Annotated in this window: 102 protein-coding genes (1 of these 102 running past the window's edge); 48 read left to right on the top strand and 54 right to left on the bottom strand. The window is 71.9% G+C overall.

What is annotated here, in order from left to right; all coding sequences use genetic code 11:
- Positions 1-535, top strand: the 3' portion of a protein-coding gene (locus AC1Q5D_RS09395; protein ID WP_481738330.1) for a hypothetical protein. Its footprint begins 89 nt before the window's first position; 535 of the gene's 624 nt are visible here — the last part of the coding sequence; the start codon falls outside the window, past its left edge; the stop codon is at positions 533-535.
- A 330-nt stretch (positions 536-865) separates the two neighbouring features.
- On the opposite strand, the gene AC1Q5D_RS09390 is transcribed toward AC1Q5D_RS09395, so the two are convergent.
- Positions 866-1504, bottom strand: a complete 639-nt coding sequence (locus AC1Q5D_RS09390; protein WP_481738329.1) for a VOC family protein — start codon at positions 1502-1504, stop codon at positions 866-868.
- Positions 1505-1653: 149 nt separating this feature from the next.
- Here AC1Q5D_RS09390 and AC1Q5D_RS09385 point away from each other — a divergent pair, with 149 nt between their 5' ends.
- From AC1Q5D_RS09385 to AC1Q5D_RS09365, 5 genes are all read left to right on the top strand, one after another.
- Entirely contained in the window at positions 1654-3822 is a 2169-nt protein-coding gene (locus AC1Q5D_RS09385; protein ID WP_481738328.1) for an acyltransferase family protein, read from the top strand.
- A gap of 202 nt (positions 3823-4024) precedes the next feature.
- Entirely contained in the window at positions 4025-4546 is a 522-nt protein-coding gene (locus tag AC1Q5D_RS09380; protein ID WP_481738327.1) for a hypothetical protein, read from the top strand.
- A gap of 132 nt (positions 4547-4678) precedes the next feature.
- Positions 4679-5467 carry a 2-keto-4-pentenoate hydratase gene (locus tag AC1Q5D_RS09375; protein WP_481738326.1) on the top strand — a complete coding sequence of 263 codons (789 nt, stop codon included), beginning with the start codon at positions 4679-4681 and terminating at the stop codon, positions 5465-5467.
- A gap of 130 nt (positions 5468-5597) precedes the next feature.
- Positions 5598-7583: an acyltransferase family protein gene (locus AC1Q5D_RS09370; protein WP_481738325.1), complete on the top strand. Its 1986-nt coding sequence runs from the start codon at positions 5598-5600 to the stop codon at positions 7581-7583.
- A gap of 193 nt (positions 7584-7776) precedes the next feature.
- Positions 7777-7905: a hypothetical protein gene (locus AC1Q5D_RS09365; RefSeq protein ID WP_481738324.1), complete on the top strand. Its 129-nt coding sequence runs from the start codon at positions 7777-7779 to the stop codon at positions 7903-7905.
- A 440-nt stretch (positions 7906-8345) separates the two neighbouring features.
- Here AC1Q5D_RS09365 and AC1Q5D_RS09360 read toward each other — a convergent pair whose 3' ends face one another.
- Both AC1Q5D_RS09360 and tsaD read right to left on the bottom strand, forming a co-directional pair.
- Complete coding sequence (locus AC1Q5D_RS09360) at positions 8346-8717, bottom strand: hypothetical protein (RefSeq protein WP_481738323.1); 372 nt, start codon at positions 8715-8717, stop codon at positions 8346-8348.
- A gap of 3 nt (positions 8718-8720) precedes the next feature.
- Positions 8721-9791, bottom strand: a complete 1071-nt coding sequence (gene tsaD / locus AC1Q5D_RS09355; RefSeq protein WP_481738322.1) for a tRNA (adenosine(37)-N6)-threonylcarbamoyltransferase complex transferase subunit TsaD — start codon at positions 9789-9791, stop codon at positions 8721-8723.
- An 88-nt stretch (positions 9792-9879) separates the two neighbouring features.
- Between tsaD and AC1Q5D_RS09350 the strand changes: the two genes are divergently transcribed.
- Positions 9880-11466, top strand: coding sequence for an SLC13 family permease (locus AC1Q5D_RS09350; protein ID WP_481738321.1), 1587 nt, complete (start codon positions 9880-9882; stop codon positions 11464-11466).
- A gap of 15 nt (positions 11467-11481) precedes the next feature.
- Here AC1Q5D_RS09350 and AC1Q5D_RS09345 read toward each other — a convergent pair whose 3' ends face one another.
- Both AC1Q5D_RS09345 and AC1Q5D_RS09340 read right to left on the bottom strand, forming a co-directional pair.
- Positions 11482-12540, bottom strand: coding sequence for a signal peptidase I (locus AC1Q5D_RS09345; protein WP_481738320.1), 1059 nt, complete (start codon positions 12538-12540; stop codon positions 11482-11484).
- A 66-nt stretch (positions 12541-12606) separates the two neighbouring features.
- Positions 12607-13212, bottom strand: a complete 606-nt coding sequence (locus AC1Q5D_RS09340; RefSeq protein WP_481738319.1) for a SipW-dependent-type signal peptide-containing protein — start codon at positions 13210-13212, stop codon at positions 12607-12609.
- Between the two features lie 440 nt (positions 13213-13652).
- On the opposite strand from AC1Q5D_RS09340, the gene AC1Q5D_RS09335 reads away from it, so the two are divergent.
- Entirely contained in the window at positions 13653-13775 is a 123-nt protein-coding gene (locus AC1Q5D_RS09335; protein WP_481738318.1) for a hypothetical protein, read from the top strand.
- A gap of 67 nt (positions 13776-13842) precedes the next feature.
- On the opposite strand, the gene galU is transcribed toward AC1Q5D_RS09335, so the two are convergent.
- Positions 13843-14793, bottom strand: coding sequence for a UTP--glucose-1-phosphate uridylyltransferase GalU (galU, locus tag AC1Q5D_RS09330; RefSeq protein WP_481738317.1), 951 nt, complete (start codon positions 14791-14793; stop codon positions 13843-13845).
- A gap of 255 nt (positions 14794-15048) precedes the next feature.
- Between galU and gmd the strand changes: the two genes are divergently transcribed.
- On the top strand, positions 15049-16077 hold the full coding sequence (gmd, locus tag AC1Q5D_RS09325; protein WP_481738316.1) for a GDP-mannose 4,6-dehydratase: 1029 nt from the start codon (positions 15049-15051) through the stop codon (positions 16075-16077).
- 1 nt (position 16078) lies between these two features.
- On the top strand, positions 16079-17092 hold the full coding sequence (locus tag AC1Q5D_RS09320) for a GDP-L-fucose synthase family protein (protein WP_481738315.1): 1014 nt from the start codon (positions 16079-16081) through the stop codon (positions 17090-17092).
- On the opposite strand, the gene AC1Q5D_RS09315 is transcribed toward AC1Q5D_RS09320, so the two are convergent.
- The 3 genes from AC1Q5D_RS09315 to AC1Q5D_RS09305 all read right to left on the bottom strand — a co-directional run bounded on the left by AC1Q5D_RS09315 (position 17044) and on the right by AC1Q5D_RS09305 (position 23365).
- Positions 17044-18486 carry a glycerophosphodiester phosphodiesterase gene (locus tag AC1Q5D_RS09315; protein ID WP_481738314.1) on the bottom strand — a complete coding sequence of 481 codons (1443 nt, stop codon included), beginning with the start codon at positions 18484-18486 and terminating at the stop codon, positions 17044-17046. The genes AC1Q5D_RS09320 and AC1Q5D_RS09315 overlap by 49 nt on opposite strands.
- A 245-nt stretch (positions 18487-18731) precedes the next feature.
- On the bottom strand, positions 18732-19577 hold the full coding sequence (locus AC1Q5D_RS09310) for a hypothetical protein (protein ID WP_481738313.1): 846 nt from the start codon (positions 19575-19577) through the stop codon (positions 18732-18734).
- Positions 19574-23365, bottom strand: a complete 3792-nt coding sequence (locus tag AC1Q5D_RS09305) for a LamG-like jellyroll fold domain-containing protein (RefSeq protein WP_481738312.1) — start codon at positions 23363-23365, stop codon at positions 19574-19576. Before AC1Q5D_RS09305 ends, AC1Q5D_RS09310 begins: the two co-directional genes overlap by 4 nt.
- A 255-nt stretch (positions 23366-23620) precedes the next feature.
- On the opposite strand from AC1Q5D_RS09305, the gene AC1Q5D_RS09300 reads away from it, so the two are divergent.
- On the top strand, positions 23621-25051 hold the full coding sequence (locus tag AC1Q5D_RS09300; RefSeq protein WP_481738311.1) for a tyrosine-protein kinase domain-containing protein: 1431 nt from the start codon (positions 23621-23623) through the stop codon (positions 25049-25051).
- A gap of 48 nt (positions 25052-25099) precedes the next feature.
- On the opposite strand, the gene AC1Q5D_RS09295 is transcribed toward AC1Q5D_RS09300, so the two are convergent.
- The 5 genes from AC1Q5D_RS09295 to AC1Q5D_RS09275 form a co-directional block, all read right to left on the bottom strand.
- Positions 25100-26707, bottom strand: coding sequence for an HNH endonuclease (locus AC1Q5D_RS09295; RefSeq protein WP_481738310.1), 1608 nt, complete (start codon positions 26705-26707; stop codon positions 25100-25102).
- Positions 26708-27153: 446 nt separating this feature from the next.
- Positions 27154-28500 carry a glycosyltransferase gene (locus tag AC1Q5D_RS09290; protein ID WP_481738309.1) on the bottom strand — a complete coding sequence of 449 codons (1347 nt, stop codon included), beginning with the start codon at positions 28498-28500 and terminating at the stop codon, positions 27154-27156.
- Positions 28497-28943 carry an FAD synthase family protein gene (locus tag AC1Q5D_RS09285; protein ID WP_481738308.1) on the bottom strand — a complete coding sequence of 149 codons (447 nt, stop codon included), beginning with the start codon at positions 28941-28943 and terminating at the stop codon, positions 28497-28499. The genes AC1Q5D_RS09290 and AC1Q5D_RS09285 overlap by 4 nt, the downstream gene beginning before the upstream one ends.
- An 11-nt stretch (positions 28944-28954) precedes the next feature.
- Positions 28955-31105: a LuxR C-terminal-related transcriptional regulator gene (locus tag AC1Q5D_RS09280; RefSeq protein WP_481738307.1), complete on the bottom strand. Its 2151-nt coding sequence runs from the start codon at positions 31103-31105 to the stop codon at positions 28955-28957.
- Positions 31102-33474, bottom strand: coding sequence for a LuxR C-terminal-related transcriptional regulator (locus tag AC1Q5D_RS09275; protein WP_481738306.1), 2373 nt, complete (start codon positions 33472-33474; stop codon positions 31102-31104). Before AC1Q5D_RS09275 ends, AC1Q5D_RS09280 begins: the two co-directional genes overlap by 4 nt.
- 373 nt (positions 33475-33847) lie before the next feature.
- On the opposite strand from AC1Q5D_RS09275, the gene AC1Q5D_RS09270 reads away from it, so the two are divergent.
- From AC1Q5D_RS09270 to AC1Q5D_RS09250, 5 genes are read left to right on the top strand one after another with little or no spacing between them, the layout of a single operon-like run.
- Positions 33848-34585, top strand: coding sequence for a CDP-alcohol phosphatidyltransferase family protein (locus AC1Q5D_RS09270; protein ID WP_481738305.1), 738 nt, complete (start codon positions 33848-33850; stop codon positions 34583-34585).
- A complete protein-coding gene (locus AC1Q5D_RS09265) occupies positions 34582-35673 on the top strand; it encodes a glycosyltransferase (protein WP_481738304.1) in 1092 nt (363 codons plus the stop codon). Before AC1Q5D_RS09270 ends, AC1Q5D_RS09265 begins: the two co-directional genes overlap by 4 nt.
- On the top strand, positions 35670-36239 hold the full coding sequence (locus AC1Q5D_RS09260) for an LbetaH domain-containing protein (RefSeq protein ID WP_481738303.1): 570 nt from the start codon (positions 35670-35672) through the stop codon (positions 36237-36239). Before AC1Q5D_RS09265 ends, AC1Q5D_RS09260 begins: the two co-directional genes overlap by 4 nt.
- Positions 36236-37498, top strand: coding sequence for an MATE family efflux transporter (locus AC1Q5D_RS09255; protein ID WP_481738302.1), 1263 nt, complete (start codon positions 36236-36238; stop codon positions 37496-37498). Before AC1Q5D_RS09260 ends, AC1Q5D_RS09255 begins: the two co-directional genes overlap by 4 nt.
- Positions 37485-38978, top strand: coding sequence for a hypothetical protein (locus AC1Q5D_RS09250; protein ID WP_481738301.1), 1494 nt, complete (start codon positions 37485-37487; stop codon positions 38976-38978). Before AC1Q5D_RS09255 ends, AC1Q5D_RS09250 begins: the two co-directional genes overlap by 14 nt.
- A 207-nt stretch (positions 38979-39185) precedes the next feature.
- On the opposite strand, the gene AC1Q5D_RS09245 is transcribed toward AC1Q5D_RS09250, so the two are convergent.
- Positions 39186-40673 carry a sugar transferase gene (locus tag AC1Q5D_RS09245; RefSeq protein WP_481738300.1) on the bottom strand — a complete coding sequence of 496 codons (1488 nt, stop codon included), beginning with the start codon at positions 40671-40673 and terminating at the stop codon, positions 39186-39188.
- Positions 40674-40921: 248 nt separating this feature from the next.
- On the opposite strand from AC1Q5D_RS09245, the gene AC1Q5D_RS09240 reads away from it, so the two are divergent.
- The 3 genes from AC1Q5D_RS09240 (at position 40922) to AC1Q5D_RS09230 (ending at position 43087) form a co-directional block, all read left to right on the top strand.
- A complete protein-coding gene (locus AC1Q5D_RS09240; protein WP_481738299.1) occupies positions 40922-42262 on the top strand; it encodes a UDP-glucose dehydrogenase family protein in 1341 nt (446 codons plus the stop codon).
- Positions 42263-42349: 87 nt separating this feature from the next.
- Entirely contained in the window at positions 42350-42475 is a 126-nt protein-coding gene (locus tag AC1Q5D_RS09235) for a hypothetical protein (protein WP_481738298.1), read from the top strand.
- 123 nt (positions 42476-42598) lie between these two features.
- Entirely contained in the window at positions 42599-43087 is a 489-nt protein-coding gene (locus AC1Q5D_RS09230) for a hypothetical protein (RefSeq protein WP_481738297.1), read from the top strand.
- Here the strand turns inward: AC1Q5D_RS09230 and rimI are convergent.
- From rimI to AC1Q5D_RS09115, 23 genes are all read right to left on the bottom strand, one after another.
- Positions 43047-43529: a ribosomal protein S18-alanine N-acetyltransferase gene (rimI, locus tag AC1Q5D_RS09225; protein ID WP_481738296.1), complete on the bottom strand. Its 483-nt coding sequence runs from the start codon at positions 43527-43529 to the stop codon at positions 43047-43049. The genes AC1Q5D_RS09230 and rimI overlap by 41 nt on opposite strands.
- Positions 43526-44212 (bottom strand): tRNA (adenosine(37)-N6)-threonylcarbamoyltransferase complex dimerization subunit type 1 TsaB, encoded by a 687-nt coding sequence (gene tsaB, locus AC1Q5D_RS09220; protein ID WP_481738295.1) that lies wholly within the window; start codon positions 44210-44212, stop codon positions 43526-43528. The genes rimI and tsaB overlap by 4 nt, the downstream gene beginning before the upstream one ends.
- Positions 44213-45322 (bottom strand): UDP-glucose 4-epimerase GalE, encoded by a 1110-nt coding sequence (gene galE, locus AC1Q5D_RS09215; protein ID WP_481738294.1) that lies wholly within the window; start codon positions 45320-45322, stop codon positions 44213-44215.
- Between the two features lie 8 nt (positions 45323-45330).
- The gene (locus AC1Q5D_RS09210; protein WP_481738293.1) at positions 45331-46326 is read right to left on the bottom strand and encodes an LCP family protein; all 996 of its coding nucleotides are present in this window, start codon (positions 46324-46326) and stop codon (positions 45331-45333) included.
- 35 nt (positions 46327-46361) lie between these two features.
- Positions 46362-46898: a tRNA (adenosine(37)-N6)-threonylcarbamoyltransferase complex ATPase subunit type 1 TsaE gene (gene tsaE, locus AC1Q5D_RS09205; protein ID WP_481738292.1), complete on the bottom strand. Its 537-nt coding sequence runs from the start codon at positions 46896-46898 to the stop codon at positions 46362-46364.
- Between the two features lie 4 nt (positions 46899-46902).
- The gene (alr, locus tag AC1Q5D_RS09200; RefSeq protein WP_481738291.1) at positions 46903-48075 is read right to left on the bottom strand and encodes an alanine racemase; all 1173 of its coding nucleotides are present in this window, start codon (positions 48073-48075) and stop codon (positions 46903-46905) included.
- 62 nt (positions 48076-48137) lie between these two features.
- Positions 48138-49382: a hypothetical protein gene (locus tag AC1Q5D_RS09195; RefSeq protein ID WP_481738290.1), complete on the bottom strand. Its 1245-nt coding sequence runs from the start codon at positions 49380-49382 to the stop codon at positions 48138-48140.
- Complete coding sequence (locus tag AC1Q5D_RS09190; RefSeq protein ID WP_481738289.1) at positions 49348-50178, bottom strand: hypothetical protein; 831 nt, start codon at positions 50176-50178, stop codon at positions 49348-49350. Before AC1Q5D_RS09190 ends, AC1Q5D_RS09195 begins: the two co-directional genes overlap by 35 nt.
- Positions 50179-50258: 80 nt before the next feature.
- The gene (locus AC1Q5D_RS09185) at positions 50259-51437 is read right to left on the bottom strand and encodes a polysaccharide pyruvyl transferase family protein (RefSeq protein ID WP_481738288.1); all 1179 of its coding nucleotides are present in this window, start codon (positions 51435-51437) and stop codon (positions 50259-50261) included.
- The gene (locus AC1Q5D_RS09180) at positions 51403-52650 is read right to left on the bottom strand and encodes an MATE family efflux transporter (RefSeq protein ID WP_481738287.1); all 1248 of its coding nucleotides are present in this window, start codon (positions 52648-52650) and stop codon (positions 51403-51405) included. Before AC1Q5D_RS09180 ends, AC1Q5D_RS09185 begins: the two co-directional genes overlap by 35 nt.
- Positions 52651-52683: 33 nt before the next feature.
- The gene (locus AC1Q5D_RS09175; protein WP_481738286.1) at positions 52684-53964 is read right to left on the bottom strand and encodes a nucleotide sugar dehydrogenase; all 1281 of its coding nucleotides are present in this window, start codon (positions 53962-53964) and stop codon (positions 52684-52686) included.
- Positions 53961-54977, bottom strand: a complete 1017-nt coding sequence (locus AC1Q5D_RS09170) for a glycosyltransferase family protein (protein WP_481738285.1) — start codon at positions 54975-54977, stop codon at positions 53961-53963. The genes AC1Q5D_RS09175 and AC1Q5D_RS09170 overlap by 4 nt, the downstream gene beginning before the upstream one ends.
- A 6-nt stretch (positions 54978-54983) precedes the next feature.
- Complete coding sequence (gene wecB / locus AC1Q5D_RS09165; protein WP_481738284.1) at positions 54984-56120, bottom strand: non-hydrolyzing UDP-N-acetylglucosamine 2-epimerase; 1137 nt, start codon at positions 56118-56120, stop codon at positions 54984-54986.
- The gene (locus AC1Q5D_RS09160) at positions 56117-57226 is read right to left on the bottom strand and encodes a polysaccharide biosynthesis C-terminal domain-containing protein (RefSeq protein WP_481738283.1); all 1110 of its coding nucleotides are present in this window, start codon (positions 57224-57226) and stop codon (positions 56117-56119) included. The genes wecB and AC1Q5D_RS09160 overlap by 4 nt, the downstream gene beginning before the upstream one ends.
- The gene (locus tag AC1Q5D_RS09155) at positions 57223-58266 is read right to left on the bottom strand and encodes a polysaccharide biosynthesis protein (RefSeq protein WP_481738282.1); all 1044 of its coding nucleotides are present in this window, start codon (positions 58264-58266) and stop codon (positions 57223-57225) included. The genes AC1Q5D_RS09160 and AC1Q5D_RS09155 overlap by 4 nt, the downstream gene beginning before the upstream one ends.
- A 43-nt stretch (positions 58267-58309) precedes the next feature.
- Positions 58310-58900, bottom strand: a complete 591-nt coding sequence (locus tag AC1Q5D_RS09150) for a sugar transferase (protein WP_481738281.1) — start codon at positions 58898-58900, stop codon at positions 58310-58312.
- Positions 58897-60057 carry a DegT/DnrJ/EryC1/StrS family aminotransferase gene (locus AC1Q5D_RS09145; protein ID WP_481738280.1) on the bottom strand — a complete coding sequence of 387 codons (1161 nt, stop codon included), beginning with the start codon at positions 60055-60057 and terminating at the stop codon, positions 58897-58899. The genes AC1Q5D_RS09150 and AC1Q5D_RS09145 overlap by 4 nt, the downstream gene beginning before the upstream one ends.
- Entirely contained in the window at positions 60058-61920 is a 1863-nt protein-coding gene (locus AC1Q5D_RS09140) for a GNAT family N-acetyltransferase (RefSeq protein WP_481738279.1), read from the bottom strand.
- A gap of 45 nt (positions 61921-61965) precedes the next feature.
- Positions 61966-63771 carry a polysaccharide biosynthesis protein gene (locus tag AC1Q5D_RS09135; RefSeq protein WP_481738278.1) on the bottom strand — a complete coding sequence of 602 codons (1806 nt, stop codon included), beginning with the start codon at positions 63769-63771 and terminating at the stop codon, positions 61966-61968.
- Positions 63772-63971: 200 nt separating this feature from the next.
- Complete coding sequence (locus AC1Q5D_RS09130; RefSeq protein ID WP_481738277.1) at positions 63972-65402, bottom strand: bifunctional ADP-dependent NAD(P)H-hydrate dehydratase/NAD(P)H-hydrate epimerase; 1431 nt, start codon at positions 65400-65402, stop codon at positions 63972-63974.
- The gene (locus AC1Q5D_RS09125; protein ID WP_481738276.1) at positions 65399-65755 is read right to left on the bottom strand and encodes a holo-ACP synthase; all 357 of its coding nucleotides are present in this window, start codon (positions 65753-65755) and stop codon (positions 65399-65401) included. The genes AC1Q5D_RS09130 and AC1Q5D_RS09125 overlap by 4 nt, the downstream gene beginning before the upstream one ends.
- Before the next feature lie 56 nt (positions 65756-65811).
- The gene (locus tag AC1Q5D_RS09120; RefSeq protein ID WP_481738275.1) at positions 65812-66231 is read right to left on the bottom strand and encodes a PIN domain-containing protein; all 420 of its coding nucleotides are present in this window, start codon (positions 66229-66231) and stop codon (positions 65812-65814) included.
- Positions 66228-66470 (bottom strand): FitA-like ribbon-helix-helix domain-containing protein, encoded by a 243-nt coding sequence (locus AC1Q5D_RS09115; RefSeq protein ID WP_481738274.1) that lies wholly within the window; start codon positions 66468-66470, stop codon positions 66228-66230. Before AC1Q5D_RS09115 ends, AC1Q5D_RS09120 begins: the two co-directional genes overlap by 4 nt.
- Before the next feature lie 114 nt (positions 66471-66584).
- Between AC1Q5D_RS09115 and AC1Q5D_RS09110 the strand changes: the two genes are divergently transcribed.
- Positions 66585-67154, top strand: coding sequence for a mycothiol transferase (locus tag AC1Q5D_RS09110; RefSeq protein WP_481738273.1), 570 nt, complete (start codon positions 66585-66587; stop codon positions 67152-67154).
- A 3-nt stretch (positions 67155-67157) separates the two neighbouring features.
- On the opposite strand, the gene glmS is transcribed toward AC1Q5D_RS09110, so the two are convergent.
- Positions 67158-69029: a glutamine--fructose-6-phosphate transaminase (isomerizing) gene (gene glmS / locus AC1Q5D_RS09105; RefSeq protein WP_481738272.1), complete on the bottom strand. Its 1872-nt coding sequence runs from the start codon at positions 69027-69029 to the stop codon at positions 67158-67160.
- Positions 69030-69102: 73 nt separating this feature from the next.
- Here glmS and coaA point away from each other — a divergent pair, with 73 nt between their 5' ends.
- From coaA to AC1Q5D_RS09085, 4 genes are all read left to right on the top strand, one after another.
- Positions 69103-70071 carry a type I pantothenate kinase gene (gene coaA, locus AC1Q5D_RS09100; protein WP_481738271.1) on the top strand — a complete coding sequence of 323 codons (969 nt, stop codon included), beginning with the start codon at positions 69103-69105 and terminating at the stop codon, positions 70069-70071.
- A gap of 113 nt (positions 70072-70184) precedes the next feature.
- Positions 70185-70571 (top strand): large conductance mechanosensitive channel protein MscL, encoded by a 387-nt coding sequence (gene mscL / locus AC1Q5D_RS09095; RefSeq protein ID WP_481738270.1) that lies wholly within the window; start codon positions 70185-70187, stop codon positions 70569-70571.
- A 112-nt stretch (positions 70572-70683) separates the two neighbouring features.
- The gene (locus AC1Q5D_RS09090) at positions 70684-70953 is read left to right on the top strand and encodes a ribbon-helix-helix domain-containing protein (protein ID WP_481738269.1); all 270 of its coding nucleotides are present in this window, start codon (positions 70684-70686) and stop codon (positions 70951-70953) included.
- A 46-nt stretch (positions 70954-70999) separates the two neighbouring features.
- Positions 71000-71230, top strand: coding sequence for a hypothetical protein (locus AC1Q5D_RS09085; protein WP_481738268.1), 231 nt, complete (start codon positions 71000-71002; stop codon positions 71228-71230).
- Positions 71231-71415: 185 nt separating this feature from the next.
- On the opposite strand, the gene AC1Q5D_RS09080 is transcribed toward AC1Q5D_RS09085, so the two are convergent.
- From AC1Q5D_RS09080 to glmM, 4 genes are all read right to left on the bottom strand, one after another.
- The gene (locus AC1Q5D_RS09080; RefSeq protein ID WP_481738267.1) at positions 71416-72663 is read right to left on the bottom strand and encodes an IS256 family transposase; all 1248 of its coding nucleotides are present in this window, start codon (positions 72661-72663) and stop codon (positions 71416-71418) included.
- A gap of 96 nt (positions 72664-72759) precedes the next feature.
- Complete coding sequence (locus AC1Q5D_RS09075; protein ID WP_481738266.1) at positions 72760-73116, bottom strand: hypothetical protein; 357 nt, start codon at positions 73114-73116, stop codon at positions 72760-72762.
- 181 nt (positions 73117-73297) lie between these two features.
- On the bottom strand, positions 73298-74287 hold the full coding sequence (locus AC1Q5D_RS09070; RefSeq protein WP_481738265.1) for a hypothetical protein: 990 nt from the start codon (positions 74285-74287) through the stop codon (positions 73298-73300).
- 225 nt (positions 74288-74512) lie between these two features.
- Positions 74513-75865: a phosphoglucosamine mutase gene (gene glmM / locus AC1Q5D_RS09065; protein WP_481738264.1), complete on the bottom strand. Its 1353-nt coding sequence runs from the start codon at positions 75863-75865 to the stop codon at positions 74513-74515.
- Positions 75866-76156: 291 nt separating this feature from the next.
- Between glmM and AC1Q5D_RS09060 the strand changes: the two genes are divergently transcribed.
- Positions 76157-76963 (top strand): response regulator transcription factor, encoded by an 807-nt coding sequence (locus AC1Q5D_RS09060; RefSeq protein WP_481738263.1) that lies wholly within the window; start codon positions 76157-76159, stop codon positions 76961-76963.
- 276 nt (positions 76964-77239) lie between these two features.
- Positions 77240-77656, top strand: coding sequence for a hypothetical protein (locus AC1Q5D_RS09055; protein WP_481738262.1), 417 nt, complete (start codon positions 77240-77242; stop codon positions 77654-77656).
- 44 nt (positions 77657-77700) lie between these two features.
- Here the strand turns inward: AC1Q5D_RS09055 and AC1Q5D_RS09050 are convergent, their stop codons facing one another.
- Positions 77701-78849, bottom strand: coding sequence for a P-loop NTPase family protein (locus AC1Q5D_RS09050; RefSeq protein ID WP_481738261.1), 1149 nt, complete (start codon positions 78847-78849; stop codon positions 77701-77703).
- 211 nt (positions 78850-79060) lie between these two features.
- Positions 79061-81448 (bottom strand): exo-alpha-sialidase, encoded by a 2388-nt coding sequence (locus tag AC1Q5D_RS09045; RefSeq protein ID WP_481738260.1) that lies wholly within the window; start codon positions 81446-81448, stop codon positions 79061-79063.
- Between the two features lie 375 nt (positions 81449-81823).
- Here AC1Q5D_RS09045 and AC1Q5D_RS09040 point away from each other — a divergent pair, with 375 nt between their 5' ends.
- Both AC1Q5D_RS09040 and AC1Q5D_RS09035 read left to right on the top strand, forming a co-directional pair.
- Complete coding sequence (locus AC1Q5D_RS09040; RefSeq protein ID WP_481738259.1) at positions 81824-82219, top strand: hypothetical protein; 396 nt, start codon at positions 81824-81826, stop codon at positions 82217-82219.
- A 113-nt stretch (positions 82220-82332) separates the two neighbouring features.
- Positions 82333-83859: a signal peptidase I gene (locus AC1Q5D_RS09035; RefSeq protein WP_481738258.1), complete on the top strand. Its 1527-nt coding sequence runs from the start codon at positions 82333-82335 to the stop codon at positions 83857-83859.
- Positions 83860-83874: 15 nt separating this feature from the next.
- On the opposite strand, the gene nagB is transcribed toward AC1Q5D_RS09035, so the two are convergent.
- Positions 83875-84654: a glucosamine-6-phosphate deaminase gene (nagB, locus tag AC1Q5D_RS09030; RefSeq protein ID WP_481738257.1), complete on the bottom strand. Its 780-nt coding sequence runs from the start codon at positions 84652-84654 to the stop codon at positions 83875-83877.
- A gap of 106 nt (positions 84655-84760) precedes the next feature.
- Here nagB and AC1Q5D_RS09025 point away from each other — a divergent pair, with 106 nt between their 5' ends.
- Positions 84761-85507, top strand: a complete 747-nt coding sequence (locus AC1Q5D_RS09025) for a GntR family transcriptional regulator (RefSeq protein WP_481738256.1) — start codon at positions 84761-84763, stop codon at positions 85505-85507.
- On the top strand, positions 85504-86610 hold the full coding sequence (locus tag AC1Q5D_RS09020) for an N-acetylglucosamine-6-phosphate deacetylase (RefSeq protein WP_481738255.1): 1107 nt from the start codon (positions 85504-85506) through the stop codon (positions 86608-86610). The genes AC1Q5D_RS09025 and AC1Q5D_RS09020 overlap by 4 nt, the downstream gene beginning before the upstream one ends.
- A 47-nt stretch (positions 86611-86657) precedes the next feature.
- Here AC1Q5D_RS09020 and AC1Q5D_RS09015 read toward each other — a convergent pair whose 3' ends face one another.
- The 7 genes from AC1Q5D_RS09015 to AC1Q5D_RS08985 all read right to left on the bottom strand — a co-directional run bounded on the left by AC1Q5D_RS09015 (position 86658) and on the right by AC1Q5D_RS08985 (position 92025).
- Entirely contained in the window at positions 86658-87431 is a 774-nt protein-coding gene (locus AC1Q5D_RS09015; protein ID WP_481738254.1) for a class F sortase, read from the bottom strand.
- Between the two features lie 36 nt (positions 87432-87467).
- Positions 87468-88241, bottom strand: a complete 774-nt coding sequence (locus tag AC1Q5D_RS09010; protein ID WP_481738253.1) for a hypothetical protein — start codon at positions 88239-88241, stop codon at positions 87468-87470.
- A 146-nt stretch (positions 88242-88387) separates the two neighbouring features.
- Positions 88388-88828, bottom strand: coding sequence for a peptidase (locus AC1Q5D_RS09005; protein WP_481738252.1), 441 nt, complete (start codon positions 88826-88828; stop codon positions 88388-88390).
- Positions 88825-89247, bottom strand: coding sequence for a Fur family transcriptional regulator (locus tag AC1Q5D_RS09000; RefSeq protein ID WP_481738251.1), 423 nt, complete (start codon positions 89245-89247; stop codon positions 88825-88827). The genes AC1Q5D_RS09005 and AC1Q5D_RS09000 overlap by 4 nt, the downstream gene beginning before the upstream one ends.
- Position 89248: 1 nt before the next feature.
- The gene (locus AC1Q5D_RS08995; RefSeq protein WP_481738378.1) at positions 89249-90154 is read right to left on the bottom strand and encodes a metal ABC transporter permease; all 906 of its coding nucleotides are present in this window, start codon (positions 90152-90154) and stop codon (positions 89249-89251) included.
- Positions 90155-90179: 25 nt separating this feature from the next.
- Positions 90180-90962, bottom strand: coding sequence for a metal ABC transporter ATP-binding protein (locus AC1Q5D_RS08990; RefSeq protein ID WP_481738250.1), 783 nt, complete (start codon positions 90960-90962; stop codon positions 90180-90182).
- Between the two features lie 4 nt (positions 90963-90966).
- Positions 90967-92025, bottom strand: coding sequence for a metal ABC transporter substrate-binding protein (locus AC1Q5D_RS08985; RefSeq protein WP_481738249.1), 1059 nt, complete (start codon positions 92023-92025; stop codon positions 90967-90969).
- Between the two features lie 147 nt (positions 92026-92172).
- On the opposite strand from AC1Q5D_RS08985, the gene AC1Q5D_RS08980 reads away from it, so the two are divergent.
- The 5 genes from AC1Q5D_RS08980 (at position 92173) to AC1Q5D_RS08960 (ending at position 98190) form a co-directional block, all read left to right on the top strand.
- Positions 92173-93630 (top strand): TrkH family potassium uptake protein, encoded by a 1458-nt coding sequence (locus AC1Q5D_RS08980; RefSeq protein ID WP_481738248.1) that lies wholly within the window; start codon positions 92173-92175, stop codon positions 93628-93630.
- The gene (locus tag AC1Q5D_RS08975; protein ID WP_481738247.1) at positions 93623-94318 is read left to right on the top strand and encodes a potassium channel family protein; all 696 of its coding nucleotides are present in this window, start codon (positions 93623-93625) and stop codon (positions 94316-94318) included. Before AC1Q5D_RS08980 ends, AC1Q5D_RS08975 begins: the two co-directional genes overlap by 8 nt.
- Before the next feature lie 98 nt (positions 94319-94416).
- A complete protein-coding gene (locus AC1Q5D_RS08970) occupies positions 94417-95634 on the top strand; it encodes a glycosyltransferase (RefSeq protein WP_481738246.1) in 1218 nt (405 codons plus the stop codon).
- 28 nt (positions 95635-95662) lie between these two features.
- Positions 95663-96568 (top strand): ABC transporter ATP-binding protein, encoded by a 906-nt coding sequence (locus tag AC1Q5D_RS08965; protein ID WP_481738245.1) that lies wholly within the window; start codon positions 95663-95665, stop codon positions 96566-96568.
- The gene (locus tag AC1Q5D_RS08960) at positions 96568-98190 is read left to right on the top strand and encodes an ABC transporter permease (protein ID WP_481738244.1); all 1623 of its coding nucleotides are present in this window, start codon (positions 96568-96570) and stop codon (positions 98188-98190) included. Before AC1Q5D_RS08965 ends, AC1Q5D_RS08960 begins: the two co-directional genes overlap by 1 nt.
- A gap of 91 nt (positions 98191-98281) precedes the next feature.
- Here the strand turns inward: AC1Q5D_RS08960 and AC1Q5D_RS08955 are convergent, their stop codons facing one another.
- A complete protein-coding gene (locus AC1Q5D_RS08955; RefSeq protein ID WP_481738243.1) occupies positions 98282-99016 on the bottom strand; it encodes a FadR/GntR family transcriptional regulator in 735 nt (244 codons plus the stop codon).
- Positions 99017-99167: 151 nt separating this feature from the next.
- On the opposite strand from AC1Q5D_RS08955, the gene AC1Q5D_RS08950 reads away from it, so the two are divergent.
- From AC1Q5D_RS08950 to AC1Q5D_RS08890, 13 genes are all read left to right on the top strand, one after another.
- Entirely contained in the window at positions 99168-100769 is a 1602-nt protein-coding gene (locus AC1Q5D_RS08950) for an ABC transporter substrate-binding protein (RefSeq protein ID WP_481738242.1), read from the top strand.
- Positions 100770-100877: 108 nt separating this feature from the next.
- Entirely contained in the window at positions 100878-101831 is a 954-nt protein-coding gene (locus AC1Q5D_RS08945) for an ABC transporter permease (protein ID WP_481738241.1), read from the top strand.
- Positions 101832-101834: 3 nt separating this feature from the next.
- Entirely contained in the window at positions 101835-103994 is a 2160-nt protein-coding gene (locus tag AC1Q5D_RS08940) for a dipeptide/oligopeptide/nickel ABC transporter permease/ATP-binding protein (RefSeq protein ID WP_481738240.1), read from the top strand.
- Entirely contained in the window at positions 103994-104920 is a 927-nt protein-coding gene (locus AC1Q5D_RS08935; protein ID WP_481738239.1) for an ABC transporter ATP-binding protein, read from the top strand. Before AC1Q5D_RS08940 ends, AC1Q5D_RS08935 begins: the two co-directional genes overlap by 1 nt.
- Positions 104917-105846 carry a dihydrodipicolinate synthase family protein gene (locus AC1Q5D_RS08930; protein WP_481738238.1) on the top strand — a complete coding sequence of 310 codons (930 nt, stop codon included), beginning with the start codon at positions 104917-104919 and terminating at the stop codon, positions 105844-105846. The genes AC1Q5D_RS08935 and AC1Q5D_RS08930 overlap by 4 nt, the downstream gene beginning before the upstream one ends.
- A gap of 2 nt (positions 105847-105848) precedes the next feature.
- Positions 105849-106832 carry an ROK family protein gene (locus tag AC1Q5D_RS08925; protein WP_481738237.1) on the top strand — a complete coding sequence of 328 codons (984 nt, stop codon included), beginning with the start codon at positions 105849-105851 and terminating at the stop codon, positions 106830-106832.
- Between the two features lie 48 nt (positions 106833-106880).
- A complete protein-coding gene (locus AC1Q5D_RS08920; RefSeq protein ID WP_481738236.1) occupies positions 106881-107567 on the top strand; it encodes an N-acetylmannosamine-6-phosphate 2-epimerase in 687 nt (228 codons plus the stop codon).
- The gene (locus AC1Q5D_RS08915; protein ID WP_481738235.1) at positions 107567-109150 is read left to right on the top strand and encodes a sialidase family protein; all 1584 of its coding nucleotides are present in this window, start codon (positions 107567-107569) and stop codon (positions 109148-109150) included. Before AC1Q5D_RS08920 ends, AC1Q5D_RS08915 begins: the two co-directional genes overlap by 1 nt.
- Before the next feature lie 304 nt (positions 109151-109454).
- Complete coding sequence (locus AC1Q5D_RS08910) at positions 109455-110291, top strand: DUF559 domain-containing protein (protein WP_481738234.1); 837 nt, start codon at positions 109455-109457, stop codon at positions 110289-110291.
- A 142-nt stretch (positions 110292-110433) separates the two neighbouring features.
- Positions 110434-112134 (top strand): carbon starvation CstA family protein, encoded by a 1701-nt coding sequence (locus tag AC1Q5D_RS08905; RefSeq protein ID WP_481738233.1) that lies wholly within the window; start codon positions 110434-110436, stop codon positions 112132-112134.
- Positions 112135-112136: 2 nt separating this feature from the next.
- Entirely contained in the window at positions 112137-112436 is a 300-nt protein-coding gene (locus AC1Q5D_RS08900) for a cory-CC-star protein (RefSeq protein ID WP_481738232.1), read from the top strand.
- Positions 112427-113395 (top strand): ArsA family ATPase, encoded by a 969-nt coding sequence (locus AC1Q5D_RS08895; protein WP_481738231.1) that lies wholly within the window; start codon positions 112427-112429, stop codon positions 113393-113395. The genes AC1Q5D_RS08900 and AC1Q5D_RS08895 overlap by 10 nt, the downstream gene beginning before the upstream one ends.
- A 49-nt stretch (positions 113396-113444) precedes the next feature.
- Positions 113445-113882, top strand: a complete 438-nt coding sequence (locus AC1Q5D_RS08890; protein ID WP_481737904.1) for an IS5 family transposase — start codon at positions 113445-113447, stop codon at positions 113880-113882.
- The last annotated feature ends 9 nt before the right edge of the window (positions 113883-113891 follow it).

Raw genomic sequence — 113891 nt, 5'->3', positions numbered from 1 at the left:
CGCCGCGGAGGACCCGGCGGCCTCCGAGTTGGCCGCATCCTCGGCCCCGGCCGCCCCGTCGGCATCGGCGAGCGCGTCGGCCAGCATCGAGCCCGTGCCGACGGACACCGCCCGCGCCGAGAGCCCCTCCCTGGAGTCCGTGCCGCCCGAGGAGTCCCCGGCGGCGACGGCCCCGGCGTCGTCGGCCGCGCCGTCGTCGCCCAAGGCCCCGTCCGCGTCCCGCACGCCCAAGGTCGGCGAGCCCGAGCCGGTGGCCGCGGCGTTCGCCGAGGCCTACGCGAACGCCGAGGTCGGCAAGGAGGCCTGGCTCAAGGCGATGGCCCCGCACGCGAGCGAGGAGTTCCTCTCCGGGTTCTCCGGCACCAACGAGCAGTACCTGGTGGACCGCGAGGTCGAGCGCGTCGAGGCCGGGGACGGCGGCAGCGCCGACACCCGGCAGTTCACGATCCACTTCTCCGACGGGACGGCCGAGACCATCGAGCTCTCCCCCGCGCACGACGCCGACGGCGGCTGGCTGGTCACCGCGTTCGCGTAGGCGGGACGTCTGCGGCCGCGGGGGTCCCTCCTCCCGCCGCCGGGCACGGCCGCACCGTGGCCACACCGGGCCGGCAGCCGCACACCCCCGCCGCCGATGCAATCGTTCGTCGTTGTTTCCGTCTTCCCGGAATCGATGGCAGTTATTGCGGGAATCAAGGAACCGTTCGTAGCTCAACAGGCGAATCGGGGCCCAGGGCCCGGATACCTAAGAACGATTTCCCCAAAAAGGAGATAAGTACCAACGATCCTGAGCCAGGTGCGCGCGCCAGGCCACCGGGGGGCACCGTGCCGGGAATCGACCGGCGGCGCGCGCGTGTGCACGGCGGCCTCAGCGTCCGGCGGGCGCGTCCTCCCACACGAAACCGTCCGGGTCCGTGAACGCGCCAGCGGTGCCGTGCACGGTGATCCGGTGCGGCCCGCTCCCCTCCGGGTCGACCCCGGCGTTCTTCGCAGCGAGGCGGCGCGGATTCAGGGCGAGCTTGAGGCCCGGCCCCGCCGTCTCGAACTCCGCGTACTTCCCGCCGAAGCTCTTCGCCACGGCGAAGCCGCGCTCGGCGTAGAACCGCTTGCTCGCCTTCACGTCCTCGACGCCGAGGAGCAGCACCAGATCCTCGTACGCCAGGGGCGCCGGTCCGGCGCCGGCCGGCTCCTTCTTCGCGGACGACGCGATCGTCCAAACCGCCCCGTCCGGCGCCTGAACGGAGGCGCCGAAGCCCCAGAGGCTCGCCTTGGGCGGCTTGAGGGCCGTCGCCCCGGCCGCGAGTGCGGCGTCGAAGTACGCGCGCACGGGCCCGGGGTGGGCGACCACCAGCGAGAGCGTGTAGCCACGGAACCCGCTGCCGGAGGCCTCGGCGGACCGGACACGCACACGGTCGGAGAGGCCGAGCGCGGAGTAGAACGCTTCGGCGGCGGCGACGTCGGCGGCCTCGAGGGCCACGGAATCAATGGAAATGGTCGTGGTGTCCATGCCCGCAAATCTATCGACGGATCCACGACCGTGCTTCTCGATTCCTGACCGGATGCCTCGTCCGGCGTCGGCGACGGCGGGGCTCCCCTGCTGGCCCGCCCGCGCTGGGTACGATCGCCGCGTCCCCCGTTGCCCACCGCCGGAGACCCATGGCCCTCCTGACCATCGACCGGACGCGCCCGCGCCCGGCGCCGCCCGCGGCCGCGCGGCGCCCCTCCGGCGCGCCCGCCGGCTTCCGCACCGACGTGCAGGGCCTGCGCGCCGTCGCGGTCGGGCTCGTGCTGCTCTACCACGCGGGCCTCGGGTTCGTCCCGGGCGGGTTCGTCGGGGTCGACGTGTTCTTCGTGATCTCCGGGTTCCTGATCACGGGCCTGCTGCTCAAGGAGCTGGACCGGACGGGGCGGATCAGCCTCACGGACTTCTACGCGCGCCGGGCCCGCCGCATCCTGCCCGCCGCCACGGTCGTCCTGCTCGCCACGGCCGCCATGACCGCGCTGCTGCTGCCCCCGACCCGGTGGGAAAACATCGCCCGGGAGATCGCCGGCAGCGCGTTCAACGTCGTCAACTGGATGTTCGCCGAGTCCAGCACGGACTACCTGCGCAACGAGGAGGCCGCCAGCCCCGTCCAGCACTTCTGGTCCCTCGCCGTCGAGGAGCAGTTCTACATCGTCTGGCCGCTGCTGCTGGTTGGCCTGGTCTGGCTCGCGGGCCGCGAGCGGATCCGCGCGGCCGCCTCGCCGGCCATGGGCGGCGCCCGGCGCCTCGCCGCACCGGCCGGAATCCCCCGCCCGTGGGTGGCCCTCGCCATCGCGGCCCTCTCCCTCGGGTCGCTCGCCCATTCGGCGCACCTGACCGCCGCCAACCCGGGCGCGGCCTACTTCGCCACGACCACCCGCGCGCACGAGCTCGGCATCGGCGCCCTGCTCGCCGTCGGCGCCCCCGCGCTGGTCCGGCTCCGCGCGCCCTGGACCGGCATTCTGGGCTGGGCCGGCCTGGCCGCCATCGCCGCCGCCGGGCTGTTCTACAGCCGGGACACCGCGTTCCCCGGCACGGCCGCCCTCCTCCCGACGCTCGGCGCCGCCGCCGTGATCGCCGCCGGCCTGGGCGGGCGCGACCGCACCGGCGCCGGCGCGCTGCTGTCCCTGCCGCCGGCCCGCTGGGTCGGCGACATCTCCTACTCCCTCTACCTGTGGCACTGGCCGCTGGTCGTCGTGGCCGACCACCTCCTCGACGGGCTGACCCCACTGCAGGGCCTCGCCGTCGTCTCCCTCGCCGTGCTCCCCGCCTGGCTGAGCCTCCGCTACGTCGAACGGCCGCTCGTGGCGGCGCCGCGGCTCCGACCGCCACGGCGGGCCCTGGCGCTCGGCGCGGCCGGCATCCTCGCGGGCGCGCTCGCGGCCGCGGCCGTCGCCGTCGCCCCCGCCGGACAGGGCCTGAAGACCGTGGACGCGTCCACCGGGCAACTGCTCGGCGCCGAGGCCCTGGCCCGGGACCCCGGGGCCGCGGACCCCGCCCGCCCGGTCGAGGCCATCACGCCGCTGCCCGCCGACGCCGCCAAGGACCTTCCCGCGCCGTACGCCAGCGACTGCCACCAGGACTCCAAGGGCACCGAGGCGAAGCCGTGCGTGTACGGCGACCCGGAGTCGGACTACACGGTCGCCGTCGCCGGCGACTCCCACGCCCTGCACTGGGTGCCGGCCCTGACCCGGGTGGCGGAGGAGAACGGGTGGCGCCTGGAGACCTATACGAAGGCCTCCTGCCCGCTCGCCGAGGGCATGGTCAACCTCGCGACCGGCACCCCGTACGCCACGTGCCCGGACTGGAACGAGAACGTCCTCGACACGCTCACCGGCCCCGACCGTCCGGACCTGCTGCTCGTCAGCTCGTCCTCCCACACGATGTCCGACGGCGGCTCCCTCGCGGACGGCCTGGCCGCCACGTGGGGCCGGCTCCGGGGCGCCGGCGTCGGGCTCGCCGTCATCGCGGACACGCCCCAGCCGGGCGTCGGCGGGGCCGAGTGCGTCGCCGAGCACCCGGACGCCCTGGACGCATGCGCCGTCCCCGTCGCCGAGGCAGCCGACCAGGGCTGGGCCTACCAGCGGCAGGCGGCCCGCGAGCTCGGCGGCGTCGACGTGGTCGACGTGCGGGAGAGCGTCTGCCCGGACGGGATGTGCCCCGCCGTGATCGGCAACGCCATGGTCTTCTGGGACAACGGCCACCTCACGGCCACGTACTCGCGCACGCTGGCCCCCGCGGTCGGGCGGGAGCTGGCGGACCTCGGCGCTCCGGTGTCCGCTGCGGGCGGCCGCGCCGGCTGATCGCCCCCGACGCCCCGGGCGGCCCTGCGTATTCCCTGCGGTACGCGCCGCCCTCCGCAGGATCGGCGCACCGTACCGCGAGGAGCCCCGCAGGCCCGTTCCCCGCCCGCACTGGCCGTTCCTACGCTGGTGGTACCCGCCCCCCGGCGGCCACTTCTCGCCCGGCCCCATCCGGGCCCTCCGCAATCATCAGGAGAACCCCATGATCCGACGGATCGTCACCGGCACGGCCGCCCTCGGCGTCGCTCTCGCCTTCGCCGCCGGCGCCGCCCCCGCCACCGCCGCCAAGGTCGTCGACACGGACCGCGACCGGATCCCCAACGCCTGGGAGCTGAAGGCAAAGATGAACCCGAAGCTGGCCAAGGACGCCCGCTACGACGTCGACGGCGACGGCGTGAACGCCCTCCAGGAGTACAAGCGCGGCACGGATCCGCGCGACGAGGACACGGACAACGACGGCTCCGACGACAAGGACGAGATCCAGACCCGCACCTCCGGCACCGTGGCGGACACGGACGGCGACGGCGTCGTGGACGGCAACGAGGACCACGACCTGGACGGCATCGCCAACGAGGACGAGGACGACGCCCGCGAGACGGACGCCGACTCCGACGCCAACGGCGTGGCCGACGAGGACGAGGACGACGTCCTCGAGACGCCCATCGTCGAGGAGGCCCCAGTTGTCGAGGAGGTCCCGCTCACCGAGGCCCCCGCGACCGCCTGACCCCCACCCCACCCCACCGTCGAAGGGCGGTCCCGGACTCCCCCTACCCCCCCGTCCGGGGCCGCCCTTCGGCGTAGGCTGGATCCGGCGCCGGGACCGGCGCCGAGCATCCGACCGACAAAGGGGAACCGCATGACGGACTGGACCGTCCTCTCCGCCGCCGAGCACCTGCTGGCCGCCGAGCGCGACCGCCGGGACACCGAGCCGCTGACCGACACGTGGCCGGAGCTCGACGCCGAGACCGGCTACCGCATCCAGGACGAGCTCATCCGGCTGCGCGTCGCCTCCGGGGAGATGGTCGTCGGCGTGAAGCTGGGCCTGACCTCGCGGGCCAAGCAGGAGCGGATGGGCATCGACAGCCCGCTCACCGCCGTCGTTACCGACGCCATGCGCATCCCGACCGGCTCCCCCGCCCCGTACTCGCGGCTGATCCACCCGCGCATCGAGCCGGAGATCGTCTTCACCATGGGCAAGGACCTCGCCGGCCCCGGCGTGACCGTCGAGTCCGCCCTCGAGCACGTGGGCAGCGTCCACGCGGGCTTCGAGGTCATCGACAGCCGCTTCCGCGACTTCCGCTTCCGGCTGCCGGACGTCGTGGCGGACAACGCGTCCTCGTCCTACTTCGTCGTCTCCGAGGAGGGCTTCGCGCCCGACGCCCTGGACCTGGCCGCCGAGGAGGTCGTCGTCGAGGTCGACGGCCAGGAGGTCGACCGCGCGACCGGCGCCGCCGTGCAGGGCCACCCGGCCGCCGCGCTGGCGCTGGCCGCGAACGCCCTGCACCGGCGCGGGCTGTCCATCCCGGCCGGCTCCCTCGTGCTCACCGGCGGCCTCACCGACGCCGTGGAGATGGACCCGGCGAAGCGGTTCACGGCGCGCTTCGCGACCCTGGGCAGCGTGGAGGTCCCGGCCGGGCGGGGATGACGACGGCGGCGCCCCCGCGCGCATCCTCCCGCCCGGGATCCGCCGGCCCCGGCGGCGGGGCGGTCCGGGCCGCACGCCCGCGCCCGGTAGGATCTGGGGCGTCCCCTCCCCCGCCCCCGCCGGAGCCCGCATGTCCCTCCTGACCCGCGACCGGGTTCCCGAGACCCCGCAGACGCCCGCCCCGCCGAGGGGCTTCCGCACCGACGTGCAGGGCCTGCGCGCCGTCGCCGTCGGGCTCGTGTTGCTCTACCACGCGGGCCTGGGCCGGGTGCCGGGCGGATTCGTCGGCGTCGACGTCTTCTTCGTCATCTCCGGGTTCCTCATCACCGGCCTGCTGCTCAAGGAGCTGGACCGCACCGGCCGGATCAGCCTCACCGACTTCTACGCCCGCCGGGCCCGGCGCATCCTGCCCGCCGCCACGCTCGTGCTCGTCGCAACGGCCGCGATGACCGTCGCCCTGCTGCCGTCCACGCGCTGGGAGAACACCGCGCGGGAGATCGCGGGCAGCGCGTTCAACGTCGTGAACTGGATGCTCGCCGATTCGGCTACGGACTACCTGCGCAACGACGAGGCGCCCAGCCCCGTCCAGCACTTCTGGTCCCTCGCCGTCGAGGAGCAGTTCTACCTGGTCTGGCCGCTGCTGCTGGTCGGCCTCGTGTGGCTCGCCGCCCGGCGCGGCCGGACCGGGGTGCCCCGGGCCTGGGTCGGGGCGGCCGTCGCCGCCGGCTCCCTGGCGTCGCTCGCCTACTCGGCGCACCTGACGGCCGCGAACCCCGGCGCCGCGTACTTCGTGACCACCACCCGGGCGCACGAGCTCGGCATCGGAGCGCTGCTCGCCTTCGGGGCCCCCCTGCTCCCCCGCCTCCGCGCCCCCTGGTCCGGGCTCCTGGGCTGGGGCGGACTGGCCGCGATCGCCTACGCGGGGCTCTTCTTCAGCAAGGAGACCGCCTTCCCCGGCGTGGCCGCCCTCCTCCCGACGCTCGGCGCCGCCGCCGTGATCGCCGCCGGCCTGGGCGGCCGGGACCGCACCGGCGCCGGCGCGCTGCTGTCCCTGCCGCCGGCCCGCTGGGTCGGGGACATCTCCTACTCCTTGTACCTGTGGCACTGGCCGCTGCTCGTCGTGGCGGACCACGTGTTCGACGGGCTCACCACCCGGCAGGGCCTCGCCGTCGTCGCCCTCGCCGTCGTCCCGGCCTGGCTGAGCTACCGGCTCGTGGAGCGCCCGCTCATGGCGGCGCCGCGGCTGAAGCCGCCGCGCCGCGCGCTCACCCTCGGCGCGGCCGGGATCCTGGCCGGCGCGCTCGCCGCGTCCGCCGTCGCGCTCACGCCGCCGCCGTTCGGAGCGCTGACGCCGCTGCCGTCGGCCGCGAAGGACGACAACCCGCGCCCCTACGCCGACGGCTGCCACCAGGACCAGGCCAGCACCGAGGCGGCGGCGTGCGTGTACGGCGACCCGGCCGGGGACTACACGGTGGCGATCGCCGGGGACTCGCACGCCGCGCACTGGGTGCCGGCCATGGTGCGCCTGGCCGAGGAGAACGGCTGGCGCCTGGAGACGTACACGAAGTCGGCGTGCCCGGTGGCCGCCGAGACCGTGGTCGTGTCCGAGACCGAGCCGTACGACTCCTGCGCGGCGTGGAACGCCGACCTGATGGACCAGCTGACCGGGCCGGGGAAGCCGGACTTCGTCGTGCTGAGCTCGGCCTCGTACGAGATGGCCGGCGGCGGCGCCTTCCCGGCCGCGCTCGCGGACGCGTGGGGCGGCCTGGGCGACGCCCGGGTCCCATTCGCGGTCATCGCGGACACGCCCCGGCCGAATGTCAACGTGCCCGAGTGCGTCGCCGAGCACCCGGACGACTGGGCCGCCTGCGCCGTGCCCCTGGCCCGGGCCGGGCAGGACGGCCAGCAGGACCAGCTCGCCGCCGCCGGGCAGGTGCCCGGGGTGGACGTCGTGGATCTGACCGGGCACGTGTGCCCGGAGGCCACGTGCCCGGCGGTGATCGGCGACGTGCTGGTCTACCGGGACACGAACCACCTCACCGCCACGTTCTCCCGCTCGCTGGCCCCGGCGCTGGGCCGGGAGCTGGCGGAGCTCGGGGTGCCGGTCGGGGCGTAGCCGGTCCCGCCGCCGCGCGGCGGTCCGCGCCGCCGGCGCGGCGGTCTGCGCTGGCGCGGCCCGGGGGACGTTGCCCGACGGCGGAGGGCCCGGATGCGCCATCCCTGTTGTGACGCACGCCACACCCGCGCTCCTGGGCGTACCTTTGTACCACCACCTTGGGGGAGGTGGACATGGACATCGGGGGGAAACCATGGAAGAGGACCGCAGCGTGTGCCTGTGCATCCGCAACGCACGCGACACCAGGATCATCGCCGTCAAGGACCCGTTCTGCCCGGCGCACGCCGAGCGGGCGGAGTCCGACCAGCCGCGGGCCGCCTAGCGGCCGGCTACGCCCAGTCCCACTCGAAGCAGGCCACGGCGTCCTCGAGTACCCGCAGGTTCTGGATCGAGTGGACGGCCGCCCGCGCACGGTCCGCCGCCGGCGGGGGCGGCCTCAAGCGCGCCGCCCGCCTCCGGCACCACCCGGCACTCGTCCGTGTCGGTGATGATCGGCAGGACCTGCAGCCCGTCCGCGTGGGACTCGAGCAGCTGCGTGGTCCGGTGCGCGGTCCATGATTCCCGCCTGCCAGCGCCGCAGTTTTGATTAAAGTTTTGCATATTTTCCGCGCATACCCCTGAAGTACGCACTCCGTGCGCCCCAAGGGCCCTAGCGTGGAGGGTGAAGGGACGCGCGGCGCCGTGGGGCCCGGAAGGGTGGCTCGTTGGGGGGCTTTTCCGTGAACCACGGCGCCACGCGATCCCCAGAGTCCGGGCCTCGCGTCAGGCCCGCGGCCCGTACCCGTGGCGGGCGTAGTGCTCGCGCAGCCAGCGCGGCACCAGCCGACGCGGCATCCGGGTGAGCCCTCCGACGAGGCCGAAGAGGCCGACGGCGGCGCCCACGAGGTAGAAGCCCCAGGCGACACGGAGCTCGGTGGGCGGGTCCAAGAGGTCGCGCATGGCCATTCCCGACGCGGCGACCAGCAGCCCCGCGCCCACGTACCCCAGGCCGACGCCCCAGTGCGGGAAGACGCCAGCCGTCCGGGTCTCGGCCCAACGGCGCCAGAGCCCCCGCTGCACCCAGGCCCCCAGGTAGACGAGCACCATGCCCAAGGCCACGAGGACCCCCATGGTGAGGGAGTAGGCAATGGGCATCGGCTAGAGGACCACGGCGTCGACGGGCTGGCCGGAGTCCGTCGCGAAGGAGATCCCGGAGGGCCGGACGCCAGCGGCGACGGCCTGCGCGGCCAGGGCGGCGACCATGGCCCCGTTGTCGGTGCACAGGCCGGGCTTCGGGATGCGCAGCGCGATGCCGGCCTCGGCGCACCGCTCGGCGAGCAGCTCGCGCAGCCGGGAGTTCGCGGCCACTCCCCCGCCGAGCAGCAGGTTCTCCAGGCCGTGCTCGCGGCAGGCCAGGACCGCCTTCGAGGTCACGACGTCGACGACCGCCTCCTGGAACGACGCGGCGATGTCCGCGATCGGGGGCTCCTGCCCCTCGGCGGCGTAGCGCTCGACGGCGCGGGCCACGGCGGTCTTCAGGCCGGAGAAGGAGAAGTCGTACCGGTGCTTGCCGGGCTTCTCCGCGGTGCCCATGTACTTGGCGGCGGTCAGGCCGCGCGGGAAGCGGATGGCGGTGCCGTCGCCGTCCCGGGCCATGCGGTCGATGACGGGCCCGCCCGGGTAGCCGAGGCCGAGCAGGCGCGCGGTCTTGTCGTAGGCCTCGCCGGCGGCGTCGTCGATGGTCGCCCCGAGCAGGGTGACGTCGGTGGCGAGGGAGTCCACGCGCAGGATCTCCGTGTGGCCCCCGCTGACCAGCAGGGCGCCGAGCGAGTCGGGCAGCTCCCCGCCGTCCAGAACGCCGACACCGACGTGCGCCACGAGGTGGTTGACGGCGTAGAGCGGCTTGCCGGTCGCCACGGCGAGGGCCTTGGCCGCCGCGACGCCGACCATGAGCGCGCCGGAGAGGCCGGGGCCGGAGGTGACGGCGAGCGCGTCGACGTCGTCCAGCCGGACGCCGGCGGTGTCGAGGGCGCTCTGCAGGGTGGGGATCATGGCCTCGAGGTGCGCACGGGAGGCGATCTCGGGGATGACGCCGCCGAAGCGGACGTGCTCCTCCATGGAGGATGAGACCGCGTTGGCCAGCAGCTCGGTGCCGCGGACGATTCCGACGCCGGTCTCGTCGCACGAGGACTCGATGCCCAGGACGAGCGGGGCGGTGGCGGCGGTCATGGCGTCCATCCTACGCGGGCACCATTGCCATCCCGCGGAGGCCGCCACACAATCGGGGGACCAACCGCACCCGGAGAAGGCATCGGACATGAGACCACGTCCTGAAGCAGAATCGAACCGCCCGGAGACTCCGGGCCCCGCCGAGTCCACGGAGGTCGACCACCGGTCCCCCGGCGAGCGCGCGTCGGCCGACAGTCCCCACTCGCACCGGATCAAATGGGGCGGCTTCACGGCGGGGCTCGTCCTCGCGGTGGCCGTCTACCTCGCCATGCCGGACGACCTGGCGCACGCCGCCCGGATCACGGCGGCCACCGCCGTGCTGATGGGCGCCTGGTGGATGACGGAGGCGATCCCGATCCCGGCGACCGCCCTGGTCCCCCTGGTCGTGTTCCCGGTCCTGTCGGGCGTGCCGATCGGCGACGTGGGCGCCCAGTACGGCGACGACATCATCTTCCTCTTCATGGGCGGCTTCCTGATCGCCCTGGCCATGCAGCGCTGGAACCTGCACCGGCGGATCGCGCTGCGCACGGTCAGCATCATGGGCACGAAGCCGGCCCACATGGTCGCCGGGTTCATGGTCGCCACCGGGTTCGTGAGCATGTGGGTCTCGAACACGGCCACGGCCGTGATGATGCTGCCCATCGGCGTGTCCGTGCTCCTGCTGGCCGGGACCCTGGAGGGAGCCACTCCCGGTCGTGCCCCGAAGTCGGAGGAGGTCAGGGAGGCGGTGATCCAGTCCAACTTCGGCACCTGCCTCATGCTGGGGATCGCGTACTCCGCCTCCATCGGCTCCCTGGGCACGCTGATCGGGACGCCGCCCAACGCGCTGCTGGCGGGCTATCTCGAAGAGGCCCACGACATCAGCCTCGGATTCGGGCAGTGGATGCTCGTGGGCGTGCCGATCTCCGTGGTGATGATGTTCGCCGCCTGGTTCCTGCTCACGAAGGTCCTGTTCCGGCCCGAGGTGTCCGAGATCCCGGGCGGTCGGAAGCTCATCCACGACCAGCTGCACCACCTCGGCCCCATGTCGACGGGCGAGAAGCTGGTGCTCGGCGTCTTCGCCCTCGCGGCGCTGAGCTGGGTCGGCCTGCCGGCCGTTTTCGACGAACCGCCCATCAGCGACGCCGGCATCGCCATGCTGGCGGGGCTGCTGCTGTTCATCCTGCCCGCCGGCGCGGAACGCGGCGTGCGCCTCCTGGACTGGGATTCGGCCGTGAAGCTCCCGTGGGGCGTCCTGCTGCTCTTCGGTGGGGGCCTGGCACTGTCGTCGCAGTTCTCCGATTCGGGGCTGACGGAGTGGATCGGCACCCGCGTGGAGGCGCTCGGCGGCGTGGCGACGGTGGTCCTGGTCGTCGTCGTCGCCACCGGCGTCATCTTCCTGACCGAACTGACCAGCAACACGGCCACGGCCGCGACGTTCCTCCCCGTGGCCGGAGGCGTGGCCCTCGGCCTGGGGCTGGATCCGATGCTGCTGGCCATCCCCGTGGCCCTGGCCGCGACGTGCGCGTTCATGCTCCCGGTGGCGACGCCGCCGAACGCCATCGCGTTCGGCTCCGGCTACGTGACCATCGCCCAGATGATCAAGGGCGGGGTCTGGCTCAACGTGCTGGGCATCGTCCTCATCACCCTGGCGACGATGACGCTGGCCGTGTGGGCGTTCGGGATCGTGTACTGAGCAGGGTTTCGGGCGCTACCGGCACGTGAAACCGTCGAAGGCCCCAAGAATCCCCGACGAGTATTCGACCTGCCGGGTGCTGGTCGCCGCAGACTCCCATTCGAGGCTGCCGTCGGCGCCGGTCGCCGCGGTGCGCACCCGAACGGTGTACGTGGCCGATGACGCGGTCCCGAAGATCTGCTGCAGGCCGCTTCGGGTCAGCGAGTAGGTGTTGGACGTTTGCGTCGACGCCTGGACGTAGGCGCCTCCGGAGCGTGACACGGCGATCCGGTAGCGGGCATTGGCATGGGCCGGAATCCCGGCCCGAACGTCGGACCAGGCCAGGCTCGCAGAGTTTCCGTCGGCGCAGGAGACGGTGCCGACGCCCGGCAGGAGCAGTGCCTTCAGGGTCGCGGCAGCGTACCCGGGATCACGCCAGGCGGCAGCTGCCGGCGCGGCGCCCGGGCCGAGCGCGGCGACGGCGACGGCCACCACGGTGCCGGCGGTCGCCGCCCTGACCCACCGGCGTCCACGCGCCCGGCGGCGCCCACGCCGTCCCCGGCCGCTCGGCCCGGGCGCGCCGTCGCCGCTGCGGGGCCAGAACGCCCAGGTCACGAGCGCCGCCGCTCCCAGCGCGGTCGGCCCGAGAACGAGCGGGTCGCCGAGCCGGACGATGGCGTGCGCGAGCCCGGGGACCGAGCCCTCGACGAGGCGCACGCGGGCGACAGTGTAGGGCGCGGGGTCATTGAAGTCGTTGGCGTCGCCGCGCATCGTGATCGTGCGCAGGCCGAGGTCCCCGGCCGGGCGGACGGACGTGACCCGGTGGGTCACGGGCAGGTTGCCGGGGCGTTCCACGGTGACGACGTCGTCCACCGCCACCTCGGTGGCAGGAATCTCGCGGACGACGGCGACGGACCCAGCCGGGATCGTGGGCGACATGGAGCCGGTCTTGAACATGATCAGCGAGATGTCGAACACGACGGCGAGGACCACGAGCAGCATGCAGACCACTCCCCCGCCGGCCGCTGCCGTCAGGGCCCAGTCGGCCCAGCGCTCGCGCCAACGCCTGCCCGCGGCGACTTGGGCGTGCCTCATCGCCCCCTCCTCCCGTAGGCCCGGTCCGGCCGCCCCCATGCCGCGGCCGGACCGTGGGCAGCCCGCTTAGACGCTCGTAGCGGTGAAGTGCCAGACGGCCGTCGTCGTCTCGCCCTGCTGGAACGCAGTCTGGTCCGACGACGAGGTCACCGCCATGCAGAGCTGGACCGGGGCCGTCGCGGCGGTCTCCGCATTGACGGTGTTGCTCAGGGTCGCGGGAGTCCCCGCGGTCACCGTATTGAGGTCCGCGCCGGTCGCGAGGTTGGTCCCGGTGGCGTTTCCGGCCTCGCAGTCGCCGCCCTCGACGGCGAACACGCGGTAGCTGATCGAGCCGGCGTTGGCGCCGGTGCCGCTGGCCTGCGTGAGGGTCAACTCACCGTTGGACGTCGAATCACCCGTCAGCCGGACCCAGTAGGAGGCATAGGCGGTGTCCCCCGGCGTGAGGTTGCTGGCGACGTTGGAGAATGTCAGCGCCAGCGCCGTGCCTTGCGTGGCGTGGTCCGCAAAGGCCTGTCCGTCGTCGCTGCCCTGGACGTTGAAGACGCCTGCCTCGAAGCTGCCCTGCGCGAACTCGGAGTCGTTCCACGCGGCCAGCGTGACGGCGGCCCCGACGCCGAGCACCAGCCCCCCGGCGAGGACGGCGCGGACCTTTTTCGATTTCTGCTGTTCCATGATGTTCCCCCTGGTTGTGGGCGCTTTGCTGCGCCCGAATGATGAAGGAGCCGAACGCCCTCAGGACAACGGCTCCCCCGGGGACCGCTCAGGCAGTCCCCCAATCCCCTCGATTTATTCATCAGAATTTAAATGCCCCGGCTACCGCGGAGGCCCGCAAGGACCGGCCGGGCGCTTGGTCTGGTCCGGCCAGGGCCTCCGGTCGTGGCCTGAAGCACCCTCAGCCTAGGGCGTCCCGGAAGACGGTACGCAAGGAAACCCCGAGGTTTTGACAAGGACTCGACAGGCAACTCAGAGTTCCCAAGGGGGTCCCTTATCCCCGGAAATCCCGTCGCGAATAGTCCCCCGTGTTAATTTGTCGTTTAAAGCGACAAATCCCGTATCGCTCCCGTAGCATTTCCACTGACAACATATTGGGGCTCCTTGGGGGGGGAACGAAGATGAAGCATCTCGACGAGTACGCCGTCGCGCGCCAGCGCCACATCATGCGCCAGCGCCTGGCGACCATCGCCGTCGTCCTGTTGGCCGTCGCCACGGCCGCGACGATCATGGTCGGCATGTAGCCGCAACACGACGCACGCAGGAGAGGCCGGGCCCAGCGGGCCCGGCCTCTCCTGCGTCGCGCGACGCCTAGGGAGCGAGCGCGTCCACCTGCCCGTCCTCGTCGGCGAGCGCCTCGTCGAACGCGAACCCGGCCGTCAGCTCCTTCAGCCAAGGCCGCAGCTGCGGGCCGAGGTCCTCCCGCTCGACGGCCAGCTGGATGACGGCCTGCAGGTAGGAGAGCTTGTCCCCCGTGTCGTACCTGCGCCCGCGGAAGACCACCGCGTGCACGCCCCCGCCGTCGCCCGCCCGCTGCGCCAACTCCATGAGGGCGTCGGTCAGCTGGATCTCGCCGCCGCGGCCCGGCCCGGTCCGCTCAAGCACCTCGAACACGGCCGGGTGGAGCACGTAGCGGCCGATCACGGCGAGGTTGGACGGGGCGTCCTCGGCGGCCGGCTTCTCGACGAGCCCCGTGATCCGCAGCGGGCCGCCGTCGGACGACTCCTCCACGCTGGCCACGCCGTAGGAGGAGACCTTCTCGGGTTCGACCTCCATGAGCGCGACGACGGACCCACCGGTCTGCTGCTGCACGCGCAGCATCTCCGCGAGCAGTTCGTCCCGCGCGTCGATGAGGTCGTCGCCCAGGAGCACCGCGAACGGCTCGTCGCCGACGTGCTTCTTGGCGCACAGGACGGCGTGGCCGAGGCCCTGCGGGTCGCCCTGGCGCGTGTAGTGGATGGCGCCGAGCTCCGTGGCGTGGCGGATGGCCTCCAGCCGCTCGGCGTCGCCCTTCGCCTCGAGTGTCGACTCGAGGAACGGGGCGCGGTCGAAGTGGTCCTCGAGGGAGCGCTTGGACCGGCCGGTGATCATGAGGACGTCGCTCAGGCCGGCCTTCCTGGCCTCCTCGACCACGTACTCGATGGCGGGCCGGTCGACGACCGGAAGCATCTCCTTCGGCATCGCCTTGGTGGCCGGCAGGAAGCGCGTGCCAAGCCCCGCCGCCGGAATAACTGCCTTCGTAATTCCCCCGAATCTCTGCATGCCGGAAACTATAAGCAGTTCATAACATTCCTGCCCAGTCCCCGGAGTGGCTTGTCATCCACGGTCCACGACGTACTCTATGGCGGCCATGCGCCACCCGGAGCGCCGTGACGGACCTACTCGACGGGCGGGCCTCCACCACGCGGCCCCGTCCGCCGGCCACCCGATTCCGCCCATCCCGGTGGTGGCGCCCGCTGTCCCCCGCGAAGCTGGGCCGGGACACTGCCGTGTCGCCGAAACCTTGGGGGAAGAATCATGACGAAGAAGGCATTCATCACGGGCATCACGGGCCAGGACGGCTCGTACCTGGCGGAGCTGCTCCTGGCCAAGGGGTACGAGGTCCATGGCTTGATCCGCCGGGCCTCGACGTTCAACACGTCCCGCATCGACCACCTCTACGACGAGCCGCAGGACGCGCACGCCCGCCTGGTCCTCCACTACGGGGACATGTCGGACGCAAGCCGTCTCGTGACCCTGCTGCAGCAGCTCCAGCCGGACGAGGTCTACAACCTCGCGGCCCAGTCCCATGTGAGGGTCTCGTTCGACGAGCCCGAGCACACGGCGGACACGACGGGGACCGGATCCATCCGCCTGCTCGAGGCCCTCCGCGTCTCCGGCGTCGACGCCCGCTACTACCAGGCCTCCTCGTCGGAGATGTTCGGGGCGACCCCTCCCCCGCAGAACGAATCGACCGTGTTCTACCCGCGCTCGCCCTACGGCGCCGCCAAGGTCTACAGCTACTGGGTCACCCGCAACTACCGCGAGGCGTACGGCATGTACGCCGTCAACGGGATCCTGTTCAACCACGAGTCGCCGCGCCGCGGCGAGACGTTCGTGACCCGCAAGATCACCCGCGCCGTGGCGGCCATCCAAGCCGGCCGCCAGAGCGAGCTCTACCTGGGCAACCTCGACGCCGTCCGCGACTGGGGCTACGCCGCGGAGTACGTGGAGGGAATGTGGCGGATGCTCCAGGCCGATGAGCCGGACGACTACGTGCTGGCCACCGGGGTCGGCTACACCGTGCGGGACTTCGTCGAGACCGCCTTCGCGCACGCCGGCCTGGACTGGCGGGACCACGTCCGGTTCGACGAGAGGTACCTGCGGCCCACGGAGGTCGACGCCCTGATCGGCGATGCCTCGAAGGCCCGGGACAAGCTCTCCTGGAAGGCGTCCGTCCAGGCCCCGGAGCTCGCGCGCATCATGGTCGACGCGGACATCGAGGGGCTCTCGCACGCGGGCCTGCCGTGGATCGACCAGGTCACGCTCGGCAGCTGGGCGGCCTGAGGTGGGTGCCGCGCCCGCCCCGCTCGACCGCTCCGCCACCACCTACATCGCCGGGCACCGCGGCATGGTCGGTTCCGCCCTGTGGCGCCGGATGGACTCGGCCGGCTTCACCCGGCTCGTCGGGCGCACCTCGGCGGAACTGGACTTGCGCGACCGTGATGCCGTCCACGCGTTCTTCGCGGCCACGCGGCCCCGGTACGTCGTGCTGGCGGCGGCGAAGGTCGGGGGCATCCTGGCGAACCGGGACCGGCCCGTGGACTTCCTCAGCGACAACCTCCGGATCCAGGTCAACGTGCTCGACGCAGCCCTGGAGGCCGGCGTCGAGCGCCTGCTGTTCCTCGGCTCGTCGTGCATCTACCCGAAGTTCGCGCCGCAGCCCATCCGGGAGGACGCGCTCCTGACGGGGCACCTGGAGCCCACGAACGACGCCTACGCGATAGCGAAGATCGCCGGGATCCTCCAGGTGCAGGCCGTCCGCCGCCAGCACGGCCTGCCGTGGATCAGCGCCATGCCCACGAACCTCTACGGCCAGGGGGACAACTTCGACGCGGAGGCGTCGCACGTGCTGCCCGCACTGATCCGGCGCTACGACGACGCCGTCCGCGACGGCGCGGCCGAAGTCGTCAACTGGGGCTCGGGGCGGCCCCGCCGCGAGCTGCTCCACGTGGACGACCTCGCCGACGCCTGCCTGCACCTGTTGGACGCGTACGACGGCGACACCCACGTCAACATCGGAACCGGCACGGACGCCAGCATCGCTGACCTGGCCCGCCTGGTCGCCGAGGCGACCGGTTTCGAGGGGCGGACCGTCTGGGACCAGTCGAAGCCCGACGGGACGCCGCGGAAGCTCCTGGACGTCTCGCTCCTGCGCGCGACGGGCTGGAGGCACCGGATCGAGGTGGAGCGCGGCGTCGCCGACACCGTGCTCTGGTACCGCCGCCAGCGCGGCGGTGTCCGCGGCCTCGCCTACGCGATGGCCACCGACCGGAAGTCCACGGCGGGTCCCGCCGCGTAGTTGCGGAGGAGCGCCACGTAGCCGCCTCGGGTGGTTGCGTGGCGCACGACGCCGCGCCACCCCCGTCCGTCGGTCCTCGCGAACCCGACCGACTCCGGCGTGACGCTGGCCCAGATCGTCGCCCACTGGCCGGGCCGCGGCGGTTCGGTGGCCAGCCGCCCGAGGAGCGTGCCGTCCCGTTGCCCTGCCTTCCGGTGGTAGAGGGCCAGTTCCCCGTCGGCGCGCAGGATCAGGTGGTAGCCGCCCCGGGGCGCTGGCTGGAACAGGACGTAGGGGTCGTCGTCGGGCAGCCCGAACGCCAGCCCCGCGTGCTCGCGCGCCTCGGGAAGGCGCCCGTCCCAGCGGACGTCGACCTGGACGTCGTACACCGGACGCTCCACCGGCCCCAGGGAGCCCAGCGTGTAGGCGCACGGGCCGGGTGCCTTGAGGCGCAAGGCCCTCTCCGACGGCATCAGCAGCGGCTGCGCGCCCCACTCGAGCTCACTCGGCAGATCGCCGGCGGCGCGGAGACCGCTGGCGAACGCGTCGGTGTTGGCGGGCCGCCTTCCCCCCAGCAGATGCGGGACGTTCGAGCACATGAGTCCGCGCACGCCGTGGGCCAGAAGCCGCTCGGCCTGGGCCCTGCGGTGGATTTCCCAAGCGATGACGGGCTTTCCGGTCTCGACGAGCCGGGCGACGACGGCCTCGTCCGCGTCATGCGGAACCCCCAACGCGTCGAAGCGGCCCGCCAGCTCGTCGATCCTGCCCTGCAGGTCCGGCGGGAAGTACCCCCAGGCGCGGTACCCGGCCTCCCGGACGGCCCGGACCTGGCGGCCGCGGGCGCTCTGTTTCCAGACGAAGCGCTCCCGGGCCCGCGGAAAGCGGTCCATCGTCTCGAGCAGGGCGGCGGTGTTGGTGCCCTGCTTGTCGTCGATGAACACGATCGCGTCGTCGGCCAGGTCCCGGAGCACCTCCTCGAGACGCGGCACGGGTTCCAATGGGGCGGCGGGCCCCAGCCAGGCCCGGGCGTTGTTGCGCCACCTCTCGATGTCGGCGGAGCCCGTGGCCGCGATATCGGCCTTGGCGCCGGTCAGCCGTTCGCCGTCGCGGTCGTGGTGGCAGAACAGGACGCCGTCGCGTGAGGCGTTGACGGAGACCTCGATGGCGGGGGCTCCGGCGGCGATGGACTCGCCGTAGGCCAGGCGCGTGTGCTCGGGCCAGTTGTCGCCGGAGCCGCGGTGGGCCACGAGGAACCCACGCGTCGCGAAGAGCTCGTCCACGGTCGTGGGGGTCCCCCGGGCCGGCGAGGCCGTACCGTTGAGCCCCGTCCCGGACGGCGTGCAGGACGCCAACCCCAGGGCCGCCGCTGCGGCCAGCACGGTCCGGCGGGTCGGCTTGGCCCGGTCCTCGTTCATGGTTCCCCCTCGGTGTTCCTGGTTGCCGGTCCCAGCGCGAAACCGGCGACAGCTTGCGTCCTATGGGGGAAGGACTAGGCTGTCGCCGGCTTCGGCCGGACGGGCGGTGGGGATCAGGCTCCCGCCGGTCCTGTTCCCGAGATTAGGCTGCCCCGGTGTCCGCGGCATCCGTAGCCCGTACGCGTTGTCGGGCCGGGACTACCTGCCCGCTACGCGGGTGGCGACGGGGCACGCCCCGGTCCCCCTCAGGCCTCGGGCAGCCAGGCGTAGCAGCCGGTGCTGGAGACGGTGGCGGCTGCCTCCGGCACGCTCAGGACCGCCTTGCCCACGGGTCCCTTCCCCGACTCGATGACCCTGCCCTCGGCGTCCGTGACGGTCCAGGAGCAGGTTCCGGTCGTGCCGGCGGCACGGTAGTCCCCCGGGCTGACCGCGTCGTCCTTTCCGGCGGGTCCCACCGGGTGTTCCCCGTCGCCGAACCCCGCCGCGCCGCGGCGCAGCGCGACGGCGAAGTCGGGACACAGGTGCTCGACGGCGGCATCGGCAGACTCGCCGAGCTCTCCGCTGGCGATCGCCCCCGGCAGCAGGTCGGCGTCGGCGTCCCGCACGTACTCGAGGCGTCCGCAGACCTCCTGCCCGCCCTCCGCGACCGCCGGCGCGTAGGCGTCGGGTTCGACGGCGGCCTCGACGTAGGCCCGCTCCGGCGCCGACAGCTGGCGGGCCTGTTGCTCGCGGGCTTGGGCGGCCGCCCGGTCCTGCGCCTTGCGGTCTGGCGGGGCGCCGTCTGGCCCCTCACCGTCCCGGGGACCGGCCTCCTCCGCTGGATCCTGCTGCCGGGCCTTCGCGGCCGGCTGCGCGCCGTCGGCGGCGCCGCCCGCGTCGGCGGCGGCTTCGGCGGCGGCGCCGGCCCCGGCGGACGGGGAGGCTTCCGGCGCGGCCACCGTCGCGGGATGGGAGGATCCCGCGGGCGGGCCCGTCCCGCCGTCCGGGGCGGTCTCGCCCGCGGCCACGCACCCGGCGAGCGCCAGCGCTGCGGCGCTGGCCACGGCGCCCGCGGTGGCAAGGCCGCCCCAGCGGCGGCGGGCGGCGCTCACGGCGCCGTCCCCTCGGTGGGCGCGTAGTCGAGTTCGAGCACGGGCCGATAGGCCTCCGTCGGGTACTCGCCGGAGGCGAACCAGATGTTGTCCCCTCCCGTTCCCGTCACCGCCAGGGTCTTGACGCCGGTGCCGAGGCCCGCCAGGGCGGCGGGATCCAGGTCGATGGCATAGGCCGTGCTCGGTGAGGTCCCGGCGGGCAGGCGGCCGAGCTCGGCGCCGTCGATCGCCGGCCGGGTCCGCCAGGTCACGGTCGCCTCGTCCCAGTCCGCGCTGACGCTGGACACGGTGTGCGCCTCGGCGGCGCCGGCGAAGCTCTGGCCGGTGGTCCGGATGCGCAGCCGCGCCGCCGCCAGCTCCGTCCCGTCCGGGGCGGCCGGCAGGTCGAAGGACAGGTAGGAGACGTAGCCGAGCGAGAGCCGCGAGGCCAAGTAGGCGCTGTCGCCGTAGGCGGTGGTCGGGGCGCCCTCGTTGGTCATGGCGTCGGCAGTGAGCGCCAGTTCTGCCGTGACCGGCTCGGGCGCCGGCGCCGCCTCGACCGTGGCGCTGACGGTGCCCGCCTCGCCCGCGTTGCCGGCGGCGTCGACGGCGGTGACGCTGTAGTGCCACGTCCCCTCGCCGGGGGCGTCCTGGTACCCGGGTTCCTCCACCTCGGCGACGAGGTGGTCGGCGTCGCGCGGCACTTCGGCCGTGTCGGAGCGGTGCACCTGGTAGCGGACGACGCCGGTGTCGTCGGTGGCGGGGCCCCAGGTCAGTGAGACGTTCCCTCCCTCGACGGCAGCCGCCAGGTCGGCCGGCGCCGAGGGCGCCTGCGTGTCCTCCGGCTCGGGCTCGGTCTGCCCGGTGCCCAGGAGGTAGTGCTCCCGGACCTGGTCCGCCGTGAGCGCCGCCTGGTAGGCGGCCGCCTCGTCGACCTTCAGGTTGCTGGCGTAGGGGCCGGTTGAGCCGTCCCAGACGTTGTCGCCGCCGAGCTTCCAGTAGCCGCTGTAGGCCTGGGCGTCCGTCTGCGGGTGCGAGGCCTGCAGCTCGCCGTCGACGTAGAGCCGCATGCCCTCGCCGGACAGCACGGCCACGACGTGGTGCCAGGCCCCGTCGTTGTAGGCGGCGTCGGTTGTCGCCATGTTGGTGGTCCCCGTCCACGTGCCGAAGACGAGCCGCCCGTCGTCGCGGAGGTAGATGTGCCGGTCGTAGTTGGTCGAGAGCCCGTCCTGCCTGTTGGACAGGCCCATGATGCGCCCGCCGACAGTCGACGTCGTGGAGAACCACGTCTCGAGGGTGAACGGCCCCGGGTCCGCGTAGGTCCCGGCGGTCACGGCGTTGCCCAGCGCTCCGAGGTCCAGGCCGCGGCCCAGCGCGCCCTCGTCGGTGCCGGAGTACGTCCCCAGGAGCAGGCCGTCCGCGCCGAACGGCCCGGAGTCGACGGCCGTGGAGCCGGCGTCCTCCCCGAAGCGCCAGAAGAAGTCCGGCGTGTGCTCGAAGACGCTGCGTCCATACGCGTCGGCAGGCGCCTGTGGGAGCGTGGATTCCCGGCCCGCGGCCTCGTAGTGCCGGTTGACGTCCAGCACGGACAGCACGCTGGGGTAGACCGCGGTCTCGTCCAGGTCCCCACTGAAGAAGTTGCTCGCGGGGCGCTCCGGCCAGCCGTTGAGGTTGTCGCCGCCGACCCGCCACGATCCCCGGTAGGCCTGGGCCTGGGCGACCTGGTTCTGTCCGACGAGGCGCCCATCGACGTAGAGCCGCATTCCCTCGGGCCCCTGGGTGGCGACGGTGTGGTGCCATTCGCCGTCGTTGTAGCTGTCGGTGGACGCGAGGGCCACGGTCCGGCCGGGGTACGCCCCGAACACGACGCGCCCGTCGTTGGTCATGTACACGTGGCGGTCGTAGCTGCTGCTCAGCCGCGTGTTCAGGTTGTCCGTGCGCGGTTGCCCGTTCCCGTAGCCGATCAGCTTGCCACCCGACGTGCTGGTGGTGCGGAACCACGTCTCGACCGAGTACGTCTGCGGTCCGTCGGCCATCGTGTCGTTGAGGCCATAGGCACCGGTGCCGTTGAAGCGGACGGCCGTTCCGTCCCCACCCGGGTTGGCGTTGGCGACGGTCCCCAGGGTCGGCGACTCCATGTAGCGGATGTGGTGGTTGCCCGGCGAGGTGTCCGCCCCGTAGTTGTCGTTGCTCTCGTTGTAGCGCCAGTACAGGTCGGCCCCGTCGTCGAGCACGGTGGCCGCGTACGTCTGGTCCTGGGAGGCCGTGGTGGCGGAAGCGGAGCCGCCGTTCACGGTGTTTGTTCCGTCGGTGACCGTGACCCGGTAGGTGTGCCGTTCCCCGGGCCGCGCCGTCGTATCCACGAAGGAAACCTGCGGCAGGTGCCACCAGATCGAATCGGCCTCGATGGTGGTGAGCGGCGTTCCCGACCCGTCGCGGTAGACGCGGTAGGTCAGCTTCCCGTCGTCGTCGTCCTCGCTGGCCTTCCAGCGGACCTGGACCTCGCCGGCGCGCACGGATTCCGCGGTGACCCGGCTGGGGGCGCTCGGCGCGGCGGAACGCGGTCCGGAGGCGAACCGGGTCAGGCCGCGCTGCGCGTCGCCGTTGGTGCGGGTGAATTCGCCGCCGACCCACAGGTACCGCTTTCCGCCGGTCTCGGCGACGGCGAGCGCGCGCGGGCCGATGCCTTCGCCGATGCCGTCGTTGAGGTCGGGCTTCCAGGCGATCAGGCCCGCGGCGGCGGTCGTCTCGGCCTGGAGGTAGACGCGCCGGCCGTCGGGCTGCCAGCCCATCAGCGAGCAATCGTGGGCGTGGTTGGCGGAGTAGAGCGTCGCGCCCTCGACGGCCAGCGCCTGGTTGGCCCCGAGGCAGAGGTTGCGCCAACGCTGGTCGAAGGTGCCGTAGTCGAGGGCCAGCTTGCCGTCGAAGACACCGCCCCCCGTGCCCTCGTTGCCGGCATAGAACCCGGTTGCGTCGCTCGTGAGGGCCTTGGTCACGGAGGTGACCGGGATTTGGGTCGTGCGGTCGTTGCCGGCACCGAATGCCTTCAGCAGGCTCCCGTCTTGCGCGGAGACGACGGCGAGGGAGTGCACGGACTGTCCCGCCACGGTGAAGAAGTCGCCGCCGATGGCGACGGTGCTGCCGTCGGCCGAGACGGCCACGGCGCGGCCCGTGTCGTCCGCGTTGGCCGTCCACGGGAGCAGGTCGCCGCTCCCGGCCCGGACGGCGGCGAAGCGCTGTCGGTCCTGGCCGCGAACCCGCGAGAAGTCGCCGCCGAAGTACACGGTGTCCGCGGTCGCGTCGATGGCGCGGACCGTCGCCGAAATCGAGCCCGGGCGGAATCCCGCCACGGAGCACGTGGCGATGTCCAGGGCGGCCAGCCGCGCCACGGAGACGCCGTTGACGTGCGTGAAGTGTCCGCCGATGTACAGGGTCCTGCCGTCGGGCGAGACGTCCAGGGCGCGCACCGTCGTCGTCCCCGACGTCGAGGTGATGACCGGGCGGCAGCTGCCGGGCTGTCCGGTCGCCGCGTCGAAGGAGGCGAAGGACGTCACGGCCCGCGGTGATCCGGACTGGCCTTCCGGCGGGCTGATCGTGCCGAACGTCCCGCCGGCGAAGATGGTCCCGCCCGAAGCCGCGAGGGCCCACACGGTGCCGTCGGTCTGCCAGGTGGGTTCGTCGGCGGCACTGAAGCCGAGGTTCTCGGACAGGGCGGCCGCCGGTGGCGGGTCGGCCATGATCGGGGCCACCCCGCCGAGGGCGGTGGCGGCGAGCGCACCTGAAGCAAGGAGCGCAGTCGTTCTCTTCATGGGTTCCCCCAGGTATCCCGGTCCCCCGCCAGCTCACGCCTGGCGGTTTGGACGGGCCGCAGCCCAGCGTCAGGCTATGGGCGGGGAAATGCACCGTCATCCGGGTTGGCACCGAAAGGGGTGTTCGCCGGGCGCCGTCCACGTAGTTTCGCGGCGGGATCGGGTAGCGGACCCCCGTCCACCCGCCGTCGGTGCGCGGCATACTCGTCCCAGGGGATGCGCCGCTGCCGCGGCGTTGGCTGACATGGGGGAAGCATGGAATTCCACGATTACCTGCGCCTGTTGGCGCGTCATTGGGTGACGGTCGCTGTGGCCGTGGCCGTCGGAATCGCTGCCGGCTTGGGGGCGGCAACGATCTCCACACCGCAATACAGGGCCCACGCCTCGGTCTATTTTTCCGTCGCCGAGGGGCGTTCATTCAGCGAGCTTTCGGACGGTTCCGCGTATTCGCAACGGCAGGTGCTCTCCTTCGCGGAGTTGGCGACCGCGCCGTTCGTCTTGGACCCGGTCATTGCCGACCTGCGTCTGTCCGAGACGCCGGAGAAGCTGGCGGAGCGGGTTTCCGTGTCGATTCCGACGGACACGTCGATCGTGGACGTCACCGCGACGGACACCGATCCCGAGGGTGCCGCCCGGATCGCGGACGCCGTCGCGACGGAGCTCCGCCAGGCGGTGTTCCGCCTGTCGCCCAAGGGGACGTCCGGTGAGGCCATCACCCAGGCGACGATCACCGCGCCGGCCGCCGTTCCGCTGTTCCCCGCAGCCCCCAACCCCAAGGTCAACGCGGTCCTGGGGCTGGCGGCCGGGCTGGCCCTGGGCGTCCTGCTGGTTCTGCTGCGCGAGCTCATGGACACCAAGGTGCGTCGGGACGAAGACGTGGCCTCGATCGTGGATGCGCCGCTCGTCGGTCGCATCCCCACCGAGCGGGGGGCCAAGCCGGGGCTCCCGACGGGCGCTGTCCAGCGTGGCCGCGTGGCGGAGGCCTTCACGACGTTGCGCCTGAACCTGCAGTTCGTGCGGTTCACCCGCCGTTCGAAGGTCATCGCCATCGTGTCGGCCATGCCGGGCGAGGGGAAGACCACCGTCGCCACGAATGTCGCAGTCGGGCTGGCGCAAGCGGGGAAACGGGTGCTGCTGGTCGATGCGGACCTGCGCCGGCCGCGCGTCGCGGAGCGCCTCGACTTGGAGGCCTCGGCCGGGCTCAGCGCGGTCCTGATCGGCGACGCCGAGCTCGACGATGTGCTCCAGCACTGTTCGGACGGGCTCGACGTGGTCACCGCTGGCTTCCGGCCCCCGAACCCTGCCGATCTCCTCGATTCGCCCGAGCTCGGGTCGGTGCTCGCCGAGGCGGCCGAGAACTACGACACGGTCATCGTGGATGCCCCGCCGCTGCTGGCCGTCAGCGACGGGCATGTGCTTGCGCGGCGCGCCGACGGAATCCTCCTGGTGGTCCGGGCCGGGTCGACAACCCGCGAACAGCTCCGGCACGCCGTTGCCGATCTGGCGACCTACGGGGCCAAGACCCTGGGCGTCGTGCTCACGAATGTCTCGACGACCGGTCCGGATTCCCCCTACATCTCCTACCACGAGCCGGCGGCGCACATCCCGCGGCCCGTGGCCGTCGAGCCCAGGGCGCCACGTTCCGTCGGCGGGCCCCGCGCGCCCCGCGCGTCCAAGAGCGCCTAGCCGTCCGGCCAGCTGCCGGGGCCGCCACATGTTGGTTGGCCAAACCTGTCAGGCGGCCGGTTTGCTGGCGTGGCGGCGGAGGGGCAGGCGGACGGTGACCCATTCGTCGTGGGTTCCGGTCTCCTCTTCCGCGGTCGCGTCGGCGTCGCCGTGCGGGCTTGTGGATGTGGTGTCGTCGAGGTCCCAGAGGCGGTCGCCGGGGCGGATGATTTCGATGCCGCCGGCCGGGGTGCCGGGCAGGGCCGGGGCGCGGGAGGTGTACGCGTGCCCGGTCGGGGTGGTGGTGACGGTGGTGTGGCGGGGCCCGTCGACGACGGCGGCGCCGTGGCCGGGGGCCTCCTTGGCGTAGTTGCACGCCTCGCACAATCCCTGCCCGTTCCCGGCGCTCGTGGCCCCGCCGGCGGCCCAGGGCAGGACGTGGTCGGTGTGCCGGATCGGGGCGTCGCACCACGGGGTCGCGCAGGTCTCGTCGCGCAGGGCGATGAACCGGGCCAGGCCGGCCGGGAATGCCCGCGACCGCGATTCCAGGCCCACGAGCTGGCCCGTGCCCGGGACCGTGTAGAGGCGCCGCAACGCCACCAACCCGGCCCCGAACCCGGCACCGGGCGGTCCGGTTCCCGTTCCCGGGCCGATCGTGGGCACACCGGTCCCCTCGACCCCGGGGGCCGGTCTTCTTCCGGCGGTCCCGCTGGCGGCTTCGTCCGCCACGCCGCCCGCCCGCCCGGGCGCCGCTTCCTGGTTTTGGCGGGCGAGGGCGTTGCGGATCAGGGTGCGGGCGGTCTGGGCGGGCACGATCCCGTAGCCGGGCAGGCGGGCCGGTTCGGTGTCGGCCTGGATCAGGGCCCGGTCGGTCATCACGAGCTGGATCTCGATCCTCGCCGGGACCTCGGTCGTGCCGCCGGTGACCCGCTCGACGAGCGTGTCGGCCATCAGTTGGCCTCGCGAACGCGGATCCCCCGCGGCCCGGCCGGCATCCGCGGCCTCGGTGAGGGACTTCAACACCGCGACCGCCGCGGGCGCGGGCAACAGGGCCGAGAGGCTGGCCATCGTGTCCGGGGCCGGCCGGCACCCCACGCGCCGGTCCTGCTCGGCCTTCGCGGACCGCCGCACCGCGGCCGCCGGGTCCAGGGCCAGGGCGGCGGCCTTGGCCCTGCCCGCGACCTGCCGCTGGCCGAGCCCCTCCAACACGGCGGGGTCCGCGCACAGGTCCCCGTCCACCGTCGTCCGGTCCTCCAGGCCCAGGCAGGCGGTCTCGCGGACCAGGGCCTCCGCGGCGCGCGGGCTCAGCCGCCCGGACTCCAGGGCGGCCAGGGTGTGGGGCATCTCCACCACCAGGGCCCGGCCGACACCGAGGAAGCGCCGGGCCGCGTGCGGCGAGCACCCCAACGCGAGTCCGACCTGCCGGGCCACCCCGGCCCCCTGCTTCTCGGACGGGACCGCGGCGGCGGCCTCCCGGTGCCGGACCACGGCCTGGAGCCGGGCCACGACCTTGGCCTTGGCCGCGACCGCCGAACGTTCCACCCTCTCCAGCACGCCCAGCTGCCTGACCAGCTCGACCTCCTCCGCGCCCGCGGACCCCACCGCCGCCACGCCCTCCGGAACGACGGGCCGGCCCCGGATCGCCCCGATGTCCGCAGCCACCACGGACAACTCCACCGAATCCATGCGACGCCCCGAGGGACCGGCCGGAGCCGGGAACCCGCCCACCAAACCCGCCCTCGCCTCCGCGGCCGCGCGCGCCTGCGCGGCCCGCTCCCGCGAGTCCCGCAACACCCTGGCCACCCGCGCATCACGCGCCGCCACGTCCTCCGGCACGCCAGCGGAAGCAACGGCGGCGGCAGCGCCAGAGGAAGCAGCGGCACCGTCGGCCGCGACGTCACCCACGGCCGCGTCGGCGGCGTCGTCGCCCACACCGGTCCCATCCATGTGACCCACGCTACAAACCGGGTCCGACAGATTGGCGCGCGGCGAGGTCCCACCGGGCGGTTGCCCGCCGGACAGGGAATCGCGCAGGCAACCGGGCAGGACCGATCAGGGGCGAAGAAGGCCACCCCCGGGGCCAGCGCCTCCCACGCCTCCAGGCGCGACAGTCGAGGGTCCCACTAGCGGCGGGTGGGAGCGGTGGCCGCGGGACCGCGGTCTTGCTCCCCTACGAGCCCGTGCAGCAGGCTCTCGAAGGCGTCAACGGCCCGGTCCGCCCCCAGATGCTCCTGGCGGTACCGCAGACCCGCCTGGCCGAGCTGGGCGCACAGCCGGGCATCGCCACCAAGCCGGATGGCCCCCTCCAGCAGGGCCTGCGGGTCCCCGGCATCAACCCGCACCCCCGCGCCGGAGCGACGGAGTTCCTCGGCGGTCGTGCTGCCCGCGTCGGTGGCCGCGAGGACCGGCCGGCCGCTCCCGAAGTAGGAGGTGAGCTTGCTGGGCACCGACATGCCGCGAAGACCCGGAAGTTCGTTGACGAGCAGCACGTCGGCCGCGGCCAACAAGCCCGGGAATTCCGGTTCCGGCACGGGGTCCAGGAAGGCGAGCCCAGCCACCCCGGCCGCCGTCTGCTCCAGGTCGGCCCGCCGGCTTCCGTCTCCCGCGAGGACGAAGCGCACCGGGGTTCCGGCCGCCAGGCGCGCCGCTTCGACCACGTTCTCGAGGCCCTGTTTGACGCCCATGTTCCCGGAGTGCAGGACGACGGTTTCATCCTCGCCCCAGCCGAGGGCGGCACGGGTCGCTGCCCGGGCGGAAGCACCACGGGCATGCTTTTCCGCGGTCCCGCCGCGGGCCGGCAGCGGGACCCCCAGTCCGCTGTCCGGCCCCGTCTTGTCGGTGTCCGGGGTCGGCGCCCCGGCCACGTGGGACCAGTTGCGCACGACCACGACGCGGTCCGGGTCGACGCCGAGTTCGTCGCAAACATAGTCGCGGAAGGACTCGTGGATGACGACAACCCGGTCGGCGCCCCGCAGGATGCGGGATTCGAGGCCGCGCAGCGTGCGTGCGGCCCAGGGCGCGGCGCCGGTCTCCACGACGCCGCGGCTGTAGAGGTCCTGGACCCAGACGACGGCGGGGACCCTCCGCCGCACCCACTGCCTGGCGAGGAGGGCCAGCCCGGTGGAGAAGAGGGCGGGCGAGACGAACACGGCGGCATCGGGCTTCCTCCAGTCCGCAGCGGCCAGCCGCGCCCCGAAGGCCACCTCCATGGCGGTGCGGACCGCCAACCGTGGCCGCGCCGGAATCGGGTGCGGGAGCCGGTGCACCACGGCGCCGTTCCGGTGCTCGCGACTGGACCATCCCGACGGGTGCAGGCGCCACTCCGGGTAGTGCGGGCGCCCCGTCAGCACGCGGACGTGGTGTCCCCGCCGCGCGAGGCCCTCGGCGAGCCCGGTCGTATAGGGGGCGTCCCCCGTCGTCTCGGGCGCGTAGTGCAGCCCGCCGACCAGGACACGCAGGGACCGGCTCACGCGCGTCCCGTGGCGGGCAGCGTCCCCACCACGTCGTCCAGCACGGCACGCAGCATCGTCGAGGACGTGTGCACGGTGTACGGGAAGTAGGCGACTTCCACGCCGACGCCTGCCAGCAGTTGCTCGATCTGGCGGCCGCGCTCGGTCCCCCGCCAGTCGTCGCCCTTGAAGTACGTCGTGAACCCGTGCTCCCGCCACACCTCGAGCTTGTCCATGGTGGTCTCGGGAACGGCCCGGTCGACGTAGCGGACGTGGGAGACGATCTCCAGCCGCTCGGCGAGGGGCACGACCGGGTCGTGGCCCTTGTTGAAGCGGCAGATCTCGTCGCTGACGACCCCGGCGATGAGGTAGTCGCAGTGCGAGCGGGCCTGCCGGAGGATGTTCAGGTGCCCCACGTGGAAGAGGTCGAACACCCCGGCGGCGTAGCCGATGCGGATGGGCATGGGAATGCTCCTTATTTCGAGGTCCGTTGGGCAGACAGCGATGCGAAGTCGGCGAGGCCCGACCGCTGGGTGACGCCGAGCTTGGCGAAGATCCGGTAGAGGTGCCCCTCCACCGTGCGGCGGGAGAGGAAGAGTTCGCGGGCGATCTGCTGGTTGCTCAGCCCACGGACCGCCAGGTCGACGATCTCCTGTTCGCGGGCACTGAGCTCGGCCGCGGAAAGGACGGCGTCGGCCGTCCCGACCCGGGCGTCGGGCACTTCGCGCAGGAGGCGACGCAGGTCGCGGCGACGCGCTGCTGCTTCGCGGCGTTCGCCGCTCGACTCGTGGAGGCCCACGGCGATCGCCAGGCCCTCCGCGGCGGCAAACCGGTCCCCCGCCTCGGCGGCCCGTTCCGCGGCCTCGGCCAGCGCGCCGGCGGTTCCCTCGCGGAGCGCCCCCGCCATGGCGGCCATAGCCTCCGACGCGACGCCGTCACACCGTGCTTCCGCGGCGGCGAGCCGTTCGGCCACGTCCCGGTCGCCGCAGTGGACCATGATCCTCAGGACCCTGGCCTCTTCACGCCGGGATCCGGCGGCTGCGGCGGATTCGGCGAGACGCGAGAGGTACTCGAGCGCCACCGGGCGGTCGGCGGCCAGGTCTTCCGCAGCCGCGGCGTAGGCTTCGGCAGCGCGCCACCACAGGAGCGGTTCGCTGCCCTTGGCCCGCGCCGCGTGGCGCTCGGCCACGTCGTGCCTGCCGAGCAGGGCCGCGGTGTAGGCGGCGGTTCCGTGGCCCAGGGCGGCGAGTCCCGGCGGTCCGTCCGCCGGCATCTCGCTGAGCCCACCCTCCAGGCGGTCCAGCGCCTCCGTGAGGTTCCCCCACCCAAAGTGGGCGATCCCCGCGAGGACTTCCACGGTCGTCCGTTCTGCCCTGCCCGGCGCGCGCCAGCGCAGCGCCAGGGCGTCCAGCTCCGCCACGACCTCGGCCCGACCGCCGGAGTGGATCAGGGCCATCAGTCGCGCTGCCAGCCACCGGGCGGCGCTGCCCGATTCCCGCGGTGGCGGCCCGGAGGTCAGGCGCAGGGCCTCGGCGCTTCGCCCCTCGGCGTCCGCGCGCGCGGCGAATTCGGCGATCTGGTCCACCGCCTCGCCGGCCGACGCACGGTTGCGGGCGTGGTCCGGTGGGGCCTGACGCCCCGCTGCGAGGACCGCACGCCTCGCCCCATGGGCGGCGGCGCGCGCAGAGGTCATCCCGGCGGGAAGCACGGCTCCCAGCAGGGGAACGCGCAGGCGCACGCCCGCCGGCGTCCGCTCGACGAGGCCGTCGGCGATCAGGTCCGCCAGGGGCCGCGCCCCAAACCATTCGGCCAGGCGCGGCTCCGGGACCACCCCCTCCAGTGCGAGGAACTCGAGAGCCTCGCGCTCAGCGTCGCTGCGGGCTGACAGGAACATCGCGACCTGGTCGGAGACCGTCTCGTCAGGCACGGCGCGGGCTTCGTCGATCCACACCCTCGCGGTACCGACCGTGGCGAACCCGGCGCGCTGTGCCCACTCGAGGAGGGCAGCAATCCACAACGGGATCCCCCGCGTCCAGGCGTGGACGACGGCACGGCTCGCGGCGGTGAGTGGCCGGCCCAGGATCGCCTCGGCCAGCCGCCCCGTCGCCCAGGGTTCCAGGCCCTCGAGGACGAAGTGCTCCAGGTGCCCCTCGTCGCGCAGCGCCATCAGTTCGCCCTCGGCGGTCTCCGCGGGAAGCCCGATCGCGAGCAACCGGGCCCGGCCGCCCAGGACCAGCTGCGCGAGCGCGTAGCTGCTGGCGGCGTCCAGCCGGTGGACATTGTCGACGAGCAGGAGCCTGCCGTGCTCGCCGTGCGGGGTTTCGTCGAGCACCTGCGCGAGCTCATCGACGACCTCGAACGGGTCGCCCGCGGCGGCGGCGCAGGGAACCAGCGGGGCGAGGGCGCCGAAGTCGACCGCCTGCAGGGCGCGGCTGGCGTGGATCTCCAGGACCGAGTCGTCCAGGCCGGTCCGCACCAGGACCCGCCGCGCCAGTTCCGTCTTGCCCACCCCCGGTTCGCCCGTGAGTACGACCCCGTGGCCCCGTGGGGAGACCAGGACTGCAGCAAGCGCCGCAGCCTCCCGGTCCCGGCCGACGAAGGGCCCCGGGGCCGGTGAGCCGGTCACGGCCGGACCCCCTGGCCTGCCGCCTCGAGGAGGCGTGTGAGCTCCCGCCGGTTGGCCACCCCCAGCTTCCCGTAGGCCTGGTGCAGGTGGCCCTCCACGGTCCGCACCGAGACTCCCGCGGCGTCCGCAATCGCCCGGTTGCTGGCGCCTTCCCGGACCAGGGCGACGACCTCCTGCTCCCTGAGCGTGAGCAGCCGTTCACAGAAGTCGGGCATCCGCAGTTCCTCGGGTGGCACGAGCCGGCGGATCCGGCGCCGCACCGTGGATGTTCCCTCGACGGCCCGGGTGTCCCCCTCGGCGACGGGGAGGACGATGTCCGCGAGTCCGGCGGCCAGGAGCCCATGTCCGGAATCCGCCGCGAGCTGCACGCTCGCCAGCAGGGTCGGCGTGTCCCGCGTCAGTAGCCCCTCGGCGAGCAGGACGCAGGCCTCGGACAGCCGGCCGGTGCCCGCGCGGGCGGCCCTGGCCAGCGGCGCGGCCCACCTCTCGCCGCGGCGCAGCAGCTCCAGCAGGATCCACAGCTCGACATTGACCAGACTGGCACGGCGGGCGAGCGCCGCCCAACCGGCGATGCGGGCCGTTCCCGTCTTCGGGTTGGCTTCGACCGTCGCCAGGTCGACGAGGTATCGGGCCACCACGGGGGGCTCCGGGACCGAGAGCAGGGCCGCACGGGCCGCACGGAGCGCCCCCGGCGCCTCGGCGTCGCCGGTCCTGAGGGCCCGGGCGTGGGCGATGGCGGCCAGCACCACCGGAGCCGCGTCCTGCGGGTCCCACACCTCGGACTGGGCCAGCAGCGGACCGAGGTGGAGCAGGGCCCCCTCGGGGTCGTGCATGAGCGTGTGGAAGATGCCGGCGGCCAGAAGCCCGTCGGGGCCTCCTGCCGGGGCGGCCCCGACGTCGGCCGCCCGGTGCGCCACGAGGGTGGCCAGGCGCTGCCGGGCCTGCACCGCGGTTCCGGGATCCGCCCACAGGACTGGCGGCGTCTCGCCGGGATCGGGGGCGCCGGCCAGCGCACCGTGTTCCCGGCGCAGGAGGTCGGCGGCCTCGGCGAACCGTGGGTTTGCCGTCAGGGCACCGGAGGGCAGGGACCGAAGGGCCTCCTCCATCTCCGCGTGGCGCCCCGAGGCGGCGAGGAGCTCGGCCCGGGCGAGGGCCAGCTCGGCGGCGCCGTCGTCGTCGGTTTCGACGGCGGGCCTCCTTGCGGCGGCCTCGGCCGCGGTGCGCAGTCCCTCTTCGGGACGCCCGCTCAGGCCGTGGAGCGCCGTCAGCCGCGCCGCCGCGCGCAGCCCCGCGTCCGGGTCGCCGAGCAGGCCCCGCAGCAGGTGCGCCGCCCCGTCGAAGTCATAGAGGGCGGCGCGCAGTTCCGCTTCTTCGAGGGGACAGTCCGTCCCGGGACCGCCAGCGGTGCGCAGGACGCGCCCCAGCAGCCGCGACGCCGGGACGAGGGTCGCCGGCGGGCCGGCGCACACCTCCACGAGGCCCCGCTCCTCCAGCCAGGCCAGGGTCTCGGGACCGGCCCAGCCCGCGGCCTCGTCGGGCTCCGCCCGCCGCCGCGCCAGCCGCTCCAGGACCGCCTCCGCCCCATCGGGGCACCCGCTCAGGCTCCCCAGGACGTCCGTCGCGGTGCGCGTCCCCCACCAGGCGCCGGTGGCCGTGGCCGCCCAGTACCCGCGGTGTTCGCGCAGGCGCCCGGAGTCGACGGCGTCGAGGGCGATGTTCACCGCGTGGCGCGGATTGCCGTCGCTGAGCCTCCAGATGCATTCCGCGGCGAGGGGCGTCGGCGGCGCCTCGAGCGTCCACGCGAGCAGGGCGGCGGTCCCGGCCCGGTCGAGGGGGCCGAGATCGATCCGGGCCATGCCCCCGTCGGCCACCAGGTCCAGCAGGTCCGACGGAAGGTGGGCCGCCCGGATGCAGTGAAGCAGCAGCCGGATGTCGCCGCCGAAGGCCAGCTGCGCCAGCACGGAGGCGGATCCGGCGTCGAGATGCTCCGCCCGGTCGACGGCCACAATGACGGTGCGTGCACGGGAGCGGGCCGCCAACCCCGCGCGGACCGCCGCGAGGACCTCGGCGAACCGGTGCTCCGGCCCCAGCCGCTGCCCGGCCATGAGGCTCGCCAGCGCGCCGAAGGGCATGGCCTGCGCGAACCGCGAGCCGCGGATCGCGACAACCTGCCACTCCGGGGAAAGCCCCTCCAGCGCGCGGCGGGCGACGGCGGACTTCCCCGAACCCGCCGGCCCGGCCAGGACACCCCCGAGTCCCCCCGGCCCGGTCAGAGCCCCCTCAACCGCCCGGACGGCGTCCTCCTGGACCGGTGCTCCCCACGTGCTACCGCCTTCGTGGCCGACGCGCGCCATCGCTGACACGGACATATGTACCCCCAAGTGATCCCCGGTGACCCAGGCTCGCGGCAACCCCCAAGGTGCCGTCCGTTCCCCAACGGATGCCTGAATCGTGGTCCAAGGTATACCCGCTGTTAACCCCGGGAGGCCACCCCTGGTCGCTACTCGATCGGCCGCGGCCACTACGTGTCGCCCTACCCCAGCGGGGCTCCCCCGGATGGGGGGTGCGCGGATCGGCCCCTCTGGGGAGCAGAACGGCCGCGGCGTCCCCGGGGCAGGTGTCCGGCCCGGGGAAACGAGTGTTCCCGGCGCGTCGCCCTCCGGGGATACTGCCATTGGGGAACGAACGCGGCAGGGTGCACCGCACCCGCCCGCCGCGGCAGCACTGGGGGAACTGGGGATCATGGACACTTATCGATCGGCGCTGGCCGAATTGCATTCGCGGCAGAAGACGCCGCGTGGCGTGTCGTACTACGCGTTGTGGGTGAACCGCCCGCTGGGCCGCCTGCTGGCGGCGGCGGCGCACACGGCGGGACTGACGCCGAACCGGGTGACGCTGCTCAGCGCAGCCTCCACGGCCGCGGCTCTGGCCATTCTGGTCGCCGCCGAGCCGGCGCCGGCGTCGGGCCTCGCCGCATGGGCGTTGCTCGCCCTCGGGTTCGCCCTGGACTCGGCGGACGGCCAGGTGGCCCGGCTCCGGGGAGGCGGGTCGCTGGCCGGAGAGTGGCTGGACCACGTCATCGACGCCGGCAAGATGGTCGCGATCCACGCGGCCGTGCTCGTTGCCTGGCTCCGCGCGGGGGTGGAGCTGCCGTGGCTGCTGGTGCCGCTCGTGTTCCAGTTCGCCGCCGTCGCCACATTCAGCGGCGGCACCCTGGCCGGGCTGCTCCGGCGGACCCTCCCGGAGGCGGTGGCCGCGGCGCCGGGCCCACCGGGCGGGCCGAACCCGCCGGGCCGCGCACCGTCGCCCCTCCGCGCCGCGGCGCTGCTGCCGGCCGACTACGGCGTGTTCTGCCTCGTGTTCCTGCTGTGGGGATGGCCGGAGGCCTTCATGGGCGCCTACGCGGCCCTCGCGGCCGTGCGCGTCCTGTTCCTTGGCGCCTTCGGCGCCAAGTGGTACCGGGAGCTGGTGGCGCTGTGAGGATCGCCCAGGTCGTTGCGTATGTGAGTTCCGACGGCGCCTACGGCGGCCCGACGAGCGTGGCCCACGCCCAGTGCGCGGTCCTGTCCGGCGGGCACGACGTCACGCTCGTGGCCGGGTGGGACGGCCGTGCGGAACGTTCCGGCCCCGCCTACCGGCGCGTGTACCGGCGGGCGTTCCGGCCGCGGCGCTCCTTCGGCTCGCTGGTGGGTCCGGGCGTGTGGTGGTGGGCGCTGCGCCACGCGCGGTCGTTCGACGTGGTGCACATCCACCTGGCCAGGGACCTGACGGTGCTGCCGGCGGCGCTGGCCTGCCGGTTGCTCTCGGTGCCGTATGTGATCCAGACCCACGGCATGCTCAAGCCCGCCCGCGGCCGCGCCGAGCGGCTCTTCGATGCGCTCTTCACGTCGCCCGCGGTGCGCGGGGCCCGCCTGGCCCTGTGCCTGACGGAGACGGAGGCGCGGAGCCTGCGCCTGTTCGGCTCGCCCCCGCAGGAGCGGGTACGCAACGCCGTTCCCGTGGGCGCGCGGGAAGCCAAGGCGGACGACGGCGGGGGCGCCGTGCGCGTCCTGTTCTGCTCCCGGCTGCACGCCCGGAAGCGGCCCCGCCTGTTCACGGCCGCCGCGGAGCGCCTCGAGGCGGAGGCGCCGGAGCGGTACCGGTTCACGGTCGTCGGTCCCGACGGCGGCGAGCTCGACGCGTTGCGGGCCGACCTCGGGCGGGCCAGCGCGCGCGTCGACTACCGCGGCGCCGCGGCCCCGGACGACGTCCCGGCGGTCCTGGCCGGGCACGACGTGCTGGTGCTGCCGAGCCTGAACGAGCCCTACCCGATGATCGTGCTGGAGGCCCTGGCCGCCGGGGTGCCCGTGGTCATCGACTCCACCTGCGGGCTCGCCCCGGTCCTGCGCAACCGGCCCGGGGCACGGGTCGTGGAGTGCACGCCGGAGAGCATCGGGTGGGCGGTCGCGGACATCGCGGCCAACCTGCCCGTCGAATCCGCCGGGGCCCGGCACCTGGCGGAGACCGAGTTCTCCCTCGAGCGCCTCGGCGGCCAGCTCGCGGCCGCGTACCGGCAGGTGGCGCGGTGAGCGGGCAGGACGGGGCCCCGCCCGTCGTCCCGCTGCGGGAGGCGCCGCGCCCGGAGCTCGGGCCGGGGCGGCCCCGGCACGTCGAGGCCGCGTGGCGCGTGGTCGAGGCCCTGCTGGTCACGAACTCGCTGCAGCCGAGCTCGGCGGTGCGCCGGGCGGCCCTGCGCTGGTTCGGCGCGCGGGTGGGCCGGGGCGTCGTGATCCGGCCGCGCACCCGCGTGCGCTTTCCGTGGAACCTGGAGGTCGGTGACGACTGCTGGATCGGCGAGGGGGTGTGGATCAGCAACCGGGACCGGGTGGTGCTGGAGCACGACGTCGTCGTCTCCCAGGAAACGTTCATCACGACCGGATCGCACGCCGCGTCCGGGGACATGCGGGTCACGACGGCGCCGGTGACGCTGCGGGCGGGCTCGTGGATCACGGCCCGGTGCGTCGTGCTCGCCGGGACGGAGGCCGGGCGTTCGTGCGTCGTGGCGCCGGGGACCGTGGTCTCGGGCCAGGTCCCGCCCGGGGTCGTGTTCGGCCAGCCCGCTCCCCGCGTCCTGCGCCCCAGGTTCCGCGCGTGAGCGCGATCCGCCCGCCGGGGACCGCCGCGGCCGCGGTCCGCCCCGGGGGCCGGCTCCGGCGCGGGCTGCTTCCGGTCGCGGACCAGGCGGTCTCGAGCCTGTCCAACATCGTCGTGGTCCTGGCCGTGGCGCGGAACTTCCCGGCCGCGGAGTTCGGTCGCTTCGCCCTGGCCTACTCGGTCCTCGTGGTGTGCCTCGGCCTGTCGCGGGCCTACTGGGGCACGCGGCTGACGCTCTCCGCGGACGACCGCCCGGCGCTGCTGCGCCGGGCGTCCCTGCTGCTCGGGGCGTGGCTGCTCGCGGGCCCCGCCGTCGCGCTCGTGGTCCTCGGGGCCGCCGGCCTGCTGGCCGGGCTCTCGCCGATGGTCGCGGCCGTCGCCGTGGCCACGCCGTTGGCGTGCGCCCAGGACCTGCTGCGCTTCGCGGCGATCGCCGACGACCGGCCCGGCGCCGCCCTGGCGTCCGACGTCGTGTGGCTGGTGCCCGTGGCCTTCCTGATGGTCGTCCCCGCGGTGCCGGAGCCCGTGGCCGCGGCCGTGTGGCTGGGCGCCGTCGCGGCGGCGCTGGCGACGGCGGCGGGCACGCTGCGGCTGCGCCCGCGCTTCCGCGGGGCGCTGCGGGAGGCGGCGCAGCGGGAGGCGATCGCCGGCTCCATGGCGTGGTCCTCGCTGGCCGGGCTGGGCTCGCACCTGGTCGTCGTCGCGGCGGCGACCGCGCTGCTGGGGCCCGTCGCGGCGGCCGCCCTGCGCGGGGCTAGCACCATGGTCGGGCCGCTGAACGTGCTGTTCGCGTACGCCCACCTGGCCCTCACGCCCCGCCTCGTTCGCCGCCGCCGGTCGGGCGACCTGCGCTTCGGCGCGGGGCTCTCGGCGTCCGTGGGCGGCATCGCCGTCGCGTGGGGCCTGGTCCTGGTGGCGTTCCCGGCGGAGTGGGGCCGCGTGCTGTTGGGGGCCGCCTGGGAGGCGACCGCCCCGCTGCTGGGTTTCACCGCCCTCCAGTACGCCCTGCTCGGCTGCGCGATCGGTGCCGTGCAGGTGCTGAAGGTCCGCCGCAGGGCGCGCGCCCTGGCGGTCCAGCAGGGGTGCGTCGCCGCGACCGGCGTCGTGCTGGCCCTGCTCGGCCTGCACGTCGGCGGGGACGTGACGTGGGCGGCGGCCGGCCTGGCCGGTTCCGCCGCGTTGGCCGTGCTGCTCGGCTGGACCAACGCCGCCACCAGCGGCGGCGGGCGGCGGCGGAGGACCACCGGTGCGCGCGCCTAGCCGCGCCGCGGACCGGGCCGTGGCCCCCGTGGCGGGACCGGGCGCCGGAGCGCTGCCGGCCGCCGCGGCCGCCCACCGCGTCGAGACCGCGCGCCGCCTGGCCTGGTTCACGCTGTCGGCGCTCGTGCTGGCGGCGGTCCTGCCGGCGCTGGTGGTGCTGACCGTGCCGGACGCGGGCCGCAGCACCGCGTGGACGCTCACGCTGACCGTAATGGCCTGGGCCGGGCTGCGGCTGGCCGGCATCATCGGCGGGGGCCTCCCCCGGGTCTACGAGTTCATGTTCTGGCTCTTCACGTACATCTTCCTGGGGCTGGCCGCGACCGTGCAGCTGCGCACCGGGCACATCTCCTCCACGACGAAGGACATGGACCCGGGCCTGGACTGGCCGGCCGCGCTGGCGGTGGTGCTGGGGCTGGCCGCGTACGAGGTGGGCCGGACGCTGCCCGTGTGGCGGCAGCTGCGCGCGAGGGACGCGCCGGCCCCGGACCACGCCTCCGGGGGCCTGCGGCCGGCCGCCGCGTGGTTCCTGTTCGCGGTGGGGCTGTCCTGCACGGCCGCGTTCGTCGCCGCCGTCGGGCTGGACACGCTGTTCATGGACCGGCACACCCGCCAGGCCGTGACCGCGCAGTCCTTCGACGACGGCTCCGGCGCGTCCCTGCTCCGCGCCCTGGCGTGGGTTCCGCTCCTCGTGGCCGCCGGCGCGTTCGCCCTGCTGCGCCGCGCCCGGCGCGCGGCCGGGCTGCCGGGCCGCTACGGCGCGGCCGTCGCGGTCGCGGTCGCCGGCGTGCTGGTGGTCGTCAACCCGGTCAGCAGCCCCCGGTACACGGCGGGCACGGTCCTGTTCGCGCTGCTGTGCTTCACGGGCGTCCTCGCCCGGCCCGGCCTGGTCCGGCCGCTGCTCTCCGGGGTCCTGGCCGCGTTCCTCTTCCTGTTCCCCATCGCGGACGCGTTCCGCACGGACGGGCCGCTGGACGTCGCGCGGAACGGGTTCTTCGGCGAGTACGCCGGCAACGGCGACTACGACGCGTTCTGGCAGATCGCCAACGCCGTCGCCTTCGTGGACCGGCAGGGGCCGCTGTGGGGCGAGCAGGCCCTGGGCGTGCTGCTGTTTTGGGTGCCGCGCTCGCTCTGGCCGGGGAAGCCGGAGGGCACCGGCGTGGTGCTGGCCGAGTTCCGCGGCTACGACTTCACGAACCTCTCCGCGCCCCTGTGGGCCGAATCGCTGGTGAACGGCGGCGCCGTCGTCCTCGTGGGCGCGTTCCTGGGCGTCGGACTGCTGCTGCGCCGGCTGGACCTCGGCCTGCCCGGCAGGCTCGGCTCGGCCGACGCGCTGGCGCTGTCCGCCTGCGTGTTCCCGGCCTACCTCGTCATCCTGCTGCGCGGATCCATGCTCCAGGCCACGGGCACGTTCGCCGTGATGCTGGTGGCCGTGCTGCTGTGCCACCGGCGGCCGCGCCCCGAGCGCGGCACTGAGCCGTAGCCACACCACGGACCCCGGCGGACCACGCCCACGCAGGCCGCACCCGCGTGACGAGCACTAACGGCGTCCCCGCCGTCGATTCGGAAGTCCGGTCCGGCCGACAGGGCATGGGGCCGACGTTTCGGCGCAGCATCAGACCAGATCCCCGCGAGCCCCGCCATCGGCAGTCCGGATCCGCGACCTGCCCGGGCTCGGGAAGGGGCAGGCCTAGTACGCTCCGACCGGCCTCAGGACCACCCGCACGGTGCGCAGGATGATGCGCAGGTCGTAGGCCAGGGACCAGTTCTCGACGTAGTACAGGTCCAGGGACACGCTGTCCTCCCAGGACAGGTCGGAGCGCCCGGACACCTGCCAGAGCCCGGTCAGCCCGGGCTTGGCGAGCAGCCGCCGGCGGGCGGCGGCGTCGTACTCCGCGACCTCCGCCGGCAGCGGCGGGCGCGGTCCGACCAGGGACATCTCGCCCTTGAAGACGTTGACCAGCTGCGGCAGTTCGTCGACCGAGTAGCGGCGCAGCCAGGCGCCGACGCGGGTGATGCGCGGGTCCTCCTTCAGCTTGAAGAGGGGCCCGCTTCCCTCGTTGAGTCCGGCGAGGGCGGCCAGGCGGGCCTCGGCGTCCACGCACATGGTCCGGAACTTGAGCATGGTGAACCCCGAGCCCCCGATCCCGACCCGGTGCTGCCGGAACAGCGCCGCGCCGCCGTCTTCGCGGTGCACGGCCGCGGCGACGAGCAGCAGCAGGGGCCAGAGCACGGCCAGCGCCAGCCCCGAGGCGGCGACGTCCAGGCAGCGCTTGGCCGCACGCCGGCCGGCGCGGGGGGCGGACGGGCCGACGTGCAGCAGCGGCAGCCCCTCGCGGTGCTGCAGCCCCAGGCGCCCCGCGCCGACGTTGCCGGGCACGGGGACAACGGCGAGTCCGATCCCGGCCGCCTCGAGCTCCCAGCCGAGCTCGCGGAGCGCCCCGGGTCCTCCGTGGAGCGGGCCGGCCACGATGACGAGGTCGACCGCGTAGTCGCGGGCGACGGCGGCTGCCCGCTCCCCGCCGGCGAAGACGTCCTTCTCGGCGACGGTGTCCTCGGTCCAGGGCGCGTCGTCGTCGAGGACGACGGCGGCCGTGCCGTACACCCCGGGGCGGCGCGCCAGCCGGCGGACGACGTCGGCGGTCTCGGCGGGCGGGCCGACGACGGCGACCCTGACGAACGCTTCCCCGGTGGCGGCTGCGGCACGGCGGGCCGCCGTCCGGGCGACCCAGCGTCCGCCCGCGAGCAGGAGGATGCCCACGGGCGAGCCGGCCCACACGAGCGCGCCGAGTCCGGGGACCCCGAGAGCCAGGAGGACGGCGGCGAGGGTGCCCGCCGCCGCGAGGGAGGCCTTCGCGACCGCGGCGGCCTCCGCGCCCCACCCCCCGAGCAGGCGGTCCCCCCGCGTCCCGTAGAGGGCGAGGAACGCCAGCCAGACGGCGGCGAGCAGGCCGCCCGCCGCCAGCGTCTCCGCCGTCGCGGTGCCGACCGCGGCGACGCCGACGGCCAGTGCCGCCGCGACGGCCATCGTGTCCAGCCCGGCGATCCAGCGCCAGTAGGCCGTCAGCCCGGTGCGCGACGGCCGCGCCCGGTTGCGGGCCCGGGGCGGGGCGGCGGTTTTCGTCGTCCACGCCGCGGCCAGCCCCTGTGTGGTGGTCGGTGAGATCTGCGTTGCCATGCCGTGGCTCCCCCAAGCGTCCGACTGCCGCCCACGCCGGGCGGCCATGTGCCCGCCAAGGTACGGTGCGGCGCGCCCGGGCGGACCGGTGGACGGCACTCGATTCCGTCCCCGGGCCACGCGCCCAGCGACCGGCGATACCCGTTCCCCGGCCCGTCCCCCGGAGTTCGACTGCGCGTCACGAGTCCCTCACGGGGGCTGCGTAGCGTCCCGCGGAGAGGACGCTCCACGACGAAGGGACGCACGGCATGGCTCTGAGGGTTTCGGTCATCGGCACGGGGTACCTGGGCGCGACGCACGCGGCCTGCATGGCCGAGCTGGGCTTCGAGGTCATGGGCCTGGACGTGGACCCGGCCAAGATCGAGCGGCTCGCGGCCGGGGACCTGCCGTTCCACGAGCCCGGGCTGCCCGAGCTGCTGCGCGAGCACGTGGCCACCGGTCGGCTCCGGTTCACCACCTCGTACGAGGAGGTCGGCGCCTGGGCGGACGTGCACTTCATCGCCGTCGGCACCCCGCAGCGGGCGGACGACGACGGCGCCGACATGACCTACGTCGACGCCGCCGTCGAGTCCACCGCCCGACACGCCACCCGGGACTGCCTGATCGTCGGCAAGTCCACGGTCCCCGTCGGCTCGGCCCGCCGCCTCCGCGACGTCGCCCGGGGCGCCGCGCGCGACGGCGTCGACGTCGACCTGGCCTGGAACCCCGAGTTCCTGCGCGAGGGCTTCGCAGTGCGCGACACCCTCACCCCCGACCGCCTGGTCTTCGGCACCGACTCCCCCTCCGCCCGCGCCGTGCTGCGCGAGGTCTACGCCCCGATCCTGGACCGCCAGACCCCGCTGATCTCCACCGACTTCGAGACCGCCGAACTGGTCAAGGTCGCGGCCAACGCGTTCCTGGCCACGAAGATCTCCTTCATCAACGCCTTCTCCGAGGTCACGGAGACGATCGGCGGGGACATCGGCACCCTCGCCGACGCCATCGGGCTGGACCCGCGCATCGGCCGCCGCTTCCTCAACGCCGGCCTCGGCTTCGGCGGCGGCTGCCTCCCCAAGGACATCCGGGCCCTGCAGGCCCGCGTCAGCGAGCTCGGCCTGCACCGCACGATGGACTTCCTGGGCGACGTCGACGAGATCAACCAGCGGCGCCGCGACCGCGTCGTCGCGCTCGCCACCCAGCAGCTCGGCGGGAACCTCGCCGGCAAGCGCGTCGCCGTCCTGGGCCTGGCGTTCAAGCCCGACAGCGACGACGTCCGCGACTCCCCCGCCCTGGACATCGCCGGCCGCCTCTACAACGCCGGCGCCGACGTCGCCGCCTTCGACCCCGAGGCCATGCGCAACGCCGCGGCGCGCTTCCCCCGCCTCACCTACGCCGGCTCGGCCGAGGACGCCGCCCGCGGCGCCGACGTCGTCCTGCTCCTCACCGAGTGGCCGGAGTTCCGCAAGCTCGTCCCGGCGGACCTCGCCCCGCACGTGCGCGGCCGCCGCATCATCGACGGCCGAAACGTCCTGGCCCACGGGGACTGGGAGGAGTCCGGCTGGTCCGTCGCGGCGCTGGGCCGACGGGCACCGGTCCCCGCGATGGCGTAGATCATCCGCCCGGGCACGGAAAAGGCGCCCGGACTCCCCGTAGGCTCGGTTCGACAGTGACGCGACACCGTCCACGGGGGAGACGCGATGCAGGACCACTACGCGGAGATGAAGCAACGACAAGCCAAACGACGACTCTGGGGAACGGTCGCGGTCACGGCCCTCGCGGCCGCGGTCCTGGTGGCCGTGGTGTGGGCGGTCGCGGCCGGGTAGGCCGTATCACCGGCCGCGCGCTCGGCGCGGGACTGGGCGCCGCCGTGCTGACGGCGCTCGCCACGGCGGCGGTGATACTCACCCCCCCGCCTCGACGATCCCGAGGGAGTCGATGCGCTGGTCGTGCTCGCGAGCGCCCCGGAACGCTTCGCGGCCGCCGAGGCCATGATGGCCGACGGCGTGGCCCCGGCGGTCGTCTATTCGGTCGCCCAGCCGGCTCCGCCCACGGCGCCGCCGGAGTGCCTTCCCAGGCCCGACTACGCGGTCCGCTGCTTCACGCCGGACCCGAACACCACGCAGGGCGAGGCCATGGCGCTGAGCCGGATGGCCGCGCAGGAGGGCTGGGACTCCGTGGCCGTGATGACCTTCGATGCCCACATCACCCGCTCGCGCCTGCTGGTGGAGCGCTGCCACGGCGGCGACGTGCGGATGGTGTCGATGGACCGGGATGTGGCACCACTGTCGCGCATCCGGGAGGTGACTTACGAGGTGGCGGCCCTGGCGAAGGCGGCGCTGGCCTCCGACTGCGGGGACACCGCGCCGCAGTGGGCCCAGGACCTCATCGACACGTTCAAGCCGCCTCCCCCGGCGCCGCGAGGTCCTTCTTCATGATCAGGGCGTCCACGCCTCCCGGGTAGTAGCTCCGGCGGGTGTGGATGTGTTCGAACCCGAACCGCCGGTACAGCTCCTGGGCCCGGGGGTTGTCGGCCCGCACCTCGAGCAGGACGTCGGAGGCGCCCCGCGTCCGGGCCTCGTCGACGAGTCCGCCGAGCAGGGCGGACCCGATGCCGCGGCCCTCGAACTCCGGGACCACGGCGATGGTCTGGACGTCGGCCAGCGGCAGGACGCACATCAGGCCGCAGTAGGCGACGATCCGGCCGTCCGCCTCGGCGACCCAGTACCGGCGCGTGTCCGTCTGGCCCAGCTCGTCGTGGAACATGGACTCTGGCCACGCGTCCGCCGGGAAGAGCGCGCGCTCCAGGTCCCACACGGCCGGGATATCGGCCACGGTCATGCCGCGCACGGCGACGCCGTCCGGTAGCCGTTGGCTCATGCGCCCGGACTGCTCATCTGTCGGGGCACCTGGGCGTCCGACTCGCGCAGGTAGAGCGGCACGGTCGGCAGGAAGTCCCGGCCAGCGGCCATCGCGTCCGCGGCGGCGCGCCCGAGCGCGGCCGCCGTGGGCTGCGCGGCCGCGAAGGCCTCGACGGGCTCCGCTCCGACCGCCCGGAGCCGGTCCGCGTACAGCCCGCCCCCGGCGCCGTAGACCGGGCCGGCGGGCACGTCCTCGGCCGGGCCGACCTGCGGCCCGCGGACGAGTGTGCCGGCGGCGTCGTAGCGGGCCCAGTAGAGTTCGCGCCGGCGGGCATCCGTGGCGACCGTGAATTCCCCGGGCGCCGCCTCGCCGCGCAGCAGCACATCGGCGGCGACGGCGTCGAGGCTCATCATCCCGTCGACCGGCACGCCCCAGACGAACCCGAGCGTGCGGGCCGTGGTGATGCCGACGCGCAGGCCGGTGAACGGGCCAGGCCCCACACCCACGACGATGCGGTCGAGCTCCGTCCCGGCGACGCCGGCCTCGCGGAGGAGCCCGTCGATGGCGGGAGCGAGCACCTCGGAGTGCGTGTTCGTCTCGCGGGAGGCGAAGGAACCCAGGACCTCGGCCCCGCCGTGGCCGCGGTGCCGCAGGAGCGCCGCGGACGCGATGGCCGAGGTGTCGATGGCGAGCAGCAGCATCTACCGCTCCCGGCGCTTCACGGGCCGGCCGGACACCCCGTCGGACGCGGCGCCCGCACCGTCGGGATCGCCATGGGGCGCATCCGGTTCTTCCGCCGGGGCGTAGCCGTGGGGGTTGGCGGATTGCCACCTCCACACGTCCACCGCCATCTGTTCCAGGCCGCGCTCGGACTTCCAGCCCAGCTCCTCGCGGGCCTTGGTCGGGTCGGCCCAGTAGGCCGGCAGGTCACCGGGGCGGCGGTCGGCGATCTCGTAGGGCACATCGCGTTCCGCCGCGCGCGAGAACGCGGCGATGACCTCCAGCACGGAGGAGCCCTGCCCGGAGCCGAGGTTCCAGGCGTGGAGGCCGCCGTGCTGGGCCAGGTGCTCAAGCGCGTCGAGGTGCCCGGCGGCCAGGTCCATGACGTGGATGTAGTCGCGCACGCCCGTCCCGTCGGGCGTGGGATAGTCGTTGCCGAAGACCCGGACCCTGTCGCGACGCCCGACGGCGACCTGGGCGACGAAGGGCATGAGGTTGTTGGGGACGCCCTGGGGGTCCTCCCCGATCCGGCCGGAGTCGTGCGCGCCGACAGGGTTGAAGTAGCGCAGCTTCGCAACGGCCCAGCGCGGGTCGGCGGTCGCGACGTCGTCCAGGATCTGTTCGATGTGCATCTTCGTGCGCCCGTACGGGTTGGCCGCCGCCAGCGGCAGGCCCTCCGTGTACTCGACGACGCCCCCTGCCTCGCCGTAGACGGTGGCGGAGGAGCTGAACACCAGCGTCCGCACGCCGGCGGCCTCCATGACCTCGAGCAGGGTCATCGTCCCGCCGACGTTGTTGCGGTAGTAGCGCAGGGGCTCCGCGGTCGATTCGCCCACGGCCTTGAGCCCGGCGAAGTGCACGACGGCCTCCGGCCGGGCCCGGTTGAAGACCGCGGCCAATCCGTCGGCGTCGAGGAGGTCAACCCGGTGCAGTGCGGCCTCCCGGCCGGCGAGCTCGGCGACGCGGCGCAGGGCCTCGGCCGAGGAGTTGGCGAGGTTGTCGACGACGTGGACGTCGTGTCCGGCCTGCAGCAGGAGCAGGACCGTGTGGGATCCGATGTAGCCGGCGCCGCCGGTCACCAATACGCGCATGGGATGTCCTAGAGGTCTCGTTCGGCGACGAACTCCGCCACCGTATCGTCCTGGAGGGCCTCACCGAAGGCCGCGATCGCCCCCTCGTCGGGCAGCACGATCGACTGGCCGTCCGCGGACCTCCCGAACCCGGCGGTCGGGAGGGTGAAGAAGTGGACGTCGTCGCTGCGGACGCCGGCCATGGAGACGCCCAGACCGGCGATATCCGTGGCACCGAGCGATTCGGAGCGGGAGACGTAGGGGGAGAGTTCGTTGACGACGGCGGCGATCTTGCCGGGGTCGGTCATGGTTTCGCGGCTGAGGACCTCGCCGAGCACGGCCTTGATGAACGCCTGCTGGTTGCGCACGCGCTGGAAGTCGCCGTCGGAGAAGGACTTGCGCTCGCGGACGAAGCGCAGTGCCTCGTCGCCGTCCATGTGCTGGACGCCTTCCTCGAACGTGTAGCCGGCGCTCGAAAAGGAGACCGGGACGTTGACGTCGACGCCGCCGAGTGCGTCGGTCAGCCCCTTGAAGCCCTCCATGTCGACGGAGGCGACGTGGTCGATCCGGGTCCCGAACATCGACTCGAGCGTCTGGACGGCCAACGGGACGCCGCCGAGGGAGAATGCGGCGTTGATCTTGTGCTCGCCGTGGTCCGGGATGTCCACCCAGGTGTCGCGGACGATCGAGGTGACGTAGACGCCGCTGCGGTCCCCGGGGATGTGGACGAGCATCATGGTGTCCGAGCGTCCTGCGTTGGGCACGCCCTCGAGGTTCTCCGTCTCGCCGGACCCGCCCTGGGAGTCGCTGCCGAGCAGAAGGATGTTCACGGCGTCCTCCGACTCGGTGGTCGTCTGCGGACGTGCCGACTCGGCGGGGAAGGCGGAGGGAATGCTCTGGGACTTGTTCTCGAAGCTCGAGGCCAAACTCAGCAGGTAGCCGCCGGCGACGGCGCCGGCGACGACGACCAGCGCCAGGAGGGTGACCACCGTGATCAGGACGGGGCGGCGCTTCTTCTCGGGCATGACGGACCTTCCGGGCTGTTGGACTAACGGCCAGTCTACGCGGCGGGCCCGGGCCCCTCCTCGGGTGTCACGGGATCCGCATCGGCCCAGCGCGGACCGTATCCGCTGATCCGGATCATCCGCGGCTCGTCGTCCTCGTCAAGGTCCGGCGGCTGGGGCGCGTCGCCGATGCGCCGCAGCAGGTCGATCTCCAGCCGGGAGTCCGTGAGGTGCTCCACTTTGCCCCGGCCCCATTCGACGACGGTGACGGAGTCCGCGGCGGTCGCCTCGAGGTCGATGTCGTCCAGCTCCGCCGCCGAGGCCAGCCGGTACGCGTCAACGTGGACCAACGCGGGCCCGCCCACCAGAGACGGGTGCTGGCGGACGAGGACAAAGGTCGGCGAGATGATGCCACTCCGCACCCCGAGCCCCTCCCCCAGCCCCTGCGTGAAGGTCGTCTTGCCGGCCCCGAGCTCCCCGCTCAGCACCAGAAGGTCGCCGGCGCGCAGGGACGTCGCCAACCGCTCGGCGAACTGGCGCGTTTCCTCGGCTCCCGCCGTCCGGACCTCGACCGTCCAATCTGGCGTATCCACGGCGCTACTCACCCGCCTCGCCCCAGCTTCCCTCGACGTAACGGCGCGGAACGCGCGGCATGATGCGCGTGACGATCTCGTAGTTGATGGTCCCCGAGGCGTTGGCCCAGTCGGTGGCCGAGGGGCCGCCCTCCCCGAAGAGCACGGCTTCGGCTCCGACGAGCTCAGCGGGATCGACGTCGGGTCCGACGTCGACGACGAACTGGTCCATCGCGACCCGGCCGCAGCTGCGGTACGTCTTGCCATTGATCAGGACGGGCCCGCCCACGGCCGGACGCGGCACACCGTCCGCATATCCCAGCGGGATCAATGCCAGGACCGTCTCCTCCGACGTGCGGTAGGTCAGGCCGTATGACACTCCATGGCCAGCGGGGACGCGCTTGGCGTTGGCGACCCGCGCGGAGAGCCGCATGGCCGGACGTAGTCCGAGGTCCTCCGCAGTCTGGCCCGCGAAGGGGCTCAGCCCGTACATGCCCAGACCGAGCCGGACCAGGTCGAAGTGCGAGTCCGGCCGGGAGAGGATGGCGGGGGTATTGGCCGCGTGGCGCACCTCGAGGTCGAATCCCGCGTTCTCCGCCAGCGCCACGGCCTCGCGAAATACCTGGAGCTGCTCGTCCGTCTCCCGACGGTCTGGCTCGTCGGCGACAGCGAGGTGCGTGAAGACCCCGACGACTCGCAACAGGCCTTCGTCCTGGAAGGCGGAGGCCCGGTCCAGTAAGTCTTCCCAGTCGGCCGGCATGCAACCATTGCGGCCCAGACCCGTGTCAATCTTGAGATGGACCCGGGCAGGCCGTTCGGCCTCCTGGGCGGCTGCGGCGATCCGGTCGAGCTCCCAACCAGAGACACCAAGATCGATGCCAGCAATGATCGCCTGCGCAAACGGGGCTTCCGGAGAATGGAGCCAGGCCAGAACGGGAGCCTCGATACCGGACCGACGCAGGTTCAGCGCTTCCTCAATGAGGGCGGTTCCAAGCCAAGAAGCCCCGGCTTCAAGTGCGACACGGGCAATACGCAGGGCACCATGCCCGTAGGCATCGGCCTTCACTACGGCCATCAGCGCAGCAGGTGCTGCTAACTCGGCCACGCGCCTCACGTTATGGCGAACATTCGCAAGATTGATCTCGGCACAGCCGCGTTGAAGTCCGCCACGACTGCGCGTTAGCTCACCGTGAATCATCGTTAGGTTCCGTCTTCCGCAATTCTTGAGTCGCCTCCACAGTAGATGCCGAACGAAGACGACTAGCGGAACCTGTTCGCTATGAGTTTCGCCCACGCTAATCCCGCAAGAGGGATCAGCGTCACGACGTTCTGCAAAAAGGAAATCATCGATTCCGGATGCACACTGAGCCATCCAAGCGGCTCGAAGATGATCAGCCCGAGAATGACAACTTGCCAACCCGACAACCGGCCTTGATTGACCCTAATGAGCACGGCGACTGTCGCCGCCCAAAAAGCGTACAGAGCAACGACCCCTCCTGCCCCCGAGAGCACGTACGTGGTGGCCACTGGGAGGAACGTATAAGACGAACGGGGGTCACCATGAAGCAAGTGTTCGTTAATCAATTTGCCCGTGGAGACTTCGTCGCGTTCCGGGTCCAATGCTCGCGGGACTAATCCATATCTGACGATTTCAATCCCCTCGACCTGACCGACACCTCGTCCTGGCTCGTACTTCGCCCCCTCCGTGATCTGCAGGTCATAACGGAGACGGTCGAAGGCGCTCACAGACGGGTCCACCCAGATGCCGCTTTCTCGACGGTGCTCGTTTCGAAGATCAAATACGAGGGGCCAAACTGTCAGCACTATCAAGAACAACGCGATCGCATGCTTGATCCTAAGTAATCCAAAGAGGAGTAGGACACACGCAAGGGCTGCTACAAATCGCCACAGTTGGATAGTGATACCGAGCTGAACTACATAGGCAGCCTGCCCGGCAACAGCGAAAAGTATCCACCGCCAGAAAGACTTCTTCTCGCATTGGCCCGTCTTCGCAGCATAGACAAGCATCAAAACCCCGATGAAGGGGTAATAAGTCAATAGCGATGCAATCGATCCCAGCACTCCCCCCGACGAAGCCTCTTTTACTTGGCTCTCGATGGTGCCGATACCACTGAAGGCGCTGAAGTTGCCGGCGATCGTACCCAAAATGATCGCAGTTTTGCCAAGCCAGGAAAACTGCCCAGAACTCCGCACACGGGAAGACCGCGCAACACCGAACACAGATGGCGAAACGAGCGAAATAGCCAACTCGACCACGAAAGCTGTCCCAGCCGCGACCCCCATCGTGACCAATAAAAACGGCATCTCTGTGTTTGCCCCGCCGACCGCCAGTGGCACAAAAAGTGCGACGTATGGAGCAAGAACAAGCCACGTGACGGGAAAGGTGCGGAGCCAGCCCAGCGCGGGCGATTGGCCCGCTACATCTCTAGCGGTTTTCAAAGACCTGAGATTATGCATGGGGTCGGCTGGCAGCTTGCAATACATTGAGCACGTCTGCGGTGTAGGTCGCTTGAATTTGCAGGTCGTTCGCGTAATCGACGACATTATGCGTCGCCAGTGAATCGCCCTGTGTCCCTGCAACGGTGCAAAAGTCCCGCGGAGTGCGGCTTACCTGCGCAACCTTAAATCCACCTGAAACAGCTAGAAAATGCAGCCATACGTCGTCGGCCTTCGGAGATTTTCGTTCAAACGCCTTACCGTGGGCCCGGACCATCGATTGGAATCGAGAGTTGTAGATAACCCCGGACACACCCGTGGCGAAGTTGAGCGGACTTGCCTCTAGCCCCTGAGAAGGAACCCACATGTTGTAAGGCTGCATCTCCCCGGCATCGGTCATCGAAATACGATGGGCTCGATGACAGTAGACGGTGTCCTCCTGACCGTCGCCGGCCGCCTTTAGTAGGGCCGCCAGCCACCAGCGTGGATACAGGATATCGTCGTCGGCTGTGACGAGGGGAAGCGCTGGATCTGGAGCCTGCAGGCAGTGTGGGAAGTACTTCGTATGCGGCCCGTAAAAGCCACCTGAAGTCCTGATCGCCAAACCACGGGAGACAAGTCGCTGCAGCGCGTCCGCGAAGATAGGCGGCAGAGATTCGCCATCCAGCCAGAGCGTGATGGATCGCGGCCGCACAGAACCCGCGCCGATCGATTCAATAGCAATAAACACGCGGTCCAGACGAGAGCCATGTGAAGTCAGGGCCACATCGCAGGTACCGTTCGGATCAATGATGCTCTTCTTCGAAAGTCTGTTGCGGAGCTTCAGCCACTGAGAATAGCTCACGCTCGTCGTATGGCGCCTCGCAGCCCGGAGGACTCTCCCCGGCGTAAATCGAAACTCTCCTCGCACGTTGCGCAAAACAGTCATAGTGAATGAGCCTTAGTCTTTCTCGCCCTGTTGGTGATCGCGAAGGCTGTCGTTCCGAGTGCACCCCGTGCCGCGGCCCAAGTTCCAAGCCCAGGTTTCCGCCCAGGTTTCCGCCCAGGTTTCCGCCCAGGTTGAGGATGTTCCCAAACCGTTTTCAGCGCATTTGACAGTACATCAGCTGCTCGCGCAGTCGTACTAGGTGGCGCCGGCGGCACAACAATCGAGTCGTAAACTTTCAACCCCGCATAGCTGAGACCGAAAAGCTCGGCGACCTTCGGAGCGTAGACGATCGGCACTTGAGGAACTCTCATTGCCCGCCAGAGAGCGCTTGAATGCAATTTCATTGAGACAGCTATGTCGACTCCACGCATCGCGTCGACGAACTCTAAAAGGTTCCTGCCTGTATACACCAGAAGTTCAGACTCGACGTCGCGCAGTCGCTCACGGACCCGTTGGGAGAAGTCGACATCCGCGCCTCTGCCGCGATCAGATTCAAGAACGAAGAAACACACTCGATCGCAGCGGTATCGGTACATGGAGTTGCGGATAACCGCCACCACCGTTTCGATGGAGAGGCCCGGCCATGCACGCAGGGCGATACCAATCGTTGATGTTTTGGCTTGGCCTCGGGGTCCCAAGAACGGCTCCAGGAAGTCCTCGTCAACGAAGTCCGAAGCGAGTTCTGGACTCCATTTCAAGTCCTCGCGAGCGACCATCAGAGATCCCGGATCGCGCACGACGCACCGATTAAACGGTTGTCCCATTTTGCGCAGCCTCGACACCCATGTTGTCGACAACGGTCCAATCCCAAGGCCAACGGCCAGCGAGTAGACGCCACGCGGTAAATAATTTAGCCACAAATAGGGCCGTTCAGGGTGATGGGAGGTTTGCAGGAGACCCCCGCCACCGAAAACCACGAAATCAACATCCCGAAATAGCTTCGGCGCTTTCGTGAATCGCCCGAACCCCTGGGGTGTCTTAACTGGCGTCGGCACAAGCGAGAAACCAAAGCGTCTTCCAATTTCATACCAGGGCAAGGTTTGTCCATAGCTTGTAAAGCGCATCGATGCATCCGGGATGGCACGCGAGACCGCTTGCGCAACCGCAATTAAAATGAGGTCATCCCCAAGATTGCCTGCCTCACCGAGTCCGATCTGCCCGACCTTCACCTTCACTCCCCCTAATTTGAATCAGCTGATAGTAACTGCCCCACCAGACAACACAGCTAACTGCCCCGATAATTACCATCGCCCCTGCCGCGCCAACTATTCCAAATGTCAGTGAACCGATCAGGATCAGCGCCAGCCGAGCCGGAGCTAGCCACGAGCGGATCAGGAGTGTCCGGCGTCCCGCAAGCAAGACCCTGTGTCCCGCAAATGGCACTGACGCCAAACCAGTAAAGAAAATCTCGAGCGCAATCAGTAGCAATATCGACCGCGCGTGTGGCCAGCTTTGGCCTATCAAAAATTCACCCACCACATCCGGCAGCGCAAGCATTACAAACAAAACCACCACCGTCGACGCCATCAGTGACAGTGTCGCTGCGATCGAACTCGTGCTCGCACTTCGAATTCGGCTGGACTTCGCCAAGAACGGCACAGCAAACGACTTCGCCATTCCAACGAGGAGTGTAGCCGGGCCAAAGTATGTACCAGCGCCTCGGAGCGCTCCATTTATCGAGTTAAGCCCCAACCCACCAAGCGCGAATGTCGCTATGTTTCCTGTTCCAGAGCCAAGCAAGAAATCGAGTCCAAAGGATGTGCTGGTTGAAGCGGTGATGTTGTCCGAAATCCAGCGCGGCCGAAGTGAAAATCCGTAACTCCAGATCCCGACTACATATGCGAGCAAGGCTTGGGCTCCAAGCCAAATACCGAACGCCCATGCTCCACCTAGCCATCCAAGTTCCAAGGCCAGGGCAGCCGCTATCGAAGCGATGAACTTTCCAACCTCAAGCAAAAGAGCGACGCGGGTTCTCCCAAAGGAGACAGCGAAATACTTCATGTAGTCGCCGAGCACGACACCCTGTGTCGCGACAGCTACGCACACTAGGTAGGAGGACTGAAGTGCAGCGGCGCCTATCAAACAAACAACGCTGCCCGCCAATCCAAGTAGTGCGACCGACGCGCTGTGCAGGCTTATCGAATCCCGTGATGGGAGAGTCGCCGCCAGCGGTTCGCTGATACAGGCCCGAACTAGACCAGTAAGGAACAAGTACGCCGCGAAGGCCACTGCGAACTGACCTAGCTCTGAGAGTCCCGTATGTCGCGCCACGGCAACGGAGAAAATAAGATTCCCGAGACCGGCAACGAACGTCGTTGCCAACACGCCGTGACTGCGCCGCGAGCGCACGAGCATGATGATGGCACGCGACAATTCCCGTGTCAGCATCAACGTTTCCGATATCCGCAGCTTATCGACGCCTCAGAGTGCGACGACATTCGAGATATCCGAAGCCGCGCTATTTTGACGCCGCAATGCGCCCCGCGTGTCCAATATAAGCTTTGCTTCTTCGCTCCATGGCGTCGCTACGTAATCCTTATGCGCCTGGAGGAGAACAACAATGTCCGCCGTACGCACAGCAGTTCCCATATCCGGGACGCAGCGAATATCACCGGCGTTTAGTGACCATTGTCTGACCTTCGGGTCGTGGTACTCGAGAACGGCGCCCTTTGCGCATAGCAATTCAGCAATGGGCGTCGCAGGAGATTCCCGCTGATCGGCAATATTCGCCTTATACGTCACGCCGAGCAGAAGGATCTTGGACCCTTTAAGGGACTTGCCCGCCGAGTTTAGGAGATCCTGGATGCGCGTAACGACGTACCGAGGCATAGAGTTATTGATTTCCTGAGCCAGCTCCACGAAGCGGAAAGGGTAGCCAAGCCTCTTTTCGACCTCGTAGCTGAGGTAGTTCGGATCGATCGGGATGCAATGCCCACCGACCCCTGGACCCGGGTAAAACGCCTGGAAGCCGAAGGGCTTCGTCTTAGCCGCGTCGATCACGTCCCAGAGGTCGATATCCAGTTCGTGGCAAAACTTTGCCATCTCGTTCACGAGCGCAATGTTGATGTGTCGATACGTGTTCTCGAGAAGTTTCGCGGTTTCGGCTTCTTTTGCCCCGCGGACTGGGACTGTCGTGTCAACGACCCGGGAGTAGAAGCCAACTGCCCTCTGCGTCGAGGCAGTAGTGACACCTCCAACCACCTTTGGCGTGTTCCGCAGACCATACGTCGAGTTTCCGGGATCGATGCGCTCAGGCGAAAAGGCCAGCCAGAAGTCGACGTCGAGCTGGAGCCCGGACTTCTGGAGGAGTGGCAGTACAACATCCTCTGTCGTCCCGGGGTACGTTGTGGACTCCAGTACGACTGTCGTCCCTGGCACCATGTGCGCCGCAATCGATTCACTCGCGCCGATGACGGCTCGTAGATCCGGGCGCCCATCGTCTCCAAGCGGCGTAGGCACACAGATGACTACGTGGCTTGCCTCGGCGATGACGCTCGCATCCGTGGTGGCTGTATAGCCAGCTGCCAGCATTTTGCGTACGTCAGCATCCGAGATGTCGTCCACGTGGGACCGGCCGCTGTTGAGGCCCTCCACGACGGGACCGCTCAGGTCCAGCCCGACAACGTCGAGCCCCGCGGCGGCCGCCTCCTGCGCGAGCGGTAAACCCACGTATCCCTGGCCGATGATTACAGTCATGTTCATGCGGTTGTCCTTTTCGAAACTGAACAGGTGGGCCCGGGCTGGGGCCCGGCAAGAAGCCAAGCGAAGTAGGATGCGGGATCGAAGGCGGACGGGTCCGGCTCGGGGACAGACGAAACCGCTTCCTCGACGGCCGTTCGTAGGCTGTCCTGGTCGCCCCGGGCATACGGACGAATCGCTGCCCCAGCAATCTCGCGGTTCTGCGCAGTGTCTTGGGCAACGATGCTCCGCCCATAAACGCGCGATTCGGCGAGCGCGTATCCGAACGATTCGAACTCAACCGGGAAGAACACGGCTCCACACCGCCTCCACCAGGCATCCAGCGCCTCGGACGTCTGCGGCCCGATGAACTCGATGCGCGGGTGGGATGCGAGGGTCGGCAGTGCATCAGGCGTTGCCGGCACAACAAGCCTGACAGGGTCTCCCGCCATGTCCTCGGTCGCCGTCAGGAACTCAGGTAGGTGCTGGTCAAGGTTTTTGTACGGTTGGGGCACGATCGGCACGAGCACATCACGTGGGCTTTCGGGAAGCTTCCCGGCCCAAGCTGGCTTCGCCACCGGATGGAAGCGCACGACCAAACTGTCCGAGAGGTAGGGCGCGAGGTCGGCCACCTGCTCGCCCATCCGCGTGCATGGCACGACGAGGGTCTCTGAACGCCGAGCCAGGGCTCGAACCAGCGGGATCTGCAGTTGCAGCTCGCGGGACGGAGTGAAACCGATGCGCTCGAGGTCACTCGGCGTCGCGAAGTGAAGGATGTTGCGCAGCAGCGTGACGCTAGTGCCGAAGGGTGCCACGAAGCCTGCGTTGTTCAACGACAGGTGAAGGGCCGCTCGCGGGGCGATCAACTCGCGGCGAAGCAGCCAGCTCGGGGTCAAGCGACGCCCGTCGCCGATGAGGTGGATCTCCTGGTCCGTCGAGGACAGGTATTTCTTTAGTTCCCGCAGAAGACGAGCCGCACCGCCGCCCACTGCGCCGGCGACGTCAGCGACGACTTCGGTGTTGCCGTTGGATGTCATGATCGCCTATTTCCTGATTCCGTGTCGCGCATGGTGCGTTCCTGCGGTCGAGCGGATGAAGTTCACTACGCGGCGGGAAGAGTCCCCAATCCGATAGTCGGCAGGCACCGTCGCCCTGCCCTCCCCTTCATGTTGCTCAATGGTCAGCCGGACCGCGTCAACGACGTCGTCCGGATCGAGCCCGGTGGTGATGATTCCGCCCGTGTCGATGGCCTCGGGTCGCTCGATGGCGTCCCTGAGGGTGACCGCCGGGAAACCGAGCATCGTCGACTCTTCGGAAATGGTTCCCGAATCGGAGACGACGCAACGGGCACCCAGCTGAAGCCGGTTGTAGTCGAGGAAGCCGAGAGGCTTGTGCAGGCGCAGTCGTGACCCGCGATCCAGCCCGAACTGTTCAATCCGCTGCCGCGTGCGAGGGTGCGTGGAGACGAGCATCGGCAGCGCCTGGTCCTCGGCAACCGCCTGCAGGGAGGCGAGCACCTGGCGCAGGCGGTCCTCCCGGTCCACGTTCTCCTCGCGGTGGACACTGGCCAGCAGGTAGCCACCTTCAGTGAGGTCCAGGCGCGAAAGGGCGTCGGACGCCCGGATAGCGCCGTCGTACTGGGCCAGGACCTCGGCCATCGGCGAGCCCATGAGAAGGATGTTCTTCGGATGCAGACCCTCTGCGAGCAAGTTCCGACGGGAGTGCTCGGTGTACACCAGGTTGTAGTCGCTGACGTGGTCCACCAGGTGCCGGTTGATCTCCTCCGGCACGTTCGGGTCGAATGAGCGGTTGCCCGCCTCGAGGTGGTACACGGGGACCTTGAGTCGTTTGGCCATGAGGGCGGAGACGCAGCTGTTGGTATCGCCAAGGACGACCATCGCGTCGGGGCGCTCCTCGAGGAGTACCCGCTCGGTTCCCTTGAGCACGTCGCCGAGGACGCTGCCCAGCGACGACGTATCGGTGTTGAGGAAGTGGTCCGGCCGGCGGAGACCGAGATCCTCGAAGAACACCTCATTGAGCTCGTAGTCGTAGTTCTGACCCGTGTGGACGAGGACGTGCTCGGTCGCCTCCTCGAGCCGGTGGATCACGCAGGCGAGTCGGATGATCTCCGGCCGCGTGCCCACGACGGTCACGACCTTCAGCTTGCGGCGCAGGGTCACGGTGTCAGGACTTTCTGGTAGAAGGTGTCGGTGTCGTCGGGGTTGAAGATCTCGTTGGTCCAGAACTGGGTCAACACGTCCCGGTCCCCCGTGTTCGTGATGCTGTGGGTCCATCCCACCGGCATATCGATCGCCGCGGGGGCATCGCCCGAGACCGGGAACTCGAGGACCTCGTCGGTGAACATCTTCCGCAGGCGGATCGTGGCGTCGCCCTCGAGAACGATGAAGCGCTCGAGCTTCCGCAGATGATAGTGGTCGCCTCGTGTCACGCCGGGCTTGGTCGTGGAGACGAACGTTTGGCCCCCGCCTCCGTGGCTCTTGACCGTCTCGACGAGGTAGCCGCGCTGGTCGGCCTTCAGGTCGAACCGGATAACCGGCCGGACCGCGAAAGACGCGGAGCGGTAGGCGTTGAACAGGTCCCGCATGAACGGCTCCGCCAAATCGGGGATCTCCCCCGACGCGTACAGCCGATGGAAGGACACCATCGTCTCTGCGAGGTCGGCGACACCCGTCTCGTCGGTCCGGGCACCGGGGAGGTCCTCGCTCGACTCCGCAGTCAGAAGGAGGCGGGCTGCCTCCTGGGCGTGCATCAGCCGCAGCTTCCGGTCGCCGGTGACCGTGGGTTCCGTTCCAGCGGCCGCCTGGTGGGCAAACGTCGCGACGACGGAGTTGTAGTGCGCCAGGCCTTCCTCCCCGAACAGGTTCGGAAGCCGCAGGTCGATGAACTCCACTCCCGACTCGCGGCATGCCGCGCGGAGCACATCGGCGCCCCGCCGCTTGCCGCGTCCGTACGGGTTGTCCAGTTCGGCCTGGATGGAGTTCGCATAGACGACGGCCGCGGGCTTGACCGGTGCCGCCCCCAGCGCATCGGCGAGCCGCTGGGCCAGGTCCTCGTTACCGGTCTCGACCTCCTCGTCGGTGGCCGCACGATTGATGCCGGCGATGTGGATGACCCTGGTGGATTCCGCGACGGCCGTGGCCAACCGTCCGGGGTCGTAGCCGTCGCGAAGCGACACGCAGACCGGGGCGGGTAGCCCGCGGGCGAAGGCCAGCAGACGGGTGTGCCACCCCAGAAAGCCGCTAGCACCAGTCAGGAGGACCTTCACCGTTTCCCCCAGTTCTCCAGCTCACGCTGGACCTCCGGCAGGGTCAGCAGGAGTTCCTTGGTTTCCGCGATGTCCATCCGGTCGGCCGTGTGCGAATCGTAGTCGTCGTACACGCTGACCTTCTGCTCGCCCTCCTCGAAGAATGCCTTGTAATTCAGCTGGCGCTTGTCCGCCTTCACTCGGAAGTACGTCCCGTGGTCGTCGGCGCGGGCCAGCTCCTCGCGGGTCGCCAGTTGTTCGGAGAGCTTCTCGCCGTGTCTGGTTCCAATGACGGACAGGTCCGCAGGCCGGTCGAAGAGTTCGCACACGGCCGCCGCCAGGTCCTTGATCGTGCAGGCCCGCACCTTGCGGATGAACAGGTCGCCCTGCTCCGCGTGGGAGAAGGCGTAGGCCACGAGGTCCACGCTTTGGTCGAGGCTCATCATGAACCTGGTCATGTTGGGGTCCGTCACCGTGATCGGCTTGCCCTGCTTGAGCTGGGAAATGAAGAGCGGAACGACGCTTCCGCGAGAGTAGAGGACGTTGCCATAGCGGACGCAGGAGACCGTGGTCTTCGCGTTCGGGTTCTCCAACCCGTGCGCCTGGGCCACCTTTTCCATGAGGGCCTTGGTCATACCCATGGCGTTGACCGGGTAGACGGCCTTGTCGGTGCTCAGGCAGACGACCGACGTCACGCCCTCCTGCTCCGCGGCCCGAATGACGTTTTGGCTACCGAGCACATTCGTCTTCACCGCCTGCATGGGGAAGAACTCCGCCGAAGGGACCTGCTTCAGCGCCGCGGCATGGAAGACGTGGCTCACTCCGCGGGTGGCCGGGACGACGCTGGCAAGGTCACGCACGTCGCCGAGGAAATATCGGATGCGCTCGTCACCGAGGTCGTGGCGCATCTGGTCCTGCTTGGCCTCGTCCCGGCTGAGGACGTGGATGCGTTCGCACCCGGAGTCCAAGAGGTGCCGCACCATACGGTGCCCGAAGCTGCCGGTTCCACCGGTGATGAGCACCGAGGCCGGGACGGGCACCTTCGTGTCCTGGTCGTTCACTTCTTCTCCTATCTCGACGTGCTGCCTGCCGCTCTCTCTTGCGCTAGTCACCGACGACGCTCCTCAGGGTCGCGAAGAGAATGCGGAGGTCGCCGGCGAAGGTTCGGTTCCGGACGTACTCGGCATACATCTGTGCCTTGCGGGGCAGGATCACGTCCACGTAGTGGCGCTGCGGATCGGCAGCGAGCTCGAGCTCGTCCGCCTCGTTCCGGTAGTCGATCGACGCCGGGTCCGTGATGCCCGGCCGGACGCTGAGGATCGTCGCCCGCAACTCGTCCGGCCATCGGTCAACGTACTCAGGAACCTCGGGCCGCGGGCCAACGAGCGACATCCGTCCCTCTAGGACATCCAGCAGCTGCGGCAGCTCGTCCAGCTTGGTCCTGCGGAGGAGCCGGCCAACACGTGTGATGCGGCTGTCGCTGGTCGTCGAGACCGACGGTCCAGCATGGCCTGCGCGCATCGTGCGGAACTTGCGGATCTGGAACGTCTCGCCGTGCAGCCCGACGCGTTCCTGCCGGAACAGCACGGGCCCAGGCGAGGTCGCCCTGACCGCGACAGCCACCACGAGGCAGACGGGGGCGGAAAAAACCAGGCCCACACCGGCGGCGGCGGCGTCGAAGAACCGTTTGATCACGCCCCCAGCACCCGCTCGACGGTCGAAACGACGCGCTCCACTTGGTCGTCCGACATGCTCGAGAACAGCGGCAGGCTCACCGACGAAGCGAAGGCACTCTCGGCTGCTGGGAATTCCGCCGCGTCGAGCCCGAACGTTTCGCTCCAGTACGGATGGCGGTGAAGCGGGATGAAGTGCACGCTCGTGCCAATCCCGTGCTCGGACATGCCCTCGATAAAGCCGTCTCGGCCTGTGGGCGCTTCGGCATCGAGGCGCGTTACGAACAGGTGCCAGCTGTGCCCGGACGGGTGGCCTCGCTCGGGGAGCGTGAGAGGGAGCCCGGCGAAGGCTTCAAAGTACCGTTCGGCGATGTCGCGCCGTCGGTCGCGCATCTCCCGGGCACGCTCCAGCTGCACGCTGCCCATGGCCGCTGCCATGTCCGTCATGTTGTATTTGAAGCCGGGCGCAACGACCTCGTAGCGCCAACCCGGGACCTTCGAGGTGTAGCGGGCGAACACGTCGCGGCTGATCCCGTGCAATCTCATCGTCCGGGCGCGCTGCGCCAAGTCCGCGTCACGGGTGACGAGCATGCCGCCCTCGCCCGTGGTAATCGTCTTGGTCGCGTAGAAGCTGAACACGACCGCGTCGCTGTCGCTGTTGCCCACCATGCTGGGACCGTTCGTCGCCGGGAAGGCGTGTGCCGCGTCCTCCACGACCCGGAGGCCGTGCCGGGCGGCGAAGTCGGCAATCTTGGAGGCGGCGATGGCATTGCCAGCGAAGTGCACTGGCATGATGGCCTTCGTCCTCTCCGTGACCAGTGACGAGGCGTGGCGGAAGTCGATGTTGAGCGTGGTCTCGTCGATGTCGACGAACACCGGGGTGGCGCCCACGTAGCGGACGACCTCCGCTGTCGAGGTGAAGGTCCATGTTGGGACCAGGACCTCGTCCCCGGGCCCGAGCCCCAGCGCCTCGACCGCTAGGTGCAGTCCGGCCGTTGCCGAGTTCACGGCCACGCAGTGCAGGTCGGGATCCCCGAGATAGGCGGCCATGTCGCGCTCGAACTGCGCGGTCCGGGGTCCCGTGGTGACCCAGCCCGAGCGCATGGACTCCACCACGGCTTGGATTTCGCGCTCCGTGATGTCTGGTAGCGCGAAGGGAAGAAACGGGGGCTGCTCCATCTAGTGTCCTGTCTCCTGGGTCAGCGGCGCCGCCTGTGGCGTGAGTTGCACGGCGTATTGGGCCATGTGACGTCCCTCAGCGGTCGTGTACGTCTTCTCCAACACCCATCCCTGGCCCTCGTAGAACGCCCGGGTACGGTCGTTGGCGTCCGCGTCCGTTGCCAGGAAGGCCCTGCCCGCGCCGGCGGTGGCGGCCTGGCGGGTCCACGCCTCAAGGACCTGCCGGCCTTTGCCGGTCCCCTGCGCATGCGGGGAGACGCAGATGGAGCTGAGCAGGGCACCGTCATCCCCAGGGCCGCTGCCGCCCCGGTAGGCGACAGCCCTCATCAAGCGCGGAATGGCTCGGGGATCGCTAATCGCATAGCGCAGGCTCGCGGCAGCGAACCCGAGCCAGCGTCGCTTCAGCAACCGTCCGAAAAAGCCCCGGGGATCGGTGCTCCCGACGGCGACGGCAACCGGCCTGCCTTGGCCGTCGCGCTCGACTGCCGTGACCGCCGTGGCGTCGCCAATGAAACCCCGGTAGAACTCGCGGAGGAACGGAAGCCCCAAGCGGGCCAGGAAGAAGCCGGGAAATGCCTGCCGATGCAGCTCCGCGACGGTATCCACGTCTTGAGGCAGGAGTCTCCCGCCGCCGGAACCCTGGCGGCGCGCCGCCTCCTCCAGGAGGGACTCGATGGCGTCCGTGGTGGCCTCAATGCTGAAGTGCCGTTCGTACTCGACGCGTCCATTGCGGCCTTTCGCCCCAAGGCCCGACCGCCCGTCCCTGAGGCAGGCGCGCAGTGCCTCGGCGATGCTTTCGACGTTGCCCGCCTCGGCGACGTGGCCGGCGCCGGCGTTGGACACCACACGAGCCACGTCCCCCTTGGCTGCCACGAAGGCCGCCGTGCCCGAAGCGAGGATGGTCTGGGTCTTGCTGGGCATCGTCACACCCGAAAGCGGGTGGTCCGCGAGGCCGATGAAGGCGGCATCGGCGGTCGCGAGAAGATCAGCCATGCGTTCCATGGGCTGTCGACCGAGAAATGCGATGCGCTTGTCTCTCGCCGCGAGATCGCGCAGCGCGTCCTCTTCGGTTCCGGAACCTGCCAGCAAGACCTTCAGGCGCTGATCCTCGACCCGCTGGACCGCGCGGATGAGGCTTCCGAGGTCCTGTGCAGCGCCCATGGCTCCGGCATAAAGGAGGACGATGTCGTCCTCTCCGAGGCCCAACTCCCCGCGCCGAGAGGTACCGCGATCGTGGAAGTGCTCCTCGTCGGCGGGCTTGGGCACAAACCTGGTCTTCTCCACGGGGACACCACGCGCGTGGAGAATCGGACCGACTCCGGGGGCGATGTGTACTACGAAATGGGACGCCCTATACATGGCATTGGTCCACGCGTGCAGCAACGGGCCAGCCATGGATGCGAGTCGTCCCGAGCCGGAGAGCCCGGAGACCAGCATCGTGTCCGGCCAGAGGTCGGCGACCTCGCTGATCACGGGGGTCCTCTTGGCACGGCGGATGAACATCGGCAGCCCGACGGTCACGGGCGAATAGTTGACCCAGAGCACGTCGATGTCTCGGAGTGCGCGCTGTCCGAGAAACGCAGCGCTCAACCCGAACGACGCGTAGTTCAGGATGCGGCCCAGACCGGACAGGCCGTGGTTGGGCCAGAGATACGTCCGTGTGATGCGCACGCCGTGGGACGTTTCCTCCTGGCGGGCACGCAGGCGGTACCCGGGCGCCAGTTCGCCCGTCGGGTAGTTCGGGAATCCGGTGAGGACGTGCACCGCGTGTCCGCGTCTCACCAGTTCGCGGGCGAGGACGCCCGGCAGCGCGGCCGGCCCCGGTTCGGGGTCGTACCACTGGCTCAAGATGCCGATCTTCACTGCTGCGCCTCCTCTGCTGTCTGCGGATCCCGATTCACGACGCGGTTATGCGACGCCATGGGTGGGCGCCGTGTCGCCCGGCGCGTCGACCCGCCGGATCGTGTCGGTCGGAATCTCGCGAGCCAGGCGGGCCTTCCACCCATCCAGATCAAGTCGGGCCGGCGCCATAGGGTTCACTTGCGCGTGGGAGATCTTGGGGTGGAACGGACGCGTGTCCGTCTCCCCGAGTCCGATCAGCTCCTCATGGAGCTTCTCCCCCTCGCGGAGGCCCGTGAAGACGATCTCGACGTCCTTGCCGGACATCTCGATCATCCGCTGGGCCACGTCGAGGATCTTGACCGGCTCGCCCATGTCCAGGATGAGCACCTCGCCCGCGCTGCCGATGCCGCCAGCCTGCACGACGAGCTGGCACGCCTCCGGGATGGTCATGAAGTAGCGGGTGATGTCCGGATGGGTCACGGTCAGCGGGCCGCCGGCCTCGATGAGGGACCGGAACGTCGGCAGCATGGAACCCCGGCTGCCGATGACGTTGCCGAAGCGGACGGAGATGTACGGCTTGCCCGTGGCGCCGGCCATCCAGGACGTGAGTTTTTCGGCGACCCGCTTGGAGTGGCCGAGCACGCTCGTGGGATTGGCCGCCTTGTCGGTGGAGATGTTCACGAACGTCTCCACGTCGATGGCCTGGGCCGCGCGCAGCACGTTCAGCGTGCCGATGACGTTCGTCTTCCACGCCTCGTCCGGGTACTGCTCCAGCATGGGCAGGTGCTTCAGCGCGGCCGCGTGGAACACGACGTCGGGGCGACGGTCCTCGAAGATCTCGGTGAGGGCGTCGACGTCTCGGATGTCGGCGAGGACTACGTCGCGCGTGTGGAGCAGGCCGTGGCCGAGGGTGCCGAGCTGGGCGCCCTGGAGCCCGGTCTCGTCGCGGTCCAGCATGATGAGCTCGGAAGGGGCGTACTTGGTGATCTGACGGCACAGCTCCGCGCCGATCGAGCCGCCGGCGCCGGTGACGAGGACCTTCTTGCCGGCGAGGTAGCCGGCGATGGATTCCACTTCGGTGTCGACCGGGTGTCGGCCGATCAGGTCCTCGATCGAGATGTTCCGCAGGTCGGAGAGCCTGGTCTTGCCCGCGAGGAGCTCCTCGAGCGGAGGGAGCACCATGACGTTCAGGCCAGACTCCCGTGCAGCATCGGCGATTTCGCGGACCAACGCGGCGTCGGCCCGGCCGATAGCGACGACGAGATCCGTGGCGGCAGTCCTCTCGGCGACTCGCTGCAGATCCCCGAACCGGCCGAGCACCTTGACGCCCCGGAGGACGAGACGGGCCTTCTGCGGGTTGTCGTCGATGAGCGCGACCGGCACGTACTGGGAGTCGCCGTCCGTGAGCATGCGGCGGAGGACGGTGTCGCCGAGGTGCCCGGCTCCGTAGACGATGGTGCGTTTGGCGCCGCTGCCCGGCCTCATCCGCGCCTCGAGCGCGGTGCGGACGAAGTAGCGCACGACGCCCATACCGACCAAGGCGATCGGGGTGGCGATCATGGCGGTGCTGCGAGGCACCCTCCAGTCGGGGCCGAAGGTCAGGAGCACGAGCGTGGAGAACGCACCGACGAGCAGCGAGACTACGGCCAGGACGCGGACCTCCTCGAAGGTCCCGTAGCGGAAGCGGCCGGCGAAGACGGAGACGGCCCAGGAGACGACGACGTAGAGCAGCGCTGTCCCGAACGCGAACGGCAGCACCGCGCCCAGGTCCATGCGGGAGAAGTCCAGCTCGAAGCGGAGCCAGGCGGCGACGACGATGGCCAGAAGCCAGATCAGGGCGTCGACCGGAACCTTGAGGTACCGCAGCCACATGCGTTCCCGGCGCGTCCAGGCATCGAAAGCCGAGACGGTACGGTCTTCATTTTGGCGCACGGGCACGCTCATTTCCCCCCCAAGGATCTGCGGTCTTCCCAGTGAATTCGCGCATCCCCTGCGCGACAAAACGTCGTAAGCCTACCAATTGGGCTTGTCTCGGGTGAAACCGAAACGTCCCGAGGCGAGCCGCGGCTGGACTATGCCCCGGTCATCCCCGATGCCCGGGCGCTCCCCGACGCGGCGTGCGCGGCGGCAGCGGCTGCCACCAAGTCGACCTGCCCGCGCCCGGTCCCGGTCTTCCCGCCGGTCGCCAGGTACGCCCCCACCATCCCGGCGAGCACGTCCCCGCTGCCGGCAGTCGCCAGGTCGGCCGTCCCGTGGTTGACCACGACGGCGTAGCCGTCCGGGCCGGCCACCACGGTCGCCGGACCCTTGAGCAGCACGATGGCCCCATAGCCCACGGCGGCCCAGCGGGCCCAGCGCACCGGGTCCGCCTCGACGCGTCCCCGGTCCATCCGGATCCCGGTGCGGACCAGCAGGTCCACGAGCTCCCCGGCGTGCGGGGTGAGCACCAGCTTGCCGGTCGGACGGCCCGGCTCGAGCAGCGGCAGGGCGCTGGCGTCGACGACGCACGGCAGGCCCGAGGCCATGGCCTTGCGGGCGTGCGCCAGCTGGGCCTCGTCGTCGCCGATCCCCGGGCCGACGGTCCAGGCCTGCACGTGGGCGCCGCCGTCGTCGGCCCGCACGGCCTCGGGCACGGCGCCGACCAGGTGGCCCGCCACCGCGTCCGGGGCGACGTAGCGCAACATCCCCAGCCCGGTCTCCACCGCCGCCGTCGCCGTCAGCAGCGCCGCGCCCGGGTACTGCTCGGAGCCGGCCACGAGGCCGAGCACGCCGCGCGTGTACTTGTGGTCCCCGGGCTCCGGCCGCGGGCGCAGCCGTGCGGCGTCGCCGCCGTCGAGCACGTGCAGCTCGGGGGCGGGCAGGTGCCGGCCCAGGCCGATGTCCACGACCTCGACGCGCCCGGCCAGCAGGTGGCCGCGGCCGACCGTCAGGCCGGTCTTGAGGGCGCCGAACGTGACGGTGAGGTCGGCGCGCGGCGTGCCGACGGGCGCCTCGCCGGTGTCGGCGTTGACGCCGGAGGGCAGGTCGCACGCGACGACGAGCACGCCCGCGGGCAGCTTCGGCACCCGCACTCCCCCGCGGGCCCCGGTGCCGAGCACGGCGTCGATGACGACGTCGGCCGCCGCCAGCTCCTGCTCGTAGCCGGCGGCGCCGGCCCGGCGGCGGGCCCCGGAGGCGCGGAAGAACGCGACGCGGCCGCCGGCGCGGCGCAGGGCGGTCAGCCCGCCCTCGTGGGCCTTCTCCCCCATCAGGACCGCGGTGGTGGCGACGCCGCGGCGGGCCAGCTGCGCCAGCGCGTAGAGGCCGTCCCCGCCGTTGTTGCCGGTGCCGATGAGCCCGACGGCTCGGGTTCCGTAGACGCGGCCGCGCTCGGCGCGCAGCAGCTCCATGGTGTGCTGGGCCAGGCCGTGGGCGGCGCGGCGCATCAGCTCCGGGCCGCGGCCGGCCTCCAGCAGGGGCCGCTCGGCCTCGCGGATCTGCGCGCCGGTGTATGCGGGGATCATGCGCCGCGCTCCGCGACGACCATGGCGGTGGCGAGGTCGCCGTCGTGGCTCATCGACAGGTGCCACGTCTCGATGCCCTTGCGCTCGGCCGCCTCCGCGACGGTGCCCTCCATGAGGATGTGCGGGTCGCCGGCGTCGTCAACCGCGATCCGGCAGTCCTGCCAGTTCATGCCGACGGGCGCGCCGAGGGCCTTCGCGATGGCCTCCTTGGCCGCGAAGCGGGCCGCGAGCGAGCGCACGTGCAGGGGCCGCTCCTCGGGCACGAAAAGCCGCTCGCGCAGCGCGGGCGTGCGCTCGAGCTGCTCCCTGAACCTGGACACCTGGACCACGTCCACGCCGATGCCGACAATCATGCCTCCGAGTCTAGTCGGCGGGGCGCGTGGCCCTCGACACGGGACGGGCCGACAGCTCAGTCCACCCAGGGGTTGGCCAGCTCGACGCCGACACCGACGAAGTCCGCGGTGTTCCGGGTCGCGAGCGCTGCCCCGGCGGCGAGCGCCGTGGCCGCGATCATGGCGTCGGCCGTCTGGATGGGAGCCCCGCGGCGCTTTCGGGCCGCGTAGACCTCCGCGTAGGCCAGGGCGGCGCCGCCGTCGAACGGCAGGACGCGGCCGGTGAAATCCTCTTCGAGTGTCCCCGCCACCGCATCCGCGATGGCGGTCCGTTTCCGCCCCGGCGGCAGGGCGGCCACCCCGGCCAGGAGTTCCGCGGCCGTCACCGCGGAAATGAACAGGTTCCGGGCGTCCTGCCGGGAGAACCAGCGCAGGACGGCCTCGTCCGGGACCCGGCGCATGGGCTCAGACACGACGTTCGTGTCGAGCAGGATCATCCGAAATCGACCGCCCGGGCGTCGTCGGGCTCCCGCTCGGCGACGTCGAACCCGCCCGCCGCCGCGAATCGCCGCCGGATCCGGTCCCCCAGCCCATGGTCCACCGGACCGGACCCGAGGACCGACTCGGCCAAAATCGTCCGGGCCTCCGCCTCCATGGAGCGGCCGTGGGAGAGGGCCTGTCGCTGGAGCGCGGCCTTCACGTTGTCGTCGAGATGGCGAATCGTCACGGTGGCCATGGGTCTCCTCTCTTTGACGGCAAGCCTGACAGCATAATGCTAGCAGTCGACGGGGCGCCGCGGGAAGGGGAAGCGACCCTTGCCTCCGGCGCCTCGATGGCCTAGGACTGCCCTATGGAGACGCAGCTGGCGCGCGAGGTGCTGTCCGACGGGTTCGAGCGGGTGCGGGAGACCGTGCACGACGTGGTGGCGGGCAATCCGCCGGAGCGGCTGCTGTGGCAGCCGCCGGGCGGCGGGAACCCGATCGCGTGGCTGGTGTGGCACCTGTCCCGGGTCAACGACGACCACGTCGCCGGGATCGGGAACGTGCTCGACGGCGCCGCTCCCCCGCGGCCCGGCGAGTGGGACGCCCCGCCGGGACAGGCCTGGCACGCCGGCTGGGCCGATCGCTTCGGCCTGCCGTACGACTCCGGCACGTTCGGGTTCGGGCAGTCCCTGCAGGAGGTCTCCGCGTTCCCCGCCGTCGACCCGGCGCTGCTGGTCGGATACCACGCGGCGGTGCACGAGCGGACGCTGGCCCTGCTGGGCCGGCTGGACGGCGGCGACTACACGGCGATCTGCGACGAGCGGTGGGACCCCCACGTCACGGTCGCGGTGCGGCTGGCCAGCGTCCTGAACGACGCCACACAGCACGCCGGCCAGGCCGCCTACGTGGGCGGCTTGGCCGAACGGAACGGAGCGTGAGCGCTACTCGACGGTGACGGACTTCGCCAGGTTGCGCGGCTGGTCCACGTCGTAGCCCTTCTGCGTGGCGAGCTCGCACGCGAAGATCTGCAGCGGCACGACCGCCAGCAGCGGCATCAGCAGCGTCGGGGTCTCCGGGACGTAGAAGACGAACTCGGCGAACTGGCGCACGGCCTCGTCACCCTCCTCCGCGACCACCAGGGTCTTCGCGCCGCGGGCCCGGATCTCCTGGATGTTGGAGACCACCTTGGAGTGCAGCGAGTGGCGGCCGCGCGGGGAGGGCACGACGACGAAGACCGGCTGGCCGTCGTCGATCAGCGCGATCGGGCCGTGCTTGAGCTCGCCGGCCGCGAAGCCCTCGGCGTGGATGTACGCGATCTCCTTGAGCTTCAGCGCTCCCTCCATGGCCACCGGGTAGCCGACGTGGCGGCCCAGGAACAGCACGGAGGACTCGTCCGCCATCGAGCGGGCCAGGTCCTTGATCTCCTCCGAACGGTCCAGGACGTCCTGGATCTTCGTCGGGATCGCCCCGAGGTCCGCGAGGATGTCGCGGATCTGCCCGGTGAACAGGTTCCCGCGCAGCTGGCCCAGGTACAGGCCCAGCAGGTAGGTGGCGGTGATCTGGGCCAGGAACGCCTTGGTGGAGGCGACGGCGATCTCCGGGCCGGCGTGCGTGTAGAGCACGGCGTCGGACTCGCGCGGGATGGTCGACCCGTTGGTGTTGCAGATGGACAGGGTCTTGGCGCCCTGCTCCTTCGCGTAGCGCACCGCCATGAGGGTGTCCATGGTCTCGCCGGACTGGGAGATGGAGACCACCAGGGTGGAGGCGTCCACGATCGGCTCGCGGTAGCGGAACTCGTGGGAGAGCTCGACCTCGACCGGGATCCGGCACCAGGACTCGATCGCGTACTTCGCGACGGAGCCGGCGTAGGCGGAGGTGCCGCAGGCCAGGACGATGATCTTGGAGATGTTCTTCAGTTCCTGCGGGTCGATGCGCAGCTCGTCGAGGGTCAGGCGGCCCTCGGCGTTGGAGCGGCCCAGCAGGGTGTCGGCGACGGCGGCCGGCTGGTCGTGGATCTCCTTCTCCATGAAGGAGTCGAACCCGCCCTTCTCCGCGGCGGCCGCGTCCCAGTCCACCGTGAACTCCCGGCCCTCGGCGGGGTTGCCGTGGAAGTCGGTGATGGTGTGGGTCTCGGGCGTGATGGTGACGATCTGGTCCTGGCCGAGCTCGACGGCGCGGCGGGTGAAGTCGATGAACCCGGAGACGTCGGAGCCGAGGAAGTTCTCGCCCTCGCCCAGGCCGACGACCAGCGGGGAGTTGCGGCGGGCGGCGACGACGGTGCCGGGGGCCTCGGCGTGGACGGCGAGGAGCGTGAACGCGCCCTCGAGCCGCTGGGAGGCCAGCTGCATCGCCAGCGTCAGGTCCGCGGCGGCCTTGCCGCGGTACAGCTCGCCGATCAGCGCGGCGGCGACCTCGGTGTCGGTCTCGGACGCGAAGACGTGGCCCCGGGAGGCGAGCTCGGCCTTGAGGTCGGCGAAGTTCTCGATGATCCCGTTGTGGATCACGGCGAGCTGGCCGCCGTCGGCCAGGTGCGGGTGCGCGTTCCGGTCCGTGGGGCCGCCGTGGGTGGCCCAGCGGGTGTGGCCGATGCCCGTCATGGACTCCGGCAGCGGCGACGACTCGATCTCCCCCACCAGGTTGGCCAGCTTGCCGGCCTTCTTGCGGGACTCCACGGCGTCCCCGTTCAGGACGGCGACGCCGGCGGAGTCGTACCCGCGGTATTCGAGCCGGCGCAGGCCCTCCAGGACGACGTCGAGGGCGCCATGGGCGCCGGCGAGCTCGGGACGGCCGACATAGCCAACGATTCCACACATGCGCACCAGTCTAAGGTCCGCGCACCCGTGTCACGGGACACGTGTTTGGGAAACCACACCGGCGCTTGGCAGAATGCGGACGGTGAGTGGAACGCGGGGCAACGATGCCGGGATGACGCCCTACGTCGAGCTTGACCGCCAGACGTGGGCGCGGCTGGCCAATTCGCTGGAGCAGCCCCTGAACCAGGACGACCTTGCCCGCCTCTCCGGCCTGGGCGAGTCGCTGGACTTCGCCGAGGTCCGCGACATCTACCTCCCGATCTCCCGCCTGCTGAACCTGTACGTCCAGGGTGCGGCGCACCTGCACCAGGCCACCAGCACGTTCCTCGGCGAGTCGACCCAGCGCACGCCGTTCGTCATCGGCGTGGCCGGGTCCGTCGCCGTCGGCAAGTCCACCACCGCCCGCGTGCTGCGCGAGCTGCTGCGCCGCTGGCCGGACACCCCCAATGTCGAGCTGATCACCACGGACGGGTTCCTCTACCCGAACGAGGTCCTGGAGAAGCGCGGGCTGATGCAGCGCAAGGGCTTCCCCGAGTCCTACGACCGGCGGCGGCTGCTGCGCTTCGTCGCGGAGGTGAAGTCCGGGGCCGAGGAGGTCCGCGCGCCCTACTACTCGCACCTGACCTACAACATCGTCCCCGACCGGGAGATCGTCGTGCGCCGGCCGGACGTGCTGATCGTCGAGGGCCTGAACGTCCTCGCCCCCGCGCAGGTCCGCTCGGACGGGACCGCGGGCGTCGCCCTGAGCGACTTCTTCGACTTCAGCGTCTACGTGGACGCCCGCGGCGCCGACATCGAGCAGTGGTACGTCAAGCGGTTCATGCGGCTGCGCGACGGCGCGTTCGCCGACCCCGCCTCCTACTTCCACCGCTACTCCACGCTGACGGACGCGGAGGCCGTGGAGACCGCGCTGGGGATCTGGCGCAGCATCAACGAGCCGAACCTGCGGGAGAACGTGTTGCCGACCCGGGGCCGCGCCCAGCTCGTGCTCACGAAGGACGCCGACCACTCGATCCACCGGGTGCTGCTGCGCAAGATCTGACGCCGACGGGCGGGGGCCCGGTTCGTGACGCGCCTTCCGCTAGGAAAAAGGCCACACAGCGTTCATGGACCATTCCGTCCACAATCCCCCTCGCGCGCGCTAGGTTAAGCCTCATGCTTCAGGGATTCAAGGACTTCATCATGAAGGGGAACGTCGTCGACCTTGCCGTCGCCGTCGTCATGGGCACCGCGTTCGGTGCCGTCATCAAGGCCCTCGTCGACAGCGTGCTGATGCCGCTGATCTCCATGCTCGTGGGCTCCCCCAACTTCGACAACTTCCTGGTCTTCGGCCAGGTGAAGTTCGGCGTGTTCCTCACGGCGCTCGTCAACTTCCTGCTCATCGCCGCAGCCATCTACTTCGTCGTCGTCATGCCGATGAACCGGATGATCGAGGCCCGCAACCGCCGCCTCGGCATCGTCGAGGCCGAGGAGGAGGCCGTCGACCCGCAGGTCGCGCTCCTCACCGAGATCCGCGACAGCCTGCGCACCCCGCGCGCCTAGCCCTCCCGTCCACCACGCGGCGCCGGTCCCCCACGGGGGCCGGCGCCGCTGTTCGTTGCCGGCGGTCTCGGCGCGCCTCCCGCCAGCCCGATTTTCGTCCTACGCTATTCCCATGGGCGACCAGGAGACGATCAACGGCGTCCGCTTCACTGACGGGATGATTGCCGTCTGGGCCGACGAGGCAGAAGCCGGCTACTCGCCCGAGCGGCTGCGACGGGGATCCCGAGGCCGTCCACCCCTCGGGTCGAGCGCGGCGGAGCAGGTCTCGGTCAGGCCGGATCCGGCGATCATGACTGAGGTGCGCCGCCTCGCCGGACGCAAGCACGTGAGCCAGTCCGAGATCATTCGCGAAGCCATCGACGCCTATCTCAGACCGTCGTGAACCGCGGCGTCCATCCCTGACGCGAGGAAGCCTGAAGCGCTCCGCCATGAAGTACACCGTCTCAATCGAGATCGCCTTGCCGCGGGAGCGGGCCGTCCAGCTGCTCGCCGACCCCAGGAGACAGAGTCTACGGACGGAGACGTTTCGGGTCCTTCACCAGACCACGCACGAGGGCAGCCAAGCGAACCGTGTTCACGCCGACACCGACAGCACCAAGCCGCCCCCGCTCGATGGTCTCGACCAGTTGGTACAAGATCGCAGCAGCGTCTTTCCGTGACCCTCTAGCTGCCTGGTCCACGTCGCCCAGACCCCATGAGACGAGATCAGGGCCGTGTTGATATGCGATCTCCAAGAGATTCAGGAGATCGTGGAGGTCCTTCGCGGTTCCCCGAGCACGCCACGCGGCGGCGGTCAAGTCCCCGGTAGTGGTGTAGGGCGTGGTGCTCCTTCGGTGTTGGTTGGTTAGGCGGTCAGTGCGAGCTCTGGGTCTTCGTCCACCTCGTTTCGGGTATCGCCGACGGGGGTGAGTCGGCAGCGGGCGAGGACCTCGAGGCCGAGGTAGCGGCGGCCTTCGGCCCATTCGTCGGTCTGTTCGGCCAGCACGGCGCCGACGAGGCGGACTATGGCTTCCCTGTTGGGGAAGATCCCGACGGCGTCGGTGCGGCGGCGGATCTCCTTGTTGAGCCGCTCGGCGGGGTTGTTGGACCAGATCTGGGTCCAGACGTCCTTGGGGAAGGTGGTGAAGGCCAGGATGTCCTCCCGGGCTGCGGCGAGGTGCTCGGCCACCGCGGGGAGCTTGTCCTGGGTGTATTCGATGAGCCGGTCGAACTGGGCGTCCACGGCCGGGGCGTCGGGTTGGTCGTAGACGCTGTGGAGCATGGCCTTCACCGCCGGCCACATGCTCTTGGGCGTGGTGGCCATCAGGTTCGCGGCGTAGTGGGTGCGGCACCGCTGCCAGGCGGCTCCGGGCAGATTCGCCGCGATCGCCTCCCTCAGCCCGGGGTGGGCGTCGGAGGTGACCAGCTTGACCCCGGCCAGGCCGCGGGCGACGAGGTCGGCGAGGAACTCGTTCCAGGCCGCCCCGGTCTCGGAGGTGGCCACGCGCAGGCCCAGGACCTCGCGGTGCCCGTCGCCGTTGACGCCGGTGGCCACCAGGGCAACGGCGTTGACCACGCGCCCGCCCTCGCGGACCTTCATGGTCAGCGCGTCGGCGGCGACGAATGTGAAGGGTCCGGCCCCGCCCAGGGGGCGGTGGCGGAACTGCTCGACGTGCTCGTCCAGGTCCGCGGCCATCCTGGAGACCTGGGATTTGGAGAGCGAGTGGATCCCGAGGGTCTTCACGAGCTTGTCCATGCGCCGGGTGCTCACCCCGGCGAGGTAGCAGTCCGCAACGACGGTGATCAGCGCCGACTCGGCGCGCTTGCGCCGCTCGAGCAGCCACTCGGGGAAGTAGGTGCCCTGGCGCAGCTTCGGCACGGCCACGTCGATCGTGCCGACGCGGGTGTCCAGGGGCCGGTGCCGGTACCCGTTGCGTTGGGCGGACCGGCCCGGGGAGGCCTTGCCCCACTCGGCGCCGACAACGGCGTCCGCGTCGGCGGAGAGCAGGGCGTTGACCATGGTCTGCAGCAGGTTGCGCATCAGGTCAGGGGAGGCCTCGGACAGGGCTTCCGTGAGCAGGCCGGCAGGGTCGACAATATGGGGTGCGGTCATCGTGGTGACTCCGTTCGAGTGGGTTGTAGGAGATTCCTCGAAGGATCACACGGTGGCCGCACTTTCGTCCCCACGGACGAGAACGGCCACCGCGCGTTACACCACTATGCGGGACTCAACTGCGGCGGCCTTGAGCACCACGGCTGGCTCCACGTCCGGGACAGGTACGACGAACCGGATTTCTTCACTGTCTTGAAGATGAATTTGGGCATCGACCCACAGGGGTTCTGCACTCATGGCAAGGTTGAGGCCCGGGAGCGCGTCGAAGCGGCGGCCGCCATGAGTCTCCTCTTTCAGCCGCATTCCGGGATCTGTCGACTGCACGAGGATGTCGATGGTGATCGGCTCGGCGCCCACGGACTCGAGCTCGTACCGGTTGCCGGACATTGCTGTGTAGCCCTTCGCCAGCAGACGCTCGTGCAGCTCCGGCCCCGCTACCACCACCTTGTCCATTGCGGCATCGGTGTCAGCAGTGGCACGAAGTACGGCGCGAGGAGTCGGGTAAACCAGAAGCAGTAGGTGGACCATATGGCCACCGACAATCCTGTACCGGGCGTCGCCGGCTACGTCGGCAAGGTCGGAGAGACCGCGGAACCCCAAGTCCGCTGCCTTGCTGCTTGAGAAGGTCGTGATGCTACGCCGCGGCACGGTGTCTCTCCAGGATGTGGATCCGCAACCGCTCGGCTGCCTCGTCTGTGTCTGGGCCGGTGCCGTGCGTCGTTTCCCACAAGACGAGTAGCGGATCCGCCAACCGGCGTTCGCCGGTGGCCGCGCCGCACTCCGCCGTTGCCCATACGGTCGGATCCGCTGGTACGACCGCGCGCAGCGTTTCTTGGCCCTCGGGCGCAGGCGTGAAACCTTCCTCCGCAAGGTCCACGAGGGACCGCAGGTAGAGAACGGCGGACTGCGGCAATCTCCACGGCGCAAAAGTGTCGGCAGCGACGTCGCCCGATATGAGCGGATCAGCGTCGACGTCCTTGGCCAAAGCCATGGCTTGCTGCGCCTGGGTTAAGGGATCATCCAGGTGGTACCAGTTCGTCTCCAAGCCACCGGGGCCGGGATACTCGCTCTCCCACGCCGCCAGTAGCGCCCGGGCATCCGCGGTGATCCACCCGCCTTCGGTGTGCGCGACCGCGTCTCCGAACGACCGCACTACCTTCGATACGGCCTGCGGCGTGGCTCCCACGGTATCGGCAATGTCCTGCTGGCGGCGGGGTTCAGTTGAGAGGAGCAGGACGCGCATGACGGCCCAGCGGCGCCAGCTCTGGCGCCGACCGCCCCTCGATGGCCTGCCCTGAGGTCCCGGTTCCTCCGGGCTCCTGTATTCGCGCCCTAGAAGGAAGACGACGGGCGGCTGAAGAGTAATCAGGTCGATCTGACCTGCCCGAGCCCGCTCCACGACGAGGGGGTCGGCTCCGCGGGCCACGTGCATCCGTCGCCCAGCCTCGGCTCCCCGCGAGCGGGCTAGCTTCTGAGGTGTCACGATACCGTCTGTTAAGGTGATCTCTCGGCTTACTGCCACCGCGTCAGGGGTGGTCAGCTCCAACTCACCGAGATTTCCGCCGGCCACATAGATTCCGGCGCGTTTGACAACGTCAAGTGCCTGACTCAAGGTGTCGCTCACGCTTACCCCCTTATCTGCTCATTCGTCAAACAACCGATTTGCCTCTTAAGGGAGATCGGTTGTTTGACGCTATTGGCCCGCAGGGTGTATTGAGCGGGATCTTGTCATTGTAGGCACACGGGGCAGCATCTCAACACTCTGGTCCACGCTGGTTGACCCGCGCGTAGATGTCTGAAATCCGGACTCCGGAAAACACGGCGCGCCCCGCCGTCGTCCTCTACGGCTCTACGCGGCCAGCGCCAGCTCGGTCTCCACGACCGCGGCCAGCCGCTTGGCGACGGCGTCCGCCGTCGCCGGGTCCGCGGCCTCGACCATCACGCGCACCACCGGCTCCGTGCCGGAGGGGCGCAGCAGCACCCGGCCGGTGGCCCCGAGCTCTGCCTCGGCCTCGGCGACGGCGGCGGCCACGGCGGCGTTCTCCTGCACCGCGGCCTTGTCCACGCCGCGCACGTTGATGAGCACCTGCGGCAGCACGGTCATGCACGCGGCCAGGTCCTTGAGGGACCGGCCCGTGCCGGCGACGCGCGCGGCCAGCTGCAGGCCGGTCAGCACGCCGTCGCCCGTGGTGGCGTGCTCGGAGAAGATCACGTGGCCGGACTGCTCGCCGCCCAGGCTGTGGCCCTCCGCGCGCATCGCCTCGAGCACGTAGCGGTCGCCGACGGACGTCTCGCGGACCGTGATGCCCTCGGCCTTCATGGCGAGCTTCAGGCCGAGGTTCGACATGACGGTGGCGACGAGCGTGTCGTTCTTGAGTGCGCCGCGCTCCTTGAGCGCGGCGGCCATGACGGCCATGATCTGGTCCCCGTCCACGACGGTGCCCTCGTGGTCGACGGCGAGGCAGCGGTCGGCGTCGCCGTCGTGTGCGATGCCGAGGTCCGCGCCGTGCTCCACGACGGCGGCCTGGAGCTTCTCCAGGTGCGTGGAGCCGTAGCCGTCGTTGATGTTCACGCCGTCCGGCTCCGCGCCGATGACGACGACGTCGGCGCCCGCGGCGTTGAACGCCTCCGGGGAGCAGCCGCTCGCCGCGCCGTGGGCGCAGTCCAGGACGACCTTCAGGCCCTCGAGGCGGTGCGTCATGGTCTGCAGCAGGTGCACGACGTAGCGGTCCTCGGCGTCGGCGAAGCGGCGCACGCGGCCGACCTCGCCGCCGACGGGGCGCCGCGGCTCGTTCAGCATCTCGGCTTCGATCGCGTCCTCGAGGGCGTCGTCGAGCTTCTGCCCGCCGCGGGCCAGGAACTTAATGCCGTTGTCCGGGGCCGGGTTGTGCGAGGCGGAGATCATCACGCCGAAGTCCGCGTCGAGGTCCGCGACGAGGAACGCCGCCGCCGGGGTGGGCAGCGTGTTCGCGTCGTAGACGTCGACGCCGGCCGCGGCGAGGCCTGCCTCAATCGCGGCGCCAATGAAGTCGCCGCTGATGCGCGGGTCCTTCGCGACCACCGCGACAGGACGCTTCCCCGCCGGCACCTGGTTGAAGCCCAGGACGACGGCGGCCGCCTGCGCGAGCTTCATCGCGAGCTCGGGCGTGATCAGTTCATTCGCTGTTCCACGGACGCCGTCCGTGCCAAAGAGTCGTGCCATCGGGGTCAATCATAGGCGGGCCGGGATGCCCCTCCTGTCACGGACGGGCATCGATTCGCCCCTTGGTGCGCCACAAAACACGGAACGTCCCGCGTCAGGTGCGGCTTCGAAGCCGGCTGGAACGTCACGAATTGGCTTCAGGCCGGGCGTGCCCGCGGCCCCGCAGGATTTCCACAGCGGACCCACAACGGGGCCGAATCGACGGGACGTTGTGATTCAATATTTGGTGAGACATGCTTCACATTCATTGTCGCCACCGGTGGACCATGCTCGGCGGAAGGGGCGGGCGTCATGCACTCTCGGGTAGCGGTCGTCGTCGAGGACGACGACGACATCCGCACGCTCCTGGAGATGATCCTCGAGCAATCCGGCTTCACCGTGCACGCCACCGAGGACGGAATGGAGGGCGTCGAGCTCGTGAGAGCCAAGTCGCCCGACCTGGTGACCCTCGACCTCGGCCTGCCCGGCATCGATGGGTTCCAGACGGCCCGGCTGATCCGCCAGCACTCGACCGTTCCGATCATGATCCTCAGCGCCCGCTCGGACGAACTCGACACCGTCATGGGACTCGACAGCGGGGCCGACCACTTCGTCACCAAGCCGTTCCGCCCCCGGGAGCTCAGGGCCCGCGTCGAGGCGATCATGCGCCGCTCCGCCCTGCACCAGGCACCCAAAGCCAGAGGGGCGATCCCCGCGGAATCCATCCCTGCCGTCCCGGCCTGGGCGGGCGCATCGAAGTCCCTTGATCCCGCCGCCGAATCGAGGACCGGCGACCTCGCGCACAACGGCCTGTTCGTGTCGCCGGAGACCTACCGGGTCGAGCTCGAGGGCGAGTCGGTCCGGCTCACCCCGACCGAATTCACGCTCCTCTCCACGATCCTCGGCGGGCACGGGCGCGTCCTGACGAAGCAGGTCCTCGCCCGAGCCGTCCGCGGGGAGGACCCGGACGAAGGGACCTGGGTCTCCCGGGCCGACGAGCGCACCGTCGAGGTCCACATGGGCAACCTGCGCCGCAAGCTGGGCGAGGACCCGAAGTCGCCGCGCTGGATCGAGACGGTCCGCGGCGTCGGCTACCGCTGCGCCCCCGCCACCCGCTGACCCTGTCGGCGGCCGCTGCGGACGCCCAGCCCGGCGCCTTCCTCCCCCGGGGCGGTGCCCGCGCCGCCTCCTCCATGACGGCGGCGCGGCCACCTGTTGCCGCCGGCTTCTGACTGCGGCGTGGGACCACCAATGTCCCCCCATCCCGATCAAGGCTCCACAGTGGTTACACACAAGATCCGGTCAAACCATGGCAACACGGACTTTGGCGATTCTGGAGCGGAGATTGCCCGTTCCTTAGGCCGCTTCGGCGCCCACGAGCGGCACGCTTGTTCCATGGATGCCGAAGGGCCGGACACAGGGCGGGCAGGCGAGGAGGCCCTGCCGGTGGGCGTGGCGGGTCTCGTCGAGATGCTCGGCTGTGCCCGCACCGCCGAGGTCGCCCAGTCGTTCGTGCGGCTCTGGCCCTCGCGCCGCGCCCGGATCACCGCGTCCATCTGGCGCCACGAGACCGCCGCGGCCCTCGACGCCACGCTGTCCCTGCGCTCGGCGGCCTCCTTGCTGGACGAGGAGGCCCTGGCTTCCTACGCGTCGCGCATCCACCGCGCCGTCGACGTGGCCGGCACCCAGGGCTGGGACCGGGTGCGGGACATGCTCTCCGGCATGGACCCGCTGGGCCGCGACGCCGTGGAGCGGCTGAGAAGGCTCGCGCTCCGGCTCGAGCGCGAGGCATCGGAGCAGCTGCGCGGTTAGGGGCGCTCCGCCAAAGACTGCGCGGCCAGTAGGCCTGGGGGGAACTACTGGCCGCGCACGCACTCCCCGGCGGCATGCCGCGGGAGCAGGCCGAGCGCGGTGTCCGGGCTGCACAAGTCGAAGGTCTTGATGAGCGGAACATCGAACTCGCCGCTGGCCTCGGCCGCGGCCAGCGGGGAGTTGGTGAGCAGACCAGAGACCGCGGCGACTGCCAGGCCGGCCTCCCTCAGGATGCGCAGCCCCGCGGTCGCGCCGAGGGCGTCCTGGGAGGCGAACAGCACGTGGTCGACGGCGGCGTGGAAAACGGGGTCGTTGAGCAGCCGGCGCGTCTCGCCCTGGAAGAGCCCGTCGGCGATCTCGACGACGACCGCGTCGGGGCCGCCCGCGGCAAGCTCGTCCACGAGCGTTCCCAGCAGCGCCCGCACGCGGGCATAGTCCAGACGGAACGTCGTGGCGTGGCCGAAGTCCGTGAAGTCGATGACCCGGACCGCGCCGGCGTCGCGGAACAGGTTCGGGTCGTTGCCGGCCCCGGTGCCGGTGGCCTTGCCCGCGGCGACCTTCAGGCCCGCGTTGGACAACCCGTGGACGAGGCAACCCAGAACCGTGGACTTCCCGGAGTTCATCGACGAGCCCAGGACGGCGAGCACGACGGGACGCGGCCCGTCTGGGCCGGCTTCCCGGGCCAGTGCCCCGGTCGCGTCGGACAGCGGCGCGAAGGCGGACAGGTTCAGGGCGCCGTCCGCGTCGGCCATCAGCCCCAGCGGCTCGATCCCGGTCGGGGCCTCCATGGAGGCGTGCATCGCCGTGACGAGACCCGCAACGCCGCCGCCCGCCACCAGGTGGCACGGCTCGAGCGACCCGGGCACGTGGGCGAGGAACTGGTCCGGGGCGTACCGGTGCCCGTACGCGACCAGGATCTCCTGGCCCGGGAAGAGCAGCTGGCGCCGGGAGACCGGGCTCTCCAGCCGGGTGTGCTTGCCGATCTCGGTGACGCGGGCCAGGACGAGGTCGCCGGCGCGCGGCACCACGCCGGAGCCGGTCAGGAGGCTGAACCCCGTCGGGTCGGCCTCGATGGCGCCGGCGGCGAAGCGGGTCGTGTAGGCCTTGCGGACCTGCAGCAGGCGCTGGGGGTCGAGGGGGCTGGTGGCGGTGCCGGCGTGGAGTGCGGGGGTCACTTCAACAGTGGCGCTCATGGCCTGCTCCTGTCCTCGGTCCTCGGTATCCGGGGTGGACCTCGAGAGATTCCAAGTGGTTGCGGCCGGCCAATGGGCTCCGACCGCATGCAACAGGTAACAGGCAAAACCATGGGGTAACCATGATGCGCAGGTGGGCCGCCACTGCGGTCCGCGCGCCGTGGTCGGCGCGCGGACCGAAGAGCCGGGGGCAGGTGGCGTCTGTGCCGCGCTAGCCGCGCACCGGTCCGCACTCGCTGGCGCCGGCCCCACCGGCGGCGGAGGCGGCGCACCACGCGGTGGAGTTGCCCTCGGGCAGTTGGACTGCCGGCAGCTCGGCCGTCGCCCCCGTGGCCAGGGACCCGTTCTCCGCGGTCACGTCGACGCTGCCGGCGGCGACGGTGCGGGACGTCGCCTCGGCCGCGGTGACCACGTGGACCACGGTCCCGGTGGCCTCGGCCTCGACGGCGAGCTCGCCCGCCAGGGCGCCGCCGTCGGCCGCCACATCCGTGAGCCGCACGTTGCCGGAGTTGGCGACGGTCACCGGGTAGGCGACCTCGTCGCCGGCGGAGACCCGGCCGTCGCCGTCGGTGTCCGCGTAGCGCCCGGCGCCGGCGGTCGCGGTGACCGCGGGCCGGCGCTCGCGCAGGTCCACCTCGTCGCCGGTGACCTCGTAGGTCTCAGCCACCGTGGTGTACTCCGGGACCTTGCCCGTGGTCCAGACGGTGCTCGGGACGAAGAACCCGTCCGCGTGCTCGGCCTCGGTCACCGTGTGCCGGGGCGTGGTGCAGTCGTAGGACGCGCCGGGACTCAGGTTGGACCAGCGGCAGTTGCCCGAGGGGGCGGGCTGGCCGACCGGGGCCGCGGCGAACGGCGCGAAGTTGCCCTCGGTCGGGACCACCCACTGGTTGACGTTGCCGGTGTGCGTGACGCTGAACGTGTAGGGCACCTTCTCGCCGGCCGCGTACGGGTCGGCGGCGAGGTCCCGCGCGGCGTCGCCGCGCTTCCCGGCGATGTCCAGGCCGACGATCTCCCGCCCGTCGACCTGCGCCGTGATCCGGCCCTGGGACTCGCGGCCGTCGGCGGCGGTGAACACGGCCTGCAGCGCGGCCTCGCCGTTGGCCGTGGCGGGCGCGGTGACCGGGACCTCGACCGTGGCGGTGCCGCCGGCGGCGACGCTGACCTCGGCCGTCCCGGCCTTCCAGCCCGTTCCCGCGACGGTCAGCGTCCCGGTGAGGGCCGCGGCCTCCTGGTTGGTGACGGTGACCTTCGCCGTGGCGGTCGCGCCGGCGTCCAGCGCCAGCGGATCCGCGGCCAGCGGGGCGCAGACGTAGTTCAGCCAGTCCTCGCCGAACTGCCCGAACACCATGTCGTCGGTGTAGCTGCCCTCGTAGAAGACGCCGTAGCGGCCGTCGTCCAGGGCCTGTGCGACGGAGTAGGCCGAGAAGCCGTGCCTGATGGTCCGCGAGCCGGGCCAGGTCCGGCCGTCGTCGCAGGAGACGCGGGCGGAGACGTTCTCGCGGCTGGTCGGGTGGTTCGCGCCCGTGTAAAGGAGCTTCGCGGCCTCGTCGCTGCCTTCCGGGGCGTCCGGGTGCATGCGGGTGATGTGCGCGTTGTTGGTGGGGTCGGTCAGCTGCCGCTCGATGCGGACCGGCCCGTAGCTGTGGCCGCCGTCGGTGGAGATGGCGACCTTGCGGAAGCCGCTGCGGCTCGAGTCGCGGGAGTTCATCATGACCCGGCCGTCGGAGAGCTCGACGACCTTGTTCTCGTCCATTCCGGTGCCGACGAACTCGCCGCGCTGCCATGTCTTGCCGTGGTCGTCGGAGTACACGGAGTACGCCTGGATCGGGGTGCTGCCGTCGGCCTGCTTGACGACTCCCGCGTACTGCTGGATGAGCCGGCCGGCGTGCTCGCCGTACTTGAGCTGGATGCCGGCGCCGGAGGTGGCGAACGTGGAGCGGACGTCGCCCGGGTCGGCGGTCTTGTCCGCGCCGGGCTTGGCGACGTCGGTGATCAGCCGCGGCTCGCTCCAGGTCGCGCCGCCGTCCGTGGATTCGACGACGGCGGCGCTGATGACGTCCCGGTCCGCGTCGTCGTTTCCCCACTCGCTGCCGTGGAAGCCCTGGTCCTTGGAGTAGACGAAGAACGCGAAGACGGTGCCGGTCTCCTCGTCGTGCACGTAGCTGGGGTCGCTGTACCCGTACTTGGGGGTGTCGGCGTCGCCGACGTGGCCGGCGGCGATGGTGGTCATCGGCCCCCAGGTCTTGCCGTTGTCGGTGCTGCGGCGCTGGACGATGCTGTTGGCGTTCGGGGCGTCGGCGGCCGAGCCCGGCCGGGCGTCCCACGAGGCGAGGACGACGCCGTCGCCCAGGTGCACGAGCGCGGGGATGCGGTAGAAGAAGTTCTCCGCGGTGCGGTCGGCGCCGAGGTTCTGCTCGGTGTAGTCGCCGGGGGCGGCGAACGGATCCGCGCCGGGCACGCTCGTGGCCGCGGTGGCGGGGCCGGCGAGCGCGAGCGGGACGGCGAGGCCGATCGTGGCGGCCGCGGCGAGGACCCGGCCGGCCCGCTTCAGGGCGGGGCGGCGGCGGGCAGGGGGAAGTGCGGTGATGGGGGTGTTCATCTTCTCTGGCCTTTCCGGATGCGCTGAGGCGGCGCACCGTGCTGGACGGTCATGGGAAGAGGTAGGACATCCGATGCCAGTCTGGTGTGAACGCGGTCACGCGTCAAGCGGGCCGCCTGAAGGCACAGCGGGAGCGCACCCCCGGCACAACAGGAGGGCAGGGGATGCACAGGTTCGGCACAAGCCCACAGGCCGCGCCGAGCAGAGCAGCAGGAATGCCCCAGCCCCGGTCCCGGTGCGGCCCGCCGTCCGTAGTCTCGAAACATCGCCGCAGGCCCACGATGCACGGGCCGCGAGGCGGATCCCGGGCCACGGCCCAACCACCCCCCACTCGAGGAGCCACCCCCGGTTCCCGGTCTTCCGAAAGAGAGCACCATGCGCACTTCCCACAAGATCCTCGCCGCCACTGCCGTTGCCGGCGTCGCCCTGGCCGGAGGAGCCGCCTTCACCGGGACGGGCCTGGCCACCACCGCACCGTCCAGCCAGTTCATCGGCGGCACGGTGTCCCAGTCGGTGACTGGCGCGACCCTGGCCGGCGTCTCCTACGGATTCACGGACTCCACGACCAAGACGGAGGTCAATTCCATCACCCTCGCCTTCGCCGACACGGCCGACGGCCGCACGGTGTCCGTGGCGCCGACCGGCGGCTCCGGCGGCTCGTTCAACTGCACCGTGGTGTCGGCCAACGCCTCGGAGTGCACCTTCGCTCCCGCCACGACCGAGACCGGCTACACCGGCCTGACCAGCCTGGCCGTCACCGTCGCCGAGTAGTCCCTCGAGGGGCTCTCGCCCCGCGCCCCTCCGGTGGGCGGCCGCACCCCAACGGCCGCCCACCAAGGGGCGCCGCCGTCCACAGCCTAGGTCCGGCACGGAAAGGAGCCCCCATGAAGCGGTTCGCCCGACGCACGCTCACGCTCTTGCTCGTGCTGTCCGCCCTGGCAGGGGCCGTGGCCGCGGTGCTCCTGGCCAGCGGGCAGGCGGCCTTCGTCAGGACCTACGGCGTCAGCATGAACCCCGTGTACCACCAGGGCGATCTGGTGGTCCTGTCCCGGGCCGAGCGCTACTCGCGCGGCGACATCGTCGCCTACCACGTCGAATCCAGCGGGGAGATCGCCCTCCACCGCATCGTCGGCGGAGACGCCGACGCCTACACGCTCAAAGGCGACAACAACGTCTCCCTCGACGTGGACCGCCCCTCCGCCGACGAGCTCATTGGCAAGGCGGTCGTCCATCTCCCCCGGGCCGGCGACGCCCTCGCCGTCGCCACCTCCCCTCCCATGCTCGGCCTCGCCGCGTTCGCCCTTCTGGGCGGGACGGCGCGCTCGACCAGCCGACGCCGGCGCCGCCGGACCGACAGAAGGAAGCCGATGTCCCGCCACTCCAAGACCCCCGGCGTCGCCCCGGCTTCTCCCGGCCTGCTGGACGCCCCACTGCGCGGCTGGACCGCCGGGGCGATGGCGACGGGCCTGCTCGCCGTGGCGCTCGGTGCCTGGGCGTGGTCCGTTCCAGCCGGCCCCTCCGGGGTCCCCGGGCACGGCGGCCGCGTCGACTTCTCCTACACGGCCGAGGTTCCCCGGACCCCCGCCTACGACGAAACGACCGTCCGCTCGCCCCAGCCGGTCTTCCGCAACGTCACCGAGGCGGTCGATGTCCACTACTCCTACACGGGTCCAGAGGGCACCGTAACGGTCGCCGCCGAGGTCTCGACGCCGGGCGGCTGGCGCACGAGCATCCCCCTTGGCGGGCCGACACCCGCTCAGGGAACCGGGCTCGAGGGGACGGTCCGCCTCGACCTTGCCGACATCCAGCACCGCGTGGACCGCGCCGCCGCGGTCACCGGCCTTCCGACCAACCCCGTCACCGTCGAAGTCGTCCCGACCGTGGCCTCCGGCGGCTCCGAATTCGCTCCGGCCCTCGAGCTCACCATGAGCCCCCTCCAGCTCTCCGTCTCCGACCCTGCGTCCCTGTCCGTCACCGACGAGGAGTCGGCTGCCACTGAGGGATCCCCCGCGCTCACGCTGGGCCGCTGGAGCCTGACCTCGGGCGCCGCCCGCCTCCTCGCACCCGCGCTGCTGGCGGTCTCCGCCGGGGCGCTGGCCCTGCTGGCCCTCCTCGGGCGGCGCCGCCGCGCCGAGGCCGCCTCCGACGCGGTTGCCGCCATCCGACGCCGGTGGGGTTCGCGGATCATCGCCGTCGAACCGACCGCCCACGCTCCGCAGAGCCCCGTGGTCGACGTGCCGGATTTCGGCACCCTGGTCCGCATCGCCGAGCGCTACGACCTGATGATCCTGCACTGGTCGCGCAGCGAGGTGGACACCTTCGTGGTCCAGGACGACGGGACGGCGTACCGGTTCCGCGTCGGCGGCGCCCGGTCCGAGAACCCGGCGACCGCACCTCAGCCCGCGGCCTAAGCGCCCCGCCTGGGGCTACCCGGCGAGGTCCGCCGTGTGGTCCCGGGCGAAGTCGTAGTACTCGCGCAGGGCCAGCCGGGACGCGGCGGCCTCGTCCACGACGACCGTGGCGTCCGCGTGCAGCTGCAGCGCGCTCGCGGGGCAGAACGCGCCGAGCGGGCCCTCGGCCATGGCGGCGACGGCCTCCGCCTTGGCCTCCCCCGACGCCACGAGCAGGACGCTGCGGGCGCGCAGGATGGTGCCGATGCCCTGGGTCAGGCAGTGCACGGGCACGGCCTCCGGGTCCCCGCCGAAGAACCGGGCGTTGTCCTGCCGGGTCCGCGGGGCCAGCGTCTTGACCCGGGTGGAGCTGCCCAGCGAGGAGCCGGGCTCGTTGAAGCCGATGTGCCCGTTGGCCCCGATGCCCAGCAGCTGCACGTCCACGCCCCCGGCCGACGCGATCGCGTCCTCGTAGGCCGCGCACGCCGCCCCCAGGTCCGCGGCCGCCCCGTCGGGGACGTGGACCCGCGCCGGATCCAGGCCCAGCGGCCGGGTCACCTCGCGGTCGACGACGGAGCGGTAGCTCTCCGGGTGCCCCGCCGGCAGGCCCACGTACTCGTCCAGGGCGAACGCCGTGGTCCGCGAGACGTCCAGCCCCCCGCGCACCAGCTCCGCGAGCTCCCGGTAGGTGGCCAGCGGGCTCGAGCCGGTGGCGACGCCGACGACGGGCTCGTCCTTCCCGGCGATCGTGTCGGCGATGAGGGACGCGGCGTGGCGGCCGACGGCGTCGGCGTCGGGCAGGACGATGATTTCCATGCTCCCAGCATAGTCCGATTGGTCCGGACCAAAAAGAGGGGTCGCTCCTTCGAAGTTGGGTCTGGGCTGGCATGAAGTTGGGCATCTTTGGGTCATACTGGATGCCATGCCGCATCCGGAGGACGACCAGCAGCCAGAAGAAGTCCGGACCACTGCCCCGAAGTACGCCGTCGTCGCGGCCGCCCTCGAGGAACGGGTCCGCGCCTCGCTGCGCCCGCACGACGCCCTGCCCACCGAGCGGGACCTCCAGGCCGAGTTCGGCGTCAGCCGCGAGACCGTCCGCCGCGCGCTCGCGCAGCTGAAGCGCGCGGGCCTCGTCTACCACGTGCAGGGCTCCGGCACGTACGCGGCCGACCCCTCGCAGATCCGCAAGACCCTGCGGCTGACCGGCTTCTCCGAGGACATGGCCGAGCGCGGGCTGGCGCCGTCGTCCACCCCGCTGGAGTGCCGCGAGGAACCCTGCCCGCCGGACACGGCCCGGGCGCTGGGGCTGGACCCGGGCGCCGCCGTCGTGCTCCTGTCCCGCCTGCGGCTGGCCGACGGCGCGCCGCTGGCGCTGGAGACGGCGCGGCTGGCGCCCGACGCGCTCGGGGGCGCCCTCCCCGACCCCGCCGGTTCCCTCGACGCCCAGCTCGCCGCGCACGGGAACCGGATCGTCCGCGCCGCCCAGTCGATCACGGCCGCGAACCTGGACGCCGGGCAGGCGCGGCTGCTGGACCAGGCCGTCGGCGCGGCCGCCCTGCGCGTGGTGCGCACCGGGTTCACGGCGCGCGGGCGTCCCGTCGAGCACACCGAGACGCTCTACCGCGGCGACCGCTACGGCTACGAGACCACGATCGAGAGGACCGCATGAGCACGCTCATCCACTCCGCCGCCCCGCTGGCCGGGCCCACGTGGGCGCTCGTCGATGACGGGCGGATCGCCGCCGCCGGGACCGGCGACGGGTGGCGCGGGCACGCGGCCGAGCGGACCGTGGACGCGGGCGGGGCGTACCTGGTGCCGGGCTTCGTGGACATCCACTGCCACGGGGGCGGCGGGGCGGCCTTCGAGGACGACGGCGGCGCGGACACCGTCCTGGCCACCCACGCGGCGCGCGGCACGGGGGCTCTGGTGGCGTCGCTGGTCGCGAACCCGCTGCCCGCCCTGGCCGCGTCGCTGCGCGGGCTCGCCGGCCTCGGGTCCCCGCTGCTGACCGGCGCGCACCTGGAGGGGCCGTGCCTGTCCCCTGCGCACCGCGGCGCCCACCACCCGGACCACCTCGTCGCGCCGACGCCCGCCACGCTGGCCCCGCTCCTGGAGGCCGGCGGCGGGCTGGTGCGGCAGGTGACGCTCGCACCCGAGCTGGACGAGGGCCTCGCGGCGACGCGGTTCCTGGCCGCGCGGGGCGTGCGCGTGGCGGTGGGGCACACGGACGCCGACTACGCGACGGCGAAGGCCGCGTTCGACGCCGGCGCCTCCGTCCTGACGCACACGTTCAACGCGATGCGCGGACTGCACCACCGGGCGCCGGGGCCGGTCGCCGCGGCGTTGGACTCCCCGCACGTGACGCTGGAGCTCATCGCGGACGGGGTGCACGTGCACGAGCCGCTGGTCCGGATGCTGTTCGCCCTGGCCCCGGGACGGGTGGCCCTGGTGACGGACGCGATGGCGGCGGCCGGGTGCGGGGACGGCGCGTACCGGCTCGGGGAGCTGGACGTGGAGGTGTCCGGCGGGGTGGCCCGGCTCGCGGGCGGCGGGGCGATCGCGGGCAGCACGCTGACGATGGACGCCGCCGTCGCCCGCGCCGTGGCCGCAGGGGTGCCGCTGGCCGCCGCCGTGGAGGCGGCGACGGCGTTGCCGGCGCGGGCCCTGGGCCTGGACACCGCCGGGCACGGGTGGGCGGGGACGCTGCGCCCGGGCGCGCCGGCGCCGGTGCTGCTGGACGCGGACGGCCGGCTGGTGCCGCCGCCGGCGTAGGCGCGGCCCGACGCCGCGCGCCGGCACCCGGCCGGCGGGACCGGCCGTCAGGCGGTGCGGGTCGAGGTGAGCTTCGCGTGGACGACGATGTTGTCCGCGTGCCGCAGCGTGTCCTCGTTAAACTCCCCGCCACAGGTGATCAGCCGCAGCTCCGCGCCGTCGGTGTTCCCGTACGTGCCCAGGGTGGAGAACTCCGGCTTGGGGGTCTGCACGATTCTGGTCACGGTGAACACGGCGACGCGGCCGTCGGCGCGGGTCACGGAGATCGGGTCGCCCTGGCGCAGGGCCCCGAGCTTGAAGAACACGGCCGGGCCCCGGTCCCCCAGCGCGGTGACGTGGCCGAGGATGACGGCCGGGCCCCGTTCGCCGGGGCTGGGGCCGCGCTCGTACCACGCGGCCGGCGCATCCGCCGTGAGGGGCGGGACGCCGATCGTCCCGTCGGACTGGAGCCCGACGTTCATCAGGCCGGTGTCGACGTCGATCGAGGGGATCGTGAGCCGGGTGGGCTGGGACGGCCCGAGGAGCAGGTCCTCTGGCGCGGGCTGCGGGGCCTCCGCCGCAGGCGTGCCCGCGGGGGGCTTGGGCGCAGCCTTGGCGCCGGGCCGCGTGTCGGCCGTCGGCGGCGGGTCGGCGGGGACCGGGGGCTGCGGCCCGGCGGAGCCCGCCGGGGACGCAACCGCTGCGGAGGCCGGCGGCGAGGGGGGAGGCTCTTCCCCCCTCACCCCGGCCCCGATGAGCGCCGTGCCGACGAGCCCCGTTGCGGCAACGGCAGCCACGGCGAGCGCCCTGCCCCTGTCCTTCTTGTTCGCGTCAGAGCGCATCGGCGCGGTTCCTTTCCGGTGTCGTCCTGCGGGTGACTATTCCTGGCCGGCCCGGCGGCGGACCATGTAGGCGCCGGCACCGGCCGCGACCAGGACGAGGCCGCCGCCGAGGGCGATCGCCTCGGAGTCCATCCCGGCCGTGCTGCCGCCGCCGGTCTCCGGGTTGCCGGCCGGCATGTCCATCTGCGACGCCGCCAGCGTCCCGCAGAGGGCGGGGGCGGTGGCCGCCAGGGGCAGCTCGGGGACGAGGTTCGACTTGGCGTTGGCGGCCTCCTCGCTCAGCGTGGCGGGGTCGAGCCCGTGGACGACGACGGTGCCGTTGCCGGCCTTGATCGCCTCGACGGTCTCCGCGTTCATGGTGAAGGTGCGCTCATACGTGTAGCTTCCTCCCATCCCGGCGACGGCCAGGTCCGTGGCGGCCTTGGCGCTGGTGTCGCCCTCGCTGGTGAACGTGGTGGCGACCTTGCCGTAGGCCGGGATCCCCTCCACGGTGTCGACGATGCCGTCCCCGTTCTCGTCCGCGTCCGGCGTCGGGCACATGCCCTGGGTGTCGGTGGTGATGTGGACGTGCTGGACGTGCGGGTACGGGTCGCCGTTGAACTCCTCGGCCAGTCCGCTGACCTCCTGGGTGACGGTGGCCTGGTCGCCCTCGAGCGAGACCATCACGGAGCCGGTGGCGCCGCTTCCATTCAGCGCCTCGAGCTCGGCCTGGAACGAATGCGACCCGGTCTGGGCCGAGGCCCCGGCCGCCGTCGCGGCGAGCATTCCCAGGGTCATGGCCGGAACGGCCAGCAGGTGGAGCTTCCTCATGGATACTTCCCTTCCTCGGTGGGGCCGCCCCGTCTGGAGCCGCCCCGGAGTGTGCGTGCATCGGAGGTGTTGCACTCCACATTCGGAGCCGCGCCCCGCCCGGATTGGACCGAAACCGGGAAAATTCCGGAGCCGGGTCCGGGCCGCTACAGGTCGTCGAACGTGAGGTTGCAGTCGTCGAGGCAGGGAGAGCGCTTGCCGGCCGGCGCGCCGACCGAGCGCAGGCACGTGCAGGGCGGGGTCCTCAGCGCCGGAATGCTGGACCAGACGAACCGCTGGCGCCCGGTGTGGGCCCGGAAGTCCAGGGTGGCGCCGTCGACCAGCCCGGCCAGGGCGGCGCTGACGCTGAGGCGGAGCTCCGCAGCGCGGCCCGCCTCCGCTCCCCCGCCGGCCTCGAGGGCGCAGTCCAGGGCCTTCTTCGCCGGGGTCCGGGAGAAGTACAGCCCCCGCTTGCGGCAGCCCCCGGGACCCTCGTAGCAATGCAGGACTCCGCCGAACGCGCCGATCATCTCCGCCGCGTCGGCCGTGACGACGAACCGCCCGTGGCCCGGGATGCGCGCCAGCAGCGGCGGCCAGCCGGCGCTCACGGGCGGCCGCCCTCCGTCCGGGCCTTCCCCCGGCCCTCCGCCTGGTCGCACGTGGCGCACACGCCCTCCAGCTCGACGACGGCGCTGATGCGCGTGAACCCGTGGTCCCGCGCCTGGCGGGCCGCCCACTGCTCGAGGGGGATGCCCGGCAGCTCCACGGCGGTCTGGCAGCCGCGGCAGAGCAGGTGGTGATGGGGGTCCCGGCGGGCACAGCGCCGGTACAGGTGCTCGCCCTGCCCCGTCTGCCGCACGTCCAGTTCGCCGTCGGCGGCCAGGGCGTGCAGGGTCCGGTACACGGTGGCCAGCGAGACCCCGTGGCCCCGGCCGGTCAGGAGCCCGTGGACCCGGCGCGCCCCGAGGAATTGGGCGCTGCCCTCCAGCAGGTCCAGGACGACGGCACGCTGGCGGCTGGTCCGCATCTCAGGCTCCCCGGCCCGCGGGGGCGGCGGGCGCGGCGGGTGCGGCGGCCGCGGGAGCCGCAGTCCGCGCCGATGCCCCGGCCGCGGGCCTCCGCCGCAACGCCACGGCGGCCACGACGACGTAGAGCTTGATGGAGAGCACCACGATCGTCGCCCCGGGCGAGAGGGGGTGGAACCACGTGACCGAGAGCCCGGTCACGCAGACCGCCGCTCCGAACCCCATGGCCCAGTGCATGGTGGCCGCGAAGGACCGGGCGAAGAGCTGCGCCGTGGCCACCGGGACGATCATCACCGCCGAGACCAGCAGCACCCCGACGACGCGCATGGACACCGACACCGTCAGGGCCGCGACCACGGCCACCAGGAGGTTCAGGGCCGCCACCGGGAGCCCCGCGGCACGCGCGAAGTCCTCGTCGTGGCAGAGGGCGAACAGGGCCGGCCGGAGGCCGATGCCGACGGCCAGGATGACCGCGCACAGCCCCGCGGTCAGCCACACGTCGGCGCCCGTGACGGTGGCGATGGAGCCGAAGAGGTAGCCGGTGAGGTTCGCCGAGGTGCCCCCGGCGATCCCGATCAGCAGGACCCCGCCGGCGATCCCGCCGTAGAAGAGCAGGGCCAGGGCGACGTCGCCGCTGGTCCTGCCGCGCGTGCGGACCGTCTCGACGAGCGCGGCCCCGACCACGGAGGCCACGACCGCCCCGGGGACGGCGAGCGCGTCGCGTTCGCCCGCGCCGGCGGCGGCACCGGCCAGCCAGCCCATGGCCACGCCCGTCAGGGCCATGTGGCCGATCCCGTCGCCCAGCAGCGCCATGCGGCGCTGGACGAGGTACGTCCCCACCACGGGGGCGGCGAGGCCGATCAGGAGCGCGGCGACGAGCCCGCGCTGCATCAGCGGGCTGGCCAGCATCGCGGTCAGTGCGTCCACGGGGGCATCACCATTGCCTCTGCAGGTCGGGCGCGCCGGGGCCTGGCGCCGGCGCGGCGGGGTGCGGGTGGGGGTCGACGGCGGCGTCCCCGCCGGACTCCGCCGGCGGGGCCGGGCCGTCGTGGACGACCCTCCCCTCGTGGAGGACGACGGTGCGGGTGATCAGCGGCGCGAGGGGCCCGAGGTCGTGCAGGACCACCACCACCGTCACGCCCTGGGCGCGCAGCGCGGCGAGGGTACCCGCCAGGGCCTCCATCGATTCCCGGTCCATGCCGGACAGGGGTTCGTCGAGAACGAGCAGGTCCGGTCGCCGCACCAGCGCCCGGGCGATGAGCACGCGCTGCTGCTGGCCCCCGGAGAGGACGTGCAGGCTCTCCCCGGCGCGCCCGGCCAACCCCACCCGCTCGAGGGCCTCCAGGCCCAGGCGGCGGGCCCCGCGGGCCGTCCGCAGCCGGCGGCGGTGGAGCAGGCCGGAGGCGACGACCTCCAGGGCGGTGGCCGGGACGCCCGTGGTCGCGCCCGTGCGCTGCGGGGCGTAGCCGATCCGCTGCCACGGAACCGCCCCGGACGCGCCGGCGGGGTCGGCGCCGTAGAGCGCCACCCGCCCGGTGGCGGCCGGGTAGAGCCCGACCAGCGTCCTGACGAGCGTGGACTTGCCGGCCCCGTTGGAGCCGAGCACCGCCACGACCTCCCCCGGGGCGATGTTCAGGTCGACGCCGCGGAGCACCGGGGCGCCCCCGAGGTCGACCCCGAGGTGGCGGGCCTCCACGACCGCCGCGGGCGCGCCCACGGCCTCAGGCGCAGCCGAGCGCGGAGCGCAGGGCCTGGAGGTTGTCGCGCATGGCCTGCTGGTAGTCGGTGTCCTCATCGACCTGCCCTTCCACCGGGTCCAGTACCGTCGTTTCAATGCCGTGCTCGGCCGCGAGGGTCTCGGCGACCTTCGGGTTGACCAGCGTCTCGGAGAAGACCGTGGTGACCCCCTCGGCCTCGACGATCCTGCCGATCTCCGCCAGCCGCGCCGGCGAGGGCTCGGTGTCGGGCTCGAACCCGGCGACCGCGGCCTGCTTCAGGCCGTACTTGTCGGCGAGGTACCCGTACGCGTCGTGGGAGACCACGATGGTCCTCCGGTCGCAGGTCTCCAGCCCCGCGGCGAACTCGCGGTCCAGGGCGTCCAGCTCCGCCGCGAGCCGCTCGGCGTTCTCGGCGTAGGCTTGGGCGTTGGCGGGGTCGGCCTCGCCGAGCTCGTGGGAGACCTCGACCGCGACGGTGGCCAGCCGGTCCGGGTCCAGCCAGAAGTGCGGGTCCGCCCCCTCGTGCCCGTGGCCGTCGTCGCCCGCCGCCTCGGAGGACTCCTCCGTGTGGTCCGCAGGGGCGTCCTCGGAATGGGCGTCACCGGCGTGCGTGTCCTCGGCGTGGGCATCCTCGGCGTGCCCGTCGCCGGCGGCCCCATGCTCGTCGGCCGCGTGGGCCGGTTCGCCTTCCACGCCCGCATGCACGGCGTCGAGGACGCGCCCGGGGGCCGCCTGGGCCACGGCCTCGTCCACGGCGGGCTGGAACCCGGAGAGGTACACGACGACGTCGGCCGTCCGCAGGCCCTCGACGGCGGCGGGGGCCAGCTCCAGGTCGTGAGGCTCCGTTCCGGTGGGGGTCAGCGACTCCACCTCCACGAGGTCTCCGCCCACGCGCTCGGCCACGTATTGCAGGGGGTAGAAGGACGCCTTGACCGACAACGGCTCGCCGGTCCCGCCGTCGTCGGCGGAGGGGGCCTGGCCGGCGGACGAGCCGGCGCAGGACGACAGGGCGAGTGCGGCGGCGACGGCCGCAGGCAGGGAAAGGACGCGAGTGGTTTGCATGCGAATGATTCTCATTACTATTGCGAACCATTGTCAAATACGCAGCGTCATCCGACGGGGCGCCCCGGTCCACGCGCCCCCGCGCCACGGCCCATGTGGCACGAATCACCGGTTCCGCCGTCGCGGCGCGGTGCTACGCTCTCCGTCGTGCCACACGCCCCCCGCGTGACGCGGCGCCGCCCCGGCCGACGCAGTCCCCTGCGGACGGCGCTGAACGGGACCGCCCACGCCACAGCACTCGTCGCCACCCCCGCCGGAGCTGCCGCGCGGGCGCTGCGCCGCATCGCCCCGAACCCTCCGCAGGCCATCGTCCTGGGCTTCGCCACCGCCATTGCCGCCGGCACGGCGCTGCTGATGCTCCCGGCGTCCAAGCAGGGACCGGGCGGCGCGGACTTCCTCGACGCCCTGTTCACCGCGACGTCAGCCGTGTGCGTCACCGGGCTGGTCACGGTGGACACGCCGACCTACTGGACGGCGTTCGGACAGTCCGTGATCCTGGTCCTGATCCAGCTCGGCGGGTTCGGCGTCATGTCCTTCGGCGCCCTGCTTGGCCTGTTAATCGCGGGCCGGCTCGGCCTGCGGGCCCGCATCAGCGCCGCGACTGAAACGAAGGCCGCCGGCGCCGGGGACGTCCGCACCGTCGTGTTCGGCGTCCTCAAGGTCGGCCTGACGATCGAGCTCCTCCTCGCGGCCGCCCTGACGGCCCGCTTCGCGTTCGGCTACGGATACCCGCCGGGACAGGCCGTCTGGCATGGCGTGTTCCACGCGGTCTCGGCGTTCAACAACGCCGGATTCGCGCTCTACACGGACAGCGTCATGGACTTCGTGGGCGACCCCTGGATCTGCCTCACGCTCGCGGCCGGGCTGATCCTCGGCGGCCTCGGATTCCCGGTGTTCTTCGAACTGCGCCGCCGCCTGCGGGCCCCGGCCCTGTGGAGCATGAACACCAAGCTGGTCCTGGCCGGCTCTGGCGCCCTCCTCGCCGCCGGGACGGTCTTCATCGCCGCCGTCGAATGGACCAACCCGGCCACGCTTGGCCCGCTCTCCCCCGGCGACAAGGTCCTGGCCTCGTTCTTCCAGTCCTCCGTCACGAGGACAGCCGGGTTCAACAGCATCGACATCGGCGCCATGCACCCCGTGGCGTGGCTGGGAATGGACATGCTGATGTTCATCGGCGGCGGCCCGGCCGGAACGGCCGGCGGCCTGAAGGTCACCACGTTCGCCGTGCTGTTCTTCATCATGCTCACCGAGCTGCGCGGGGGCGCCGCCGTCAACGTCTTCGGCAAGCGGCTCGGCCGCTCCATTCACCGCCAGGCCATCACGGTCGTCCTGCTCGCCATCGCCCTGGTCGCCGTCGCCACCATGGTCCTGATGTTCGTCTCCGACGCCGGGCTGGACCAGGTCCTCTTCGAGGCGGTCTCCGCCTTCGCCACGGTCGGCCTGTCCACCGGCATCACCGCCGACCTGCCGGCCACGGGACACGCGGTGCTCATCATCCTGATGTTCGTCGGCCGCCTCGGCCCCATCACCCTGGGCTCCGCCCTCGCACTGCGCCAGCGCAAGCCCCTGTACGAGTACCCCAAGGAAAGGCCGCTCATTGGCTAAGCAACGCCTCTTCAAACGCGCCGGCGAGCCCGAGGCCCCGGCCCACTCGATCTGCGTCGTCGGCCTGGGCCGCTTCGGCGGATCCCTGGCCCAGGAGCTGCAGGCGCAGGGCATGGAGGTCCTCGGCATCGACTCCAACGAGGAGATCGTCCAGTCGTTCAACGGCGTCCTCGCGCACGTGGTCCGTGCCGACTCCACCAAGGAGGAGGTCCTGCGCCAGCTGGGGGTGCCCGACTTCGACGTCGTCGTCGTCAGCATCGGCTCCGACATCCAGGCCTCGATCCTCACCACGTCCCGGATCTTGAAGTTCGGCGGCCCACGGATCTGGGCCAAGGCGATCTCGGAGCCGCACGCGGAGATCCTCGAGCAGCTCGGCGTGCACCACGTCGTGCGGCCGGAACACGAGATGGGCCGGCGCGTGGCCCACCTGCTCCGCGGCGGGATGCTCGACTACGTCGAGTTCGACGAGGACCTGGTGCTGGTCAAGACCCGCCCGCCGGCCTTCGCGCAGGACCGGCCGCTCGCGGTGCTGGGGCTGCGGGACAAGCACCGCGTCACCGTCGTGGCGGTCCGGCGCCAGGGCGGGCGCTGGCAGCACACGACCGCGCAGACCGTCCTGTACGACGACGACGAGATCCTGGTCCAGGGCGCCAAGCGGGACGCGGAGGCGTTCGCCGCGCTCGTCTAGCGGGCGCGGGAGGGAAACGGCCTCTGGACGGCGCCTTCCGACGGGTGTAAACGAGTACCAACGCCCGGAGTCAGGGGCACCGGCTTCGGAGGGACGGCGTGAGGATTCTGCTGATCACCGCGGGCACGCGCGGAGACGTCGAGCCCTTCGCAGCGCTGGCCCGGCGGGCGCTCGAGGCGGGCCACACGGTTCGCCTCGGCGTGCCGGACAACTCGGGCACCGACCTGGACGGACTCGATGCGGCCAGCCTGGACACCGACTTCCGCCCGCTCATCGAGTCCCAGGGCATCTCCCCGCTCCTGGCCCTCCGCGCCTTCCGCACCCACATCCGGGCCGCCATGTCCCGAATGCTCCACCGTGCCCTGCGGCTCATCGTGGATTGGGGTCCCGACGTCGTGCTCGCGCACCCCAAGGTCCTGAACGCGCCACTGGGCGCGGCGCACGTGGGCGTTCCCTGCTATTGGGTCGAGACCGTCCCCGCGTGGACCCCCACCCGCGAGTTCCCGGCGCCCGGCATCCCGTGGTCCGGACCGGGGCCAGTCAACCGCCTCACCTACCGCTTGGCGCAGGCCGCCGGGTCCGCCTTCCGGCGCGAAGTCGATGAGGCCACGCGCGCGGCAGGGCTCGTCCCCGCGCCCGTGCCGCCCCCGGCGGGATCGTTCGTCCCGGCGAGCCCCCACCTCTTGGCGCGGCCGCGGGACTGGCCCGCCAGCACGCACCTGACCGGGGCCTGGACGCAGCGCGGTCCGCGGCAACTTCCGGTGGATGTCCGCAGGTTCGCCGAGGCCGGGCCCTTTCTCTACGCGGGGTTCGGGTCGATGGCGGCCGGCGATGCCCAGGCCCGGGCCCGGGCCGTCGTCCGCGCCGCCCGCGCCAACGGCCTGCGCGCCCTCATCGCGACCGGGTGGGGCGGACTCTCCTTGCCGCCGGACCAGGCGGGGCCCGACGTCCTCCAGGTCGCCGACGTCGACCACGGCGCGCTGTTGCCCCTGGCGTCCGTCGCCATCCACCACGGCGGCGCCGGGACCGCGCACGCCGCGACCGCTGCGGGGGTCCCCTCCGTCGTCGTGCCGTTCGTGGCGGACCAGCCCTTCTGGGGGCGCCAGCTGGCCGCCCGCGGGCTCGCCCCCGCACCCGTCCCGCAGCGCAGGCTCACCGCGGACCGGCTCTCCCGGGCCGTCTCCGAAGCACTCGCCCTGCGGGAGAACGCCGCCCGGATCGGCGCGCTCGTCCGCGCCGAAGACGGCCCTGCGGTGACGCTGGGGATCATCGAGGCCGACTTGGACGGGACGCCTCCCGCGCCGCCGGGCCGCTGACCGGAAACACCTGAATGGAGGTCCGGCGATGTCCCAGGAACCCCCCGCCATCCGCGCGGCCGCGCTCACGAAGGACTTCGGGCGCACCCAGGCCCTCGCCGGGCTGGACCTGGAGGTCGCCGCCGGGGACATCCACGGGTTCCTCGGCCCGAACGGGGCCGGGAAGTCCACGACCCTGCGCATCCTCCTCGGGCACGTGCGCGCGACCTCCGGGAGCGTCCGCGTCCTGGGCCGGGACCCCTGGGCCGATCCCGTGCAGGTCCGCCGCGACGTCGCCTACCTCCCCGGGGACGTCAACCTGTGGCCGAACCTCAGCGGCGGAGAGGTCATCGACCTGCTCACCGGACTGCGCGGGGGTGCCGACCGGCGGCTCCGCCACGAGCTCGTCGACGAGTTCGAGCTGGACCCACGGCGCAAATGCCGCACCTACTCCAAGGGAAACCGCCAAAAGGTCGCCCTGATCGCCGTCCTCGCGCGGCCGGCCGCGCTCTACCTGCTCGACGAGCCCAGCTCCGGCCTCGATCCGGTGATGGACGGGGTCTTCCGCCGCCACATCCTGCGGGTGCGCCGCGAGGGCTCCACGGTCCTGCTCTCCAGCCACGTCCTGGGCGAGGTCGAGCGCCTGTGCGACCGGGTCACGATCATCCGCGCCGGTACCCGCGTCGAAACCGGGACGCTGGACGCGTTGCGCCACCTGCGCCGTACCCGGTTCCGCGTCACGGCGCCCGGCGCGACGGCGAGTGTGGCGGCCCTCGAGGGAGCCCGGATGCCGCGGATCGACGGAGACTCGGTCGAATTCGAGGTCGAGCCGGCCGACCTCGACCGGGTCCTGGCCGCGCTGTCGCGACAGGGGGTCGACTCCGTGTCGGCGGCGCCGCCGTCGTTGGAGACGCTCTTCCTGCGCCACTATGCGGCTCCGGGCGAGGCGGACTGATGGCCGGCTTCGGGTTGTTGCTCCGCGCCCAGGGGCGCCGCGACCGGTGGCAGCTGGCCTTCTGGGCCTCCGGGGTCTTCCTGCTCAGCCTCGCAGCGAGCTCCGCCGTGGCGGCGGAATTCGGCGAGGCGGGGGAACGGGCCGCGATCGTCGCTGTCGCCGCCGCGAACCCCGCCTTCCTGTTCCTGCGCGGAGTCCCGGACGGGACCGGCACCGGCGCGATCGTGTTCTTCCAGGGCTATGCCTTCATGGCCGTCCTCGCCGGGCTGATGGCGGTCTTCCTCGTCGTTCGGCACTCCCGCGCCGACGAGGAGCTGGGCCGGGCGGAACTGGCAGGTTCCGGTGCGCTTCCCCGCACGGCGTCCTTGGGCGCGACGCTCGTCCTGGCGGCCGGGGCGTGTGTCCTCCTCGCCGCGGCGTCGGCGTCGGGATTCGCCGCGGGTGGCCTCCCCCTCCCGGGCGCGCTGCTGTCGGGCGCCGCCGTCGGGGCGGTCGGCCTGGTCTTTGCCGGCGCCTCGGCGCTGCTCGCCCAGGTGGCGTCCACCGGCCGCGGCGCCAACGGGGCGGGCGCCGCGCTCGTGGGCGCGGGCTACCTGCTGCGCGGGATCGGCGACGCCCTCGGCAGGCCCGACGGCGCCCTGACCCGGGTCGAGCCGGCGTGGCCCTCCCTGCTCTCGCCCATCGGTTGGGGCCAGCGCTCCAGCCCGTTCGCGGCCCCCGACCCGGGGGCGCTGTTGGTGCCGGTCGCCGCCGCCGTCGTGTTCTCGGTGGTCGCGCTCCTGCTCCGGGCGCGCCGGGACCTGGGCGCGGGCCTGTTCCCGGCGCGCCCGGGCAGGCCGGAGGCCGGGCCGGGCGGCCGCTCCCTGATCGGCCTCGCGTGGCGGCTCCACCGCGCGCCGGCAGCCGGTTGGGCGGCGGGCGCCGCCGTCGTGGGGGCCATGGCCGGCGGGTTCGGGCCGGTCGCCGAGGACGCCACGGCAGGGAACGAGTCCCTGGCCGAACTGATCGGCCGGCTCGTTCCCGGGAGCCGGGCCGGGGCGGCCGAACTCCTCGCGACCGCCCTGCTGGGCATCGCCGGCGTGCTGGCGGCCGCCGCCGGTATCCAGGCCGTGTTGCGGATGCATTCCGAGGAATCCGAGGGCCGGGCCGACCTGCTGCTCGCCGTCCCGCGCCCGCGGACGGCCTGGCTCGGCGCGAACCTGGCGGTGGCCGGGCTGTGCGTCGCCCTCGTCGCCACGGTGGCCGGCTCCACGGCCGCGGCCCTGGGCCTTGCCTCGGGACCGGCCGGAGAGCCGGGCCTCCTCGTGGTCGCCGCCCTGGCCCACGTCCCGGCCGCCCTGGTCGTCACCGCGGCGGCGGCCGTCTTCTTCGCGGCGGTTCCACGGCACTCGGTCCCCCTCGCGTGGGGCGCGCTGGTCCTGGCCCTGGTGCTGGGCCAGTTCGGCGACCTGCTGGGGATCCCCGCGTGGCTGCAGAACACGAGTCCGTTCAGGCACTCGCCCGCCATGCCGGTCGAAGGCATGGACGCGGCCGCGGTCCTCGGGATGCTGGCCGTCGCCGTCCTCGCGGCCGCGGGATCCGCCGCCTTCCTCCGCTCGCGGGACCTGGCCCCCGCACAGTAGGGCGGTGTGGTGGTCGCTGGCGCGCCTACGCCGCTTGCGGGGCGCGGTGAACACCTCGGGCCCTCCGCCTGGGTGGGGGCCCGGGATGGGGCTAGGGGGCGCCGACGGTGGCGCCGATCATCCCGCGGATCCCGTCGAAGTGCCCGGCGATGAGGGCCCGGGCGGCGTCCTTGTCCCGGGCGGCGACGGCGTCGTAGATGGCCCGGTGCTCGCGGGCGGTCTCGGCGAGGAGGGCGTTGCTCGGGCCCATCTGCTCGTGCAGCCGGCTGTACGCGGACCAGAAGACGCCGAGCAGGTTGGTGAGCAGGCCGTTCTCCAGCGGGACGTAGAGGCTGCGGTGGAAGCGCTCGTCGGCCTCCGCGATGGGCCGGCCCTCGGCCGCCAGTCGCTCCATGTCCTCGACGGCGGCCAGGACCTCGGCGAGCGCGTCCTCCGTCATCGCGTCGATGGCCTGCCCGATCAGCCCCGACTCGAGGGCCTGGCGCACGTCGACCAGCTCGACGGCCTCGTGGCCGGAGCGGCCCAGGGACAGCCGCGCGTGGAACTCCAGGGCGGCGCCCATGCCGTCCAGCTTCTTGTGCGCGACGAACATGCCGTAGCCGTGGCGGACGTCGACGATGCCGACGGCCTGGAGGACCTTGAGGGCCTCGCGCACGGTGTTGCGGCCGACGCCGAGCTCCTCGACGAGTTCGTGCTCGGTGGGCAGCGGGTCCCCGGGGCCCAGCCCGCGCTCGATGATCAGCTCCATGATGTCGTGCTGGAGCGCCTGCGAGCGCGCGGCCGCGTTGGCCCGCGCCCTGCGGGAGCCGTTGTCCTGGTCGGCCATCGCGTCGGTCCTTCCGTCGGTGCGTCGGTTGCGGGCGCCTCCGGTGTGAGGTGGTTGACGCCCTCGTGTGACCCCGCCTACAGTGTAGCCGAGGCATAGGACATCCTACATCCGACCACCACTCGTTCCATCACATCGAGGTGACCGAACCATGAACTCCCAGCTCCTCGGGCGCGCCAGTTCCCGGCGTTCCTTCCTGAAGCTCGCCGGCGCCATGGGCGCCGCCGGCGGCGTCGCCGCGACGCTGTCCGCCTGCGGCCAGTCCGGCGCCGCCGGCGGCTCCTCCGCCGGCGCGGGCACGAAGACCATCGAGGCGGGCATGTCCTACGCCCTCTCCACCGGCTTCGACCCCATGACGGCGTCCGGCGCGACGCCCATGGCCGCCAACCTGCACGTGTTCGAGGGCCTGACCGAGCTGCACCCGGCCACCCGCGAGCGCTACCTGGCCCTGGCCGCGGCCGAGCCCGTCGAGGTCGACCCGACCACCTACGAGATCACGCTCCGCGACGGGGCGACGTTCCACGACGGCGAGCCCGTCACGACCGACGACGTCGTCTACTCGTTCGAGCGCGTCCTGGACACCGACAACGCGTCGCTGTTCGCGCAGTTCATCCCGTTCATCGACTCGGTCGAGGCCAAGGACGAGAAGACGGTCGTCTTCAAGCTCAAGTACCCGTTCGCGCTGTTCGCGGACCGCCTGAGCATCGTCAAGGTCGTGCCGAAGAAGCTGGTCGAGGCCGACCAGGCCTCCTTCGACGCCAACCCGGTCGGCACCGGCCCCTACCAGCTGGTCTCCGCCGTGAAGGACGACAAGATCGTCTTCGAGCGGTTCGCGGACTACAACGGCCCGATGCCGGCCAAGGCCCCGGGCATGACCTGGTTCCTGCTCTCCGACGCCGCCGCCCGCGTCACGGCGGTCGAGTCCGGCCGCGTCCAGGCCATCGAGGACGTTCCCTACCTGGACATGGAGCGCCTGCAGGCCAACGCGACCGTCGAGGCCGTGCAGTCCTTCGGCCTGCTGTTCCTGATGTTCAACTGCGCCGAGAAGCCGTTCGACGACAAGCGCGTGCGCCAGGCCCTGCACTACGGCCTGGACACCCAGGCGGTCATCGACCGGGCTCTGCTCGGCAACGCCGCCGCCGCGACCAGCTTCGTGCAGAAGGAGCACCCGAACTACCACGAGGCCGCCACCGTCTACACGCTGGACGCGGAGAAGGCCGCCTCCCTGCTCAAGGAGGCGGGCGTCGACAAGCTCGAGTTCGAGCTGCTCACCACCGACACCTCGTGGGTCAAGGACGTCGCCCCGGTCCTCGTCGAGTCCTGGAACAACATCCCGGGCGTGAAGGCCACGCTGCGCAGCCTCCAGTCCGGGGCCCTGTACGCGGACAACGTCGACACCGGCAAGTTCACGGTGGTCGCGGCCCCGGGCGACCCGTCCGTGTTCGGCAACGACCTGGACCTGCTGCTGTCCTGGTGGTACCGCGGCGACGTCTGGCCCAAGAACCGCTTCCGCTGGCACACCACCCCGGAGTACAAGCAGGTCCAGGCCAAGCTCGACGAGGCCGTGCGCGCCAAGGACGCCAAGGCGGCCCAGGCCGCGTGGAACGAGGTCATCGACACCGTGGCCGAGGAGGCCGCGCTGTACCCGATCTTCCACCGCAAGCTGCCCACCGCCTGGGACCCGGACGCGCTGCAGGGCTTCAAGCCGCTGCCGACCACCGGCCTGTCCTTCGTGGACGTCTCCCGCGCCTAGCGCGCCGCCGCCCGGTCCCGCCGGGCGGCCCGGTGGCCGCGCCCCGCCCGGGGCGCGGCCACCCCCACCGATCCGCCCGCCCCGACGCTGCAAGGGAGTACCCCCGACGTGGGCAACATCCTCAGACTGCTGGGCCGCCGCCTGGCCGCCCTGCCCTTCATGATCCTCGGCGTGACGCTGCTGGTCTTCCTGGTCCTGCAGTTCTCCCCCGGCGACCAGGCCACCATCGCGCTCGGCGAGGGCGCCAGCGAGGCGGCCAAGGAGCGGTACCGGGAGGAGCGCGGCCTGAACGACCCGCTCCCCCTCCAGTACCTGTCCTTCCTGGCCCGGCTGCTCGTCCTGGACTTCGGCTCCACGACCCCGCCCGCCCAGCCGATCTCCGGCATCATCGCCGGGGCGTTCCCGCTGACGCTGCAGCTGACGTTCTGGGGCGTGGCCATCGCCGTCGTCCTCTCCCTCACGCTCGGCGTCGCCGCCGCGCTCCACCGCGACCGCTGGCCGGACCAGCTGATCCGCGTGTTCTCGATCGCCGCCGTCGCCACCCCGAGCTTCTGGCTCGGCATCCTGCTCATCCAGTGGCTGGCCCTGGGCGTGCCGCTGTTCCCCTCCGGCGGGTTCGTCCCGCTGGCCGAGGACCCCGCCGGCTACTTCCGGTCCCTGGCCCTGCCCGCGCTCGCGCTGGCCATCCCGGTGTGCGCGTCGCTGATCCGCGTGGTGCGCACCTCCATGGTCGAGGAGATGGACAAGGACTACGTCCGCACCGCGATCGGCAACGGCGTGCCGCGCACCGAGGTGATCCGCCGCAACGTGCTGCGCAACGCGCTGATCACGCCCGTCACGGTCCTGGGCCTGCGCATCGGCTACCTCCTCGGCGGCGCCGTCGTCATCGAGATGATCTTCTCCCTGCCCGGCATGGGGCAGCTGATCCTCAACGGCATCACCAACAACGACGTCAACCTGGTCCAGGGCGTCACGCTCACCATCGCGCTGACCTTCGTGCTCGTGAACATCGCCGTCGACCTGCTCTACGTGCTCATCAACCCCCGAATCAGGACGGTGTGACCCATGCGGTACGGACTCGCTGACCGCCTCAGCCGCCCCGGCATCGCCCTCCGCGCCCTGCCCACCGGCTCCAAGCTCGCCCTGGCCTTCCTCGCCCTCGTCTCGCTGGCGGCCGTCCTCGCCCCGGCGCTGGCCCCGCACGACCCGCTCGCCACCGGCATCCCCGCCCAGCCCCCGAGCGCCGAGAACCCCTTCGGCACGGACCGGCTCGGCCGCGACATCCTCTCGCGCATCCTCTTCGGCGCCCAGACGTCCCTGCTGATCGGCCTCGGCGCCGTCGGCCTGGCGATCCTCGTCGGCGCGCTGCTCGGCTCGATCGCCGCGACCGGCCGCAAGTGGGTCGACGAGGGGACCATGCGCGTCATGGACGTCGTCATGGCCTTCCCCGGCATCGCCCTGGCCGCCGTCCTGCTCGCCACGCTGGGCAACACGGTCCCGGTCATCATCGTCGCGATCGCCGTCATCTACATCCCGCAGCTGGCCCGCGTGGTCCGCGCGAACGTCCTGGCCCAGTGGGGCGAGGACTACGTGCGCGCCGAACGCGTCCTGGGCGCCGGCCGCTTCCATATCCTCGTCCGGCACATCGTCCGCAACACCGCCGCTCCCGTGCTGGTGTTCGCCACCGTCATGGTGGCCGACGCGATCATCTTCGAGGCCTCCCTGTCCTTCCTCGGGGCCGGCGTGCAGGACCCGCAGCCGTCCTGGGGCAACGTGATCTCCTACGGCCGCACCCTGGTCCTCAACGGCGCCTGGTGGGCCACGACGTTCGCCGGCGCGTTCATCCTGCTCACCGTGCTCGCGCTGAACGTGCTCGCCGAGGGCCTGACCGACGCCATGGTCAACCCCCGCCTGCGCAAGCCCGTGACCCTGCAGGACCGCGCCGAGGCCCCGTCCCGCACGGTCGCCACCACGGTCCAGCAGTCCTCCGTCGCCGAGCGCGACGAGCTGGACGGGGTCGAGGGGCACGACGGCGGCGCGGCCCCCGCGCACCCCGCCGACGGTGCCGCGGCCGCCGGTCTGGCCGGCGCGGGCCGTCCGGGCGCCGGGGCGGCCGGAACTGCGGCGGGCGACGCCGTCGCCCGCCCGGCCCCGACCCCGCCGGAGCTCGCCGAGCACCTGGCGCGGCTGCGCGCCGCCGAGACGTCCCGCACCGACCGCCTGAGCGCGGACCCGGGCGCCGCCCCGATCCTCGAGGTCGAGGACCTGTCCATCCGCTTCCCGGACCGCTACGGGGACACCCCGATCGTCGACCGCGTCTCCTTCACGGTGCGCGAGGGCGAGACGATGGGCCTGGTCGGCGAGTCCGGGTGCGGCAAGTCGATCACGTCCCTGGCCGTCATGGGCCTGCTCGCCCCGAACGCCGAGGTCACCGGCTCCATCCGCTTCGGCGGCAAGGAGCTCCTCCCCGCCGACGGCAAGGCCGCCACCCGCGAGAGGCTCTACTCCGGCCTGCGCGGATCCCAGATCGCCATGGTCTACCAGGACGCGCTCAGCTCGCTGAACCCGTCCATGCTGATCCGCGACCAGCTCGAGCAGCTCACCCGCCGCGGCGGCCGGCTCAGCCCCGAGGAGCTGCTGCGCCTGGTCAAGTTGGACCCCCGCCGGACGCTGAAGTCCTACCCGCACGAGCTCTCCGGCGGCCAGCGCCAGCGCGTGCTGATCGCCATGGCCCTCTCCCGCTCCCCCAAGCTGGTGGTCGCGGACGAGCCCACGACGGCGCTGGACGTGACCGTGCAGAAGCAGGTCGTGGACCTGCTCAACGAGCTGCGCGAGCAGCTGGGCTTCGCCATGGTGTTCGTCAGCCACGACCTGGCGCTCGTCGCCTCGCTGGCCCACCGCATCACGGTCATGTACGCGGGGCAGGTCGTCGAGTCCGGCGCCACCGCCCCGCTGCTGGCGGACCCGCGCCACGAGTACACGCGCGGCTTGCTCGGAGCGGTGCTCTCCATCGAGTCCGGCTCCGGGCGGCTGCACCAGATCCCGGGCGCTGTGCCCAGCCCGCGCGACTTCGCCGCCGGGGACCGGTTCGCGCCGCGCTCGCTGGACCCCGGCGCCGACCCGCTGCGCGCGCTGTCCCTGGTGCGCGTCGCCGACGAGGACCACTACTACGCGGCCGCCGAGCGCGAACTCGCCGGGGCCGGGGCCGAAGGAGGCCAGCGATGATGGGCACGCAGCAACGCCGGGACGCCGCGTCGGACGCCGCGGGCGGCACGGCCGCCGGCGCCCGGGAGGCCGCGGCCCACCCCGGACCCGGCACCGGGGCGGCGGCGCCGTCGTCCACGCCGGTCATCGAGCTGCGCAGCGTGCACGTCCACCACCGGGCGCGCACCGGCAAGCTGTTCCGGCCCACGATCGTCAAGGCCGTCAACGGCGTGGACTTCGCGGTCCGCCGCGGCGAGACCGTGGGCATCGTCGGCGAGTCCGGCTGCGGCAAGTCCACCCTGGCCTCCGTGCTGGTGGGCCTGCAGGAGCCCACGCACGGCCAGCGCCTCTTCCGCGGCCGGGAGCTGGCGGCGCACGGCAAGCGGCGCAAGGAGTTCGGCCGGGCCGTGTCCATCGTCTTCCAGGACCCGGCCACCGCCCTGAACCCCCGCATGACCGTGCACGACATCCTCACGGACCCGCTGGCCGTGCACGGGATCGGCACCCGCGCCAGCCGCACGGCCCGCGTGTACGAGCTGCTCGAGCTGGTCGGCCTGCCCCGCTCCGCCGCGGAGGTCGCGCCGACGCAGGTCTCCGGCGGGCAGCGCCAGCGCGTCGCCATCGCCCGGGCCCTGGCCCTGGAGCCGGAGGTGATCGTCGCCGACGAGCCGACCTCCGCCCTCGACGTGTCCGTGCGCGCGCAGGTCCTCAACCTGCTCAGCGACCTCAAGGCCCGGCTGGACCTGGGGATGGTCTTCATCTCCCACGACATCCAGACCGTCCGCTACGTCTCCGACCGCATCTGCGTCATGAACGACGGCGAGATCGTCGAGGAGGGCGACGCCGCCCGGGTCTTCGACCGCCCCACCAACGACTACACCCGCACCCTGCTGGGCGCCGCCCCGAGCCTGCTCGACGCGCCCGCCAACCACCCGGAGGAAGCATGACCACCACCGCCCCCACCTTCACCGGCGTCGTCCCGCCGGTCGTCACCCCGCGCACGGCCGACGGCGCCGTCGACCTCCCCGGCGTGGAGGCGGTGGTCGAGCACCTGATCCGCGGGGGCATGCACGGGCTGTTCCCGCTGGGCTCCTCCGGGGAGACCCCGTACCTGACCGACGCCGAGCGGCGGGACGTGCTCGCCGCCGTCGTCTCCGCGGCCGCCGGGCGCGTGCCGCTGCTGGTCGGCGCGAACGAGCAGACCACGGCCCGCGTCATCGAGGAGGCCCGCCGGGCCGTGGCGGCCGGGGCCGACGGCGTCGTCGTCACCACGCCCTACTACGCGATCTCCGACCGCCGGGAGGTGCTCCGGCACTTCCGCGCCGTGCGCGCCGCCGTCGACGTCCCGGTCTTCGCGTACGACATCCCGGTGCGCACCCACCTCAAGCTGGACCCGGCCCTGGTCGCCGAGCTCGCCGCCGAGGGCACGCTGGCCGGGGTCAAGGACTCCTCCGGCAACGACATCGCGTTCCGGCAGCTGCGCCTGCTCACCCGCGGCATCGACGGGTTCTCGCTGTTCACCGGGCACGAGGTGGTCTGCGACGCGGCCCTGCTCTCCGGCGCCGACGGGCTGGTCCCGGGCCTGGCGAACGTGGACCCGGCCGGGTACCGGCGCCTCTTCGACGCCGCCGCCGGGGGCGACTGGGAGGTCGCGCGCAAGGAGCAGGACCGGCTCGTGGAGCTGTTCCGGATCGTCGAGGTCCCGGACCCCGCCCGCGTCTCCGGCGGCGCCGGCGGGCTCGGCGCGTTCAAGACCGCGCTCGTGGAGCTCGGCGTGATCGGCTCCAACGCGATGAGCACGCCCATGGAGGCCCTGAACTCGGACGAGGCCGCGCGCATCCGCGGCCTCCTGGCGGACGCGGGGCTGCTGTAGCGATGGGTCACGACGACGGCGGCGGGGGGCCGGGCGCCGGGCCGGCGGCGGCGATCGGCGTCGACCTGGGCGGCACCAAGACCGCCGCGGCGCTGGTCGGCGCGGACGGCTCCGTGCTGGCCCGGCTCTCCGCCCCCACCCCGGCGGCGGCGGGCCCGGACGCGATGCTCGACGGGATCGCCGCCCTCGCCGAGCGCCTCGCCGCCGACGCCGCCCGCCGCTCCCTGGCCCTGGCCGGCCTCGGGCTCGGCACGGCCGGCGTCGTCGACCCCGCCACCGCCCGCGTCGAGGACGCGACCAACAACCTGGCCGGCTGGACGGGCACGGACCTGCGCGCGGGCCTGCTGTCCCGGCTCGGCCGGGCCGTGCCCCGCGTGGAGGCCGTCAACGACGTGCACGCGCACGGGCTCGGCGAGGCCTGGCTCGGGGCGGCCGCCGGGACCGGGTCGGCGCTGCTGATCGCGTTCGGGACCGGGATCGGCGGGTCCCAGCTCGTCGCCGGCCGGCCGCTGTTCGGGGCGCACAGCGTCGCCGGGCACTTCGGGCACGTCCCCTCCGCGGCCGCCGCGGGCCTGCCGTGCACGTGCGGCGGCACCGGGCACCTGGAGGCGATCGCGTCCGGGCCCGCCCTGCACCGGCTGCACCTGCGGCTCGGCGGGGCCGGCGCGGACACCCGCGAGGTCCTCGCCCGCGCCCGCGACGGCGAACCGGCCGCGCTCGAGGCCGTGACCGTGTCCGCCCGCGCCGCCGGGTCCGCGCTCGGCGGGTTCGCCAACGCCATCGACCCGGAGACGGTCGTCGTCTCCGGCGGGCTGGCCGGGGCCGGGCCGCTGTGGTGGGGGCCCCTGCTGGAGGCCTACGCCGCGGAGACCATCCCCGCGCTGCGCGCCACCCGCCCCGTCCCCGCCGTCCTCGGCGCGGACGCCCCGACCGTCGGCGCCGCGTCGCTGGTGCTGCGCGGCACCGGCCCCGGCCCCGCACGGTAGCCGCGCACCGCCGTCGTCCCCTCCCCCACGATCCCCCGAAAGGAACCCATGCTGCTCACCGACGAGGCGCTCGCCGCGTTGCGCGGCCGGCTGGTCGTCTCCGCCCAGGCCTACCCCGGCGAGCCCATGCGCGACCCGCGCACCATGGCCCAGGTCGCCGCGTCGGCCGTCATCGGCAGGGCCGCGGCCGTGCGCGTCCAGGGGCTCGCCGACATCCAGGCCGCCCGCTCCGCGGTGGACGTGCCGGTGATCGGGCTGTTCAAGGACGGGCGGGACGGCGTGTTCATCACCCCGACCGTGGCGCACGCGCTGGCCGTCGCCAACGCCGGGGCGCACGTCGTGGCGCTGGACGGGACGCGGCGGGAGCGGCCGGACGGGAGGACCCTGGCCGAGACCGTGGCGGCCGTGCGCGCCGGGTCGCTGGCGCGGGTCATGGCGGACTGCGGGTCCCTGGCCGACGCGCGGGCCGCCGCCGAGGCCGGGGCCGACCTCATCGGCACCACCCTCGCCGGGTACACCGGCGAGCGCCCGAAGACCGACGGGCCGGACCTCGCCCTGATCGAGGAGCTCGCGGCCGCGGACCTGGGCCGGCCGGTCGTCGCCGAGGGGCGGATCCACACGCCGGCGCAGGCGCGCGCGGCGCTGGACGCCGGGGCGTTCGCGGTGGTCGTGGGGACGGCGATCACGCACCCGGCCTCGATCGCCGGATGGTTCGTCGACGCGCTGGAGGCGTAGTGGGCCCGGACGGCATCGAGCAGACGGTGCTGGCGGCCCGCGGCGTCGGCGGCTACCGGCAGTACCGGATCCCGGCGCTCGCGGTGACGACGGCCGGGACCGTGCTGGCCGCCTACGACGCCCGGCCCACGCTGGACGACCTGCCGGCGCCGATCGACCTCGTCCTGCGCCGCAGCCGCGACGGCGGGAAGACGTGGGAGGCGCAGCGCGTGCTGCGGACCGGCCCGGGGCTCGAGGGGTACGGGGACCCGTCCCTGCTCGTGGACCCGGCCACCGGCCGGGTGTTCTGCTTCCACGCGGCGACGACGCGGTGGGGCTTCTTCGAGTCGGAGGAGGGCACCGAGCGGACGCAGCACGTGGACGTGTCCGTCTCCGACGACGACGGGGCCACGTGGCGGCACCGGCGGCTGACCGGCTCCCTGAAGGGGCCCGGAGTGCGCGGCATTTTCGCGGCGTCGGGCTCGGGGACGCACGTGCCTGCGGGTCCGTTCGCCGGGCGGCTGCTGCAGCCCTGCGTGGTGCTGCTGGCCTCGGGGCGGATCGCGGCCGCCGTGGCCCGCAGCGACGACCACGGCGAGACGTGGGCACTCGGCGAGCCGCTGGCCCCCGCCGCGGACGGGACGCACACGAACGAGTCCTCGGTCGCGGCCCTGCCCGACGGGACCGTCCTGCTGCACTCCCGCGCGACGCCGCACCGGCTCGTGGCCCGCTCCGCGGACGGCGGGGCGACGTTCGGGATCCCCGTCCCGGAGCCCGCACTGCCGGACCCGAGCGACAACGGCTCCGTGACGGCCCTGGGCGGCGGGCTCGTGGCCACGCACAACGCCCACCCGTTCCTGCGGCGGAACACCGTAGTGCGGCACTCCCCGGATGGGCTGTCCTGGGCCGGGGCCGTGGTCCTGTGCGCGGGGGCGTCCGGGTACTCGACCGCCGCGGAGCTGCCGGACGGGGCCCTCGGCGTGCTGTACGAGCGGGGCGCGTACGAGGAGATCGCCTTCGCCCGGGTGCCGCGGGAGGCGTTGGATGGCGCGGCGCGGGAGGACGCGGCCCCGGAGGAGCCGCCCGCCGTTCCCGGGGCGCAGCCCCTGCCCGGACACCCGGAGCTGCGGGTCGAGGTCGTGCCGCGTTCGATCACGCCCGCTCCCCCGTCCCGCTGGGTCTTCACGGGCGAGCACGCCGTCCTGGAGGAGGCGGATTCCGGCTACGGGCCTGCGGGCAAGGAGGTCGGGCAGGCCGGCGCGCAGGTCGTGGCGACGCGCGAGGACCTGCTGGCGAACTACGGGCCGCCGCGTCCGGGGATCCAGGCCGGGGACACCGTCACGTACTCGGCGGCGGTGACGAACACGGGCGCGACGGCCGTCCGGGTGCGGCCGCTCGGTCCGCAGGGGCCCGGGCAGGGGCCCGCGCACGCGCCCGAGCAAATGGCCGGGCAAACGGCCGGGCAAACGGCCGGGCAATCGGCCGGGCAGACGATCGCTCCGGGCGCCACCGCCGTGTGGTTGCACCTCAACGTCCGGATGCCCGGCCCGGCGGCCCGGCCCGACCCTGCGCCATGCCTGAACTGGGACGTCGTGGCCTGCTGATCGCACACGCTGTCCCAGTTCTCTCGTCCGAACCGGCGCCGTGGAGCGCTATCTGCACGGAAGCGGCCCTGCCCCGCGAAGAATTGGGACGGTGCGCATGATGGCCGCCGGGGCGGACCGCAAAGCACGGGACGGACCGGTGAAGGACGGGGACCGGAAGGCACGGTGACGGCCCCGGAACGGCACGGGGACCAGTCCCTCCGGCCTTGGGCACGCGGCCTGCACAGCCCGTGCCCCGCCCCGGGTTTTCCCCAGAGCATGGACTCGGCGGGCCCGGCCACGCCAGAGCCGATCCACTAGGGAGATGGACCTCGATGACTTCCTGGTGCGCAGCGGCGGCATCGCCAGGACCCGGGACCTGCAGCGCGCCGGGTTCGCCCGGTCTGAGGTTGCGCGGGGCGTCGCGGACGGGCTGGTCCGGCCCGGCCGTGGACTCGTGGCGCTCCCCCAGCACCGAGCCGATGTCCGCGGCGCCCTCCAACGCTCGGGCCTGCTGACGTGCGCATCGGCCGCCCGGGACCACGGGCTGTGGATCGGCAACCAGGCCCGGCCCCTGCACCTGCTCTGCGACCACGGCCGCGCCCGCGGCGTCGTGGTGCACCGGGGCCCGGTCCGTTCGGACCACCCGTACCTCCCGCTCGCCGACGTCCGCACGGTCGTCGTCCATGCCCTGGGCTGTCTGGACGATCTGGATGCCGTGGCCGTGGCGGAGTCCGCGATGCGCCACCACGGCATCAGCAGGTCCGAGCTCGAGGCGGAGCTGTCGGCTCCGAAGCTCGGCCCGCACCGGCGGCGGCTTCGTCTGGTCACTGGCTCAGCGGACTCGTACCCCGAGGTGGCGGCCCGCCTGCTCCTGCTCCGCCAAGGCATCCCGTTCCGGGAACAGGTCCAGGTGCCACGGATCGGCCGCGTCGACTTCCTGGTCTGCGGCGTACTCATTCTCGAGGTCGACGGCCTCGCCTACCACTCGGGCCGCGATGCCAAACAGCGGGACGACCGGCGGAACAACGAGGCCGCCGCCCAGGGTTTCGCCACCTTGCGCTTCCTGCCCGAGTACTTCCTGTTCAGGGAAGACGAGGTCGTGGCGGCGGTGCTGGGGACCCTTCGCCGTTTTGGGCTGGTCCGCGTCCGCGTCCCGTAGGGCGGCCCGCTCGGCGCTCCGGCGGGCCCGTTGGCCGTGGCCGCGCCTGTCACTCCCGTGATCCGGCCCACCACTCGGTAGGTTGGAGGGTGGGGGCCGGCCATATCGGGCCCCACCAGGGCATGGCACAAAGGAGGCAACCTTGAACTCGCTCGTCCTGGCCGTCATAGGGGTCGCAATGATCCTGCTCGGCTACTTCCTCTATTCGAAATTCATCTCGCAGAAGGTCTTCAAGCTGGACCCGGCGTACGCCACCCCGGCGCACCGCTACGAGGACGGGGTGGACTACGTCCCCACGAACAAGTGGGTGCTCTGGGGCCACCACTTCACGTCCGTCGCCGGCGCCGCCCCGATCGTCGGGCCGGCTGTCGCGGTCATCTGGGGCTGGCTGCCCGCGTTCCTGTGGGTCACGCTCGGCACGGTGTTCTTCGCCGGCATGCACGACATGGGCTCCCTGTGGGCCTCGGCCCGGCACAAGGGCCGCTCGGTCGGCACGCTCTCCGGGCGCTACATCGGCAAGCACGGCCGGAACCTGTTCCTCGTGGTCATCTTCCTGCTGCTGCTGATGGTCAACGCGGTCTTCGCCGTCGTCATCGCCGGCCTGCTCGTCTCCACCCCGACGGCCGTCATCCCGACGTGGGGCGCCATCGTGGTCGCGCTGCTGATCGGGCAGGCGATCTACCGGCTCAAGTGGAACCTGCCGCTGGTCTCGATCGTCGGCGTGCTCGCCCTCTACGGCCTCATGCTGGTCGGCGACGCGTTCCCGATCGTGCTGCCGGAGACCATCCTGGGCATGAGCGCGACCGCCTTCTGGATCGTGGTCCTGTTCCTCTACGCCGGCATCGCGTCGCTGCTGCCGGTCTGGATGCTGCTGCAGCCGCGCGACTACATCAACGGCCTGCAGCTGTTCATCGGCCTGGGCATCCTGTACCTGGCGATCGCCTTCTCGCACCCCGCCGTCGTAGCCCCCGCCGTGAACCAGAACGTCCCCGAGGGGACCCCGAGCCTGTTCCCGCTCCTGTTCGTCACCATCGCGTGCGGCGCGATCTCCGGGTTCCACGGCATCGTCTCCTCCGGCACCAGCTCCAAGCAGCTGGACCGCGAGCCGGACGCCCGCCTGGTGGGCTACTTCGGCGCCGTCGGCGAGGGTCTGCTGGCCCTGGGTACGGTCATCGCGACGACGGCCGGCTTCCGCACGCTGGCCGACTGGGAGGCCGTCTACTCCGCGTTCAACGAGGGCGGCGTCGGCGCGTTCGTCACCGCCGGCGGCGGGATCATCAACGCTGGCCTCGGGATCCCCGTGTCGCTCTCCGCGACCATCCTGGCCACCATGGCCGTCCTGTTCGCCGCGACGACAATGGACACCGGCGTGCGCCTCCAGCGGTTCGTGGTCTCCGAGATCGGCGAGATCATGGGCTGCAAGCTCAACACCGTGGTCTCCACCCTGATCGTGCTGGCCTGCACCATGGGCCTGGCCTTCGGCGCGGGCGGCGACGGCTCCGGCGGCATGGTCATCTGGCCGCTGTTCGGCACCACCAACCAGCTGCTGGCCGCGCTGACCCTGTCCATCATCGCCGTCATGCTGATCCAGAAGCGCCGCCCGGTCCTGCCGGTCCTGCTGCCGCTGGTGTTCGTGCTGGTGGTCAGCGTGTACGCCCTGTTCGTGCAGATGGGCCAGTTCGTGGCCCAGCAGAACTGGCTGCTGCTGGTGCTCGACGCCGTCGTCCTGGTCGCCGCCGTGTGGGTGGTCATCGAGGCGGTCGGTTCGATGAACCGGGCCCGGCGCGAGCCGGCGGTCACCGAGGACGACGCGGACGAGCTCGACCCGTCCTCGCGCCTCTGACCATGACGGACGCGAACGACGCCGGCCCGGTGGGTGTCCCGGCGTGGAGGGAGAAGCTTGCGGCCGTAGGCCGCGGGCTCCACGACTTCTACGCCGGGCCCTACCGGGCCACGTTCGCCCGGGCCCGCCGCGACGAGGAGGACCTGTTCATGATGATGGTGTTCTCCGAGGCCCTGGGCGTGCCCAACCCCGCCACCTACTACACCGTGGAGCTGATGCCCGTGGTCTACGAGCGGTTCCACGAATGGCACCGACGGATGGGCATGGACCGCTCCCCCTTGGACTCGATCTCATGCTGCTGAACCACCTCGCCGACCGGCGCGTCCTCTTCTTCGGCGGCAAGGGCGGCGTCGGGAAGACGACGCTGTCCTCCGCCACCGCAGCGGCCCTGGCCCGCGCCGGCAAGTCCGTCCTGCTGGTCTCCACCGACCCCGCCCACAACCTCGGGCACCTGTGGGGGCGGGAGATCGGCTCCGGCCGCGTGGAACTGGCGCCGGGGGTGACCGGCACGGAGATCGACCCCGCGGAGACGGCCGACGAGCACCTGACGGCCGTCTCCCACACCGTCAAGGGCATGATGCCCGAGCACCTCCACCGCGAGGTCGACCGGTACTTCGACCTGGCGCGGCAGTCGCCGGGGACCCACGAGGCCGCGATGCTGGAACGCGTCAGCGGGATCGCGACGGAGGGCCTCGAGAGCCACGACGTCGTCGTCTTCGACACCGCGCCCACCGGCCACACGACGCGCCTGCTGGACCTGCCGCACCTCATGGCCGCCTGGACGGACGGGCTGCTCGCCCGGCGGGCCAAGACGGAGAGCTTCACGGACGCGATCCGGGGGCTCGAGTCCCGCAGGGCCGACGAGGGGCCACGCAGCGGGCAGGAGGCCCGGGACGCCAGGATCCGGTCCGTGCTGGAGACGCGGCAGGCCCTGTTCACCCGGATGCACTCCCTGATCACGGATCCGGCGCTGACGGCGTTCGTCATCGTCCTGACCGCCGAGCGCATGCCGGTCCTGGAGTCCGCGGCCCTGCACGCGGAGCTGACCGGGACCGGGATGGACGTGGCCGCACTGGCCGTCAACCGCCGCTCCCCCGCCGACCGCGGCGAGTTCCTCGCGGAGCGCCACGCGGCGGAGGCCGCGCACCTCGGCACGCTCTCCGAGCGGCTGCCGGGGGTGCCCGTCGTGGAGCTGCCGCTGCTCGGCGGGGAGGTCACCGGGCCGGAGGCGGTGGAGCGCTTCTCGCGGCTCGTGGGCTAGCGGCCTCGGGGACCGCGCGGCATCGGCGACGCAACGGGCGCCCTAGGGTGTGTTGCTAAAGCGTCATGAGGCAAGGATCGGGTTCGATGGTCTGGTGGCTAATCGCGATTTGATCTCCGATGGCGTGTGGGAAGTGATCGGTCCGGTGTTTCCCCCGTACAAGGGAACCGGGCGCCCCGTGGCCGATCGCCGCACCGTGGTCGAGGCCGTGGTGTGGAAGTTCCGTACCGGCGCCCCCTGGCGGGACCTCCCGGAGCGGTTCGGGAACTGGAACACCGTCTTCAAGAACTTCGACCGCTGGGCCAAGGACGGCACCTGGGACCGGGTGCACAAAGTGGTCCAGACCCGGGCCGAGGAAGTGGGCGACCTGGATTGGGTGGCCTCGATCGACTCGACCATCGTGCGCGTGCACCAGCACGGCGCGAACCTTGCCCGGGACACAGGGGGCCGGAGCGAATTACAAGAAAACCGGCCCGGAGCCGCCTGACCACGCGAT

Source organism: Arthrobacter paludis, from assembly GCF_056782315.1.
This window is presented reverse-complemented; position numbering and strand designations above follow the sequence as displayed.

Excerpts from the sequence above, each read along its gene's own strand:
- AC1Q5D_RS08955 (WP_481738243.1), bottom strand. The coding sequence starts at position 99,016 with ATGGCCGACCAGGACAACGGCTCCCGCAGGGCGCGGGCCAACGCGGCC.
- AC1Q5D_RS09135 (WP_481738278.1), bottom strand. The coding sequence starts at position 63,771 with ATGTGGCTGCGGTACCTCAAGGTTCCGGTCGACGCCCTGATCTGGCTT.
- AC1Q5D_RS09090 (WP_481738269.1), top strand. The coding sequence starts at position 70,684 with ATGGGCGACCAGGAGACGATCAACGGCGTCCGCTTCACTGACGGGATG.
- glmM (WP_481738264.1), bottom strand. The coding sequence starts at position 75,865 with ATGGCACGACTCTTTGGCACGGACGGCGTCCGTGGAACAGCGAATGAA.
- AC1Q5D_RS09335 (WP_481738318.1), top strand. The coding sequence starts at position 13,653 with ATGAAGCATCTCGACGAGTACGCCGTCGCGCGCCAGCGCCACATCATG.
- AC1Q5D_RS09240 (WP_481738299.1), top strand. The coding sequence starts at position 40,922 with ATGGCTCTGAGGGTTTCGGTCATCGGCACGGGGTACCTGGGCGCGACG.
- AC1Q5D_RS09050 (WP_481738261.1), bottom strand. The coding sequence starts at position 78,849 with ATGAGCGCCACTGTTGAAGTGACCCCCGCACTCCACGCCGGCACCGCC.
- AC1Q5D_RS09075 (WP_481738266.1), bottom strand. The coding sequence starts at position 73,116 with ATGGACAAGGTGGTGGTAGCGGGGCCGGAGCTGCACGAGCGTCTGCTG.
- AC1Q5D_RS08960 (WP_481738244.1), top strand. The coding sequence starts at position 96,568 with ATGGCCGGCTTCGGGTTGTTGCTCCGCGCCCAGGGGCGCCGCGACCGG.
- AC1Q5D_RS08895 (WP_481738231.1), top strand. The coding sequence starts at position 112,427 with ATGCTGCTGAACCACCTCGCCGACCGGCGCGTCCTCTTCTTCGGCGGC.
- AC1Q5D_RS09025 (WP_481738256.1), top strand. The coding sequence starts at position 84,761 with ATGCCGCATCCGGAGGACGACCAGCAGCCAGAAGAAGTCCGGACCACT.
- AC1Q5D_RS09180 (WP_481738287.1), bottom strand. The coding sequence starts at position 52,650 with ATGCTGACACGGGAATTGTCGCGTGCCATCATCATGCTCGTGCGCTCG.
- AC1Q5D_RS08930 (WP_481738238.1), top strand. The coding sequence starts at position 104,917 with ATGACCACCACCGCCCCCACCTTCACCGGCGTCGTCCCGCCGGTCGTC.
- AC1Q5D_RS09385 (WP_481738328.1), top strand. The coding sequence starts at position 1,654 with ATGGCCCTCCTGACCATCGACCGGACGCGCCCGCGCCCGGCGCCGCCC.
- AC1Q5D_RS09245 (WP_481738300.1), bottom strand. The coding sequence starts at position 40,673 with ATGGCAACGCAGATCTCACCGACCACCACACAGGGGCTGGCCGCGGCG.
- AC1Q5D_RS09235 (WP_481738298.1), top strand. The coding sequence starts at position 42,350 with ATGCAGGACCACTACGCGGAGATGAAGCAACGACAAGCCAAACGACGA.
- AC1Q5D_RS09040 (WP_481738259.1), top strand. The coding sequence starts at position 81,824 with ATGCGCACTTCCCACAAGATCCTCGCCGCCACTGCCGTTGCCGGCGTC.
- glmS (WP_481738272.1), bottom strand. The coding sequence starts at position 69,029 with ATGTGTGGAATCGTTGGCTATGTCGGCCGTCCCGAGCTCGCCGGCGCC.
- AC1Q5D_RS08900 (WP_481738232.1), top strand. The coding sequence starts at position 112,137 with ATGACGGACGCGAACGACGCCGGCCCGGTGGGTGTCCCGGCGTGGAGG.
- AC1Q5D_RS09130 (WP_481738277.1), bottom strand. The coding sequence starts at position 65,402 with ATGATCCCCGCATACACCGGCGCGCAGATCCGCGAGGCCGAGCGGCCC.
- AC1Q5D_RS08935 (WP_481738239.1), top strand. The coding sequence starts at position 103,994 with ATGGGCACGCAGCAACGCCGGGACGCCGCGTCGGACGCCGCGGGCGGC.
- AC1Q5D_RS09350 (WP_481738321.1), top strand. The coding sequence starts at position 9,880 with ATGAGACCACGTCCTGAAGCAGAATCGAACCGCCCGGAGACTCCGGGC.
- AC1Q5D_RS09370 (WP_481738325.1), top strand. The coding sequence starts at position 5,598 with ATGTCCCTCCTGACCCGCGACCGGGTTCCCGAGACCCCGCAGACGCCC.
- galU (WP_481738317.1), bottom strand. The coding sequence starts at position 14,793 with ATGCAGAGATTCGGGGGAATTACGAAGGCAGTTATTCCGGCGGCGGGG.
- AC1Q5D_RS09345 (WP_481738320.1), bottom strand. The coding sequence starts at position 12,540 with ATGAGGCACGCCCAAGTCGCCGCGGGCAGGCGTTGGCGCGAGCGCTGG.
- AC1Q5D_RS09055 (WP_481738262.1), top strand. The coding sequence starts at position 77,240 with ATGGATGCCGAAGGGCCGGACACAGGGCGGGCAGGCGAGGAGGCCCTG.
- AC1Q5D_RS09360 (WP_481738323.1), bottom strand. The coding sequence starts at position 8,717 with ATGCCCATTGCCTACTCCCTCACCATGGGGGTCCTCGTGGCCTTGGGC.
- AC1Q5D_RS09080 (WP_481738267.1), bottom strand. The coding sequence starts at position 72,663 with ATGACCGCACCCCATATTGTCGACCCTGCCGGCCTGCTCACGGAAGCC.
- AC1Q5D_RS09045 (WP_481738260.1), bottom strand. The coding sequence starts at position 81,448 with ATGAACACCCCCATCACCGCACTTCCCCCTGCCCGCCGCCGCCCCGCC.
- AC1Q5D_RS08925 (WP_481738237.1), top strand. The coding sequence starts at position 105,849 with ATGGGTCACGACGACGGCGGCGGGGGGCCGGGCGCCGGGCCGGCGGCG.
- AC1Q5D_RS09365 (WP_481738324.1), top strand. The coding sequence starts at position 7,777 with ATGGAAGAGGACCGCAGCGTGTGCCTGTGCATCCGCAACGCACGCGAC.
- AC1Q5D_RS08920 (WP_481738236.1), top strand. The coding sequence starts at position 106,881 with ATGCTGCTCACCGACGAGGCGCTCGCCGCGTTGCGCGGCCGGCTGGTC.
- AC1Q5D_RS09340 (WP_481738319.1), bottom strand. The coding sequence starts at position 13,212 with ATGGAACAGCAGAAATCGAAAAAGGTCCGCGCCGTCCTCGCCGGGGGG.
- AC1Q5D_RS09270 (WP_481738305.1), top strand. The coding sequence starts at position 33,848 with ATGGACACTTATCGATCGGCGCTGGCCGAATTGCATTCGCGGCAGAAG.
- AC1Q5D_RS09060 (WP_481738263.1), top strand. The coding sequence starts at position 76,157 with ATGCACTCTCGGGTAGCGGTCGTCGTCGAGGACGACGACGACATCCGC.
- AC1Q5D_RS09125 (WP_481738276.1), bottom strand. The coding sequence starts at position 65,755 with ATGATTGTCGGCATCGGCGTGGACGTGGTCCAGGTGTCCAGGTTCAGG.
- tsaB (WP_481738295.1), bottom strand. The coding sequence starts at position 44,212 with ATGCTGCTGCTCGCCATCGACACCTCGGCCATCGCGTCCGCGGCGCTC.
- AC1Q5D_RS08910 (WP_481738234.1), top strand. The coding sequence starts at position 109,455 with ATGGACCTCGATGACTTCCTGGTGCGCAGCGGCGGCATCGCCAGGACC.
- AC1Q5D_RS09035 (WP_481738258.1), top strand. The coding sequence starts at position 82,333 with ATGAAGCGGTTCGCCCGACGCACGCTCACGCTCTTGCTCGTGCTGTCC.
- AC1Q5D_RS09315 (WP_481738314.1), bottom strand. The coding sequence starts at position 18,486 with ATGAACGAGGACCGGGCCAAGCCGACCCGCCGGACCGTGCTGGCCGCA.
- coaA (WP_481738271.1), top strand. The coding sequence starts at position 69,103 with ATGCGGACGGTGAGTGGAACGCGGGGCAACGATGCCGGGATGACGCCC.
- AC1Q5D_RS09375 (WP_481738326.1), top strand. The coding sequence starts at position 4,679 with ATGACGGACTGGACCGTCCTCTCCGCCGCCGAGCACCTGCTGGCCGCC.
- AC1Q5D_RS08995 (WP_481738378.1), bottom strand. The coding sequence starts at position 90,154 with ATGCTGGCCAGCCCGCTGATGCAGCGCGGGCTCGTCGCCGCGCTCCTG.
- gmd (WP_481738316.1), top strand. The coding sequence starts at position 15,049 with ATGACGAAGAAGGCATTCATCACGGGCATCACGGGCCAGGACGGCTCG.
- AC1Q5D_RS09145 (WP_481738280.1), bottom strand. The coding sequence starts at position 60,057 with ATGGAGCAGCCCCCGTTTCTTCCCTTCGCGCTACCAGACATCACGGAG.
- AC1Q5D_RS08940 (WP_481738240.1), top strand. The coding sequence starts at position 101,835 with ATGCGGTACGGACTCGCTGACCGCCTCAGCCGCCCCGGCATCGCCCTC.
- AC1Q5D_RS09195 (WP_481738290.1), bottom strand. The coding sequence starts at position 49,382 with ATGTATTGCAAGCTGCCAGCCGACCCCATGCATAATCTCAGGTCTTTG.
- tsaD (WP_481738322.1), bottom strand. The coding sequence starts at position 9,791 with ATGACCGCCGCCACCGCCCCGCTCGTCCTGGGCATCGAGTCCTCGTGC.
- rimI (WP_481738296.1), bottom strand. The coding sequence starts at position 43,529 with ATGAGCCAACGGCTACCGGACGGCGTCGCCGTGCGCGGCATGACCGTG.
- AC1Q5D_RS09110 (WP_481738273.1), top strand. The coding sequence starts at position 66,585 with ATGGAGACGCAGCTGGCGCGCGAGGTGCTGTCCGACGGGTTCGAGCGG.
- mscL (WP_481738270.1), top strand. The coding sequence starts at position 70,185 with ATGCTTCAGGGATTCAAGGACTTCATCATGAAGGGGAACGTCGTCGAC.
- AC1Q5D_RS09275 (WP_481738306.1), bottom strand. The coding sequence starts at position 33,474 with ATGTCCGTGTCAGCGATGGCGCGCGTCGGCCACGAAGGCGGTAGCACG.
- alr (WP_481738291.1), bottom strand. The coding sequence starts at position 48,075 with ATGATTCACGGTGAGCTAACGCGCAGTCGTGGCGGACTTCAACGCGGC.
- AC1Q5D_RS09020 (WP_481738255.1), top strand. The coding sequence starts at position 85,504 with ATGAGCACGCTCATCCACTCCGCCGCCCCGCTGGCCGGGCCCACGTGG.
- AC1Q5D_RS08965 (WP_481738245.1), top strand. The coding sequence starts at position 95,663 with ATGTCCCAGGAACCCCCCGCCATCCGCGCGGCCGCGCTCACGAAGGAC.
- AC1Q5D_RS09120 (WP_481738275.1), bottom strand. The coding sequence starts at position 66,231 with ATGATCCTGCTCGACACGAACGTCGTGTCTGAGCCCATGCGCCGGGTC.
- AC1Q5D_RS08985 (WP_481738249.1), bottom strand. The coding sequence starts at position 92,025 with ATGCAAACCACTCGCGTCCTTTCCCTGCCTGCGGCCGTCGCCGCCGCA.
- AC1Q5D_RS09300 (WP_481738311.1), top strand. The coding sequence starts at position 23,621 with ATGGAATTCCACGATTACCTGCGCCTGTTGGCGCGTCATTGGGTGACG.
- AC1Q5D_RS09380 (WP_481738327.1), top strand. The coding sequence starts at position 4,025 with ATGATCCGACGGATCGTCACCGGCACGGCCGCCCTCGGCGTCGCTCTC.
- AC1Q5D_RS08950 (WP_481738242.1), top strand. The coding sequence starts at position 99,168 with ATGAACTCCCAGCTCCTCGGGCGCGCCAGTTCCCGGCGTTCCTTCCTG.
- AC1Q5D_RS09390 (WP_481738329.1), bottom strand. The coding sequence starts at position 1,504 with ATGGACACCACGACCATTTCCATTGATTCCGTGGCCCTCGAGGCCGCC.
- AC1Q5D_RS09210 (WP_481738293.1), bottom strand. The coding sequence starts at position 46,326 with ATGCCCGAGAAGAAGCGCCGCCCCGTCCTGATCACGGTGGTCACCCTC.
- AC1Q5D_RS09305 (WP_481738312.1), bottom strand. The coding sequence starts at position 23,365 with ATGAAGAGAACGACTGCGCTCCTTGCTTCAGGTGCGCTCGCCGCCACC.
- AC1Q5D_RS09170 (WP_481738285.1), bottom strand. The coding sequence starts at position 54,977 with ATGACATCCAACGGCAACACCGAAGTCGTCGCTGACGTCGCCGGCGCA.
- galE (WP_481738294.1), bottom strand. The coding sequence starts at position 45,322 with ATGCGCGTATTGGTGACCGGCGGCGCCGGCTACATCGGATCCCACACG.
- AC1Q5D_RS09000 (WP_481738251.1), bottom strand. The coding sequence starts at position 89,247 with ATGCGGACCAGCCGCCAGCGTGCCGTCGTCCTGGACCTGCTGGAGGGC.
- AC1Q5D_RS09010 (WP_481738253.1), bottom strand. The coding sequence starts at position 88,241 with ATGAGGAAGCTCCACCTGCTGGCCGTTCCGGCCATGACCCTGGGAATG.
- AC1Q5D_RS09285 (WP_481738308.1), bottom strand. The coding sequence starts at position 28,943 with ATGCCCATCCGCATCGGCTACGCCGCCGGGGTGTTCGACCTCTTCCAC.
- AC1Q5D_RS09175 (WP_481738286.1), bottom strand. The coding sequence starts at position 53,964 with ATGAACATGACTGTAATCATCGGCCAGGGATACGTGGGTTTACCGCTC.
- AC1Q5D_RS09015 (WP_481738254.1), bottom strand. The coding sequence starts at position 87,431 with ATGCGCTCTGACGCGAACAAGAAGGACAGGGGCAGGGCGCTCGCCGTG.
- AC1Q5D_RS09115 (WP_481738274.1), bottom strand. The coding sequence starts at position 66,470 with ATGGCCACCGTGACGATTCGCCATCTCGACGACAACGTGAAGGCCGCG.
- AC1Q5D_RS09085 (WP_481738268.1), top strand. The coding sequence starts at position 71,000 with ATGAAGTACACCGTCTCAATCGAGATCGCCTTGCCGCGGGAGCGGGCC.
- nagB (WP_481738257.1), bottom strand. The coding sequence starts at position 84,654 with ATGGAAATCATCGTCCTGCCCGACGCCGACGCCGTCGGCCGCCACGCC.